119 protein-coding genes (2 of these 119 cut by a window edge) are annotated in these 110,255 nt (G+C 64.4%); 66 read left to right on the plus strand and 53 right to left on the minus strand.

What is annotated here, in order from left to right; genetic code table 11:
- Positions 1-168 carry the final stretch of a ThuA domain-containing protein gene (locus FJ973_RS14070; protein WP_140499244.1) on the plus strand. 480 nt of this gene lie to the left of the window's left edge, so 168 of the gene's 648 nt are visible here — the last part of the coding sequence; its start codon lies off the left edge, out of view; it ends in the stop codon at positions 166-168.
- Positions 169-191: 23 nt separating this feature from the next.
- Here the strand turns inward: FJ973_RS14070 and FJ973_RS14075 are convergent, their stop codons facing one another.
- Together FJ973_RS14075 and FJ973_RS14080 are read right to left on the minus strand one after the other, a co-directional pair.
- The gene (locus tag FJ973_RS14075; RefSeq protein ID WP_140499242.1) at positions 192-611 is read right to left on the minus strand and encodes a VOC family protein; all 420 of its coding nucleotides are present in this window, start codon (positions 609-611) and stop codon (positions 192-194) included.
- A 67-nt stretch (positions 612-678) separates the two neighbouring features.
- Entirely contained in the window at positions 679-2,706 is a 2,028-nt protein-coding gene (locus FJ973_RS14080) for an amidase (RefSeq protein ID WP_140556286.1), read from the minus strand.
- Positions 2,707-3,080: 374 nt separating this feature from the next.
- On the opposite strand from FJ973_RS14080, the gene FJ973_RS14085 reads away from it, so the two are divergent.
- Positions 3,081-3,281 (plus strand): hypothetical protein, encoded by a 201-nt coding sequence (locus FJ973_RS14085; RefSeq protein ID WP_140556292.1) that lies wholly within the window; start codon positions 3,081-3,083, stop codon positions 3,279-3,281.
- 65 nt (positions 3,282-3,346) lie between these two features.
- Here the strand turns inward: FJ973_RS14085 and FJ973_RS14090 are convergent, their stop codons facing one another.
- Positions 3,347-4,495, minus strand: coding sequence for an amidohydrolase (locus FJ973_RS14090; protein ID WP_140556294.1), 1,149 nt, complete (start codon positions 4,493-4,495; stop codon positions 3,347-3,349).
- 98 nt (positions 4,496-4,593) lie between these two features.
- The gene (locus FJ973_RS14095; protein WP_140499234.1) at positions 4,594-5,037 is read right to left on the minus strand and encodes an SRPBCC family protein; all 444 of its coding nucleotides are present in this window, start codon (positions 5,035-5,037) and stop codon (positions 4,594-4,596) included.
- A gap of 248 nt (positions 5,038-5,285) precedes the next feature.
- On the opposite strand from FJ973_RS14095, the gene FJ973_RS14100 reads away from it, so the two are divergent.
- The 4 genes from FJ973_RS14100 to FJ973_RS14115 are packed head-to-tail and all read left to right on the plus strand — an operon-like array spanning position 5,286 to position 9,134.
- Positions 5,286-6,146, plus strand: coding sequence for a xanthine dehydrogenase family protein subunit M (locus tag FJ973_RS14100; RefSeq protein ID WP_140556295.1), 861 nt, complete (start codon positions 5,286-5,288; stop codon positions 6,144-6,146).
- Positions 6,146-6,622, plus strand: coding sequence for a (2Fe-2S)-binding protein (locus FJ973_RS14105; protein WP_140556297.1), 477 nt, complete (start codon positions 6,146-6,148; stop codon positions 6,620-6,622). Before FJ973_RS14100 ends, FJ973_RS14105 begins: the two co-directional genes overlap by 1 nt.
- A gap of 2 nt (positions 6,623-6,624) precedes the next feature.
- A complete protein-coding gene (locus FJ973_RS14110; protein WP_140556298.1) occupies positions 6,625-8,889 on the plus strand; it encodes a xanthine dehydrogenase family protein molybdopterin-binding subunit in 2,265 nt (754 codons plus the stop codon).
- Positions 8,889-9,134, plus strand: a complete 246-nt coding sequence (locus FJ973_RS14115) for a MoaD/ThiS family protein (protein WP_140556300.1) — start codon at positions 8,889-8,891, stop codon at positions 9,132-9,134. Before FJ973_RS14110 ends, FJ973_RS14115 begins: the two co-directional genes overlap by 1 nt.
- 354 nt (positions 9,135-9,488) lie before the next feature.
- Here FJ973_RS14115 and FJ973_RS14120 read toward each other — a convergent pair whose 3' ends face one another.
- The 5 genes from FJ973_RS14120 to FJ973_RS14140 are packed head-to-tail and all read right to left on the minus strand — an operon-like array spanning position 9,489 to position 13,496.
- Positions 9,489-10,118 carry a hypothetical protein gene (locus FJ973_RS14120; RefSeq protein ID WP_140556302.1) on the minus strand — a complete coding sequence of 210 codons (630 nt, stop codon included), beginning with the start codon at positions 10,116-10,118 and terminating at the stop codon, positions 9,489-9,491.
- A 45-nt stretch (positions 10,119-10,163) separates the two neighbouring features.
- Positions 10,164-10,454, minus strand: a complete 291-nt coding sequence (locus FJ973_RS14125; RefSeq protein ID WP_140556304.1) for a DCL family protein — start codon at positions 10,452-10,454, stop codon at positions 10,164-10,166.
- 9 nt (positions 10,455-10,463) lie between these two features.
- Positions 10,464-12,410, minus strand: a complete 1,947-nt coding sequence (locus FJ973_RS14130; protein WP_140556306.1) for an ATP-binding protein — start codon at positions 12,408-12,410, stop codon at positions 10,464-10,466.
- Positions 12,397-12,918: an ABC-three component system middle component 5 gene (locus FJ973_RS14135; protein WP_140556307.1), complete on the minus strand. Its 522-nt coding sequence runs from the start codon at positions 12,916-12,918 to the stop codon at positions 12,397-12,399. The genes FJ973_RS14130 and FJ973_RS14135 overlap by 14 nt, the downstream gene beginning before the upstream one ends.
- Positions 12,915-13,496, minus strand: a complete 582-nt coding sequence (locus tag FJ973_RS14140) for an ABC-three component system protein (RefSeq protein ID WP_140556309.1) — start codon at positions 13,494-13,496, stop codon at positions 12,915-12,917. Before FJ973_RS14140 ends, FJ973_RS14135 begins: the two co-directional genes overlap by 4 nt.
- A 23-nt stretch (positions 13,497-13,519) precedes the next feature.
- On the opposite strand from FJ973_RS14140, the gene FJ973_RS30905 reads away from it, so the two are divergent.
- The 3 genes from FJ973_RS30905 (at position 13,520) to FJ973_RS30910 (ending at position 15,265) form a co-directional block, all read left to right on the plus strand.
- Positions 13,520-13,804, plus strand: coding sequence for a hypothetical protein (locus FJ973_RS30905; RefSeq protein ID WP_181170905.1), 285 nt, complete (start codon positions 13,520-13,522; stop codon positions 13,802-13,804).
- A gap of 282 nt (positions 13,805-14,086) precedes the next feature.
- Positions 14,087-14,920, plus strand: a complete 834-nt coding sequence (locus tag FJ973_RS14145) for a methyltransferase domain-containing protein (protein ID WP_246675880.1) — start codon at positions 14,087-14,089, stop codon at positions 14,918-14,920.
- Between the two features lie 201 nt (positions 14,921-15,121).
- Entirely contained in the window at positions 15,122-15,265 is a 144-nt protein-coding gene (locus tag FJ973_RS30910) for a hypothetical protein (protein WP_181170906.1), read from the plus strand.
- Positions 15,266-15,274: 9 nt separating this feature from the next.
- On the opposite strand, the gene FJ973_RS14150 is transcribed toward FJ973_RS30910, so the two are convergent.
- The 3 genes from FJ973_RS14150 to FJ973_RS14160 form a co-directional block, all read right to left on the minus strand.
- Entirely contained in the window at positions 15,275-17,482 is a 2,208-nt protein-coding gene (locus FJ973_RS14150; RefSeq protein ID WP_246675881.1) for a cation:proton antiporter, read from the minus strand.
- Positions 17,483-17,957: 475 nt separating this feature from the next.
- Positions 17,958-19,226: a DUF763 domain-containing protein gene (locus FJ973_RS14155; RefSeq protein WP_140556312.1), complete on the minus strand. Its 1,269-nt coding sequence runs from the start codon at positions 19,224-19,226 to the stop codon at positions 17,958-17,960.
- A gap of 162 nt (positions 19,227-19,388) precedes the next feature.
- Entirely contained in the window at positions 19,389-20,081 is a 693-nt protein-coding gene (locus tag FJ973_RS14160) for a DUF2270 domain-containing protein (RefSeq protein ID WP_140556314.1), read from the minus strand.
- Between the two features lie 212 nt (positions 20,082-20,293).
- Between FJ973_RS14160 and FJ973_RS14165 the strand changes: the two genes are divergently transcribed.
- From FJ973_RS14165 to FJ973_RS14195, 7 genes are all read left to right on the plus strand, one after another.
- Positions 20,294-21,013 (plus strand): gamma-glutamylcyclotransferase, encoded by a 720-nt coding sequence (locus FJ973_RS14165; RefSeq protein WP_140556315.1) that lies wholly within the window; start codon positions 20,294-20,296, stop codon positions 21,011-21,013.
- 130 nt (positions 21,014-21,143) lie between these two features.
- On the plus strand, positions 21,144-21,467 hold the full coding sequence (locus FJ973_RS14170; protein WP_140556317.1) for a metalloregulator ArsR/SmtB family transcription factor: 324 nt from the start codon (positions 21,144-21,146) through the stop codon (positions 21,465-21,467).
- Complete coding sequence (locus FJ973_RS14175; protein ID WP_140556318.1) at positions 21,464-21,895, plus strand: SRPBCC domain-containing protein; 432 nt, start codon at positions 21,464-21,466, stop codon at positions 21,893-21,895. The genes FJ973_RS14170 and FJ973_RS14175 overlap by 4 nt, the downstream gene beginning before the upstream one ends.
- Positions 21,896-21,968: 73 nt before the next feature.
- A complete protein-coding gene (locus FJ973_RS14180; RefSeq protein WP_140516267.1) occupies positions 21,969-22,361 on the plus strand; it encodes a VOC family protein in 393 nt (130 codons plus the stop codon).
- Between the two features lie 34 nt (positions 22,362-22,395).
- Complete coding sequence (locus FJ973_RS14185) at positions 22,396-22,620, plus strand: hypothetical protein (RefSeq protein WP_140499210.1); 225 nt, start codon at positions 22,396-22,398, stop codon at positions 22,618-22,620.
- Positions 22,621-22,693: 73 nt separating this feature from the next.
- A complete protein-coding gene (locus tag FJ973_RS14190; protein WP_140556320.1) occupies positions 22,694-23,086 on the plus strand; it encodes a DUF1801 domain-containing protein in 393 nt (130 codons plus the stop codon).
- Positions 23,087-23,183: 97 nt separating this feature from the next.
- The gene (locus FJ973_RS14195) at positions 23,184-23,582 is read left to right on the plus strand and encodes a DUF1801 domain-containing protein (protein ID WP_140516262.1); all 399 of its coding nucleotides are present in this window, start codon (positions 23,184-23,186) and stop codon (positions 23,580-23,582) included.
- A gap of 73 nt (positions 23,583-23,655) precedes the next feature.
- Here FJ973_RS14195 and FJ973_RS14200 read toward each other — a convergent pair whose 3' ends face one another.
- The 5 genes from FJ973_RS14200 to FJ973_RS14220 form a co-directional block, all read right to left on the minus strand.
- Complete coding sequence (locus tag FJ973_RS14200) at positions 23,656-25,638, minus strand: glycoside hydrolase family 127 protein (RefSeq protein WP_140516260.1); 1,983 nt, start codon at positions 25,636-25,638, stop codon at positions 23,656-23,658.
- A gap of 21 nt (positions 25,639-25,659) precedes the next feature.
- Complete coding sequence (locus tag FJ973_RS14205) at positions 25,660-26,517, minus strand: carbohydrate ABC transporter permease (protein ID WP_140556322.1); 858 nt, start codon at positions 26,515-26,517, stop codon at positions 25,660-25,662.
- Positions 26,517-27,443 carry a sugar ABC transporter permease gene (locus tag FJ973_RS14210; RefSeq protein WP_140556323.1) on the minus strand — a complete coding sequence of 309 codons (927 nt, stop codon included), beginning with the start codon at positions 27,441-27,443 and terminating at the stop codon, positions 26,517-26,519. The genes FJ973_RS14205 and FJ973_RS14210 overlap by 1 nt, the downstream gene beginning before the upstream one ends.
- Positions 27,444-27,817: 374 nt before the next feature.
- On the minus strand, positions 27,818-29,065 hold the full coding sequence (locus tag FJ973_RS14215; protein WP_140556325.1) for a sugar ABC transporter substrate-binding protein: 1,248 nt from the start codon (positions 29,063-29,065) through the stop codon (positions 27,818-27,820).
- Between the two features lie 63 nt (positions 29,066-29,128).
- A complete protein-coding gene (locus FJ973_RS14220; protein ID WP_140556327.1) occupies positions 29,129-30,178 on the minus strand; it encodes a LacI family DNA-binding transcriptional regulator in 1,050 nt (349 codons plus the stop codon).
- Positions 30,179-30,897: 719 nt separating this feature from the next.
- Here FJ973_RS14220 and FJ973_RS14225 point away from each other — a divergent pair.
- Together FJ973_RS14225 and FJ973_RS14230 are read left to right on the plus strand one after the other, a co-directional pair.
- Positions 30,898-31,104 carry a hypothetical protein gene (locus FJ973_RS14225; RefSeq protein ID WP_140499194.1) on the plus strand — a complete coding sequence of 69 codons (207 nt, stop codon included), beginning with the start codon at positions 30,898-30,900 and terminating at the stop codon, positions 31,102-31,104.
- Positions 31,105-31,109: 5 nt separating this feature from the next.
- Positions 31,110-31,301, plus strand: a complete 192-nt coding sequence (locus FJ973_RS14230) for a hypothetical protein (protein ID WP_140521391.1) — start codon at positions 31,110-31,112, stop codon at positions 31,299-31,301.
- Between the two features lie 23 nt (positions 31,302-31,324).
- Here the strand turns inward: FJ973_RS14230 and FJ973_RS14235 are convergent, their stop codons facing one another.
- Complete coding sequence (locus FJ973_RS14235) at positions 31,325-31,591, minus strand: DUF1488 domain-containing protein (protein ID WP_140499190.1); 267 nt, start codon at positions 31,589-31,591, stop codon at positions 31,325-31,327.
- Complete coding sequence (locus FJ973_RS14240; RefSeq protein WP_140499188.1) at positions 31,588-31,836, minus strand: hypothetical protein; 249 nt, start codon at positions 31,834-31,836, stop codon at positions 31,588-31,590. Before FJ973_RS14240 ends, FJ973_RS14235 begins: the two co-directional genes overlap by 4 nt.
- A gap of 245 nt (positions 31,837-32,081) precedes the next feature.
- Here FJ973_RS14240 and FJ973_RS14245 point away from each other — a divergent pair, with 245 nt between their 5' ends.
- From FJ973_RS14245 to FJ973_RS30915, 3 genes are all read left to right on the plus strand, one after another.
- Positions 32,082-32,396: a co-chaperone GroES gene (locus FJ973_RS14245; RefSeq protein WP_140516246.1), complete on the plus strand. Its 315-nt coding sequence runs from the start codon at positions 32,082-32,084 to the stop codon at positions 32,394-32,396.
- Positions 32,397-32,456: 60 nt separating this feature from the next.
- The gene (gene groL, locus FJ973_RS14250; RefSeq protein ID WP_140556328.1) at positions 32,457-34,085 is read left to right on the plus strand and encodes a chaperonin GroEL; all 1,629 of its coding nucleotides are present in this window, start codon (positions 32,457-32,459) and stop codon (positions 34,083-34,085) included.
- Positions 34,086-34,234: 149 nt separating this feature from the next.
- A complete protein-coding gene (locus tag FJ973_RS30915) occupies positions 34,235-34,393 on the plus strand; it encodes a hypothetical protein (RefSeq protein ID WP_181170907.1) in 159 nt (52 codons plus the stop codon).
- A 17-nt stretch (positions 34,394-34,410) separates the two neighbouring features.
- On the opposite strand, the gene FJ973_RS14255 is transcribed toward FJ973_RS30915, so the two are convergent.
- Entirely contained in the window at positions 34,411-34,815 is a 405-nt protein-coding gene (locus tag FJ973_RS14255) for an NUDIX domain-containing protein (protein WP_246671052.1), read from the minus strand.
- Positions 34,816-34,891: 76 nt separating this feature from the next.
- Here FJ973_RS14255 and FJ973_RS14260 point away from each other — a divergent pair, with 76 nt between their 5' ends.
- Positions 34,892-35,389 (plus strand): GAF domain-containing protein, encoded by a 498-nt coding sequence (locus tag FJ973_RS14260; RefSeq protein WP_140499180.1) that lies wholly within the window; start codon positions 34,892-34,894, stop codon positions 35,387-35,389.
- Between the two features lie 51 nt (positions 35,390-35,440).
- Here FJ973_RS14260 and FJ973_RS14265 read toward each other — a convergent pair whose 3' ends face one another.
- Complete coding sequence (locus FJ973_RS14265) at positions 35,441-36,505, minus strand: YeiH family protein (RefSeq protein ID WP_140556332.1); 1,065 nt, start codon at positions 36,503-36,505, stop codon at positions 35,441-35,443.
- A gap of 418 nt (positions 36,506-36,923) precedes the next feature.
- Between FJ973_RS14265 and FJ973_RS14270 the strand changes: the two genes are divergently transcribed.
- From FJ973_RS14270 to FJ973_RS14290, 5 genes are all read left to right on the plus strand, one after another.
- Complete coding sequence (locus tag FJ973_RS14270) at positions 36,924-37,391, plus strand: GNAT family N-acetyltransferase (RefSeq protein WP_140516238.1); 468 nt, start codon at positions 36,924-36,926, stop codon at positions 37,389-37,391.
- Positions 37,392-37,411: 20 nt separating this feature from the next.
- Positions 37,412-37,795 (plus strand): ACT domain-containing protein, encoded by a 384-nt coding sequence (locus FJ973_RS14275; protein ID WP_140516236.1) that lies wholly within the window; start codon positions 37,412-37,414, stop codon positions 37,793-37,795.
- 153 nt (positions 37,796-37,948) lie between these two features.
- Positions 37,949-39,382 (plus strand): aldehyde dehydrogenase family protein, encoded by a 1,434-nt coding sequence (locus tag FJ973_RS14280; protein ID WP_140556333.1) that lies wholly within the window; start codon positions 37,949-37,951, stop codon positions 39,380-39,382.
- Between the two features lie 297 nt (positions 39,383-39,679).
- Positions 39,680-40,090 (plus strand): MbcA/ParS/Xre antitoxin family protein, encoded by a 411-nt coding sequence (locus FJ973_RS14285; RefSeq protein WP_140499170.1) that lies wholly within the window; start codon positions 39,680-39,682, stop codon positions 40,088-40,090.
- On the plus strand, positions 40,084-40,782 hold the full coding sequence (locus FJ973_RS14290; protein ID WP_140556335.1) for an RES family NAD+ phosphorylase: 699 nt from the start codon (positions 40,084-40,086) through the stop codon (positions 40,780-40,782). The genes FJ973_RS14285 and FJ973_RS14290 overlap by 7 nt, the downstream gene beginning before the upstream one ends.
- 14 nt (positions 40,783-40,796) lie before the next feature.
- On the opposite strand, the gene FJ973_RS14295 is transcribed toward FJ973_RS14290, so the two are convergent.
- The 7 genes from FJ973_RS14295 to FJ973_RS14320 all read right to left on the minus strand — a co-directional run bounded on the left by FJ973_RS14295 (position 40,797) and on the right by FJ973_RS14320 (position 45,564).
- Positions 40,797-41,540 (minus strand): amino acid ABC transporter ATP-binding protein, encoded by a 744-nt coding sequence (locus tag FJ973_RS14295; RefSeq protein ID WP_140521398.1) that lies wholly within the window; start codon positions 41,538-41,540, stop codon positions 40,797-40,799.
- Positions 41,541-41,565: 25 nt separating this feature from the next.
- A complete protein-coding gene (locus FJ973_RS14300) occupies positions 41,566-42,240 on the minus strand; it encodes an amino acid ABC transporter permease (RefSeq protein ID WP_140499164.1) in 675 nt (224 codons plus the stop codon).
- A complete protein-coding gene (locus FJ973_RS14305) occupies positions 42,237-42,908 on the minus strand; it encodes an amino acid ABC transporter permease (protein WP_140521400.1) in 672 nt (223 codons plus the stop codon). The genes FJ973_RS14300 and FJ973_RS14305 overlap by 4 nt, the downstream gene beginning before the upstream one ends.
- A gap of 129 nt (positions 42,909-43,037) precedes the next feature.
- Entirely contained in the window at positions 43,038-43,826 is a 789-nt protein-coding gene (locus FJ973_RS14310) for an ABC transporter substrate-binding protein (protein ID WP_140556462.1), read from the minus strand.
- 110 nt (positions 43,827-43,936) lie between these two features.
- The gene (locus FJ973_RS31595) at positions 43,937-44,062 is read right to left on the minus strand and encodes a hypothetical protein (RefSeq protein WP_281407017.1); all 126 of its coding nucleotides are present in this window, start codon (positions 44,060-44,062) and stop codon (positions 43,937-43,939) included.
- Positions 44,059-44,565, minus strand: a complete 507-nt coding sequence (locus FJ973_RS14315) for an Lrp/AsnC family transcriptional regulator (RefSeq protein WP_140499160.1) — start codon at positions 44,563-44,565, stop codon at positions 44,059-44,061. Before FJ973_RS14315 ends, FJ973_RS31595 begins: the two co-directional genes overlap by 4 nt.
- 126 nt (positions 44,566-44,691) lie before the next feature.
- On the minus strand, positions 44,692-45,564 hold the full coding sequence (locus FJ973_RS14320; RefSeq protein WP_140521401.1) for a LysR substrate-binding domain-containing protein: 873 nt from the start codon (positions 45,562-45,564) through the stop codon (positions 44,692-44,694).
- A gap of 171 nt (positions 45,565-45,735) precedes the next feature.
- Here FJ973_RS14320 and FJ973_RS14325 point away from each other — a divergent pair, with 171 nt between their 5' ends.
- Both FJ973_RS14325 and FJ973_RS14330 read left to right on the plus strand, forming a co-directional pair.
- Positions 45,736-45,948, plus strand: coding sequence for a hypothetical protein (locus FJ973_RS14325; RefSeq protein ID WP_140556337.1), 213 nt, complete (start codon positions 45,736-45,738; stop codon positions 45,946-45,948).
- 21 nt (positions 45,949-45,969) lie between these two features.
- On the plus strand, positions 45,970-46,719 hold the full coding sequence (locus tag FJ973_RS14330) for a sulfite exporter TauE/SafE family protein (protein ID WP_140556339.1): 750 nt from the start codon (positions 45,970-45,972) through the stop codon (positions 46,717-46,719).
- 36 nt (positions 46,720-46,755) lie between these two features.
- On the opposite strand, the gene FJ973_RS14335 is transcribed toward FJ973_RS14330, so the two are convergent.
- On the minus strand, positions 46,756-47,205 hold the full coding sequence (locus tag FJ973_RS14335) for a universal stress protein (RefSeq protein WP_140556341.1): 450 nt from the start codon (positions 47,203-47,205) through the stop codon (positions 46,756-46,758).
- Positions 47,206-47,412: 207 nt separating this feature from the next.
- On the opposite strand from FJ973_RS14335, the gene FJ973_RS14340 reads away from it, so the two are divergent.
- Complete coding sequence (locus FJ973_RS14340) at positions 47,413-47,994, plus strand: histidine phosphatase family protein (RefSeq protein WP_140516219.1); 582 nt, start codon at positions 47,413-47,415, stop codon at positions 47,992-47,994.
- Positions 47,995-48,000: 6 nt separating this feature from the next.
- On the opposite strand, the gene FJ973_RS14345 is transcribed toward FJ973_RS14340, so the two are convergent.
- The 3 genes from FJ973_RS14345 to FJ973_RS14355 all read right to left on the minus strand — a co-directional run bounded on the left by FJ973_RS14345 (position 48,001) and on the right by FJ973_RS14355 (position 50,287).
- A complete protein-coding gene (locus tag FJ973_RS14345) occupies positions 48,001-48,402 on the minus strand; it encodes a VOC family protein (RefSeq protein ID WP_140516217.1) in 402 nt (133 codons plus the stop codon).
- 143 nt (positions 48,403-48,545) lie between these two features.
- On the minus strand, positions 48,546-49,277 hold the full coding sequence (locus FJ973_RS14350; RefSeq protein ID WP_140556343.1) for a pseudouridine synthase: 732 nt from the start codon (positions 49,275-49,277) through the stop codon (positions 48,546-48,548).
- 125 nt (positions 49,278-49,402) lie between these two features.
- Positions 49,403-50,287, minus strand: coding sequence for an aldo/keto reductase family oxidoreductase (locus FJ973_RS14355; RefSeq protein WP_140516213.1), 885 nt, complete (start codon positions 50,285-50,287; stop codon positions 49,403-49,405).
- A gap of 95 nt (positions 50,288-50,382) precedes the next feature.
- On the opposite strand from FJ973_RS14355, the gene FJ973_RS14360 reads away from it, so the two are divergent.
- Entirely contained in the window at positions 50,383-51,282 is a 900-nt protein-coding gene (locus FJ973_RS14360) for a LysR family transcriptional regulator (RefSeq protein ID WP_140516211.1), read from the plus strand.
- A gap of 84 nt (positions 51,283-51,366) precedes the next feature.
- Here the strand turns inward: FJ973_RS14360 and FJ973_RS14365 are convergent, their stop codons facing one another.
- Positions 51,367-52,212 carry a helix-turn-helix transcriptional regulator gene (locus tag FJ973_RS14365; protein ID WP_181170908.1) on the minus strand — a complete coding sequence of 282 codons (846 nt, stop codon included), beginning with the start codon at positions 52,210-52,212 and terminating at the stop codon, positions 51,367-51,369.
- A gap of 90 nt (positions 52,213-52,302) precedes the next feature.
- On the opposite strand from FJ973_RS14365, the gene FJ973_RS14370 reads away from it, so the two are divergent.
- Positions 52,303-53,193, plus strand: coding sequence for an SDR family oxidoreductase (locus tag FJ973_RS14370; RefSeq protein ID WP_140556347.1), 891 nt, complete (start codon positions 52,303-52,305; stop codon positions 53,191-53,193).
- An 18-nt stretch (positions 53,194-53,211) separates the two neighbouring features.
- Here the strand turns inward: FJ973_RS14370 and FJ973_RS14375 are convergent, their stop codons facing one another.
- On the minus strand, positions 53,212-53,904 hold the full coding sequence (locus tag FJ973_RS14375; protein WP_140521411.1) for a RibD family protein: 693 nt from the start codon (positions 53,902-53,904) through the stop codon (positions 53,212-53,214).
- A gap of 318 nt (positions 53,905-54,222) precedes the next feature.
- Between FJ973_RS14375 and FJ973_RS14380 the strand changes: the two genes are divergently transcribed.
- From FJ973_RS14380 to FJ973_RS14405, 5 genes are all read left to right on the plus strand, one after another.
- A complete protein-coding gene (locus FJ973_RS14380) occupies positions 54,223-55,170 on the plus strand; it encodes a substrate-binding domain-containing protein (RefSeq protein ID WP_140499137.1) in 948 nt (315 codons plus the stop codon).
- Positions 55,171-55,403: 233 nt separating this feature from the next.
- Positions 55,404-56,969, plus strand: coding sequence for a sugar ABC transporter ATP-binding protein (locus FJ973_RS14390; RefSeq protein WP_140556349.1), 1,566 nt, complete (start codon positions 55,404-55,406; stop codon positions 56,967-56,969).
- Positions 56,966-57,982: an ABC transporter permease gene (locus FJ973_RS14395; RefSeq protein ID WP_140556350.1), complete on the plus strand. Its 1,017-nt coding sequence runs from the start codon at positions 56,966-56,968 to the stop codon at positions 57,980-57,982. The genes FJ973_RS14390 and FJ973_RS14395 overlap by 4 nt, the downstream gene beginning before the upstream one ends.
- Before the next feature lie 132 nt (positions 57,983-58,114).
- On the plus strand, positions 58,115-59,398 hold the full coding sequence (locus tag FJ973_RS14400) for a hypothetical protein (RefSeq protein WP_140556352.1): 1,284 nt from the start codon (positions 58,115-58,117) through the stop codon (positions 59,396-59,398).
- A gap of 127 nt (positions 59,399-59,525) precedes the next feature.
- Positions 59,526-60,641, plus strand: a complete 1,116-nt coding sequence (locus tag FJ973_RS14405; RefSeq protein ID WP_140556354.1) for an ionic transporter — start codon at positions 59,526-59,528, stop codon at positions 60,639-60,641.
- A 22-nt stretch (positions 60,642-60,663) separates the two neighbouring features.
- Here the strand turns inward: FJ973_RS14405 and FJ973_RS14410 are convergent, their stop codons facing one another.
- The 4 genes from FJ973_RS14410 to FJ973_RS14425 form a co-directional block, all read right to left on the minus strand.
- Complete coding sequence (locus tag FJ973_RS14410) at positions 60,664-61,239, minus strand: hypothetical protein (RefSeq protein WP_140516193.1); 576 nt, start codon at positions 61,237-61,239, stop codon at positions 60,664-60,666.
- Complete coding sequence (locus tag FJ973_RS14415; RefSeq protein WP_140556356.1) at positions 61,236-61,856, minus strand: hypothetical protein; 621 nt, start codon at positions 61,854-61,856, stop codon at positions 61,236-61,238. Before FJ973_RS14415 ends, FJ973_RS14410 begins: the two co-directional genes overlap by 4 nt.
- Complete coding sequence (locus FJ973_RS14420; RefSeq protein ID WP_224519033.1) at positions 61,853-62,413, minus strand: hypothetical protein; 561 nt, start codon at positions 62,411-62,413, stop codon at positions 61,853-61,855. The genes FJ973_RS14415 and FJ973_RS14420 overlap by 4 nt, the downstream gene beginning before the upstream one ends.
- A 188-nt stretch (positions 62,414-62,601) precedes the next feature.
- Positions 62,602-62,970, minus strand: coding sequence for a hypothetical protein (locus FJ973_RS14425; protein WP_140516189.1), 369 nt, complete (start codon positions 62,968-62,970; stop codon positions 62,602-62,604).
- 173 nt (positions 62,971-63,143) lie between these two features.
- Between FJ973_RS14425 and FJ973_RS14430 the strand changes: the two genes are divergently transcribed.
- Positions 63,144-63,446, plus strand: a complete 303-nt coding sequence (locus tag FJ973_RS14430; protein ID WP_140556357.1) for a hypothetical protein — start codon at positions 63,144-63,146, stop codon at positions 63,444-63,446.
- Between the two features lie 63 nt (positions 63,447-63,509).
- Here FJ973_RS14430 and FJ973_RS14435 read toward each other — a convergent pair whose 3' ends face one another.
- The gene (locus FJ973_RS14435; RefSeq protein WP_140556464.1) at positions 63,510-64,214 is read right to left on the minus strand and encodes a helix-turn-helix transcriptional regulator; all 705 of its coding nucleotides are present in this window, start codon (positions 64,212-64,214) and stop codon (positions 63,510-63,512) included.
- A 299-nt stretch (positions 64,215-64,513) separates the two neighbouring features.
- On the opposite strand from FJ973_RS14435, the gene FJ973_RS31400 reads away from it, so the two are divergent.
- Both FJ973_RS31400 and FJ973_RS14445 read left to right on the plus strand, forming a co-directional pair.
- Positions 64,514-64,660 carry a hypothetical protein gene (locus tag FJ973_RS31400; RefSeq protein WP_224618688.1) on the plus strand — a complete coding sequence of 49 codons (147 nt, stop codon included), beginning with the start codon at positions 64,514-64,516 and terminating at the stop codon, positions 64,658-64,660.
- 128 nt (positions 64,661-64,788) lie between these two features.
- Positions 64,789-65,373 (plus strand): GcrA cell cycle regulator, encoded by a 585-nt coding sequence (locus FJ973_RS14445; RefSeq protein ID WP_140556359.1) that lies wholly within the window; start codon positions 64,789-64,791, stop codon positions 65,371-65,373.
- 240 nt (positions 65,374-65,613) lie between these two features.
- Here the strand turns inward: FJ973_RS14445 and FJ973_RS14450 are convergent, their stop codons facing one another.
- Complete coding sequence (locus tag FJ973_RS14450; RefSeq protein WP_181165274.1) at positions 65,614-65,916, minus strand: DUF982 domain-containing protein; 303 nt, start codon at positions 65,914-65,916, stop codon at positions 65,614-65,616.
- A gap of 98 nt (positions 65,917-66,014) precedes the next feature.
- The gene (locus tag FJ973_RS14455; RefSeq protein WP_140499114.1) at positions 66,015-66,296 is read right to left on the minus strand and encodes a DUF982 domain-containing protein; all 282 of its coding nucleotides are present in this window, start codon (positions 66,294-66,296) and stop codon (positions 66,015-66,017) included.
- 134 nt (positions 66,297-66,430) lie between these two features.
- Here FJ973_RS14455 and FJ973_RS14460 point away from each other — a divergent pair, with 134 nt between their 5' ends.
- A complete protein-coding gene (locus FJ973_RS14460; RefSeq protein WP_140556361.1) occupies positions 66,431-67,027 on the plus strand; it encodes a DUF6456 domain-containing protein in 597 nt (198 codons plus the stop codon).
- A gap of 104 nt (positions 67,028-67,131) precedes the next feature.
- On the opposite strand, the gene FJ973_RS14465 is transcribed toward FJ973_RS14460, so the two are convergent.
- Entirely contained in the window at positions 67,132-67,437 is a 306-nt protein-coding gene (locus FJ973_RS14465) for a hypothetical protein (RefSeq protein WP_140499110.1), read from the minus strand.
- 149 nt (positions 67,438-67,586) lie between these two features.
- On the minus strand, positions 67,587-69,548 hold the full coding sequence (locus FJ973_RS14470) for an acyltransferase family protein (RefSeq protein ID WP_140556362.1): 1,962 nt from the start codon (positions 69,546-69,548) through the stop codon (positions 67,587-67,589).
- Between the two features lie 260 nt (positions 69,549-69,808).
- Between FJ973_RS14470 and FJ973_RS14475 the strand changes: the two genes are divergently transcribed.
- The 6 genes from FJ973_RS14475 to ugpC all read left to right on the plus strand — a co-directional run bounded on the left by FJ973_RS14475 (position 69,809) and on the right by ugpC (position 75,695).
- Positions 69,809-70,693: a dihydrodipicolinate synthase family protein gene (locus FJ973_RS14475; protein WP_140556364.1), complete on the plus strand. Its 885-nt coding sequence runs from the start codon at positions 69,809-69,811 to the stop codon at positions 70,691-70,693.
- Between the two features lie 19 nt (positions 70,694-70,712).
- A complete protein-coding gene (locus tag FJ973_RS14480; protein WP_140499104.1) occupies positions 70,713-71,372 on the plus strand; it encodes a GntR family transcriptional regulator in 660 nt (219 codons plus the stop codon).
- Positions 71,373-71,435: 63 nt separating this feature from the next.
- Complete coding sequence (locus tag FJ973_RS14485) at positions 71,436-72,773, plus strand: sugar ABC transporter substrate-binding protein (protein WP_140521425.1); 1,338 nt, start codon at positions 71,436-71,438, stop codon at positions 72,771-72,773.
- Between the two features lie 95 nt (positions 72,774-72,868).
- Positions 72,869-73,774, plus strand: coding sequence for a sugar ABC transporter permease (locus FJ973_RS14490; RefSeq protein WP_140521586.1), 906 nt, complete (start codon positions 72,869-72,871; stop codon positions 73,772-73,774).
- Complete coding sequence (locus FJ973_RS14495; protein ID WP_140521426.1) at positions 73,775-74,596, plus strand: carbohydrate ABC transporter permease; 822 nt, start codon at positions 73,775-73,777, stop codon at positions 74,594-74,596.
- A gap of 34 nt (positions 74,597-74,630) precedes the next feature.
- Positions 74,631-75,695, plus strand: a complete 1,065-nt coding sequence (ugpC, locus tag FJ973_RS14500) for a sn-glycerol-3-phosphate ABC transporter ATP-binding protein UgpC (protein ID WP_140499099.1) — start codon at positions 74,631-74,633, stop codon at positions 75,693-75,695.
- A gap of 65 nt (positions 75,696-75,760) precedes the next feature.
- Here ugpC and FJ973_RS14505 read toward each other — a convergent pair whose 3' ends face one another.
- Positions 75,761-76,105, minus strand: a complete 345-nt coding sequence (locus FJ973_RS14505; RefSeq protein WP_246675882.1) for a hypothetical protein — start codon at positions 76,103-76,105, stop codon at positions 75,761-75,763.
- A 180-nt stretch (positions 76,106-76,285) separates the two neighbouring features.
- The gene (locus FJ973_RS14510) at positions 76,286-76,855 is read right to left on the minus strand and encodes a TetR/AcrR family transcriptional regulator (protein WP_140499095.1); all 570 of its coding nucleotides are present in this window, start codon (positions 76,853-76,855) and stop codon (positions 76,286-76,288) included.
- A gap of 104 nt (positions 76,856-76,959) precedes the next feature.
- Between FJ973_RS14510 and FJ973_RS14515 the strand changes: the two genes are divergently transcribed.
- Positions 76,960-77,775 carry an oxidoreductase gene (locus tag FJ973_RS14515; RefSeq protein ID WP_140499093.1) on the plus strand — a complete coding sequence of 272 codons (816 nt, stop codon included), beginning with the start codon at positions 76,960-76,962 and terminating at the stop codon, positions 77,773-77,775.
- A gap of 96 nt (positions 77,776-77,871) precedes the next feature.
- Entirely contained in the window at positions 77,872-78,873 is a 1,002-nt protein-coding gene (locus FJ973_RS14520) for an NADP-dependent oxidoreductase (protein ID WP_140499092.1), read from the plus strand.
- Positions 78,874-78,930: 57 nt separating this feature from the next.
- Here FJ973_RS14520 and FJ973_RS14525 read toward each other — a convergent pair whose 3' ends face one another.
- The 3 genes from FJ973_RS14525 to FJ973_RS14535 all read right to left on the minus strand — a co-directional run bounded on the left by FJ973_RS14525 (position 78,931) and on the right by FJ973_RS14535 (position 82,677).
- Positions 78,931-79,587 (minus strand): GntR family transcriptional regulator, encoded by a 657-nt coding sequence (locus tag FJ973_RS14525; protein WP_140499090.1) that lies wholly within the window; start codon positions 79,585-79,587, stop codon positions 78,931-78,933.
- A 232-nt stretch (positions 79,588-79,819) separates the two neighbouring features.
- Complete coding sequence (locus FJ973_RS14530; protein WP_140499087.1) at positions 79,820-80,851, minus strand: hydroxyacid dehydrogenase; 1,032 nt, start codon at positions 80,849-80,851, stop codon at positions 79,820-79,822.
- Positions 80,852-81,171: 320 nt separating this feature from the next.
- Positions 81,172-82,677 (minus strand): formyl transferase, encoded by a 1,506-nt coding sequence (locus FJ973_RS14535; protein WP_140556366.1) that lies wholly within the window; start codon positions 82,675-82,677, stop codon positions 81,172-81,174.
- 264 nt (positions 82,678-82,941) lie between these two features.
- Here FJ973_RS14535 and FJ973_RS14540 point away from each other — a divergent pair, with 264 nt between their 5' ends.
- Positions 82,942-85,074, plus strand: coding sequence for an exopolysaccharide transport family protein (locus tag FJ973_RS14540; protein WP_140556367.1), 2,133 nt, complete (start codon positions 82,942-82,944; stop codon positions 85,072-85,074).
- Between the two features lies 1 nt (position 85,075).
- Positions 85,076-86,446 (plus strand): VpsF family polysaccharide biosynthesis protein, encoded by a 1,371-nt coding sequence (locus tag FJ973_RS14545; protein WP_210240109.1) that lies wholly within the window; start codon positions 85,076-85,078, stop codon positions 86,444-86,446.
- 111 nt (positions 86,447-86,557) lie between these two features.
- Here the strand turns inward: FJ973_RS14545 and FJ973_RS14550 are convergent, their stop codons facing one another.
- Positions 86,558-87,448, minus strand: a complete 891-nt coding sequence (locus FJ973_RS14550; protein ID WP_140521434.1) for a LysR family transcriptional regulator — start codon at positions 87,446-87,448, stop codon at positions 86,558-86,560.
- 103 nt (positions 87,449-87,551) lie between these two features.
- Between FJ973_RS14550 and FJ973_RS14555 the strand changes: the two genes are divergently transcribed.
- Positions 87,552-88,421 (plus strand): NmrA/HSCARG family protein, encoded by an 870-nt coding sequence (locus FJ973_RS14555; RefSeq protein ID WP_140556369.1) that lies wholly within the window; start codon positions 87,552-87,554, stop codon positions 88,419-88,421.
- Between the two features lie 33 nt (positions 88,422-88,454).
- Here FJ973_RS14555 and FJ973_RS14560 read toward each other — a convergent pair whose 3' ends face one another.
- Both FJ973_RS14560 and FJ973_RS14565 read right to left on the minus strand, forming a co-directional pair.
- Entirely contained in the window at positions 88,455-89,714 is a 1,260-nt protein-coding gene (locus FJ973_RS14560; RefSeq protein ID WP_140556371.1) for a cellulase family glycosylhydrolase, read from the minus strand.
- Positions 89,711-90,871, minus strand: a complete 1,161-nt coding sequence (locus tag FJ973_RS14565; protein WP_140556373.1) for a DUF1972 domain-containing protein — start codon at positions 90,869-90,871, stop codon at positions 89,711-89,713. Before FJ973_RS14565 ends, FJ973_RS14560 begins: the two co-directional genes overlap by 4 nt.
- Positions 90,872-91,165: 294 nt before the next feature.
- Here FJ973_RS14565 and FJ973_RS14570 point away from each other — a divergent pair, with 294 nt between their 5' ends.
- The 4 genes from FJ973_RS14570 (at position 91,166) to FJ973_RS14585 (ending at position 96,166) form a co-directional block, all read left to right on the plus strand.
- Entirely contained in the window at positions 91,166-92,335 is a 1,170-nt protein-coding gene (locus tag FJ973_RS14570; protein WP_140556375.1) for a glycosyltransferase, read from the plus strand.
- The gene (locus FJ973_RS14575; protein ID WP_181170909.1) at positions 92,332-93,633 is read left to right on the plus strand and encodes a hypothetical protein; all 1,302 of its coding nucleotides are present in this window, start codon (positions 92,332-92,334) and stop codon (positions 93,631-93,633) included. The genes FJ973_RS14570 and FJ973_RS14575 overlap by 4 nt, the downstream gene beginning before the upstream one ends.
- Before the next feature lie 480 nt (positions 93,634-94,113).
- On the plus strand, positions 94,114-95,325 hold the full coding sequence (locus tag FJ973_RS14580; RefSeq protein ID WP_140556377.1) for a GNAT family N-acetyltransferase: 1,212 nt from the start codon (positions 94,114-94,116) through the stop codon (positions 95,323-95,325).
- Positions 95,326-95,347: 22 nt separating this feature from the next.
- On the plus strand, positions 95,348-96,166 hold the full coding sequence (locus FJ973_RS14585) for a class I SAM-dependent methyltransferase (RefSeq protein ID WP_140556378.1): 819 nt from the start codon (positions 95,348-95,350) through the stop codon (positions 96,164-96,166).
- Positions 96,167-96,178: 12 nt separating this feature from the next.
- Here the strand turns inward: FJ973_RS14585 and FJ973_RS14590 are convergent, their stop codons facing one another.
- Both FJ973_RS14590 and FJ973_RS14595 read right to left on the minus strand, forming a co-directional pair.
- A complete protein-coding gene (locus FJ973_RS14590; RefSeq protein ID WP_140556380.1) occupies positions 96,179-97,366 on the minus strand; it encodes an ATP-grasp domain-containing protein in 1,188 nt (395 codons plus the stop codon).
- A gap of 107 nt (positions 97,367-97,473) precedes the next feature.
- Complete coding sequence (locus FJ973_RS14595; protein ID WP_140556382.1) at positions 97,474-98,739, minus strand: NAD(P)/FAD-dependent oxidoreductase; 1,266 nt, start codon at positions 98,737-98,739, stop codon at positions 97,474-97,476.
- Positions 98,740-99,080: 341 nt separating this feature from the next.
- Here FJ973_RS14595 and FJ973_RS14600 point away from each other — a divergent pair, with 341 nt between their 5' ends.
- From FJ973_RS14600 to FJ973_RS14645, 10 genes are all read left to right on the plus strand, one after another.
- On the plus strand, positions 99,081-99,305 hold the full coding sequence (locus FJ973_RS14600; RefSeq protein WP_140499061.1) for a hypothetical protein: 225 nt from the start codon (positions 99,081-99,083) through the stop codon (positions 99,303-99,305).
- A 120-nt stretch (positions 99,306-99,425) separates the two neighbouring features.
- Positions 99,426-101,912 carry a DNA ligase D gene (gene ligD, locus FJ973_RS14605; RefSeq protein WP_140556384.1) on the plus strand — a complete coding sequence of 829 codons (2,487 nt, stop codon included), beginning with the start codon at positions 99,426-99,428 and terminating at the stop codon, positions 101,910-101,912.
- 222 nt (positions 101,913-102,134) lie between these two features.
- The gene (locus FJ973_RS14610) at positions 102,135-103,040 is read left to right on the plus strand and encodes a Ku protein (protein WP_140556386.1); all 906 of its coding nucleotides are present in this window, start codon (positions 102,135-102,137) and stop codon (positions 103,038-103,040) included.
- Entirely contained in the window at positions 103,037-104,158 is a 1,122-nt protein-coding gene (locus FJ973_RS14615) for a tetratricopeptide repeat protein (protein ID WP_140556388.1), read from the plus strand. Before FJ973_RS14610 ends, FJ973_RS14615 begins: the two co-directional genes overlap by 4 nt.
- A 221-nt stretch (positions 104,159-104,379) precedes the next feature.
- On the plus strand, positions 104,380-105,024 hold the full coding sequence (locus FJ973_RS14620) for an alpha/beta family hydrolase (protein ID WP_140556390.1): 645 nt from the start codon (positions 104,380-104,382) through the stop codon (positions 105,022-105,024).
- Between the two features lie 7 nt (positions 105,025-105,031).
- Positions 105,032-105,802, plus strand: a complete 771-nt coding sequence (locus FJ973_RS14625; protein ID WP_140516135.1) for an exodeoxyribonuclease III — start codon at positions 105,032-105,034, stop codon at positions 105,800-105,802.
- Positions 105,803-106,045: 243 nt separating this feature from the next.
- On the plus strand, positions 106,046-107,467 hold the full coding sequence (locus FJ973_RS14630; RefSeq protein WP_140556391.1) for a hypothetical protein: 1,422 nt from the start codon (positions 106,046-106,048) through the stop codon (positions 107,465-107,467).
- Positions 107,464-108,285 (plus strand): hypothetical protein, encoded by an 822-nt coding sequence (locus tag FJ973_RS14635; RefSeq protein ID WP_140499048.1) that lies wholly within the window; start codon positions 107,464-107,466, stop codon positions 108,283-108,285. The genes FJ973_RS14630 and FJ973_RS14635 overlap by 4 nt, the downstream gene beginning before the upstream one ends.
- On the plus strand, positions 108,282-109,313 hold the full coding sequence (locus FJ973_RS14640; protein ID WP_140499046.1) for a hypothetical protein: 1,032 nt from the start codon (positions 108,282-108,284) through the stop codon (positions 109,311-109,313). The genes FJ973_RS14635 and FJ973_RS14640 overlap by 4 nt, the downstream gene beginning before the upstream one ends.
- Positions 109,314-109,346: 33 nt before the next feature.
- On the plus strand, positions 109,347-110,255 hold the 5' portion of the coding sequence (locus tag FJ973_RS14645) for an OmpA family protein (protein WP_140556393.1). Its footprint extends 54 nt past the window's final position; the window shows 909 of its 963 coding nt (coding positions 1-909); it begins with the start codon at positions 109,347-109,349; its stop codon lies off the right edge, out of view.

Below are 110,255 nucleotides of genomic sequence, written 5' to 3' on the forward strand. Positions count from 1 at the left end.
GAGCATTTCCCGGGCATCGGCGGCGTCGACATGCCGGTTGTCTGGAAGCGAAGATATGGCGCAGGCAAGGTCTTCTACAGTTCGCTCGGACACACGGCGGATGAGTTCGCGATGCCGGAAATGGCTGTCATCGTCGAGCGTGGTTTGCTCTGGGCCGCGCGGGGGTAGCTGCCCACTGAAACCGCGACAGCCTACCAATCGGCGACGCGATCGCCGCCTGTGAATTGCGCGCTCTTGCCGGTGTATTCGAACAGTTCGATCTTCACGCCGTCGGGGTCGCGCAGCCAAGCCTGATAGGTGTCGTCGCAGGCGAGTTTTTTCGCGGTGACCTCCACGCCCCTGGACGCGATATGCGTGATCGCGGCGTCGATATCCTCCACCTCCAGGCAGAAATGGTTGATCTGGTTCGTCTCGCTGAACCGCGCACCCTCTTTGTGAAAAACCTCGATATGGCTGCGGCCGCCGCAATTAAGGTAGAAACCGAAAATCTTTCCGTCGCGCAGGAAATTGAACTGGATATCAATGCCCAGGACATCCTCGTAGAAGCGCCGTGTCTCGTCCAGATCATTGGCGAAGATGCAGACATGGGCGAGTTGTTTGACCTTGATCATGGCTGGCTCCTCATAATTTCGCAGGTTCACATAGCCCGGCGCGAAATTGGCCCGCGTGGGCTCATCGTCATTCAATCCCGCCGGTGACCACATAGGCGCCCGCGCTGCGTCCATCCCGCAGCCGCATCACCGCCGTGACGATCGAGCCGTAGGGGCCGCGCCAGACGCTGTGGATCCGTTGATGCTCCGCGGCCGGGACAAACGCCCGGCCGGTCAAACGCGCGCCGGCTCGCCGCATCGCTACGGCCTCTCCGTTGACATGCACCTTGATGCAAGCGTGCTCCGTCTCGGTTGCGTCGACGGGGAGGTCGAGCGTGATGACGATCTCGTCCTGATCGCCGCTGTCGCGCGTCTCGGCCGCAAGCTTGATTGCGAGCGCGGGCGCCTCGCCATTGCCGGCTTGAGTGGGCCGGCGCGAAAACACGTCATCGGCCAGTTCGGGCGTGCGCGGCGGGCGTGTGCGGCGCCGCGTGGAGCGCTCGTAATCGCCGGCTATGCGCAACAGCCTTTCATCGTCATAGGCCTTGCCGGCGAAGGTCAGGCCGACCGGCATGCCGATGTCGGCCATGGTGCCCATCGGCACGGTAACGGTCGGGATGCCGAAATGCCGCCACACCAGATTGCCGTTGGCGACCCAGGTGCCGTTGCGCCAGGCAAGCGCCGCGGAGGCCTCAGTGATGTCGGCATCGGCGGGCCCGACATCGGCGACGGCAGGCAGCACGACGGCATCAAGCCTGTTCGCGTCCAGCCAGTCCTCGAAATCGAGCCGCCGCGTCGCTTCCAGCCCTTTCAGCCCGTCCTCCATCGTCGGAATGGCCCGGAACGGCGTGACGCCTGATTTCGCGCGCTCGACATACTGTGCCAAGTCGAAACCGCCTTCATAACGGTCGGGCAGCGTGCCCGGTGGCTGCGGAAAGATTTTCGGGCCGTCGACCGAAACGAGATCGGGAATGTTCAGATCATCGTTCGCGCGCAAAAAATCATCCCAGGCTGAGATGCAGAGGTCCCAGATCTCGCGATCGGCGAAGTCCGGCGGCACCAGAGCGCGGTCGACCATGGCGCGCGCGCCGGGGCGATCGCGCTCGTAGTTGGAGACGACAGGAAAATCGACCTCCATCACCTCGGCTCCAAGCCGTGTCAGGTCCGCCGCCGCTTGCTCCCAGAGATCAAGCACGGAGGCGCGGGTTTCGATCGGCCGGTCGGCGCCGCTGTCGCGGCCGATATACATTCTGGGTACGCCAAGCCGCATGCCTTTCAGCGACCCCGCTAGCGCCAGATCGGTATAGCGCGGCGGTCGGATTTCGGAACTCTTCGGCAGCGCGATCCAGGGCTGCGCGCGCCAGAAATCGCCCCGCGTCTCGGGATCGTCGGCGACGATCACATCCAGCAATTCGAGCATGTCGGGCACGCTGCGCGTGTGCGGCACGACGACATCCATGGTCGGCACCAGGGGCCAGTTGCCGCGCACCGAAATGACACCGCGCGACGGCGTGTAGGCGACCAGCGCGTTGTTGGTGGCCGGCGCGCGGCCGGACGACCAGGTTTCCTCGCCAAGCCCGAAGGCGCAGAAGCTCGCCGCCGTCGCGGTGCCAGAGCCGTTCGAGGAGCCGGACGCGAAGGCGGCGGTCAGGTAATCGGCATTGTAAGGGCTTTCGGCGCGGCCATAGACGCCGCGCTGCATGCCGCCATTGGCCATGGGCGGCATGTTGGTGAGGCCGATCAGCACCGCGCCGCCGGCACGCAGCCGGGCGACGGTGAAGGCGTCCTCGTTGGCGATAAGATGCTCGAAGGCCGGAGAGCCGGCGGCAACAGTCAAGCCAGACACCTTGTAGCTGTCCTTGGCGGTGTAGGGAATGCCGTCGAGCGGGCCGAGCGTCTTGTCCTGACTGCGGCGCCGGTCCGAAGCCGCGGCTTCCTCGAACATATCAGGATTGAGAACCGGCACCGCATTGAGGCTGATGCCGTGCCGGTCGAAATGCGCGATGCGCCTGAGATAAGCACCGACAAGTTCGACGCTGGTGACAAGGCCCTCCTCAAGCGCGCTCCGCAACTGTTCGATCGTCGCTTCGACGATGTGAAAGCTGGCATCGGTCATCTTCTAGCCCTGGCGGTCGTTTCCAGGCATGGATGAGCGAGGCCGCCGGCTTCGGCAAGGGCCAATCGCGATTGACGGTGGTCCTGGCGCGGGTCAGGCGCGGTGCCGCGGTTGCATATCCTGGTTGGCAAAAAGCGGCTGACCGATGCAACCTCTAATAGAGACGGCGCGTCAGGTGCCTTCTGGAGCGGCGAGGTCCGGATCCGGCAACGAGGAGTTGCGCCTCTGGTGTAGTCCGTGGGCAACTATTCGCCAAATAGTAAATATCAGTCCCTCAAAACGACTTGCAAGCGTAAGCTGAACCTCGCAGAAGTTGCGGCGGAAGCATGCATTGAAGAAAACTCATGCCGCCACCCCAGCATGAAAGGGGGATCATGCCTGACCAGAATGCCCTAATCCGCGCTGCTATTGGGCGGCTGCTCTCCGAAAAAACCGGGGTTGCCGCCCTTTCAATGAAGGAAAGCATTGACGAATTGCTGGAGCGAACCGGCGAGACGGTGACCGAGGACCGCCTGCAGGACCTGCTGCTCGATATGGCCGAGGTCCGTGGAATGACGGTTGTTCTCGACGTTTAGCGAGCCATGCCACCACAGCCCGGGCGTGGCGTGCCGGCTCGCCCCGATCGGCCATCCGGCCTGCCTCAGCCCAGCAAATTGCGCGCCGTGCGCATGAAGATCTTCGACCCGATCGGGATCAAATCGTCGGGGAAATCATAGTCGGGATTGTGCAGGGCAGGGTGGCGCTCACCGGCGCCGAGGAAGAACATGGCCGACGTCGCGCTGTGGCCGAACAGGCCGAAATCCTCCGAGGCGCGCATCGGCAGGGCTTCTTGCGTGTGCGCGACGCCCTCTTCGTCGAGGGCGCGTTGCAGATGCTCCACCGCGTCCGGCGCGTTGACGCTGGCGACGAAGATCTCGTGGTAGTCCCAGCTTGCGGACAGGCGATGCTGGCCCGCGATCTTCGTGACCAGCGCTTCCGCGGCGGCGCACAGATCCGCCATGCGCTCGTCGCGCCTGGTGCGCAGCGTCGCCCAGACCTCGGCATGGGCGGGCGCGATGCCGAACACGGCCTCGCCCATCTCGGCGTGGGTGACGGTGACCATGCCGAAATCGTCGTCGGCGAAAGTTCCGCGCCCGAGCGCGGGCAGGGCAGGCATCAACGCGCTGATCGCCGGCATCGGCGAAATTCCGGTCTCGGGCATGGAGGAATGCGCGGTCTTGCCCTCCAGCACGATGCGCATGCCGCGCGAGGCACAGTTGACCACGCCGGGCTTGAGCCGCACCTCGCCGAACGGCACGCCGGGCAGATTGTGCAGCGAAAAGGCGAAATCGGGCGCGATCTCGCCGAAACGGGGGTCGGCGACGACCCCGGCGGCCCCATTGCCGGTTTCTTCCGCCGGCTGGAACATCAGCACGATGCGACCGCTGGCGGGCCGCTCGCGCCCGAGCTGGCGTCCGAGCGCCGCCAGGATCGCGGTGTGTCCGTCATGGCCGCACATATGCGACTTGCCTGGCACGCGCGAGGCATGCGGCACGCCGGACAGTTCTTCGATCGGCAGCGCGTCGAGTTCCGAACGAAACAGGACGGTTGGTCCGTTTTTGCCGCTGTCGTAGACGGCCGCGACACCATGCCCGCCCAATCCGGTCAGCACCTTGTCGGGATTGGTATCGGCGAGGAAGTCGACGACGGCTTTTGCCGTCTTTTCCTCCTCGTTCGAGATTTCCGGCTGCTGGTGCAACTTGCGCCGCCATTCGCTCAGCTCGACGATGTCCCGGTTGGTGAGAGTCATGATTTTGGCCTCCGCTGTATCGCTCACGACGCGCCCGATCGACCGGGCGCGTCGGAAGGATAGCTAGCGGCAAATGGCTGAAACCGCCACCGTCTGGCCTATTGATTTATCTCGGGCTCGACGAGCTTTGCCAGGTTCCGCAGCGACTCCTGCCAGCCGAGATAGCAGGCCTCGACCGGGATGACGTCGGGAATGCCGGCCTGGGTGATGTCGATCTCGGTGCCGACAGATACTTTTTTCAGGGTTACGGTCACCTGGATCTCGCCCGGCAGATTGGGATCGTCGAACCTGTCGGTGTAGCGCAGGCGCTCACCGGGAACGAGTTCGAGATACTCGCCGCCGAAGGCATGGCTGTCGCCGGTGGTGAAGTTGCGGAACGACATCTTGAACGTGCCGCCCACCTTGCCCTCGAAGTGATGAACCGTGCAGGTGAAGCCGTTCGGCGGCAGCCACTTCGCCAGCGCGTCGGCCTCGACGAAGGCGCGATAGACTTTTTCCGGGCTGGTGGTGAGAACACGGTGCAAACGTACGGTGCCGGGCATATCATATCCTTTCATAATGCCTGTTCGATGCCCCAAGGACGAGCGGGGCCCGGCCAGTCCGACACCGGCTCCTGGAATTTTTTCAGAGCCTCGGCCGCGGCCTGCGCGACTGGCTTACGCCAGTTCAGCCTGGGTTGGGACTCGATTTTGCGGCGGCTGGCCCAATCGTCGAAAATGACGAACCGGATAGCCATTATGAGGAGACTGTTTATAACGGTCGCTGAGATCGCTGTGACCAAGGGGAGACGATGCGCTACATACGTCCACTTTCAATCGAAGATGCCGTTGGCCACTTGGCCGGATCAGCCGGAACGGCGGCCATTCTCGCCGGAGGCAGCGACCTGCTGGTGAGGATGAAGGGCGGCTTCATCGAACCCGAACTGATCGTCGACATCAAGGCGATCGCGGCCTTGAGCGAAATCAGGGAAACGGCCGACGGCTTCAGCATCGGTGCGGCGGTGCCCTGCGCGGTGCTGGGAGAGAACGCGGCCCTGAAGAAGGCCTGGCCCGGCGTCGTCGAGGCGGCCAAGCTGATCGGCTCGAAGCAGGTGCAGGGACGCTGCACCATCGTTGGCAATCTGTGCAACGCCTCGCCGGCGGCCGACAGCGTGCCGGCGCTGGTGGCGGCCGGCGCCAGGGCGGTGATCGTCGGGCCCGCGGGCCGGCGCACCATTGCGGTGGAGGCGGTGCCGACCGGACCGGGCAAGACGTCGCTCGCCAAGGGTGAGATCATCGAGGCGATCCTGCTCGACAGCCAAGCGGAGCGCTCGGGCGACGCGTATCTCAGGTTCATTCCCCGCACCGAGATGGATATCGCGGTGGTCAGCGCCGGCGTGAACCTGACGCTCGACGAGCAAGGTGTCGTCAAGGCGGCCCGCGTGGCGCTGGGCGCCGCCGCGCCCACGGTGCTTCTGGTGCAGGAGGCCGCCGAGGCCCTCATCGGCAGGACGCTGGACGAAGCCGCGCTCGAGCGGCTCGCCAAGGTCTGCTCCGGGGCCTGCCGGCCCATCGACGACAAGCGGGGCACGATCGAGTTCAGACGGAAAGTCGCGGGCGTGCTGGCCAGGCGGGCCGCCACGTCAGCCTACAAGCGTGCAGGAGGCAAGTGATGGCCGGTGTAGCAGTTTCAACCACGATCAACGGCGACAGCGTCGAGTATCTCTGCCAGCCCGACGAGACACTGCTCGACGTGCTGCGCGACCGGCTCGGGCTGACCGGCGCCAAGGAAGGCTGCGGCACCGGCGACTGCGGCGCCTGCAGCATCATCCTCGACGACCGGCTGGTGTGCTCGTGCCTGGTGCTGGGCGCGGAGGCGCAAGGGCGCCGCGTGGAGACCGTCGAGGGCATGGCGCATGGCGACCAGTTGCATCCGCTGCAGCAGAAGTTCCTGGAGCACGCCGCGCTGCAATGCGGCGTTTGCACGCCGGGCTTCCTGATCGCGGCGAAGGACCTTTTGGCCAAGAATCCCGACCCGACCGAGGAGGAGATCCGCTTCGGGCTGGCCGGGAATCTGTGCCGCTGCACCGGCTATGACAAGATCGTGCGCGCCGTCCAGGACGCGGCAAGCGTGATGAAGGGAGCCTGACGATGAATTTCGATCCGCGTTTTTCCAATCGCAATTTCGCTTCGGTCGGCACGCGTCCCATCCGTCCCGACGGCGTCGACAAGGTGACCGGCCGCGCCCGCTACGGCGCCGACTTCAACATGGCCGGCCAGCTGGTCGGGCGCGTGCTGCGCAGCCCGCACGCGCACGCCAAAATCAGGAAGATCGACACTTCGAAGGCGGAAAAGCTCGCCGGCGTGAAGGCGGTGATCACCGCCGCCGACCTGCCCGACCTCACCGACGGCGATGCCGCCATGTACGACATCCTCGACAATTGCATGGCGCGCACCAAGGCGCTCTATGACGGCCATGCGGTGGCCGCTGTCGCCGCGATCGACGCCCGCACCGCCAGGCAGGCGTTGAAGCTGATCGAGGTCGACTACGAGGTGCTGCCGCATGTCACCGATGTCGACGAGGCGATGCAGCACCACGCCCCGCTGATCAACGAGACCGTTTTCACCGAGGGGCTGGAGGAAAAGCCGGTCAAGCCCTCCAACGTCACCAAGCGCAGCCAGTTCGGCCATGGCGACGTCCACCAGGGTTTTGGGCAGGCCGACTTCATCGTCGAGCGCTCCTTCAAGACCGAGCAGACGCACCAGGGCTATATCGAGCCGCATGCCTGCGTGGCCAATGTCAGCTCAGACGGCACGGCGGACCTCTGGGTCTGCACTCAAGGGCATTTCGTCTACCGCCAGCATTGCGCGCAACTGCTGGGCATGGAAGCCTCGAAGCTGCGCGTCACCTCCTCGGAGATCGGCGGCGGCTTCGGCGGCAAGACCCATGTATGGGCCGAGCCGGTGGCGCTCGCTCTGTCGCGCAAGGCCGGCCGCCCGGTGAAGCTGGTGATGACCCGCGACGAGGTGTTCCGCGCCTCGGGTCCGACCAGCGCCACCTCCATCGACGTCAAGATCGGCGCCCGCAAGGACGGCACCATCACCGCCGCCGAGGCGACGCTGCGTTACACCTGCGGCCCCTATGCCGGCACCTGGGCCGAGATCGGCGCCATGACGGCGTTTGCCTGCTACAGGCTGGAGAACGTCAAGACCGTCGGCTTCGAAGTGCTGGTCAACCGGCCGAAGACCGCGGCCTACCGCGCGCCGTCGGCGCCGATGGCGGCCTTCGCGGTGGAAAGCGCCGTCGACGAGCTCGCCAAGGAGATCGGCATGGACCCGGTCGACTTCCGCATCAGGAACGCGGCGCAGGAAGGCACGCGATCGTCCTACGGCCCGGTCTATGGCCCCATCGGCATCGGCCCGACGCTGGAGGCGGTGAAGAACCATGCCCACATGAAGGCGCCGCTTGGTAAGAACCAGGGCAGGGGCATGGCCTGCGGCTTCTGGTTCAATTTCGGCGGCCAGACCTGTACCGACCTCAACATCGGCATGGACGGCTCGGTCTCGCTTGCCGTCGGCACGGTGGATGTCGGCGGTTCCCGCGCGTCGCTATCGCTGGTGGCGGCGGAGGAGCTCGGCATCGATTATTCGCAGGTCAAGGCCGTCGTCGCCGACACGTCCAGCCTCGGCTACAACGACATGACCGACGGCAGCCGCGGCACCTTCTCCTCCTCCATGGCGACCATCTCGGCCGCCCGCAACGCCATCAAGGTGCTGCGCGAGCGCGCCGCGCAGATGTGGGACATTTCCGTCGACGACGTGGTCTGGGAGCAGGGCCATGCGGTGGCCAAGGGCGAGAAGCACGGCAATCTCGGCAAACTGTCGCTGAAGGAGATCGCGGCGCAATCCGGCAAGACCGGCGGGCCGATCGCCGGCCATAGCGAGCTCGTCGCCGACGGCGCCGGCGTCTCCTTCGCCACCCATATATGCGACATCGAGGTCGACCCCGACACCGGCTCGACCAGGGTGATCCGCTATACGGTGGTGCAGGATGCCGGCAAGGCGGTGCACCCGACCTATGTCGAGGGCCAGTACCAGGGCGGTGCCGCGCAAGGCATCGGCTGGGCGCTCAACGAGGAGTATATTTACGGCAAGGACGGGCGGCTGCAGAACGCCGGCTTCCTCGACTACCGCATCCCGGTCTGCTCCGACCTGCCGATGATCGACACGCAGATCCTGGAAATCCCCAACCCCAACCACCCCTATGGCGTGCGCGGCGTCGGCGAAACCTCGATCGTACCGCCGCTGGCAGCAATCGCCAACGCCGTGTCGAACGCGGCCGGCGTGCGCATGACCCACATCCCGATGTCGCCTCCGCGCATCCTGGCGGCGATCGAGGCGGAACGGGAAGGCTGATGGTCCAAGTGACGCTCTGGGGGGCGCTTGCCGCGACCGCCGGAGGCCAGAGCAAGGTCGAGGTCGAGGCCAAGGACATAAGGGAACTGTTCAGGAAACTGGCTGAACAGTATCCCGGCCTGGAGCCGTTGATCGACCGGGGGATCGCGGTGGCGATCGACGGGGTGATTTACCGGGATACGTGGGGGAAGAAGCTGCCGCAGGGGGCGGAGATTTTTTTGTTGCCGAGGTTGGCTGGGGGGTGAGGGGGAGGCGCCTCGCCGCGATCTCTTAGCATCGAGGGTGAAGACGTCTTTGATAGGGGCCGAGAGGGGACGGTCAGGTCTTGGCGGCGGTCACGCAGATAGCTGCCGCTTGGCAGCCGACCTTACATTTGTCGTTCGGCGCCCTGTGTCTCTGCCGAGAACATTCCATTTGTTCAGCGACAAACAATCGTCCCAGGACGAGCGGAAACAGATATATGGCATTAACGCCTGCCGATTGGGTTACTCGGCGGCGCCTCGCGCACCCAGTCATCCGCGTCGACAAATCCGATTCTACTAAGATTAGTCGAGCGTTTCGGGCGATAGAACTCGATGAACAGCAACGCAGGACGCCATCTAAGCAGCTAGATCATTGAACTTTTGGAGAAACGCCTCTTGAAGAGCCACGTCTTTTGTAAGCTCCAGGCCATAGTCGTCGATGTAGCTCTCGATAAGAGACTGAAAGCCATCGCGATAGACGACCTTCTTTTGGCAATCGACCGGGACCGGCCCGTTGACCCAGATAATCCAGCCATCTTTTGTTCTGGCTTCGTGTAGAAGGGCGCAACGCACATTGCTGTAATAGTCGCCGGCATCAGCCTCTGAAAAGAGTTTGTCGAACGGCGCTGTTTGGAAAAGGAACCTGACGAAGAGGTCGCGGCTACCGCTGTACTCATAGGGTGGTTGCGGATTCCTGTGCCGATAATTTTTGCCTGCGCGCGTGGCAGCGAGGAATTCAATCAGCGCACATTGGATCGAGGCTATAGTGAAGCCTTCACCTTCCCACGCGCCTTTTTCGCGTATCATACCGATTGGCTTCAGATATCGGCTGCGCAGTCTGGCCAGAAGGAAACTGTCAAATGCTTCCGCCCAAAGCTGCGCGTTGCCCCCAGGAACAAGCTGCCTCGCAAAATTTATCCAATCTTTGTTGGTCTTGCCCGGTGCGATAAGTTCCGGTCTGGGGCTGAAAGGTGAGATCTGACTCAATTCAAATCTCCCATTGCGAGCAAAGAATGAAAGTCAGCGCGCATCCTAAACGCAGATCTTGTATGAGAAACGCTCTTCCGTTTCGTCGGTCCGCAATATCCAAAAACATTGGGTGCCGTAGTCGGCCGATCGCACCTCGAAGCCGCGGACACCTGCTCCGATTTTCGTGCGCGCCTCCGGGTGACGCTTCAAAGCTTCAGCAAGGAACGCCGCGTCGGTTGCGCTGACAGAAGACCCTGGACGATAGCGATTGAGCATCGCTTTCATATAGTCCAAGGCGTCGCGCTTCTTCTCGAATTTTTCCCCTGCGATTTCGATTGGTTGCGCTTTCGCCATGAGAACCTCCTACGCTTGCTCGGTGCTATCGACCTTGCGTGGAAGAAAGCCAAGCGTGCCTTGTTGGCGGGTCGAATGTCTACCGACGAACAGCTCCGGCCTGATTCCGGGCCATGGCATTGCGGTTGCAAGGATGACTTGGTGCTCGACTTGGGCTCGGTCAGAAATCTCGATAACCTGCTTCTGGAAGTTGTGGCTTCTCGCTTGCTCGATACCCTTATCCTCGGTGATATCGATCATCAAGAAGCGGGGATGGCGGAACTTCCGATCCTGTAAAGCCGCCTCGAGAAAGCCGACCAGAAAGGCGGCTTTCAAAACGACACGCGAGCTGGCCGAGAAATATGTGTGTTCATCGACTGTGATGGTGTTCTTGGCGAAAGAAAATTGAACGTGCTCCGGGTTCTCAAATGAATCCTGGCGCTTCAAATCGCCGCGCAAAATTTCGATGATGTTCTTTTCGATACTCGCCTTGGCCGTCCGCAAGCGATCGGTTTGGCTCAACTGAAGACCGCTTATGCGGATTCCCAGTGATTGAATATCCTGATCCAACTGAGCTTTCTTGGCAGCTAAGTCGCCGATCTTATTAGCCAGCTTCACCTGTCCTTCAATGTCTTCGATCGATTTATCGATGTAGCCGAGGCGGCGCTGAAGATCGCGAATTTCCTCGCGAGCTTTCGACGTTGGAACCGAGCTGAGATCGGCGAGCTCTTTGGCTTTCATCCGCCATGTTCCCTGTAGGGCGCTCAGTTGGGCTTGGAAAGCTTTTAGCCGGTCAGCTCTGATCTCCTGCAACCGCTCGGACTGTCTGACCTGTATCGAAAGCTCATTGATGATTCCGACGATCCGCTCTCTCGCGCGTTCGGTGTCGAGCGGCGTCTTGCAAAGATGGCAAGCCGAGACCGTGTGTTCGTGATCGACGACTTCGGCGTAGCACGCCGGACAAATCCCAAACCGGGCCGTGCCTACGACCTCCGTAGCCAAGTCGGCATCGCGCAATGCTTCAAGTCTGGAATTTAGGGTCCTTATGAAGGCAGCCGAGTCCGAAAGCTCAAATTCTAGGGAATCCACTTCAGCTTGATTTTGCCGAATATCCAACTGAAGCTTTTGGACCTGTTTGTAGAGCTCTTTCTGAGCCTGCATCGTGATTTTTTCGGATGACTGGCTGGAGTAGAAGGCTTCTTCAGCGACCAAGAGCCGAGTGGAGAGGGATTCTCGCTCATCGACCAGCGTCTTTCGGCGCTGCTCGATCCAATCGAGCGTCATGCTTTCATCGCCGCCACCAATGACGCGGAATATGCTTTTGAGCTCGGCGGATGCCTCTGTGAATTCGCGCTCCTTCGTGCGTTTCAGTTGCTGTAGCTCATAGATTTCCGTGTCGAACGCGCCGCACAGCAGGTTGCCAACAGCTTCGCGAAGGTTTTCCGGATCGTAGCCTTCAAATCTAAAAAGGCTCTCGGTCGGTGATAGCTGATCAGCGTATAGAAGTCGGAGAATCTGATGGATCGTAATGCTGGACGTGCCTTCAACTGCCACGTCGGGCATGTCGAGGAGCCGGAAGATCGCCTGGGAGAAGCTCTCTTGGCTTTTGGAGCGAGCGTACGGGTATCGCTTCCAAGCCTCAATCGGCGCTGAAACGGATTGCTCGTAGCGGCCTCCGAATATTTCCATGGCAGATTGAGATGAGACATCAATCTGCCGACGAAGCACCGCAGGATTGCCATTGAATTCTGCCTCCAGCCATACGTGCTCGCACAAAAGCGCATGCTCGCTCCAGGCCGAGCGGTCGAGGTCGCCGCCAAGCCCAAAAAACAGGAAGTTCATGATAGTCGATTTGCCCGAGGAGTTATCGCCTCGGATAACGTTGACGCCGCAATGGAAAGCTTCATCGTAAAGAACCGCAGTTCCGCGCTTTACGACGAGACGCTTGATGATGAGGCAGGGATCATACCGAATCATATCGGTATTCCAAAAGCCCGGTCCGATCTTTCAGGCCGTCACGCCCCCCGAGAGGATAGCGCGCTCTGATCTGACACAGGATGTCGATGATATCCGTCATCTGAGCGTTCACCGCCGAGCAGCGCTCGGCAACAGCCGGCGGCAGCATCTCAGGCGTGAACTGTACTTCATTGTTATCCCATGCCTCGGGCGCGAGGTGGCCGCTATGCGCAAGGCTCGCGGCTGCCGCCCTTTGGAAGGGCTCCATTCTCGCAAAGATGGTGCTGTCCTCCGGCATCGCGCCGTAGGGCGCGCGATCTTCGTATGACTTGCTGACTTTTCTCCAACCTGTATCGCTTGCAAAGAGCTTCATCGCCTGAAGCCGAAAAGGGAAGAGAAGGTAGAAGTCGAGAATGCGCAAAGTGTCGAACGGCAGCCTGGCGCCGATGTCGCAAGCGAGATGAAGTCTCAGAAACCTGAAGACCGCGTGATATGGATCGAACGCTTCGTTGTAGGTGAGCTGGGTCATGCCGCGACCGCGCTCTCATGCCACTTGATGAAGCATTGCTCCGCCAGCCAATAAATCATGCCCTGAACAATATTATGATTCACGGACATAAGATCGCCACCACATTCTTCCACAATAGGATTCACAATGCGGTCCATCACGAGCGCGTTTATTTCCTCAGGAGTCTTAGTCTGTATCTGACCATATATGACGTGCGTGAATTCGTTTTCAGCCCTAGCAAGTATATGAACGAAAATCTGCTGTGCTGATGAGTAGAGAGACCATCGCTCGAGAAGCTTCGCGAACATCTCTTTTTTCTCGATCGCCTCGTCGTAGTAGCCGAGACGGCCGCTCGCTTTGAGTTTGGCTTCCAGGCCGTCGATTCCATCGGTGGTGCGGCGCGTGTGATATCGCGCGAGTTCATCCATCGTGGATTGGGTCTGTTCGCTGCAGTCGTACTGCTCCTTCAGCTTGAGAAGCAGCTTTTCAACCAGACCCTTTTTGGGTTCCTGGTTGTAGTAGTCGCGACCAGCGATGTTGCCGCCTGCTTTAGCGCCTTGTTGGTTGGCAATCGTGCCGTCTTGTGTCGCGATTTCCATGGGTGATTTCGTACCGTGGGCTAGTGCTTGTCGCGACCCACGATGTCTCCACCCGCACGCGCGCCCGATTGATCGGTTGCGGTGCCGTGTCGATCTGCGCGGACATTCTTCGTGAAGTGGAACGTGAGCAGAGAGCCACCTATCGCGCCAGCAACCAAACCGCTAAGAAAATTCCAAAGATCGAAGACCATGTGATTCCCCCAACATTTGTTTACGATAGGTTTGCCTGCCTTTTGTTCTGTGAGCAACAGTTTATGGTTATGCACAAGCTTGCGGCTGGCATGCCAAAGCGGCAGACGGCGCGTTGATTTGCATGCCGCTTTGGTGAGCGTTGCATTACAGTCGGCGGATTTCGATCATGCGATGGCTCCGTCAATCGATGTTCCGCATTGCTTCCCAAAGCCCCCAAACAATGTCTGCTTTCGGCAACGTACGAAATCAGCTAACGACCAGAACGAGGCGCATCCTGTCCATCCAGCCTTCAACTGACGAGGCAATGACCGGCGCTGGTTCCACCCAAATTCGCAGCCATTGCGTGCCGCCGCTCGGTGCGCTTCTATCCGTACCGCGCCCATCGGGGGGGAAATCATTTGTCTGCCAGGAACCAAACGTCCACCGGTCACGAGGCGAGCGAGGCCGGTTGGCTCGACCTTCATTTCGAATCGTCGCGCCCCGAATATGAGGCGGCCTTGCTCGATGCCGGCATCCGCCCGGGCTGGCGCGTGCTCGATGCCGGTTGCGGCAGCGGCGGCTTCCTGCCGCTCATCGCGAGCGCCGTCGGCCCCTCCGGCTTCATCGCCGCGCTCGACCTCGCGCCCGAAAACATCGCCCGGGTCGAGGCGCTCGCGGGCACGCTGTCCGAGCCGCCGGAAATGGCCACGCATGTCGGCAGCATCCTGTCGCTGCCCTTCGCCGACGCATCGTTCGATTGCGTCTGGTCCGGCAATGTCATGCAGTATCTGACGCCGGCCGAGTTCGAGCTTGCCGTCGGCGAGGCCAGGCGCGTGCTGAAGCCGGGCGGCATCTTGGCGGTCAAGGATTTCGATTCGACCATCTTGCAGATCCTGCCCATGGACCGGGCGCTGCTGGCGCGCTTCATGGCAGCCAGGCTCCAGGGATTTCGCGAGCGGGGCGTGCTCGGCACCGATTGCGGTTCGACCCTTCCGGCGCGCCTGCGCCAGGCTGGCCTGGAGGTCGTCAGCCGCAAGGGCTGGCTGGTCGAGCGCTGGGCGCCCGCGCCTCGCTTCACGCGCGACTATGTTGCCGACCTGCTGGCCTATTTTGCAAGCGTCGCGCCGAGCTATGCCCTGCCTGATGCCGACCAGGCCTACTGGCAGGACCTGAAGCAGCGGCCGGATCGCCTGCTCGACGATCCGGATTTCTGCTACCGCGAGTTCTTCGTCATGGCGGTTTGCCGGACATAGCGCTCCGCCGCGACGGCCGAAGCCGCGGCGCTGCGCGAGGCCCCAGGCAAACCCGGTTCCGAGATCGAGGCTGAGCCAAGCCGCATTCGCCAGCTCTCCACTCAAATGGCCGGCTTTCGAGCGAATTTCTTCGCGAACCGTTAATTCGGCCGTGCTGTTAATAAGCATCTGCTAATGAACTGGTTCGCGCGGGGGTACGCAATGACCAAGAATCTCGGCAATGCACGCTATGTGCCGCCAAAGGAGCCGCAAGGCTCGGCCCTCGGCAAGGTCGCGCCGGCCTTGTTTCCGCTGGCCGTGGTGGCGCTGGGCTATGTGATCGGCAGGCAGTTCTTCGGCCTATAGGCTCGGCCATCAGGCACCGGTTTCGGCCGCGGCTTCGGGCCTTGCTTCGGCGCGGATGCGGTCGCTTGCCACGAGCACGACCGGGCAGGGGACGGCGGCCAGCACCGCCATGGCGGTGTCGCCGAAGAACAGTTCCTCGCCCGGCCGCTGCGTGACGCCCATCACCACCATCGCCGCCCCCTTGGCCACTTCCCTGGCGATCGCCTTGTCGGGGGTGGCGCGGGCGCGGATGGCGGTATCGACGGCAACGCCGTAGCGGTCGGCGAGATCGACGACGTCCTTGAGCACCGCCTCCTCGCGGCGGTGCGAAACGGTGCCTTGCCGGGCGCCTTTGCGCGCCTGCGAGACATAGAGCACCTTGACCCGCGCCCGGTGCGGCCTTGCCAGCGCCAGGGCGAAATCGGCGGCGCGGCGCGACACTTCCGTGCCGTTGACGGGCACCAGGATGGTGGTGCCCGCGCGCAGCACCGGCATCTTGCCCCCGGCGCCGGCACCGTTCAGCACCAGGCAGAGCGGACCGTCGAAGCCGCTGGTCATGTCGTTGAGCGCCTCGGTGAACGATCCCTTCTCGGTCAGCATGGCCTCGAGCCCGACCAGCAGCAGGCCATAGCCCTTGCGCGCCTCCTCGGCGATCGTCCGTGCGGTCGCTTCGCGTTCGCTGCGGGCGGTGAGATGCACCTTCTCGACCGGCGTGTCCTCGGCCTTGCTGACCGCTTTGGCGCTTCTGGCGGCGCCCTTCTTGACCTCCTTCAAGGCACGCTCCGGGCCCTTGTCGCGGGCCGGGCCGGCAAGCCTGCCGTCCTTGAGGTGGAGAAGCGTGGTCGGCATGCCGCTGCCGCCGCCGACCAGGCCCGCGAGATAGGCGGTGAACTTGCCGACCGGGCTGTCGTCGACCAGCAGCAGCAGCCGTTCCAGCTTGGAGACGAAGCCGCGCTCGTCGAGCAGCTCGCGGTCGACGCGCTGCTTCTCGGCGTCTTCGACGGGCAGCCGGCCGAGCGCCCAGCGCAGCATGGGCGGCATGGCGAGCGTGGTGATGACAGCCATGGTGACGATCATGGTGAACAGATTGTGGGACAGGATGTTCATCGACAGGCCGATCGAGGCGACGATGACCTCGGTCGAGCCGCGCGCGTTCATGGCGCTGCCGACGGCGGTCGCCTCCTTCAGCGTCATGCCGGCGAAGCGGCCGCCGATGAAGGCGCCGCCGAACTTGCCGATGCTGGCGATGAGCACCAGCGCCAGCGTCAGCAGCGCCAGCGTCGGGTCGGCGAGCACGGTGAGGTCGGCCGAAAGCCCGGCCATGCCGAAGAAGATCGGCATGAAGAGCGCCGTGATGACGCCGCGCAGCTGGCTCTCGATGTGGCTGGACAGGATCGGGGACTCGCCGACCAATATGCCGGCGACGAAGGCGCCGAGCACGGTGTGGACGCCGATCAGATTGGTGATCAGCGCCATCACGCCCATGATGATCAGGATGACCGATATGACGGCGTATTCGCTGCGGAAGGAGTCGTTGCTCCAGCGGATCAGCGTGAACACCAGCCGGCGGCCGATGGTGAAGGAGAACACCATGAACAGCGCCACTTCGGCCACGGTCACCACCAGCGGCACGATTTGAAGGCTGCCGTTGGTGGCGATGCCGAAGGTGACGGCGATGATCAGCCAGCCGATCGTGTCCTCGATGATGGCCGAGGAGATGATGACCTGGCCGAGATTGCGGCGCATGAAGTTCATCTCGCGCACCACCATGGCGACGATCTTGACCGAGGAGATCGACAGGGCCGTGCCAAGGAAAAGCCCGGCGACGACGCGCTCGCTGGGGTCGGGCAGCAGCGTGCCGGGCAGGAACTGCGCCAGCGCGAAACCGCAGGCAAAGGGCACGACGACGCCGGTGACCGAGATCGAAAAACACGCCGCGCCCACCCGGCGCACCAGGCGCAGGTCCGTCTCCATGCCGGTGAGCAGCAGAAGCAGCAGGACGCCGAGCTGCGAGACCGCCTCGATCATGCTCTTCTGCGCGGGGTCGCTCGAGAAGATCAGCTGCTGCGCGCCGGGCCAGAGCCAGCCGAACAGCGAAGGCCCCAGCAGGATGCCGCCGATCAGCTGGCCCATGATCGCCGGCTGGCCGTAGCGCTGGAAGATTTCGCCGAGGCCACGACCGACCAGAAGCAGAAGCATGATCTCGGCGACGAAAACGCCCTCCGCCGAGCCGCCCATGCCCGCTGCGTGGCTGCTTGCCTGGGCGGCCCAGGCCGGGCCTGCTAAGGCAAGGACGGCGGAAGGGATGAGAATGGCAGGAAGAAATCTCGTTTGCGGCCAGTGCCTAATCATCCAACCCCTCAACGCGGATCAAGTCCGCTGCGCATAAACGTGCAATGCCGCGCAAGGTTGCGGCAGGTCGGGCCAATCTGTTCCGGCCGATCTGTTGGGGTAAGTGCCGACATAGGAGACAGCGCTCTTCTCCCCGTCGCTATACGGGGAGGAGGTGCCGGCAGACGGATGAGGGCAGCGCCGACATGGGAGAAATACAGGATCCAGATGCTATTTGCCGAAAGCTTGGCGCCGCCCCTCATTGTCCTGCCGGACATTTCTCCCCGTATAGTGGCGGGGAGAAAGGCCCATACCGGCTGGACGCCGCCCGCGGATTGCTTCGCCAATTGTCGGCGTAGCGGCCGCGATCGGCGATCTAGCCCTACTTCTTGGCGCCCTCCGGCAAAGCATCCTCAGGCAGCGGCTCCGGGCCGAAGACGCTGCGGCCGCCGAGCAGATGCGACTGGTCGAACTCGCCGGCGACGATCTCCTTCAGGCTCGGGCCGGTGACGTAGCGCTCCAGTCGCCGCGCCTGGCCGTCGAGCCGCTGCAAGGCGGCAAGCTCCTCCTCGCGGCCGAGCTTGGCCTTGGCGACCGCCGACTTCATGACGGCGATGGTTTCGTCATAGACCTTCAGCGGCACCGGAAAGGGATGCCGGTCCTTGCCGCCATGCGCCAGCGAGAAGCGCGCCGGGTCGGAAAAGCGGCAGGGCGCGCCATGCACCACCTCCGCCACCATCGCCAGCGCCCGCACCGTGCGGGCGCCGACGCCCGGCACCAGCAGCAATTCGGGAAAGTCCGTCGGACCGCTCTCGATGGCGGCCGAGATGTTGCCGTGGAGCCGGCGCATGACGATGTCGCTTTCGCGCACGTCATGGTGCGCCGGCATGACCAGATTGGGCAGCATTGGTTGTGCACTGTCGCGCTTTGCTTCAGTCGCCGCAGGCTCGATGGCGGCGAATTCGTGCACGATCCGGTCGGGACCGAGCTGGCGCAGAAGATCGAGCTGGCCGCTGCGCGAGGCCTCGGCGCGATGGTCGGTGAGGTTGACGATCTCGCCCTGCCGCTCGCCCTCGATGGCCGCGTGCGGCTGGTCGACGAAACTCTTCAACCCTTCCGACAACCAGTGGTAACGGCGCGCCTGCCTTCTGTCGCCGTTCATGCCTTGCTGGACGACCACCCAGCGGCTGTCGTCGGTGACGATGAAGCCGTGCAGATAGAGGTCGAAACCGTCCTGCACGGCGGCGCTGTCGACCTTGGCGACCAGGCGGCTGGCCGTGGCAAGGGCCGCGCCGTCGAAGCCCACGCGTTCGCCGATCATCTCCAGCTCATGCGGCGTCTTGCGCGAATGAGCGCCGCGTCCGCCGCAGACATGGATGCCGAGCTCGCCCGACAGCGGCGTCAGCCCGCGCTTCAGCGCGCCGATGACGCTGGTGGTGATTCCGGACGAATGCCAGTCCATGCCCATCACCGCACCGAAGGACTGGAACCAGAAGGGATGCGCCAGCCGGCGCAGCAGCTCGTCGCGGCCATAATGGTGGACGATCGCCTGGCACAGCACCGCGCCGAGCCGCGTCATGCGGTCGCCCAGCCATTTCGGGACCCGTCCGCCATGCAGCGGCAGGTCGGCGCTGCCGCTTCGCTGCGTCACTTGTTTCGATGCTCCGTGGCCGGCCGCCCGAGGACCGGATCTGTCCCTCTAGATGGCATCCATGCGGCTATTTTCCAAGCCGGCACGCAGGCGCTCATTCGCGGTTTGATTCAGGATGGCGCCTCACCCGGTTGTTCGCAAAGCGTTTTTGTCCATCGCGGACTAGACATGCACGTCTCCGAAGGAGAGTTCGCCGTTGTCGTCGGGCGTCAGTGAGGCGACGGCCAGCAGGCCGGCAAAGAGGATGGCGACCAGCGTGACGATGACCAGGCCGGGCACGGGACCCAGGGCGGCGGCGCTGACGGCCTCGCGCAATGTGCCGACGAAACCCACCGGCGCGGCCCGATCGAGCAGGCTCGGCGTCGATAGTTTGAGGATCCAGGCGAGCAGCAGGATCAGCATCATATGGATGTAGTTGCGGCGCAAACGGCGCGCCAGCGCCACCCGCTGCGAGACCAGAAATTTCGGCGTGCGCAGGCTTTCGCCGACGATCAGCAGCCAGTCCGAGGCGAAGTCCGGCTGCGGCGAGAATATCTGCGCGAAATAGTGGCGCTCGAACTGGCGCACGCGGGCGCGGTAGACGTCAAAGAAGCGGTAACGCCGTGCCTCGATCCACAGCAACAGCAGCACCAGCAGCATGGCGAACAGCAGCACGCCGTGATGGGCACTGGCCGTCGACAGCGACACCGACAGCATCGCGGCCACGACGGTGATCGCCCAATTGCTGGTCCTGTCGATACGGTCGCGCCATCCCGCCATGCGGGCAATCTCGGCGCGATGGAAATGCGACATCACGGTGACCATTTCGCCAGGCGTAAGTGTCCTGCCGACGGGCGTTGCCGGCGCATCGTTCATAGTTCCCTCCCAACCCTATGGAACGCCTCGAACGCGATCTCGTTCCGCCGACGGCGGCTCGCGCCAACCCAGGCGGACTTTCGGCCAATTCTATCGCGACGGTGGTGCGCCGAGGCTTTTCAAACGCTTGGGCAGGTCCGCTCAGCTTCTGAGTCCGGGTCCGAGTGGCTCTGGCTCTTGAGAATCCCTTTGCCTTGGGCAACATGACGAACATGAACAAGCCGATTTCCACCGCATCGCCGCGCAAGGCGGCGATGGCGCTGACGGAGGCGCTGGTCGCCCGCACCTTGCGCGCGGTCGAGGATGCCGGGCCGACGCCGGGCATGGTCTACATGACCGACGCCGACTATGCGCGTTTCAGCGACGAAATCCTGGCCGATGCGCCGGCCGGGCCGCTGAAACTGTTCGCCTATGGCTCGCTGCTGTGGAAGCCGGCGGGCGAGGTGAGGGGCGGCGAGCGCGCGGTGGCGACCGGCTGGCACCGCTCTTTCTGCTTCACCGTGCAGCGGTTTCGCGGCACGATCGAGCAGCCCGGCCTGATGATGGCGCTCGACCGTGGTGGCCAATGCCAGGGCATGGTGTTCGAGATCGCGGAGCCGGTTGCCGACAATCTCGAGGCGCTGCTGCGCCGCGAGATGACCATCCTGCCCGCCGTCAACGTGCCGCGCTGGCTGCGGGTCAGGACCGAGGGCGGCATGTGCCGCGCGCTCGGCTTCGTCGTCGATCCCGCCAATGCGCGCTATGTCGGCAGGCTGGACAAACGGGCGATCGCGGCGACGCTGGCCCGGGCCGCCGGCCATTGGGGCTCGGGCGCGCAATATCTGTTCGAGACCATCCGCCACCTCGACGCCTGCGGCATTCGCGATCGCAACCTTTGGCAGTTGCAGGCGCTGGTGGCCGAGGAGATCAACCGCGTCCACGCCACGGTTTAGCGATCGGCGTTCCCAGCGCAGCGCGACCCGAAAGTTTCCGGACGCTTTCCCGCCCCTCCAAATCTTCCGCTTGACGAATACATATCCCGACAGTTATACGTTAATCAATAGCCAACGGGTTATCGATTAAATGCCGAATGCTCATGATGCGCTCTTCAGGACGCTCGCCGACCCGACGCGGCGCGCCATCTTCGAACGGCTGTGCCGCCAGGGAGAGCAGACGGTGGGAGCGCTGACGATCCAGTCGGGGGTCTCGCAGCCGGCCGTGTCGAAGCATCTGGGCGTGCTGAAGCAGGCCGGGCTGGTGCGCGACCGCCATGAAGGCCGCCAGACGCATTACAGCGCGCAACTCGGCGCACTGGCGCCGCTGATGGACTGGACGCGTGAGATGGCCGGGTTCTGGGAAAGCCGGTTCGACGATCTCGAGGATCTGCTCAAAAGGATGGACCAGTGAACGACAGTGTCGCCGAGACCCGCACTGTCGTCGTCGAGCGGCAGATTTCGCATCCGCCGGAAAAACTCTGGCGCGCACTGACGCAACCGCATCTGATTGAGGAGTGGCTGATGAAGAACGATTTAAATCCGGTCGTGGGCCATCGCTTCAACCTCAGCACCGCCTGGGGCGGCGTGCTGGATTGCGAGGTGCTTGCCGTCGAGCCGCACAAGACGCTGTCCTACACCTGGAACCTCGCACACCAAGACCCGGCCTTCGATCTCAGGAGCGTGGTGACCTTCACGCTCACCCCGACGCCCGCCGGGACCCATCTGCGCATGGAGCAGTCCGGTTTCCGGCCCGAGCAGAGGCGGGCCTACGGCGGCGCCAAGATGGGATGGCCGAAATTCCTGGAGAAGCTGGAAGAGCTCCTGGCACGGACGGACTGAAATCCGCCAGCCGGGGTTCATGGCAAGCCTGTTCGAAGGCGGCCGCCGCAACAAAACCTATGGAGGACATGCGATGAAGATCAAATTGACCCGCGTCTATGTGGACGACCAGGAGAAGGCACTTGCCTTCTACACCGACGTGCTGGGCTTCACCAAGAAGGCCGATTTCAGCAACGGTCCGTTTCGCTGGCTGACAGTGGCCTCGCCGGACGAGCCTGAGGGAACCGAGCTGCAGCTTGCGCTGAACGACAACCCGGCGGCCAAGGCCTACCAGCAGGCCTTGTTCAAACAGGGCCAGCCGGCGCTGATGCTCTTCACCGACGACATCAAGGCCGATCACGAGCGCATCAAGGCGCGGGGCGCGGCCTTCGCCATGGCGCCGACCGAAGTGACCGGCTCGACCATAGCGCAGCTCAACGATAGCTGCGGTAACCTCATCCAGATCACGCAGCTGGCGCGCTGGTAAGCGGCGTTTCGTTCATTTTTCAAGAGGAGATAGCATGGATTGGAACAAATGGGTCCGGCAAACGCATCGCTGGCTATCGATCATCTTCACGGGGACCGTCCTCGCCAACTTCGTCGCCATGGGCTTGGGGCAGCCGCCTGCCTGGGTGGTATATTCGCCGCTGCTGCCGCTTTTCCTGCTGCTGTTCAGCGGCCTCTACATGTTCGTGCTGCCATACGCCGCCAAGCGGCTTAACGGGCGGCAGCGCGCGAGCCAGTAAGGACGGGATGGATGGCGAAGAGGCAGGGGCAATCAGCTAAAGGCGCCGCCAGGCAGCAACCGCCGGTCCGGTCCTGCTTTCTGGCGGCAACCCGCAGATCGCCAAGGGCGAAGGCAACGCCCCCGTGCAGGCCTATATCGCAGCCATGCCGGACTGGAAGAGCGAGGTCGGCGGCCGCCTCGACGCGCTCATCGAGCGTGCCGTGCCTGATGTGCGCAAGGCCGTCAAATGGAACTCGCCCTTCTATGGCGTGGAAGGCGAGGGCTGGTTCCTCAGCTTTCATTGCTTCACGAAATACATAAAGGTAGCCTTCTTCCGCGGCATGTCGCTGGACCCTGTGCCGCCTGGCCAGTCCAAAAGCAAGGACACGCGTTACCTTGACATTCATGAGGACGACCAGTTCGACGAGGCCCAGTTCACCGAGTGGGTGAAACAGGCGAGCCGATTGCCCGGCGAACGAATGTGAGATTTGTACGCCGGGCCCGGATTTGCCGCCCGCGACAGAGCGCCTATGATCGGGCGGACGGGGCGGTGACCGCCCTCAAGCCTGAAGGAGAACGGACATGACGAAGAGCGGGTCGCCAGAAGGCAGGTCTCCTTCGCAGCTCATAGACGGCAGGATCGAGGAACTCGGCGACTGGCGGGGCGAGATGCTGAGCCGGCTGCGCGGCCTGATCCGGCAGGCCGACCCCGAGATCGTGGAGGAGTGGAAATGGCGCGGGGTCCCGGTGTGGGAGCATGCCGGAATGATCTGCACCGGCGAGACCTACAAGAACGTCGTCAAGCTGACCTTCGCCAAGGGTGCGGCGCTGCCCGATCCGTCGCGCCTGTTCAACTCCAGCCTGGAAGGAAACACCAGGCGCGCCATCGATTTCCAAGAGGGCGAGGAGGTCGACGAGGAAGCGTTCAAGGCGCTTATCCACGCCGCCGCCGCTCTGAACAAGTCAAAGGCCCGGCGATAGGCTCCGTGTGACTGGCACCGAAGACGCGGCGGGCAGAACGAAACCTGTCGCGCTCCTTCGCGCCCTTCTGGCCTCATCCGTCCCTCAGCCACACCAGCATCTCGCCGGGCTCGCGGTTGTCCCAGGCGAAATAGGGGATGGCGGTCAGCCGCGTCTGTCTGGCAGCGGGCGGGTCGGTGCGGTAAAGCCCGTTTTGCCAGCCCTCATCGGTGTCGGCCAGCGCTGTGGTCGAAAGCGCCACCACGCCGCCCAGCAGGTCCGGCTCGTCATGCGCCTCGATGCTTGCGGTGCGCGGCAATGCGATGCGGTGCAGGCTGCCGTCATTGTCGGTCGCCTCGACGCAGTAGATCAGCGGGCCGCGCGACAGCGCGACGCGGCCGGCGTCCTGGCGCACCTGCGGGTTGGCGTAGAGCCGTTCGATCGGCATTTCGAGATCGAGGCGGACGCTATCGCCCTTCTTCCATGTGCGCCGGATCGCCGCGTAGCCATCGCTGGTGACGTCCTCGAGCTTCACCGTCTCGCCATTGACCTTGAGCGCCGCGCCGGCGCTCCATGCCGGCACGCGCAGATGCAGGGTGAACGCGACCGGCGCCTGCGGCTCGATGGTGATGGCGACCGCGCCGTCCCAGGGGTAGCGGCTCGCCTGCGTCAGTGCCACCGGCACGCCCGCTATGTCGAAACGAGCGGTGGAATCGCCATAGAGATGGACGGCAAGCGCGTCGTCCGCCAGGCTGTAGAAATAGCTGCCGATGGAGGCCACCATGCGCCCGATATTGGGCGGGCAGCACGGGCAGCGGTGCCATTTCCATCTGTTGTGCCGGCCCCGGCTTTCCAGCGGGTTTTCGTAGAAGAACAGCGAGCCGTCGAGCGACAGGCCCGAGATCGAGCCGTTGTAGAGCGCCCGCTCCATGATATCGGCGTAGCGGGCGTTCGGCCCCATGCCGAGCATGCGGCTGGCCCAGAACACCAGGCCGACGGCGGCACAGGTCTCGGCGTAGGCGCTCTCATTGGGCAGGTCGAAATCGCTGGTAAAGCCCTCATTGTGCGCCGACGGCCCGAGCCCGCCGGTGATGTAGAGGTTCTTGCTGGTGAGATCGTCCCACAGCCGGTCGAGCGCCACCCGCAAGCTGTCGTCGCCATATTCGGTGGCGATGTCGGCCATGCCGGAATAGAGATACATCGCCCTGACCGCATGACCGACGACCTTGTCCTGCTCGCGCACCGGAATGTGCGACTGGCTGTATTCATAGGTCTTGAAATGATAGGCCTTGGGATCGGTGCCGCGGGCGCGCGCCTCCTCGTCGAAATAATGCGGTTGCTGGCCGCGCTGGTCGATGAAGTATTTCGCCAGCTCCATGTATCTGTTCTCGCCAGTCACCCGCGCGAGCTTCACTAGCGCCAGCTCGATCTCCTCATGGCCGCAATAGCCTTTCTTCTTGCCCGGCTCGGGCCCGAGCACCGAGGCGATATGGTCGGCATAGCGGCACATGACGTCGAGCAGCTTGCGCTTGCCGGTCGCCTGGTAATAGGCGACGGCGCCCTCGATCAGGTGGCCGGCGCAATAGAGCTCGTGGCAATCGCGCAGATTGGTCCAGCGCAGGCCGGGCTGGATGCGCTGGTACCAGCTCGAGAGATAGCCGTCCGGCTGCTGCAGCTTTTCGTAGAGGTCGATGACGGCGTCGATCTTCTTCTCCAGCTCCGGGTTCTTGGCGCGGTAGAGCGAATAGGCCGCCGTCTCGATCGTCTTGCCCCAGTCGGAGTCCCAGAACATCTGCGTCGTCACCGTCGAGCCGGTGAAGCCGGGGGAGGCCGCCTCGTCGGGCGAAGGGGAATGGAACGGGATGACGACGCCGGGCGAGGGCCGGTCCGGATCGATCTGCTCCAGCATGCCCGCCTCGACGCAGCGGTCGTAGAGGATATCGGCGGTGCGCGCGGCGACGGCGTCGGCACGGTCGCCCCAGAAGCCGTGCACGTCGACCTGGGGCACCGGTAGCGGCCGGAAGGCGAGTTTGGGCCTGGAGGCGCTGGCAGGCCTGGCGGAAGACGATGCGGTCATGAACTTACTCCATTCGATCGATCACTTGACGGCCCCGGCCATCAGGCCGCGGATGTAGAAGCGCTGCAAAGCCAGGAACAGGATCAGGCACGGCACCATCATCACGGTGACGCCCGCCTGCACCGCGCCCCAGTCGATGGCGCCGAAGCGGCCGGACTGGAGTGCGGTCATCATCACCGGCAGCGTGAACTTGGACTGGTCGGTCATCAGCACCAAAGCGGCGAGGAACTCGTTCCAGGCGCCGAGAAAGGCGAACAGCGCGATGGTGACGACGCCCGGCCAGACCAGCGGCAGCATCACCTTCAACAGCATGGTGGGGTTTCCGGCGCCGTCCATGCGCGCGGCCTCCTCGATCTCGCGCGGCACCGCGTCGAAGGCGTTGCGCATCATGAAGATCGAGAACGGCAATTGCAGCGTCACATAGACGCCGACCAGCCCGGTCAGCGTGTTGTGCAGGCCAAGCTTGGTGAGCACCAGGAAGATCGGCGTCAGGATCGACTGGAATGGAATCATGATCGTCGACAGGATGAGGACGAAGAACAGGTCCTTGAGAGGAAATCGGAAGCGCGAGAAACCGTAGCCGGCGAGCACGGAGACAACGACGGAGACCAGCACCGTCATGACAGAGACGTAGATGCTGTTCTGCGCCGAGACCCAGAGCCCGTCGCCGAACGTGTTGAGCGTGGCGTAGTTCTCCAGCGAGAAGCCTGTCGTCGGCCAGGGCGGCAGCGGCGGCTGGCGCGCCTCCTGCGCCGGCTTGAAGGCCGACAGCGCGGCCCACACGATCGGCGCCACGAACAGCACCGAGGCGACGATGCCGGTGGAGTGCCTGACGACGCTGGCGGCGAGCTTGCCTTGAGCGGACATTGCCTGCGCCATCAGTCGAGGCCCTCGGGATTCCTCAGCAGCCAGAGCTGCACGAGGCTGAGCGCCACCAGGATCACCAGCAGCACCATGGAGAGCGCCGCGCCATAGCCGAGCTTGAACGACACGAAGGACTGGTTGAAAATCCAGTACACCGCCGTCAGCGTCTGGTTGCGCGGGCCGCCGCGCAGGATGATGTAGAACTGGTCGAAGGCGAGGACCGAGCCGGCCACCGACAGGATCAGGGCCAGCGCCAGGGTGCGGCGCATCAGCGGCAAGGTAATGGCCCGGAATCTTGCGAACGGGCCGGCGCCGTCGATGACGGCCGCTTCCTGCAAATCCTGCGGGATCGATTGCAGGCCGGTCATCAGGATGATCATGGTGAAGCCGGCGACCTTCCACACCACCATCGCGATGATCGACCAGAAGGCCGGCTGGAAGGTGGCCAGAAGATTGAATTTCCTGTCGATCAGGCCGAGGTTGTAGGCGGCCGGGCTGAACAGGCCGGAATCGACGTTGAGCAGCCATGACCAGAGCAGGCTCGCCGAGGCGAAACCGACCACCGCCGGCATGAAGAAGGCGGTGCGGTAGAGATTGGTCAGCGGGCGCGGCCGTTCGATGAAGATGGCCAGCGGAAAGGCGACGGCGAAGATCGCGATGGTGACGATCACCGTGTAATAGCCGGTGAATTTCAGCGCATTCCAGAACCTGGTGTCGCGCAGGATCGCGACGTAATTGTCGAGGCCGATGAAGGAGTGCCCGCCCATCAGGGGCCAGTTGTGCAGCGACATCCACGCCGTCATGCCGAGCGGGATGACGAAGAACACCATGACCAGCGCCACGGCCGGCGCGACGTAGATGAGACCGATCCATTGCCGGCGACCGGCACCGACGAGTTTTCGGGGGCGGGGCGGGGCGGTGGTTGCTGTGATGGTGGTCATGGCTGGCCCGCTTTTCCTTCTCCCCTTGTGGGGTGAGCGGCCGGTTCGCCGGAGGCGAATTCATCGTGCCAGTGGCACGATGAAAGGCCGGCGAACACCGGGACGCTGCGAAGCAGCGGGGACCCGGCAGAGTGGATCGGCCACCACCCGGCCCTTCGCAGGCTCAGGGCGTTCGAAGCTCGAAAAGCCAAGCAGTTGGCTTTTCTTCCGCTGCGCGGACCGCTTCTCACCCCACAAGGGGAGAAGGGGAGGCGAAGTGCGCTAGGTCCCAAGCTGTCGATGCTAGTGAGTCTTCTCAACGCGATAGCCCTGTATCTGAACCAAACAGTATCCGGCCACCCGCTCAGGGAGACAGGCGGGCGGCCGGCAGGCGCCTATTTCTGCGGCGCCTGGTCTATGATCGACTGCATGGTCTCCTGCGCATTGGCGATGGCGCCGTCGACGTCGTCGCCGAAGAACACCTCGTTGACCATCTGCGTCCACGGGCCGTTGGCGGAGTTGATCAGGTCGTTGAACACCACCGAATAGGGCGTCTTGCCCTTGGCCATGGCCTCGGCTGCGACCTGGTAGCGCGGGTCGAGGTCCTTCAGCGCGTCCTTGGCGATGTCGCCGCGCACCGGCAGGCTGCCATATTTGGCCAGGATCGTCTGGCCTTCCAGCGAATAGGCGAAGTCGAGGAACTCCTTCACCACATCGATCTTCTTGGTGCCCTTGGTGACGACGAAATTATCGCCGCCGGCAAAGGACGACCAGCCGCCATCCTTGCCCGGCAGGAAGGTGATGCCGTAGTCGATATCGGGATACTGGGTGTTGAGCGCGCCGATAGCGAAGGCACCCGACGGCGAGATGCCGATGTTGCCGCCGGCGAAGGCGGCGAAGAAATTGGCGCCGGTGTCGGTCTGGGCGCCTTCCGGCACCAGGCCCTTCTTGACCATCGAACGATAGAGATCGATGGCGCCGCGCAGCTGCGGGCTGTCCAGCGTCGCCTTGGAGCCGTCCTGCGAGAGGATGTCGCCGCCCGAGGCCCAGACCAGCGGCGTGAAGGTGAAGATGTTGCAGCCGCCGCAATTGCCGGAGAAGTAGAAGCCCTTGATGTTGCCGCCGAGCGCGTTGACTTTTTCGGCGTCGGCTTCGATCTCGGCCCAATTGGCCGGGCCCTTTTCGGGGTCGAGGCCGGCCTGCTTGAACAGCTTCTTGTTCCAGATCAGCACCGAGGCGTCGGCGGAGAAGGGCAGGCCGTAGATGCGGTCCTTGTACGTGCCGGTCTTCACATGAGCCGGCGACAGGCTGGCGAAATAGGGGAGCGACTTGGCCCAGTCGGTGATGTCCTCCAACTGACCGGCGGCAGCAAAGGAGGGCGTGTAGATCAGGTCGAGCGACAGCGCGTCGGGCGCCGTGCCGCCGGCGGCGGCAGCACCGTATTTCGGAATGATCTCGGCGTTGGGGATGATGTCGAGCTTGATCTGGTTGGTGTGGCCCTTGTTGTAGGCATCGACGATGCGCGGCATGAAGTTCGAGCCGTCGGCGCGCACCCAGATGTTGGCGGTCTCGGCGGCGGCAAATTGCAGCCCGCCGCCGAGTACGGCGGCCGTCAAGGCCAGCTTGGCAATCAAAGTCCTCATGTTCTCCTCCTCCACGTTTTGGCCGCGATGCGCGGCTTGCCGCCGATTGCGGCGTTTGGTTCTTCAGCCGTCCGGCAGGCGGCCGCAGGACTGACGCACCACCAGCCGGCACGGCAGTTTCCGGATGCCTGGCGCGGCGGGCTTGCCGCCGACCAGGGAAAGCAAGGTCAGCCCCGCTTCGCGGCCGAGCGCAGCCAGGTTCATGTCGACCGAGGTCAGCGGCGGGCGCGTCGCTTCGGCCACGATCTCCCAATTGTCGAAACCGATGACGCCGACATCGCCGGGCACGTCGAGACCGCGTTCGCGCAAGGCATCGATGACGCCGCGCGCGATCTGGTCGTTGCCGCAGAAGACGGCGTCCGGTCTTTCGCTTGCGTCGTCGGCCGCGCCGTCGAACAGCCTCGCCACGGCTTCGTGTCCCCAGGCCTCCGACCACGAGCCGAGCAGCGGCTCGGTGACCGACAGGCCGTTCTCGGTCAGAACATCGCGATAGGCCTGCGCCCTGGCGTGCACCACGGCAAAGCTCGCCGGTCCCGAGACATGGGCGATGCGCCTGCGGCCGAGCCGACAGAAATGCTCCACTGCCAGCCGCGCGCCGCCAGCGTCGTCGGAGACGAAGGCGACGGCGTCGGGATCGGGCTGGGTGAAGGCATAGATCACCGGAATGCGCAGATTGGACAGGTCGACCGGCAGATGACGGTCGATGCGCTTGCCGGTGGCGATGATGCCGTCGACGCGCTTGTCGAGCATGGCCTCGACATGGAGCTGGCCGAGACGCGGATCCTCCTCGACATTGCACAGGAACACCGAGACGCCGGCGTCGACCAGCGCGTCGGAAATGCCCGACATCAGCGGCAGCGAGAAGCGGCCATAGGTATCGTTGGTGAGCAGGCCGACGGTGAAGGAGCGTCGCCGCAGCAGGCTCTGCGCCAGGCTGTTGGGCCGAAAGCCGAGGCGCTGCGCGGTCTCGCGAATGCGCTCGCGGGTCTCGGCGGTCATGCGGCCCTGATCGTTGAGCGCCTTCGAGGCGGTGGCGACGCTGACGCCAGCCTCGGCCGCCACGTCACGCAAGGTGACGGGCTTGGGAAAGGCTGGCTGATCGTCCAATGCCATTGCGGCGAAAATCCCGATTGGGAAAAGGTTTTCTCTTACAGGCCGGAATGAGACCCGGCCAATGGCCGAGCCCGCTTGGAAACGTTTGGAAAAACCTTTTCTCAAACCCAAACTAAGCCAGATCCAGAGGCTGTTCAAGAGGAAAAGTGGCTGGTCCTCCGTGGTGCGAAGCGGCCGCCGGAGGGCGGGCTCACGGGCTCGGCGAGTTCATATCAGGCGCCTAATCGGCAGTCGTCAGTGCTGCCATGGCGCGAGCCAACCAAAGCGGCAATCGGCGACATGTCTACAAACGACTCTTCGGTCTTAACGCTTGCGCAAATATTATCGGTTAGTTCGCTAGTCATGGCCTCGTGGCGGAGCGGCTACGCTGGAGACGGCAAATCTCTGAAGCCTCGGTTCGATCCCGAGGCGAGGCCTCCAAAAATCATATGACGTAGAGCCTGCGTCGGATCATCAAGGGCGATGGGTCTTGCCAGCTTGCATTTGCGGCCTGGGCCGGACAGGTCCTCGTCTTCGTCGTGACGCTGACGCGCCGGCAAGAAGACTGCTACCCAGCCGCCTTGCGCGCTTTCAGCATCTGACGATCGGGGTCACGTGGCATGCGGCCGGCGTTAAAGCAGCCTATTTGCATTTGGCATGCAGGGCACTCGCCAAAAGAGTGCTATGGAAGGGCGAGAGCTTGCCCGCTCCGACTTTCCCCGACATTCGAGGCCATTTTCGTGCGTGAACCGTCGCTGTTGCCCGTCTTTGGAAAACTTGGCGCCAAGGGACCCCGTGTCGTCGCGGTGGAACCGGTCCCGTCGGCAGGTATCGCCCCACGGCTGCGGGAGGCCCTGGCCGCCCATGGCGGCATGGTGCTGAAGCTGTCGGTCGTCGCCTGGACGATATCGGTCCTGGGCATGGTCTTCTTCATGTTGCAGGGCTGAGGCAAATGGCCAACCGCTACGCACTGCGCATGGACTTGCCCCAAAGCTGGGCCATCATCGACGTCTTCACCGGCCAGCCCGTCGTCGTCAGGCAAAGGGCGATGGTCGGCATGAGCCCGCGCGACGCCAACGCCATGGTCGATCAGATGAATGTCCGGGACGTCAAGCGCCGGGAGAAGGCGGAGCGTAAATCCTGATCCAGCGCCGTTCGCCTGTCGTCTCAGCGGAAGTCGTCGGCCGTCAGCACATACATGCTCTTGCGCGTGCGGTCATAGGCCTTTGACGCTACGTCGCGGATAACACTGCTCTCGGTGTCGAAGGTGGCGAGATAGCCGGCTTCATTGGCTGCCGTCGCCGGCTGCATCCTCGTCATGGCATCGGCGGCGACCGAGAAGGAAATCTGGAACATGCCGTCATAGCCGACGAACCGGATGCGCTTGCCGGCCTCGTCGTAGCTGCGGCTGCGGTTGGGGAAGGTCAGGCTCATGATTTTGCCTCCGTCGTTTTCTTCACCGCGCGTTTCTTCTTCGGCGTCGGGTTCAGGGCCTCGGCCACGCGGTCGGCTTCTTCCTTGGCCAGCCGCAATTGCCTCAGCCTTGCCGTCTTGATCTCCCTGGCCCTCGCTTCGGACATATATTCGGCTGTTGCCTTGTTGCGCTCCGCCGTCTTCTTCTGCTTGTCGACAAAGCGCGCTTCAGCTTTTTCCATGATCGTCTGGTTGCCGTCGGCCATCGAGGAAATCTCCCTTGCGTCTGAAATCGTGAAAATGAACTTGTCCGATAAATAGGCACTCTGCCGGGAAAATTCAAATTTTTGAAATATTTGGTCGTTTTCCGACCCGATGAAACCGGGCGCCGAAATAATACTATGATTATTCAATATCCGCTCGGAATAAATTTTGGCACTCCTATCTATCGAGTGCCAAAGAGCCTATAGAAGGGGGCGGCCGCCTATGCCGGCCCCAGAAAGAAGTTCTCATGAAATTTCGGCCACTCCACGACCGCGTCGTCATCCGGCGCGCCGAAGGCGATATCAAATCCAAGGGCGGCATCATCATTCCCGACAATGCCAAGGAAAAGCCGCAGGAAGGCGAAGTGATCGCGGTTGGTCCCGGCGCCCGCGACGAAAACGGCGCACTTGTTCCGCTCGACGTCAAGGCCGGCGACTTGATCCTGTTCGGCAAATGGTCGGGCACGGAGGTCAAGATCGACGGCGAGGATCTTCTGATCATGAAGGAAGCCGACATCATGGGCGTTATCGAAAAGAGCGTCGAAGCCAAGAAGGCCGCCTGACTGAAGCGCCGCGCCTCTGCGCGGTGACGGCTCCACTCCAAATGCGAACTGGATAAAATCATGTCTGCCAAGGAAATCAAATTCTCCACCGATGCGCGCGACCGTATGCTGCGCGGCGTCGAGATCCTCACCAATGCGGTCAAGGTCACGCTCGGCCCCAAGGGCCGCAACGTCATCATCGACAAGGCCTATGGGGCGCCGCGCATCACCAAGGACGGCGTCACCGTCGCCAAGGAAATCGAGCTTGCCGACAAGTTCGAGAACATGGGCGCGCAGATGGTGCGCGAAGTGGCCTCGAAGACCAACGACCTCGCCGGCGACGGCACCACCACTGCCACGGTGCTGGCCGCCTCGATCCTGCGCGAAGGCGCCAAGCTGGTTGCCGCCGGCATGAACCCGATGGACCTCAAGCGCGGCATCGACCAGGCCGTCGCGGCCGTCGTCGTGGAAATCAAGGCGAAGGCCAAGAAGGTCAAATCGTCGGCCGAGATCGCGCAGGTCGGCACAATCGCCGCCAATGGCGATGCCAGCGTCGGCGAGATGATCGCCAAGGCGATGGACAAGGTCGGAAATGACGGCGTCATCACCGTCGAGGAAGCCAAGACCGCGAACACCGAACTCGACGTCGTCGAAGGCATGCAGTTCGACCGCGGCTATCTCTCGCCCTATTTCGTCACCAATGCCGACAAGATGCGCGCGGAGCTGGAAGAGCCCTATATTCTCATCCACGAGAAGAAGCTCGGCAATCTGCAGGCAATGCTGCCGATCCTCGAAGCGGTGGTGCAGAGCGGCAGGCCGCTGCTGATCATCTCCGAGGACGTCGAAGGCGAGGCTCTGGCGACGCTGGTCGTCAACAAGCTGCGCGGCGGCCTCAAGGTCGCGGCCGTCAAGGCGCCGGGCTTCGGCGACCGCCGCAAGGCGATGCTGGAAGACATCGCGGTGCTCACATCCGGCCAGATGATCTCCGAGGATCTCGGCATCAAGCTGGAGAACGTCACCATCGAGATGCTCGGCCGCGCCAAGCGCGTGCTGATCGAAAAGGACACCACCACGATCATCGACGGCGCCGGCACCAAGGCGACCATTCAGGCGCGTGTCGCCCAGATCAAGGGCCAGATCGAGGAAACCACCTCCGACTATGACAAGGAGAAGCTGCAGGAGCGGCTGGCCAAGCTCTCCGGCGGGGTGGCCGTCATCCGCGTCGGCGGCGCCACAGAGTCGGAAGTCAAGGAAAAGAAGGACCGCATCGACGACGCGCTGAACGCCACGCGCGCGGCGGTCGAGGAAGGCATCGTGCCAGGCGGCGGCGTGGCTCTGCTGCGTGCCAGGACGGCGCTTGCCGGCCTGGGCGGCGCCAACGCCGATGTCACCGCCGGCATCTCGATCGTGCTCAGGGCACTCGAAGCGCCGCTCCGCCAGATCGCCGAGAATTCGGGCGTTGAAGGCTCTGTTGTCGTCGGCAAGCTCTCCGACAGCAAGGACCACAACCAGGGTTTCGATGCCCAGAACGAGGCGTATGTCGACATGATCAAGGCGGGCATCGTCGATCCGGCGAAAGTGGTGCGCACCGCGTTGCAAGATGCCGGCTCGATCGCCGCGCTTTTGATCACCGCCGAAGCGATGATCTCGGACATTCCGGCCAAGGATGCCGCGCCTGCGGGCAGCGGTGGCGGCATGGGCGGCTACTAGGATTCGGCCGGCTCGCGAAGATGGTTTCATAAAAGCCGTCTTTCAGGCCTGATCCGTATCTCGCCAAACCGGTCTTTGCCGCAGGCGAGACGACTATCGCCGGGGGATTCTCCCCCGGCGCGCAGGCCTCTGGCCCAGGAGATCGATCCATGATCGTGTTCGTGCAGAAGCCACAGACGGTCGTCACGACCGAAACGACAGAGGAAAGCCGCTTCGACCGCATCCGCAGGATTGCCGCCGACAAGCACAAGAAATCCGAGCCCGATCCGGCAATGCCACAAAAGGGCGACCCCAAGCGTCCGATGTAATAGCGGCGCCGCCGCCGCTACATTCCGCTCAACCTCAGCACCACATCGCGCGTCAGCGGCGCAAGTTCGACGGAACTGGTCGAGCCGGGCTCCAGCCAGATGATCTCCTCGATCTCGGGGGCGGCTATCGGCTGGCTGTCGATGGAGAGCCCGAACAATTCCGCCTCGACCGTGCTGTCCGGCTCGTTGGCCGAGAACAGGCCGAGCCGGGAGGTGGTGGCGAGGTCGACCGCCAATCCGAGTTCCTCGCGCAATTCACGCACCAGAGCATCGAGCGGGGACTCGCGCGGCTCGATCTTGCCGCCGGGCTGCATGAAGGCGCTGGTGCCGCGCTTGCGCACCAGAAGCAGCCGGCCCGACGCATCCGCGATGAAGCCGGCGGCGACCCTGATCTTGCGGCTTTCGTGGCGGGTAGGATTCACGGTAGACTGTTCCGGTGGTCGTTTGGTGCAGAGCCTGCGGAAAACGGAACCGCGATTCTCAGTTCGGAGACAAGCCATGTTCGCAGCCAAGGCCATCGACACTTCGGACAAGGCCGCGTTCTACCGCGATCTTGCCGCGCAACTGAAGGCGCTGCTCGAGGGCGAGGGCGACTCGATTGCCAATGCCGCCAACACCGCGGCGCTGATCTTCCAGATGGTGCCCGATCTCAACTGGGCGGGCTTCTATTTCCTGGCCTCGGACGAGGAATTGGTGCTGGGTCCGTTCCAGGGCAAGCCGGCCTGCGTGCGCATTGCCGTAGGCAAGGGCGTATGCGGCACGGCGGTCGAACTCGGCACCTCGATGCTTATCAAGGACGTGCACGATTTCCCCGGCCACATCGCCTGCGACGCCGATTCGCGTTCGGAACTGGTCGTGCTTCTCGAAGACGATGAAGGCGTCTTCGGCGTGCTCGATCTCGACAGCCCGCTGCCCGGCCGCTTCGACAAGGCGGACCAGGCCGGCATCGAAACGCTGGCCGCGATCTATGTCGCGGCCAGTTCGTTCGAGGATTAGGCGCTTTCCTGCCGGACAGAAGGGGGCGCCGTAGAGCGCTACCTTTGGGGCCTAGGCCAACTTCACCAGCATCAGGCTGAAGCCGCCGATGAACAGGAAGGCCGAGAAGGCGAGCGCCAGCGGGCGCAGGCCGCGCGAGCGCAGCTGCGAGATATCGGCCTGCAGGCCCATGGCGGCCAGCCCCATGGTCAGCATGATGGTGGTGGCGAGCGCCATCGCCGATTTCACGTCGGCGGGTATCGCGACAAGGCTGTTCAGAGCCACGACGGCGACGAAGGCGGCGACGAACCATGGCATGGGCGGGCGCGCCGCCTGCTGGTCGCTGCTGCTCTTGCGGCGCGCCATCAGGCCCAGCGCGATGACCATCGGCGCCAGCATGGCGACGCGGGTGAGCTTGGCGACGGTGGCGATCTCGCCCGACTGGGTGCCGTTCTGGAAGCCGGCGCCGATGACCTGCGCCACCTCATGGATCGAGGCGCCCGCCCACAGGCCGAAAGCATGCTGGTCGAGGCCGAGCAGCGGCGCCAGCAGCGGGAAGCCGAGCATGGCGACGGTGCCGAACAAGGTGATCGAGGCGACGGCGTAGGTGACGTCCTCGTCGCGCGCGTCGGTGACGATGTTGGTGGCCACGATTGCCGAGGCACCGCAGATCGAGGTGCCGGCGGCGATCAGCTGCGCCAGTTTCGCGTCGACGCCGATCAGCCGGCCGAGCGTGATGGTGAAGACGAAGGTGGCGCCAAGGGTGGCTGCCACGATGCCGACACCGCCGGCGCCGATCGACACCACCTGGCCGAGCGTCAGCTGGAAACCGAGCAGCACTATGGCGAAGCGCAGCAGCCGGCGCTGCGAAAACGCGATGCCGGCCTTGGCGTGCCCCGGCGTGCCGAGCACGTTGGAGTAGATCATGCCGGCGACGACGGCTATTATCATCGGGCTGAACAGGGCAAAGCCGGAGACGTTGCGGGCCGAGAAGGCCACCGCAGTGATCATCGCGACCAATATCATACCGGGCACGGGTCCGGCCTTGGTCGAGTCGAGCGCCTTGCGGCGCTGCGCGGGTTCGGCGGAAATCAGGCTTTTTGGAATATCGTTCGCAATGTGGGATAAGGAAGACAACGTCATGCTCCAGGCGACTTCGCCCGGGGAATGCCATTCCCCGACTAATCTTTCCAATGAATTATTTTCGTTAGAATGATCGATTTTCCAGGACGGTTTTCCGGCTTACGTGACCAAAATGCGGTCGTCGGCCAAGGGCCGATACGGCATGCCTCTAATCAGGGTTGGTGAGGCAGCGCGGTAAAGAGGCTGGGGCACCGCCAGAAGGTGGCTTGGCGTCGGCTTGACGGGCCACTCATGCTGCGCCAGCTTGGCGCCATGTTCGTTCTTCCCCGCGCCAATGTCATGCGACGCCGAACCTGTACACTGCGAGGCGGCATGATTGCGCGACGACGAGGAGTGGCCCGTTAATTCCGGTTCGTTCTTCCCAGCCCCGCCCGCGCAACCGTCGGCGGGCTGTTCATGTCTGGAGCCCTCGATGAGCATCAATCCTTCCATCCAGTTCCGGCAGGCCGGGCCGGCGGACGCCGCAGCCATCCGGGACATCGTGCGCTTGGCCTATGCCAAATGGGTGCCGCTGATCGGCCGCGAACCGCTGCCCATGCGCGCCGACTACGACATAGCGGTTGCAGAGCATGAGTTCGACCTTGCGACCGAGCAGGGCGAAATCGTCGGCGCGATCGAAACCATGCCAGCCGACGATCATGTCTGGATCGAGAATGTCTGCGTGGCACCGCATGCGCAGGGAAGGGGGATCGGCCGGCTGTTGCTGGAGCGGGCTGAACGCAAGGCGGCCGAAGCGGGCCGCAACGAACTTCGCCTGCTGACCAATGGCGCCTTCGCGGCCAATGTGTCGCTTTACAAGAGGCACGGCTATAGGATCGACCGGGAGGAGCCGTTCATGAACGGTACGACTGTCTATATGAGCAAGAGGCTCGCTGGATAGACCGCAATCGGAGTTCGACAATGGCTGCCAAAATCAGGCTGAAGCAACTGCCCGGGCTGTACGCGATTTCGCGGCTCGAGCCTGGAGCGAGCGTTCCCGGTTGGGCGGACGGGCCAGGCTTCGTCAGCATCACCAGAACCGAGGATGAACTTTCGATCGTCTGTCTGCAGGATCGCGTTCCAGATGGCGTCAAGCGGGATGACGAGTGGGTCGCCTTCAAGCTCCAAGGACCTTTCGCCTTCGACGAAACCGGCATCGTGTTGTCGGTCATCAGGCCACTGTCGGAAAACGAGCTGGGCATTTTCGTGGTGTCGACTTTCGACGGCGATCACCTGCTGGTGAAAGCCGCCGATCGGGTCGCGGCGACACGGCTTCTGGGCGAAGCCGGGCATACTCTGCTTTAACTCGTTCTATTCCAGCTATCGCCCGCCCGGCTGGTTCAACCGCTCGCGGCTCGCTCACCAGTTCGGGGTTGCGTTTGACACCGCCATTCGCGCATCGTTATTTCTAACCAGATATCACGCCGGACGGCTGTGCGGCGCCCCTCAGGAGAAATCATGTCACACAATCTGCAGTTCTACATCGATGGCGCGTGGGTCGATCCTGTCGTGCCCAACACGATCGATGTCATCGATCCGTCGAACGAAGATAGCTTCGCGCAGATTTCGCTTGGTTCCAAGGCCGACGTCGACAAGGCGGTGGTCGCCGCGAAGCGGGCCTTCGGCACATTCGGCTTCACCTCGGTCGAGGAACGGCTCGACATCCTCAACCGCGTCATCGAGGTCTACAAGAAGCGCAGCCAGGACCTTGCGCTCGCCGTGTCACGCGAGATGGGCGCGCCGCGCCGGATGGCGCTCGACAGCCAGGTCGGCATCGGGCTCGCGCATCTGGCCAAGATGGCGGAAGTGCTGAAGAGCTTCCAGTTCCGGCAGGTCAAGGGCTCCTCGCTGATCGTCAAGGAGCCGATCGGCGTCGTCGGCCTGATCACGCCATGGAACTGGCCGCTGAACCAGATCACCTGCAAGGTGGGTCCGGCGCTTGCCGCCGGTTGCACCATGGTGCTGAAGCCATCCGAGATCGCGCCGCTCGACGCCATCATCTTCGCCGAGATCTTCAACGAGGCCGGCGTGCCGAAGGGCGTGTTCAACCTCGTCAATGGCGACGGCCCCGGCGTCGGCCAGGCGCTGTCCAGCCATCCCGATATCGACATGATGTCGTTCACCGGCTCCACCCGGGCCGGCATATTGGTGGCCAAGGCCGCCGCCGACACCGTCAAGCGCGTGCACCAGGAACTTGGCGGCAAGTCGGCCAACATCCTGTTCCCGGATGTCGACCTCGCCACCGCCGTGACCAAGGGCGTCGCCGGCTGCTTCAGCAACAGCGGCCAGTCCTGCAACGCGCCAACCCGTATGTTCGTGCCACGCGACCGTCATGACGAGGCGGCTTCCTACGCCAAGGCGGCGGCGGAAAAGTTCGTGGTCGGTCCGGCCGACGCTCCCGGCACCAAGCTCGGCCCTGTCGTCAGCCAGGCCCAGTTCGACAAGATCCAGGACATGATCCAGAGCGGCATAGACGAGGGCGCCACGCTGGTCGCGGGCGGCCCCGGCCGTTCGGCCGAACTCAACCGTGGCTACTATGTCAGGCCGACCGTGTTCGCCGATGTCACCCACGACATGCGCATCGCGCGCGAGGAGATTTTCGGGCCGGTGCTGGCCATCATGCCCTACGACACGGTCGAGCAGGCGGTCGAGCAGGCCAACGACACCGTCTACGGCCTTGCCTCCTATATCCAGGCCAAGGATATCCAGAAGGCGCGCGACGTCGCGGCGCGCATGCGCTCCGGCAACGTCTACATCAACTATCCCCAATGGGACGCCGGCCTGCCCTTCGGCGGCTACAAGCAATCCGGCAACGGCCGCGAATACGCCGAATACGGGCTGGAGGATTTTCTGGAGATCAAGGGTATCGCGGGGTATGAGGCGGCGGAGTAGGCGGACAAGAGCCGCCCTCACAGAACGTGGGTTCCTCGGCCCCGCAAAGCGGGGGAGAGGTGGCGGCGAAGCGGTCGGAGAGGGGGCTGCGGCGCTGGAAGGTTTTCACGGCATATCCACGCCGCGCCATTCCCCCGCTCCGTCTCGGCTTCGCCGAGCCACCTCTCCCCCACCTTTGTGGGGGCGAGGAACCCTGGTCTGTTATGCCGCGCCACCTTTTTAGGTGGCCGCTCTGGTCCTGTTTCCTTGCCAATTGGCAAATACATGCTATATGTCTGCCAATAGCGGGAGCAGAAAATGCAGCTTCAGTCCATCGTCACCACGCCGGCCGCGGTCGGCAGCGCCATCTCGGATGAAGAGGCGGGCGCCCTGGCGCGCACCACGGTCAACCTGTTCAAGGCGTGGGGCCTCACCGACCTCGAGGCCTGCATCCTGCTCGGCGGCATGTCGGCGCGGACCTGGGCGCGCTGGAAGGAAGGCGGCATCGGTCGGATCGACCGCGATCTGCGCACCCGCATGGCGCATCTGATGGGCATCCATAAGGGCTTGCGCTATCTCTTCACCGAGCCGGCGCGCGGCTATGCCTGGATCCGAAAACCCAACGCCACGTTCGGCGGCCAGTCGGCGCTCGACCTGATGCTGCGCGGCGAAATCTCCGACCTTGCCGCGATGCGCGAATGGCTCGACGCGGAGCGTGGTGCATGGTGAGTGGGCTCGCGGTCCGGCGCCGCGTCCACTGGCCCCAGACCTTCCGCATCATCCGCTCCATCCATCCGCCGATCGACCTCTTCGAGGACATTGCCGACCCACGCGATTGGGAAGCGCTGGCCGCCGTCGAGGAGAAGACCAATCCGCGCATCCGGCTGGAACTCGGCGACCTCGGCAAGGTTCCTGCCGAAAGGCGGGTGTCCGGACCCGGCGCAAGTTTCGTGATGGCGCCCTTCGTGCATTGCTCGACCTTGCGGCCCGGGCGGTTTTCCGATGGCAGCTACGGCATCTACTATGCCGGCGACAGCGAGGAGGTGGCGCTGGCCGAAACCATCCACCACCACCAGAATTTTATGCGCGCCACCAAGGAGGAGCCGGGCTGGACCGCGGATTTCCGCGTGCTGATCGGCAGCGTCGATCGCGACCTCGATGACGTCAACGCGGTGCCCGGCGCGCTCGACCCGGACGACTACACCGCCTCGCAGGCCGAAGGCCGCGCCTTGCGTGCGGCCGGCAGCGACGGGCTGGTGTGGAACAGCGTGCGCATGCCAAGCGGGCAGTGCATCGGCATCTTCTGGCCGGATGCAATGACTGTTCCCGTCCAGGGGAGGCACTACAGCTACCACTGGGACGGCCGCCACGTGGATTTCGTGCGCCAGCACGATACGGGCAAGGTGCTGGCGGTCACTTGAGGCGGCGGCGCCGGTCAGTGCCGCAGGATCTTGCTCAGGAAGGCGCGGCTGCGATCGGTCCTGGGGTGCGAGAAGAACTCGTCGGGCGTGCCGCTTTCGACGATGGCGCCGGCATCCATGAACACCACGCGCTGGGCGACCTTGCGGGCAAAGCCCATCTCATGCGTCACCACCATCATGGTCATGCCTTCCTCGGCAACCGCGACCATGACGTCGAGCACTTCCGAAATCATCTCGGGGTCGAGCGCGGAGGTCGGCTCGTCGAACAGCATGATCTTGGGGCGCATGCCGAGGCAGCGGGCGATCGCCACACGCTGTTGCTGGCCGCCTGAAAGCTGCGCAGGATAGGCGTTGACCTTGTCGGCAAGCCCGACCTTGGCCAGCAGTTCGCGGCCGGCCTGCTCGGCTTCGGCGCGCGGGATCTTGCGGACATGGATCGGCGCCAGCGTGACGTTTTCGAGCGCGGTCTTGTGCGGGTAGAGGTTGAAGGACTGGAAGACGAAGCCGATCTCGGTGCGCAGCTTCGTCATGTTGGTGGCGGGGTGGCCGAGCCGCTGGCCGTCGACGACAAGGTCGCCGTCCTTGATCGTCTCCAGCCCGTTGATGCAGCGGATAAGCGTGCTCTTGCCCGACCCGCTCGGGCCGCAGACGACGACCACTTCGCGCGGCTCGACGCTGAGCGTGATGTCCCTCAGCACGTTGAGCGTGCCGAACCATTTGTTGACGCCGCGAAAATCGATCATGCCCGTTTTGGTCATGTGGTCGGAACCTTTGGGTTCGATGTCATATCTGCACCTCGCCATGGGCGGCACCCATGCGCCGTTCGAGCCGGCGGGCGAGCATGATCAGCGGATAGCAGACGATGAAATAGCCGACGCCGACGAGGAAGAACACCAGCAGGCCGTTCGGCACGCGCTGCACCACCAGCCAGCCGACGCGGGTGAGGTCGGTCAGGCCGATCGCCGACACGACCGAAGAATCTTTGATCAGCAGCACATATTGCCCGACCAGCGGCGGCAGCACGATGCGCATCGCCTGCGGTAGCACCACCTGGCGCATGCGCTGCCAGCGCGACAGGCCGGACGCCAGTGCCGCCTCGACCTGGCCCGTCGGAACCGAACGGATGCCGGCGGCGACGATCTCGCAGATGAAGCAGGCGGCGAGGTTGGTCAGCGCGATGATGCCGGCGGTGAAGGCGTCGAGCTCGATGCCCAGCTCCGGCAAGATGAAGAAGATCAGGAATATCTGCACCAGGAACGGGGTGCCCCGGATGAGGTCTACCCAGGCACCGATCACGCCGGCGATCAACCGGTTGCCGCCGGTCCGCAAGATGCCCAGGCCGAAGCCGAGCAGGGTGCCCAGCACCAGGCTGATCAGCGACAGCACCACGGTCATGCCGAGGCCGCGCAGCGCCAGCGGATAGCTGCCCGCAAGGCTTTGCAACTGTTGCCAGATCATATGCGCGCTCCCGCCGAGCCGAGCCAGCGGCCGGAGAGAACCGCCAGCCCTTTGAGGCCGTAATAGAGCAGGAGGTAGAAGGCGGCGATGGTGAGAAATCCTTCCGCCGGCATGAAACGGTCGGAGGCGAGCAACTGGCCGGCGCGCGTCAGCTCGGCAACCGAGATCAGCGACAGGAGCGCCGAATCCTTGACCAGCACGATCGCTTGTCCCAGCAGCGGCGGGATCGTCACCTTGAACGCCTGCGGCAAGACCACCAGGCGCATGCGCTGGACATAGGTCATGCCCGAAGCAACACTGGCCTCAACCTGGCCGCGCGGGATCGACAGGATGCCGGCGCGAATGATTTCAGCGACATAGGCGCCGCTGTTCAGTGACAACGCGAGGATGCCGACGACGAGTTCGGGCAGCACGAACCCGAGGCGCGGCAGGCCGAAATAGAGAAAATAGAGCTGCGCCAGCAAGGGCGTGGCGCGTACGGCGTCGATATAGGCCTTGGCCGGCACCCGAAACAGCCAGCCGCGCTGCAGGTTCATCGCGCACAGCAGGATGCCGACTGCGAGCGCGCCGAAAAAGGACAGCGCCGACAGCCACACGGTCGTGACCAGGCCCTGCCCGAACAGGGGCAGGTATTCGACGATGGTGCGGAAGCTGAAATTCTCGAGCATGGGCGTGAATGGTGGGTAGGGAATAGTGAGTAGTGAGCAGTGAGCAGTGAGCAGTGAGGCGGATCCGGAATTCCCTATTCACTACTCACTAATTCGCTATTCACTAATCCCTAATTCCCTAATCCCTAATCAGTGATCTTTCTTCCAGTCTTCCGAATTGACCCAGTAGTCGAGGTTCTTCTGCAGACGGCCGTCGATGGTGACCTGGTTGAGGAACAGGTTCATCCAGATCAGGAGATCCGGCTCGTCATAGCGGGTGGCGAAGGCAAGCGGCTCCTTCGAGAGGAGGTCCGGCATGATTGTGAAGGTGCCGGCCGGATAGGCCGTCGACTGGCCCTTGACCGCCGAGACATCGTTGACGCCGCAATCGGCCTGGCCGTTGTTGACGGCGTCGAGCAGCAGCGGACCGCCGCCCTTGTAGCTCTTGATGTCGGCATCGGGGAAGGCGGCCTTGGCTTCCTTCTCGCCGGTGGCGCCGAGCAGCACGGCGATCTTGGTGCCCTTGGCCTTGCAGTCCTCGGTGGTCTTGAACTTGCCGTCGGCCTTGGTGAAGACGGTGCTGCCCGTATACATGTAAGGCGTGGTGAAGGCGACCTTCATGCCGCGTGCCAGCGTCGGCGTCATGTCTGCGACCAGAAGGTCGGCCTTGCCCGAAAGCAGCGCCGGGATCAGGCCGTCCCAGTCGAAGTCGAGGAAGGTGATCTTGACGCCCATTTCCTTGGCCATCAGTTCGGCCAGTTCCACCGAGCTGCCGGTGCGTTCGCCATTGGCGCCGACCAGCGAGAAGGGCGGTCCCTGCGTCTGCACGGCGACACGCAGTTCGCCGCGCTTGGTGATGTCGTCGAGCGCTCCGGCGCTGGCGGCGGCGGTGAGGCCGGCCAGTGCGAGGCCGGCGATGAAAAGCTTGGCAATGTTCATTGGTTTCATTGGGTATTCCTCCTTTTGTCGTCTTGTTGTCTACCCTACAGGGTGCTTTTTGAGCGGCGGCGCCGTTGCCGGCGGCGGCCACCGTTCGAAAATCCGTCTCCTTAGTGCAGGGCCGCCGTTTCGGCGACCGCGATGCCGCGGCTGGCCAACGCGTCGAAGATAGGCGCGTCCGGCACATGCAGCAGCGGGTTGAGCAGGCCGAGGCCCCCGAGAACCGCTATCCTCATGCCGGCTCCTTGCGAATGCTGTCGTCCGACCAGCAGCCTTCCGGCAGGCTGACCCATTTGTTGCAGGACGCCATGACGACGAAGGTCTCGCTGCGCACGACCTCGCCCGGCTCGCCGGCGCCCGGGATCAACTCGCTGGTGACGCGGTAGAGATCGGCGACGTCGCCGGCCACCGTCACGTCGACGATGATGTCGAAGCGCCCGGTGACGACCGAGGCCGAGTTGACGAAGGGCAGTTCGGAAATGCGCTGCGCCAGCTCGCGGGCGCGGCCGCGCCCTTGCGCGTTGATGCCGACGATGGCCGAGATCAGTTCGGGCCGCTCCGTCAGGTTCAAGAGCCCCACGATCTTGAGCAGGTTGCGGTCGAGCAGGTTGCGCAGCCGCGTGCGCACCGTCGGCACCGAGATCGCCAGAATCTCGGCGAGGCGGTTGATGCCCGGCTGTGCGTCCTGCGACAGCTGTTTGACCAGCCGCCGATCGGTCAGATCGAGATGTTCCCGCAAGTCCCCCGTCTTTCATAAAACGAAAAAAGCTAGGCGATTTTTTTGCCTATGTGCAAACAAGCTATTTCATGGACTCCTTAAAGGCAAGGCATGATTCCACGCGAATTCAGCATGTGGGCGGCGGCTTCACACCAGTGCGGCGACCAGCAGCTTGGCCTGCGGCGTCAACGTGTCGAAGCGGCGGGCGCAGAGATTGAGCTGGCGGGTTCCCCAGTCGTCCGTCAGCCGCAGGCTACGCAGGCTGGGCGCCGAGCGGCGCACGATGCTTTCCGGCACGATGGCGACGCCCGCGCCCTGGGCCACCAGCCTGCAGACATTGTCGAGGCCGGGCACGCGGATGCGAAAATGCAGATGACCGCCAAGGCGCGCGGCCTGGCGGGAGATGTGCTCCTGCAAGGGATGGCCGGCGCTCAGGCCGACAAAGGTTTCACCGAGAATGTCGGCGAGGCCGGTCGCGCGGCCTTCGAGGCCGGGGCGGTTGCGCGCGGCGATCACCACCAGCCGGTCAACGAAGAACGGTTTCTGCTCGAGATGGGAAAGGCCGGCCCAGGTCGCGGCAATGCCAAGATCGGCGGCGCCGCTCGCCACCGCCTCGGCGATCTCGTGGCTGGGGCGCTCATCGAGGTCTATGTCGATGCCGGGATGCGCGACCAGAAAGGCCGGCAGCCTGTCGCGCAGAAGTTCGCTGGTGGCGGCCGTGTTGGCGAGCAGGCGGACCCGCGCGCGCAGGCCCGTGGCATAGGCGCCGAGCTCGCCGGCCATCGCCTCGATCTGGTTCTGCACCGCGCGCGCGTGGTGCAGCAGTGCCTGGCCGGCGGCGGTCGGCACCACGCCGCGCCGGCGGCGCTCCAGAAGCGGCGCGCCGAGCCTGTCCTCCATGCCCTTGATGCGGGCGCTGGCCGAGGCCAGCGCGAGGCCCGCGAGCTCGGCGCCATGGGTGATGCTGCCGCGCTCGGCGACCAGCAGGAACAGCCGGAGATCGACGAGGTCGAAGCGCATCTTTTTCCTCCCGCAAGACAGCCCGGGCGATGGCCGCTATCACGCGATCGATGGCGCAGCGGGCCGACCGGCTTGCGGCGCCAGCCTTCGCCTCAGCCGAAGGCTGGCGCCGCGATTTCCACATTGTGGGTGACGGCGAATTTCGTCAAACAGTTTCGGTGGAGGTCCAGGATGAGAAAACCAGCATCGAACCGGCAAGGGCTCGGCATCGCTGAAAGCGCGGCGATGCTGCTGGCGGTTGCCGTCGCCCTTCTGGCCGTGGCGCGCTCGGATTCCGGCATGCCAGGATGCGCCATGACATCTGCCCCTGTCAGCAGCGCCGCCGCCGGACCGGCGGGGCCGGCAGCGGGGATCGACGCTGCCGACATGCTGCTCCATGATTGAGCCGCTGCCGGACACGCCATCATGCTGAGCGCCGCCGCCGTCGCCTGGATCTGCGCCGTCTTCCTTGCCGCCGGCTTCGTCAAGGGCGTGGTCGGGATGGGCCTGCCGACGGTGGCGATGGGCCTGCTGGCGGTGACCATGGCGCCGGCCGAGGCGGCCACGCTTCTGCTGATCCCGTCGCTGGCTACCAACCTGTGGCAATTATTCACCGGTCCTTCGTTCGGCGGGCTCGTCAGGCGGCTATGGACGATGATGGCCGGCGTGGTGATCGGCACCGTTGCCGGCGCCGGCCTGCTCACCGGCGCGCATACGGCGGCCGCGTCCGGCGCGCTCGGCGTGGCACTGATGCTCTATGCCGTTCTCGGCCTCGCCAAGGCCGGCTTCTCAACGCCGCCACGCCACGAGGCCTTGCTATCGCCGCTGGTCGGGGTGGCGACCGGCCTGGTCACCGGCGCCACCGGCGTCTTCGTCATTCCGGCGGTGCCCTACCTGCAATCACTGCGGCTGGGCAGGGAAGAGCTGATCCAGGCGCTCGGCCTGTCCTTCACCGTGTCGACGGCGGCGCTGGCCATCGGGCTGTTCAGGGCCGGCGCCCTGGCCTCGCCGACGGCCGGGCTGGCGGGTTCGGTCGCGGTGCTGGCGCCTGCGCTCGCCGGCATGGCTGTCGGCCAGGCGCTGCGCCGGCGCATGAGCGTCGAGACTTTTCGCAAAGTGTTCTTCGCCGGGCTCTTGGCGCTGGGATTTTATCTGGTGGCCGAGGCGGCGTTCTGAGTGCCGCTTGCAGAGCGCCGACTGGCCGGACCCGGCCTACCGCACCACCAGGACCGGGATTTCGCTGTAGGATACGACTTCCGCCGTCTGGCTTCCCAGAAGCAGCCTGCCCAATCCGCGGCGGCCGTGCGAGGCCATGACAATCAGGTCGCAGCGTTCGGTCTGCGACAGTTCCAGGATCGCCTCGGCGGGCCTTCTGTCCTCGATGTGCACGACCTTGGCCGACACGCCCAGCCCCTCGGCGGAAGCCTTGCATTTGTCGAGCACCTCCTTGCCGTATTTGCGGGCTTCTTCCTGATAGGCGGCCAGCCCATCGCCCGCGGCGTAGCCCGCCATGGCGCCGCCCCAGGCGAAGATCGGGAATTGTTCCGAGACGGTGACGAAGGTCACGGTGGCGCCGAGGCCCTTTGCCAGCCCGAGGCCGTGGGCAACGCCCTTATCGGCCAGTTCCGACCCGTCGGTGGCGATGAGCAGATGTTTGTACATGATGATCGTGACCTATCGTGCCTGATGAACCTATGGACCACACATAGTCATGCCCGGCGCCCAGTCATTGTGCCAATGCGGCGGGGATCAGGGCCAGGGAATGTGGTGGGCATTGCATGGACCGCACCCAAACGGGCGTTCCACCCCGGACTGGATTCCCCTTCGCCGCATCGTCCTCTAAGGTGCGGCAACTTCGAAAGGCCCGTCATGAGCAGTGCGTTTCCTCAAATCCATCTGGTCCGACATGGCGAGACGGCGTGGAGCCTGTCGGGCCAGCACACCGGCCGCACCGACATGCCGCTGACGGCAGCCGGCGAGGCGGCCGCGCGGGGTGTGGCGGATCGGCTGAAAGGCCTGCCGTTTTCGGCCGTGTGGTCGAGCCCCTCGCAACGCGCCTACAACACCAGCGTGCTTGCCGGCTTCGGGGCGCAAAGCGTCAAGATGGACGACCTGCAGGAATGGGACTACGGCGCCTATGAGGGGCGTACCACCAGGGAAATCCTGGCCGAACGGCCGGGCTGGAACGTCTTTCGCGATGGCTGCCCGCAAGGCGAAACGGCGGCCGATGTGGGCGCCCGCGCCGACAGGATCATCGATCGCCTGCGCGAGGCCAACGCCGACACGCTGATCTTTTCCAGCGCGCACTTCCTGCGCGTGCTCACCGCCCGCTGGCTCGACTTGCCGCCGCAGGACGGCGCGCTGTTCGTGCTCGACACGGCCAGCATCAGCGTGCTCGGCTACGAGCATGACCTCGGCGAGCCGGTGGTGCGCAAGTGGAACGGGAAGTAGGGCGGCCTAGCTGTCGAACTTCCGGATCGCCTCGGCGGTTACCGGCGTGAAGAAATTCACCAGATTGCAGTCGGGGTCGCGGAACAGCAGCGAGCGGTTGCCCCAGGGCATGGTGGTAGGCTCCTGGACAATTGCGCCCTTGATTGTTTCCGCCAACTTGGCAAATTCGGCATCGACGTCGCCGACTCGGAATTCGATGATGGCCGTGCGGTTGTCGGCTGGGCGGGCGATGTCGCTGCCGAACAGCATCAGGGTGCGCGTGCTGCCGATCGCCAGCGTGCAGGCCGGCGTCGCCAGTTCGGCGAAATCCTCCGTGTACATCGTCACCGGCATGCCGGTGATCTCGCCATAGAAGCGCACGAGGCGCTGGACATCGGACGTGATGATGCGGACAGAGACGAAATTCATCGCATTGGCTCCCTGATCGTCGAAGCCGCGGCTGGGCTCCCGGCCTTCTATATGCCGGGGCTCCTGACAGCTTTCCGTCAGGAGACGGAAGTGCCGGCGCGATTTTCAGATATGTCGAACGACAGTGCCAACCCTGCGCCTATTCACCCCGCCAGCAGCGCCAATTCATCGGGCGTCAAATGCCTCGCAGTACCCTTGGCGAGATCGCCGAGCGGCAAGCGGCCAATGGCCACGCGGATCAGGCGCTTGACCTCGATGCCGTGGGCGGCGAGCAGGCGCCGGATGTGGCGATTACGGCCCTCGTCGAGCACGATCTCCAGCCAGGCGGTGCGGCCGCCGCTGCGCAGCAGCTCGATCGAGTTGGCGCTCAAGATCTCGCCGTCGATACGCGCGCCGGCGCGCAACGCTTCCAGCACCGCCGCGTCGGGCACCGTGGCGATCTGAACATGATAGGTCTTGGGCAGGTGCGAGGCCGGGTCCATCAGCCGGTTGGCGAAGCGCGTGTCGTTGGTCATCAGCAGCAGGCCTTCGCTCGCCTTGTCCAGCCGGCCGACCGGCGAGACGAAAGGCAGGTCAAGCCCTTCAAGACAGGCATAGACGGTGTCGCGCTCGAGCGGGTCGTCGCGGGTCGTGACCAGCCCGCGCGGCTTGTTAAGCATGAGATAGACCTTGCGCTCAGCAACGATTTTTTCGCCGTCGACGGCGATGCGGTCGCGATTCATATCGACGCGCAGGGAAGCATCGCGCGCGACCTTGCCACCGACGCGCACGCGGCCCTCGGCGATCAGCCGCTCGGCCTGGGTGCGCGAGCACAGGCCGAGCTTCGACAGCGCGCGGTTGAGGCTGACGCCGGGTCGTGGTGGTCGTGGAGCCATGCTGCTTCGGATCGATCCGTTGTACCGGACCAGATGCCATGGCCGGCGACGGCTGCGCAAGCCGCCGCCGAGGTCGGGATCTTGCCGGACAGCGGTGCCGCCCGGCAAGCGCTAGTCGCGCCGGCTTAGGCTGCTTGCTCGGTCTCGTCCGCGATCCCGTTCAGCACGGAAAGCGCGTCGGCTGGCAGCTCCAGCTCCGCCGCCGCCATGTTTTGCCTGAGATGCGCAATGGACGAGGTGCCGGGGATGAGCAGGATGTTGGGCGCGCGACGCAGGAGCCAAGCGAGCGCCACCTGCATGGGCGTGGCGCCGAGTTTTTGCGCGACATCGGCCAGCGTGCTGGATTGCAGCGGCGTGAAGCCGCCGAGCGGGAAGAACGGCACATAGGCGATGCCGGCCGCGGCAAGCTCGTCGATCAGTGCGTCATCCTCGCGATGCGCGATGTTGTACTGGTTCTGCACGCAAACGATGTCGACGATGCCGCGCCCCTGCGCGATCTGGGTTGATGTGACATTGCTCAAGCCGATATGGCGCACCAGACCCTGACGCTGCAGTTCGGCGAGCGTATTCAGTTGGGGTTCGAGCGAGCCTTCGGCCGGGCCGTGTATGCCGTGCATGGAGCGCAGGTTGACGACCTCCATCGTGTCCAGTCCCAGATTGCGGAGATTGTCGTGCACGGCCTGCGTCAGTTCCTGCGGCGACATTGCGGGGATCCACGATGCATCGGCGCCGCGCCGGGCACTGACCTTGGTGACAATGGTGAGATTGGCGGGATAGGGGTGCAGCGCCTCGCGGATGATCAGGTTGGTGACGTGCGGACCGTAGAAATCGCTGGTGTCGATATGGTCGATACCGCTCGCCACCGCCTCGCGCAGCACGGCGAGTGCACCGTCATGGTCTTTCGGCGGGCCGAACACGCCGGGTCCGGCCAATTGCATGGCGCCGTAGCCCATGCGCTTCACGATGCGGTCGCCAAGCTTGAATGTTCCGGCCTTGCTGATGTCAGTCATGGTCTCAATCTCCTGTGGATCGGCCCAGATATAGACAATGCCCGCTTGCGCGATAATACGGCGCAATCGGCACAGGCTGTGCGGAAAGGCGAACAATGGCGGATCTGGGCGACCTCCAGGCATTCATGGCGGTGGCGCGCGCCGGCGGCTTTCGCGAGGCGGCCAGGGTCAGCGGCGTCAGCGCCTCCAGCCTCAGCGAAACGGTGCGGCGGCTGGAGGCGGGGCTCGGCGTGCGGCTCCTCAACCGCACCACGCGCAGCGTCGCACCGACCGAGGCCGGCGCACGCCTGCTGGAGCGGCTGGGCCCCGCGCTCGGCGAGGTCGAGGCAGCACTCGATGTCGTCAACGGCTTTCGCGGCCGCCCGGCCGGCACGCTGCGGCTCAACGTGCCTGTCGTGGCGGCGAAACTGGTTCTGCCGCGCCTTCTGCCGCCCTTCCTTGCCGCCTATCCCGACATAAGACTGGAGGTGACCGCCGAGGACAGTTTCGTCGACATACTGGCGAGCGGCTGCGATGCCGGCATTCGCTATGACGAGCGGCTGGAGCAGGACATGATCGCCGTACCGATCGGCCCGCGCCGGCAGCGCTTCGCCACCGCTGCCGCAACGGTCTATCTCGACCGGCGTGGCCGGCCCGACCATCCGCGCGACCTCCTCGATCACGCATGCCTGCGCGGCCGCTTCGCCAGCGGCCTGACGCCGCCCTGGGAGTTCGAGCGCGACGGCGAGATAGTGAGCGTCGAGCCGACCGGGCCGCTGCTGGTCAGCACCGGCACCGCTATGGCGCTTGCGCTCGATGTGGCGGTCGCCGGCGGCGGCATCGTCTCGCTGTTCGAGGACTGGCTGCGCCCCTATTTCGACGATGGCCGGCTCGAACCGGTACTGGAGCCCTGGTGGCAGGAGTTTTCCGGCCCGTTCCTCTATTACCCGGGCCGCCGGCTCATCCCGGCGCCGCTGCGGGCATTCATCGACTTTGTCGGCGGGATGCGGTGGTAAGGCGCCCCGATGACGGTTTCATGGGACGCATGGCAGGACGCAACCCGCTGCGCATTTCTGGAATGTTCCAGGAACGAGCGGGGATCATCGCGGCGGGTCCAATGACACCTTGGCGCGCTTCGCCAGCTCGCGAATCCGCTCCGCGACCGCGCTGTCGACCGGATTGTAGACGGTCAGGCTCAGATCCGGGCGGCCGTCGACCGCGAATCCCGAATATTCCAGCTCGATGTCGCCGAGCACCGGGTGCTTCAGTCGCTTGGTTCTGTCGCCATGGCTGAGCACGTCGTTCTCGCGCCACAGGGCGGCGAATTCGGGGCTGGCGCTGCACAGTTCGTCGACGAGTTCGCGTACCTCGGACACCGCGCCGGCACGCGCCGCGTCGGCGCGGAAGGCGCCCACCACGAAACGGGCGAGGTTTTCCCAGTCGTGCTGCTTTTCGCGGATGGCCGGGCTGCGGAACATGAAGCGCAAAATGTTGCGCTGGTCTGCGGGCAGGGCGCTGTAATCGGTCAGCACGACCTGGGCGGCGCGGTTCCAGGCAACGACATCCCAGGTAGCGGTCCTGACCAAGGCGGGGCTCGATTCAAGCGTGTCGAGGAGGCGCTGCAGCCGGGGGCTGATGCCTTCCGCGCCGATATAGCGGACCTCGGGCGGGCGTCCGAGCCCGAGCATGAAAAGGTGCTCGCGCTCGGCCTCGGTCAGCATCAGCCCCTTGGCGATGCGGTTCAGCACATCGGCCGAAGGCGCGCCGCCACGACCCTGCTCCAGCCATGTGTACCAGGTCGGGCTGATGTTGGCGCGCTGGGCCACTTCCTCCCGGCGCAGCCCCGGCGTGCGCCGGCGCCCTGAAAATCCGAACGAGGCCGGATCGAGCCGGGTGCGCCGGTCTCTCAGAAACGCCGCGAGCGAACCGGCGGAATTGGTGGGCATCCTGTTAGCCATTATACCACGATAAGATCACTACTTTAATGGAATAATAGACCGGCGATACTGCGCAGGCAATCGTGCAGGAGAATTCGCATGCGTATCTTTTTGACCGGCGCGACCGGTTTCATCGGCTCGGCGCTCGTTGCCGAGCTCATCAAGGCGGGCCATCAGGTGGTCGGCGTCACCCGCTCCGAAGCGGGGGCCGAAGCGCTGGCGGCGGCGGGCGCCGAAGTGCATCGGGGAACGCTCGAGGATCCCGAGGGCCTGCGCGACGGCGCGGCGAAGGCGGAAGCGGTGATCCACACGGCGTTCGACCATGATTTTTCGCGGTTTGCCGAGAATTGCGAGAAGGATAGCCGGGTCATCGCGGCACTTGGCCAGGCATTGGCCGGATCCGACCGGCCGCTGGTGATCACCTCCGGCGTCGGCGTGGGCAGCCCCGGACATGGCGAGCTTGCCAGCGAGGACGTCTTCAACGCCAGCCATCCCAATCCGCGCATCGCCTCGGAGCTCGCCGGCAATGCCTTGCTGGAAGCCGGCGTCAACGTCTCGGTGGTGCGGCTGCCGCAGGTTCACAACCCGGTCAGGCAAGGGCTCATCACGCCGCTCATCGAAATCGTGCGCCAGAAAGGCGTTTCGGCCTATGTCGGCGAGGGCCGCAACCGCTATGCGGCGGGCCATCTCCTGGACGCGGCGCGCCTCTACCGGCTGGCGGTGGAAAAGCGGCAGCCCGGCGCGCGCTATAACGCGGTCGGCGAAGAAGGCGTCGAAGTGCGCGCGATCGCCGAGGTGATCGGGCGGGGCCTCAACGTGCCGGTCGTTTCGATCGCGCCGGAACAGGCGGCGGAGCATTTCGGCTGGATGGCGATGTTCGCCCCGATGGATCTGCCGGCCTCCAGCGCGCTGACCCAGGCGCGGCTCGGCTGGCAACCGACCGGCCCGACGCTGATCGCCGATCTCGAGGCCATGCGGTACGACGCTTGACGCGCCGATAAAGCGTCGTCAGCCGACGGCGTAGCGCAAATGGACGAGCCCGTGGGCAAGGGCTTCGCAGCTTTTGAGCGACAGTTGCATCTTGCCCGCGAGGCCGGTCTCGCCGAATTCGACGAAACCCTGGTTCGCCGCCCGCCCGTCAAGGGCGGGAGCCACGAGAAGGCTGAGCTCATCGACAAGGCCGGCCGCGAAGAAGGAACCGTTGATGCCGGCGCCGCCCTCGAGCAGCAGCCGGCGAATGGTGAATTCGCGGTTGAGAACTTCGAGCATCCGGCCGAGATCCATGTCGGCCGTCTCCGCCACGATATAGGACACGCCGTCGGCAGCGAGCTCGGCCAGGTGGCTGTCGGCGACATCGTGCCCAAGCAGCACCACGACATGGTCGCCGCCAATGTCGGGTTTGGAAAAGTGGAGCTTGCCCGATGGATCGAGCGCCACCGCGTAGCTTCCCGTACCGGTTTGCGCGACATGATAGGGTCGGTCGACCTTGCCCGCATCGGCCGGCGGGTGCGCGCCGGCCTTGCTCATCTCGGCCATGGTGACGCGGCCGACGATCCAGCCGTCGCCCGCAAAATCATTATGGATATACTCGTAGAGGCTCGACCATTCGGCCCGGGTTCCGTCCGGGCTGGCCGTGTAGCGGCTCGGGTGGAGACTGCCGTCCAGCGACGCGATCATATGGCAGATGATGTGCGGTTTCATGCGGGTGTCTCCAGGGAATGGGCTCAGGCGCGGTTCAAACTAGGGCCAGCGCCGGAGAATGGAAGCTGGGCACCCGGCTCATCCAAATTCCGACCATTGCCGACTGGGCCTGTTATATCGATGTTGCACAAATGGTTGAGCCTGGGCTAGCATCCGTTTGCTGGTGCCGACGGGAGGCAGTTTTTGCAACGGCGATCAGCTGGAGCGGCATGCGTTAGCAAACGCAAGGAGGATGCTCCAACACTTTGAACCGACGCATGATCCTTCCTGAAACCGTCCCGGTTTCCGGGGCCGTGCGTTCTTGTGGAGGAGGATCCCATGAACAGACGTGAATTCCTGATGACGTCCGTGGCCGCGGGCGCGATGGTGCTTGCCGCGCCCTCGGTATTTGCGCAGGACAAGCTCACCATTCTCGGCTCGGTGCCCAGTCTCGGCTTTCCGTTCTTCGTGCACATGCTGAACGAGATCAAGGCGGAAGCCGCCACGCAAGGCGTCAACCTGACCGAGAGCGATGGCCAGAACTCGGCCACCAAGCAGACCGCCGACATCGAGGCGGCCCTGGTGCAGAAGGTCAACGCCATCGTGATCTCGCCGCTCGACGTCAACGCGCTGGCGCCGGCCATCGAGGAAGCGGTCAAGGCCGGCGTTCCCGTGGTGACGATCGACCGCCGCGTCGACGGCGTCGAGGGCATCCTCGCCCATGTCGGCGCCGACAACGTCAAGGGCGGCGAGGCGGAAGCGCAGGCCGTGGTGGCGGCGTTCCCCAACGGCGCGAAACTGTTCCACCTCCAGGGCCAACCCGGCGCCGGGCCGGCGATCGACCGCAACAAGGGCGTGCACAATGTGCTCGATCCCTTGAAGGACAAGTACCAGATCGTCTTCGAGCAGACCGCCAATTTCGCCCGCGCCGAGGCGCTGTCGGTGACGGAAGCCGGCCTTGCCGCCAACGGCAAGCCGGACGCGATCGTCTGTGCCAATGACGACATGGCGCTGGGCGCGCTCGAAGCCTGCGCGGCGCGCAACTTCACCGACGTCAAGATCTACGGCTTCGATGCGCTGCCGGAAGCGCTGGTCGCGGTCCGCGACGGCAAGCTCGCCGGCACGGTCGAACAGTTCCCCGGCCAGCAGTCGCGCACCGCCGTGCAGATCGCCGTCGCCTACGCCAGGGACAAGACGGAGCCGAAGGAGAAGCTGGTGCTATTGACGCCGATCGTCATCGGCAAGGACAATCTCGACAAGGCCGAGAGGTTGAACGAGACGAAGTGAGCTCGCATGGAGAGGTCGGCGGGGCAGCACCCCCTCTGGCCTGCCGGCCATCTCCCCCGCAAGGGGGGAGATCGGCAGTGTCGATGTCCGCATTCTCATTGCGGCGTTGAAAATTGGCGAATGCGGAACAGACAGCCAATCTCCCCCCTTGCGGGGGAGATGTCCGGCAGGACAGAGGGGGGTGTTCACGCGCCGACGGGTCCGGAAACTGCATCGAGGGAAGCACCCATTCCATGGCTGAAGCCGCACCCGTCCTGCTCGCCGTCGAGGGCGTCACCAAGCGTTTCGCCGGCGTCACCGCGCTGAACGATGTCTCGCTCGACGTCAGGCCCGGTGAAATCCTCGGCCTGCTCGGCGAAAACGGCGCCGGCAAATCGACGCTGCTGAAAATCCTGTCGGGCGTCATGCCGCCTTCCAGCGGCCATATCATTTTCGACGGCGCCGACTACCGGCCGTCGAGCCCGCAGGATGCCAAGCGGCTAGGTATCGTCACCATCTACCAGGAGCTCAGCCTGATCCCGACGCTGACGGTGGCGGAGAACATCTTCATCGGCCGCGCCCCGACCGGTCCGCTCGGCCTCGTCTCCTGGCGCAAGATGGAGCAGGACTCCCGCACCATCATCGCCCGCGTCGGCCTCACGATCGATCCGATGACGCCGGTCTCGGCGCTTTCGGTGGCCGAGCAGCAGCTCGTCGAGATTGCACGGGCGCTGTCGCTGAAGAGCCGGCTGATCATCATGGACGAGCCGACATCAGCGCTGACCGAGACAGAGGTGCAGCGGCTGCTGTCGATCATGGACAGGCTGCGCAAGGACCATGTCGCCATCATGTTCGTCACCCATCGGCTGGAGGAGGCCGCCGCCATCTGCGACCGCATGACGGTGCTCCGGGACGGCAGGTTGGCCGGCAATCTCGACCGCGAAGGCGGGCCGATCCGATTGCCGCGCATCATCGATAAAATGGTCGGCCGCGCGGCGTCCGAGCTCTATGCGCGGCCGGCGCAGCGCACGGTGGCCGGCGACGTCGTGCTGTCGGTGCGCGGGTTGCGCACGGTGCGCGATCCCGAAGCGCCGCACGCCATCGTGCTCGACGGCGTCGATATCGACCTCAAGGCCGGCGAGATCCTGGGTGTCGCCGGCCTCGTCGGCTCGGGTCGCACGGAGCTGGCGCGCGCCATCTTCGGCGCCGACCGGATCGCGGGCGGCACGATCACGCTCAACGGCAGGCCCATCGCGCCGGCCTCGCCGGCGGATGCCATAGCGCTCGGCATCGGCCTGGTGCCTGAGGATCGCAAGCATCAGGCGATCTTCGCCGCGCTCGGCATCCTGCCGAATTTCTCCGTCGCCTCGCTCGGGCGGTTCAGCAATGGCTTCGGCTTCATGGCCGAGCGGCGCGAGCGCGATGCGCTGGCGGGGTTCCGGAAAATGCTATCGATCCGCATGGCGTCGGCCGAGCAGGCGATCGAGGGCCTGTCGGGCGGCAACCAGCAGAAGGTGATCCTGGCACGCTGGCTGGCGCGCGACCCCAAGGTGCTGATCGTCGACGAGCCGACGCGCGGCGTCGATGTCGGCGCCAAGGCCGAGGTGCACCAGATCCTGGTGCAATTGGCAGCGCGCGGCATAGCGGTGATGATGATTTCGTCCGAGCTGCCCGAAGTGCTGGCTGTGTCCGACCGGATCGTGACCATGCGCAAGGGACGCATCACCGGGCAGATGCCGGGCATCGAGGCAAGCGAGGAAAAACTGATGGAACTGATGGCGCTCGACCAGCCGGGAGCGGTTGAGGAGGAGGCACGATGAGCGTGGCCGAGGAGCAGAGCCGGCGTGGCGGCATCAGCATTGCGCGGCTCTTGATGAATTTCGGGCCGCTGCTGTTCCTGGCGGCGCTGGTGGTCGTCTTCACCGTGCTGAAGCCGAGCTTCATCGATCCGATCAATCTGTTCAACATCACCCGCCAGATATCGATCACCGGGCTGATCGCGCTCGGCATGACCTTCGTCATCCTCACCGCCGGCATCGATCTTTCGGTCGGCTCGCTGCTCGCCTTCTGCGGCATGGTGGCGGCCGTGGTCGCCAAGGGCGGCACCGCCAACACACTGTCGCTGTCGACGTCGGGAACGCAGGGCTATGGCTGGTTCGCGGCGCTGCTCGCTGCCGTGGTGGTGGGGGCGGCGGCCGGCGGTGTTCAGGGCTTTGCCATCACCAGGCTGAAAGTGCCGCCCTTCGTCGTCACGCTTGGCGGGCTCACCGTGTTTCGCGGCCTGACGCTGACCATCTCCAATGGCGGCCCGATCTCGGGCTTCGACGCTTCTATGCGCTGGTTCGGCACCGGGCTGATCGGCCCCGTGCCGGTGCCGGCGATCATCTTCGCGGCGGCCGCCATCCTGTGCCACATCGTGCTGCGCTACACGCGCTATGGACGCGCCGTCTACGCCGTCGGCGGCAATGCCGAGGCCGCACGGCTGTCGGGCTTGCGCGTCGACCGCATCCTGGTCTCGGTCTATGTCATCGTCGGCTTCTTCGCCGGGCTCGCCGCCTTCGTGCTGTCGGCCAGGCTGAATTCGTCCGAAGCGGTGGCCGGCATCGGCTACGAGCTGACGGTCATTTCGGCCGTCGTCATCGGCGGTACCTCGCTGTTCGGCGGCATCGGCTCGGTGGGCGGCACCGTGGTGGGCGCCGCCCTGATCGGCGTGCTACAGAACGGGCTCCAGTTCAACAACGTCTCGTCCTACACGCAAAGCATCGTCATCGGCCTAATCCTGATCCTGGCGGTGGCGTTCGATCGCTGGCTGAAGTCGCGGGTGAGGCGCTAATTCTTTCTCCCTTGTCGTCGGAGAAGGGGAAATCGCCGCTCTGCCATAGGCAGGAGAGCTCGCTACCTTTCTTGCAAAACAACCCCCCTTTGCTAGAAGGATTTCGGGCGGGTGGCATTCTGAGAGAACCTCATGTTTGCCGATATCATCAGACCGATCAGCTTGAGTTTTTCGCTGCTGCGGCGGTTCTGGCCGCAGCTCGTCGTGCTGGTGCTGGCCGGTGTTCTGGCCGGCGATCTCTTGCTGCAACTGGCGGCCAAGGTGGCGCTCGCAAATCATTTCGCCGGGCTCGCCATGCTGACGCTGGTGGCACTGGCGCAACTGGTGGTGACGGTGGCGATGTTCCATGTGCTGCGTCCCGGCTTGCCCCATGTGCTGGCCGCGCAGCGTGGCGCGGAAAAGGCCACGGTCGCCGAGGGGCAGGGAACCGCGGACCGGCGCGGTTCGCGGCTGGTGCGCATGATCACCATCGCGCTGTTACCCTTCTTCGCCTACTACGCGGCCTGGGGGTTCCTCGGCGACATCGTGCGGCAATATTCGCGCGAAACGCTCGACCAGGCCGGCTTCGGCCAGAGCGCCAATGTTCTGGACGTGCTGGATTCGCGCTGGCTGCTGGTCTCGGTGGCGGTGTCCTGGCTGGTGCGCCGGCTGGCCAAGTTCATGCAGGCGAAAACGGGCGCCGCCTCGTTCTGGCAGATCGTGGTGGTGATCTGCGAGACCAACTGGATCTTCGTCGGCCTCTACGTCATCAGCCGCTGGAAGGACAGCGCGCTGCAATGGCTGATGAGCCGCAATTTCTGGTCGGTTCTGCAGGCGTCGGCCGACGGGCTGGCGAGCCCGGTGCCGACGGCGACGGCCGCGCCGATGGTGCCGGTCGAGATCACCTCGATCGCGCCCTCGACGATCGCCGTCAACCTGTTCTTCTACATGCTCTTGCCGCTGATCTGGCTGGTGATGGCGGCGCTGATCTATGGCTATGATGTGCGCGACGACACGGCACTGATGCGCGTGCACGGCCGGCTGGAACGCGTCGGCAAGCGCTATGCCGGCCTGCCGAAATTCCTGCGCGATTTCGTCGAGCATTTCGTCGCCGGCTACCGCTCGCGCTATCTGCCGATCGCCAATGGCGTGCGGCTGACGGTGAGTTCCAGCCTCGTATTGCTGTGTACGCTGATCGTCGGCTATCGCCTGCTCGACTGGGGCGCGGCCTGGCTGTGGCTCGGCGCGACGCGGCTGATCGGCCCGCACGAGCTCGACGTCTGGCAGATCCTGTCGCATGGCGTGACGCTGTTGTTCGGCAGCCCGTTCCAGGATTCCTCCACCGGCATCCTGGTCGAGCCGCTGCGCATCTGCTTCCTCGCCGCGGTGCTGGAGACGGCGTTCTCGCTTTCGAAGGGGGGCGGTCGTTCCCGGTAGCGACGGGAACGACCGTAGCGCATCCTTGCCGCGCCTTGCCATGTACGTGCGATGGGGCGAAAGTGCGATCTTTCCTGGTCTCGTAAACAGACCGCCTGTTTGCACTCGCAAGATCGAAGAGAATGGCATGACTTACTTCTTCCGCCGTCGAAGTGAGGCAATGACCTTCGGCCTGCCTGTGGTCTGCTGCGCGCTGGCGTTGATATTGCAATCGAACATAGAGCCGATCGAAGATCGGACGGCGATTGTGGTGATCGTTGCCGGCATATCGATCGTTCTTACCTTGGCAACCGTCTTTGCCGTGTTGCGACATGCGGAGGCGATAGCCCGACGTGTCGGACAGCCGTACGGCACCCTAGTTCTTACCTTGGCTGTAACGACCATCGAAGTGTCGATTATCGTTTCGATGATGCGGCATGGCGCCAACAATCCGACCTTGGCGCGAGAGTCCGTGTTCTCCACGGTCATGATCGTTTGCACCGGCATCGTGGGGCTGTGCCTGACACTTGGCGGGTGGCGGCACCGCCACCAGGACATCCGAAGGCAAGGCACAAGTTCCTTTCTTTCGGTGCTGACCGCGATCACGGTGCTGACGATGGTGCTGCCGAATTATACGCTTGCCACCAGCCCCGGGACATTTTCTCCCACGCAACTGGCCTTCGTCGCGCTGCTGTCGCTCTTGCTCTACGGCAGTTTCGTTTTCGCCCAGAGCTACAGCCAGAAAGAGGACTTCCTGGAGGTGCAGGTGCGTGAAAGCGCTCCGGAAAGCCATTCTCCGCAGGTCCACGGCGTGCCAACGCATTTCGTCTTCCTGCTTCTGGGACTGGTCGGGATCGTCCTGCTGACGGAACGGGTCGCGGCTGGCGTTGAAGATGGCCTTACCTACCTGCAGATCCCGCAATCGGATGCGATCGTCGGCGCGATGATTGCGTTTGTCGTGCTGCTCCCCGAGGCGATCTCCGCCATCAAGGCATCGTGGGGGAATGAGCTCCAGCGCGCATTGAACGTCGCTTTGGGCTCGGCGTGCGCGACCATCGGACTGACGATCCCGGCAGTGGCGGCGGCCAGCCTCATCACCGGAAAGTCGCTCAACCTCGGTCTCGGTCCGAGCGACGTGATTTTGCTGGTTCTGGCCCTTGCGGTGAGTGTCGTAAGTTTCAGTACGGGACGCACGACGGTTCTCACCGGACTTGCTCACCTCGTCGTCTTTGTTGCCTACGTCCTGTTGATCGCCGTGCCGTGACTCCGGACTGCCGGCGCTGTCGCTACTTCGGCGGCCGTTGAAACCGCAGGTACCACGGCCGCCCGCTTCCCAGCCCAATGGCGGGACGGATGGTCTTGATGGCATCCTCCGGCACGATGAAGGTGTCGCCGATGGTGATGACGTCGCCTGTCTTGGCGCCGGAGAAGATCGCCGAGGTGCAGTTCATCACGCCGTCCGGCAGTCTGACGCCCGAAATCATGTCGGGGAGCCAGCGGCGGCCGGCGGCATCGGTCAGCATCAGCCTGCAGCCCAGCCATTGCTTCTGCAGGTCGGGATCGCCGACGGTGACGGAGAAGGTGGCGATGACGGCGAAGGCCTGATCGGGCAAGCGGCCGGCCTTGCCGCCGCGCAGATCCGCCAGCTTCCAGTCGCTGCCGCCGAAGTGCGCGGACTGGCCAAACTCGACATCCCTGGCGATGAGGTCTTCGCCGCCCAGCCATTCGCGCAAGCTGTCATGGCTGGTTTCTGCCAGCGCCAGCGGCAGCAGGATGACAAGCGCCGCCAGGCTGCGCCTGCGCCATTTTTTCTCGACCTGCCGCTCGGCGGCCGGCCCCATGTCGGTCGCGACGGCGCTCATGGCTTGCCCTGCGGTGTCTGGCCCGGAGAAGTCTGGCCCGGTGGTGCATCCAGATCGTATTGCGGCAGGATGCCGGCCGGTTGTCCATCGGCGCCGGCAGACAACCCGTCGAAGCTGATGCGGGCCTGCGCGTCGAGCGCGCCGAATTGGCGTTCCGAGACCAGCAGCCTGGCGCCGCCGATCTGGTCGGGCGGTACTTCGAAGACGAACAGGCCGCGTTTTTGCAAGCCGGGATCGACGCCGTGCGGCGGCATGTCCTGGCGATAGCCCAGCCGCTCCGTCTGGCGGTAGCGCAGACCGGTCGGACCTTGCCAGGTGCCGTCCGCGACCGTGATGGAGGCGTCGGTCGCGGTGAGGCTGGTCGTCACCACCGCCCACACGCCGCTCGTCGTCAAAAGCTTTTGCTGCCCGAACTGGTTGGTCTTCAGCGCGCGGGCAAAGACAACCTCGTCAAGCCGCACGTCGAAGCTGCGTGCCCGCACCGTGTCGTGCATGGCGCCGTCGACCGGGATGGGCGCGGTGAGGTCGGCATAATGCGGCTTGGAAAGCTGCATACCGTAGCTCAGCGCCACGGTGGCGGCGAGAATCGCGAGATTGCCGAGGACCCGCATCTTCATGAGCCGGCTCCCGGCGTGTCCGTTGCCGGCATATCGGCGAGCGGCAAGGTCACGGTGCCGAGACGGTAGGGATTGTACCAGCCGGGCGTGCCGTAGAGATTGTCGCGCGGCTTGAAGATCTCCGCGGTGACGCCGAAGGCGAGCGTCGGCGGCACGGCGGCGTCGCCGGCCAGCGGCCAGACATAGGCCAGGCGCTCGGTCATGCCGGGGTGCAGTTCCGGCGCCAGGGTCGAATCGCGTATCAGGGCGATCATCGGCATCGAGTCCGGCAGGGTGATCCCCTCCGGCTTGAAGACAGCGAAGTAGGCCTTGTTGGATTCGGCCGTGCGGTTGGTCATGTCGGCCTCCAGCACCAGTGCCTTCTGGCCCGGTTTCAGCGGCACGCCATGAATGTCGGCATGGCTGACGTAGGCACGCACCGGTTTGATGCGCCAGCGGCCGGCATCGATGGCGGCATCGGACGGCAGTTGCGGCGGAGGGTGAGCGGGCAGGGCGCCAAAGGCGCCCATGAGGCCGGCCGCCAACAGCGCGGCGATGGTTCCCGCGCCTGCCGTCATCCAGGCCTGGACTCTTGAACGGGCAGTCTTGAACATTCCCTGATATGCACGTCGAACGATCAGCCACCCGCAGGCAATCTAGGAAGAAAACGCGCGGATGGGAACCCGCAAATGGCGGCATTGCCCAGCTCTTCTCGTGGCTGCGTCTCTCTCGTGGCGCGTGGTCGCCGACGGCTTAGCGAGCCCGCCTATGCCGCCTGCAAGGCCCAAATGCGGTGGCCGTAGCGGCGGAAGAAGCGCGCCAGCAGGCGTTGTTGCCTCGCCCTGGCGAGGTCCGCCAGGCGCCGTTCCTGGCGCCAGCGCGGCATGTTGCGCCAGAAGGAGATGAAGCGGGCGGCGTCCTCGATGGCTTCTTGTGCCGATAGCGCCGGGCCGATCGCCGCCAGGAAAAGCGCTTCCGATTGTTTCAGCGCGTCGACGACCACCTTGCGCCTGAAATGGCCGAGGCGCGCCTGGCGGATGCCGTGTTCGCGGATTCTCGCGAAGGCCTCGATGAGAGCGTGACTGTCGCCGCCATAGCCGCAGGCATGAGCGAAATCGGCGGCAAGGGCGTCCATCGTCTCTCCCGGGGTGCTGCACGCGCGCCGACTCGGCTTTGCAAGCCATATAGAAGCATAACTCAAAAATTGGCGAAAGAGAAACTTTTGCGGAGCCCTGAAAGATGCGACTCGACTCTCGTTTCAAAACACAGGAATATGCGAACAAACAAGGAACAAAAAGGCGAGCCGCGATGGCATTGACGGGCAAGGGATCAGTGATTGCGGATGTCGTTTCGATATCGGTCGAATGCGCCGATTGCGGCCGCAACAGGTGGTGGAAGCCCGATCAGCTGCGGCGCTTCGGCGTGACTGGCAATACGCCGCTGGCAGCGCTTTCGGGCCGGCTGGTCTGCTCGGCCTGCCGCGCCGACGGGCTGCCGGGCACGGCGATCCAGATCCGGGCGGCGTTTATCAACGAGCGCCAGCGCGTGCGCAGCGAGGCGCTGATGCTGAGCGAGCGCGAGATGCCGCTGGAGGGATCGGGGCGGGCGTGAGGGTGGCATCGACGCTGGGTTTTGCCTGCTCTCCTTGTGGGAGGAAGAATTGCCCCGTCGCCCTCAATAGCCCAGCAATTCCTTCAACGGAATGACCCGCCAGACCTGCTTGATGGCGTAGCGGTTGAAGGTCAACGTCTTCGGCGGATTGTACTGTTCGACCACCAGTTTGGCGGCGGTGCGCTTGACCAATTTCTTGATGAAGGCCTTGCCGTTGCGTTCGTTCTCTTCCGGGAAGGTTTCGATCACCACGTGATCGCCCGGGACGGCATCGCGGCCGCCGCAATAGATCAGGTCTCCGGGCTCGTAACGGGGTACCATGGAATCCGAGAGCACATGCAGCGCGAACACCTTGGCCAGGTTGCGGATGCCGGGTGGGCGCTGGACGTAGCCGGCGGGCTCGCCGTTGAAGGTGAAATCGCCGTCGTCGCCGCCAACGGCGGCGCCCAGCACCTGGATGTCCATCGGCCCGGCGGGGGGCGGCCCGGCGTCGGTGACGATCTCGGCGTCGTTGACCGGTCCGGCATCGTCGAGGAAAACCACCTCGCCCTTGCCGAGCGCGACCGGGTCGACACGCAGAAAGGCGGCAGTCTTCAGGAGGTTTTCCGTCTTGGGCAGGTTGCGACCGGTTTCCCAATTGCCGACGGCGGCGACGTCGGTGTCGTTGTGCTCGGCGATGTGGCGCATGACCAGGCCGCGCTGCTTGCGCGCCTGGCGGATTGCCGCCCCGACCTTGATCGACAGTTGCGTTTTCACCATGGCGCCCATGTGACCAACAAGCGCTGCTTTCGTCCATGAAAGAATAGCTTGCATAAGTTTTTGAGTTATGCTTATATCCGTTCATGCAAAAGCTCAACCCCTTCCGAGTCGAAAGCGCCCTCAGGCCAGCTTCACGCGAGCCGGCCAGCGCTCATTCCCTTTCGCCCCGGCTGTCCTCCTCCCCGGCCAGGGCGAAGCGTGAGGCTGATTGCCCCGATGCATCAGCCGCACGTCCGGTCCGCCCGTCACCGGCGGCCGGAACGGCCGGAGCCGCCGCTCCCCGCGGCTCCGGCCCCCAATTCAGCGCGGTGCGGATCCGCTCCCTGATCCGCACCGAGGACGGCACCGTGATCCTGCTCGACAGGCTGACGGGCAGGGCGGTTTTCGCACCCGACCGGGTGACGGCAGAGGCGCGGCTGGCGCGCCTCGCCGCGCTGGGCGGCCGGCCGGGCTGAGGCCGCCAATCCAACGGCCGACAGGCCGGATCCAACCCAACAATGCCCACCGCCTGCGGCGGGCCGACACCGATACTCGCCGGCGGCGTCGCGCGCTGCCGCGGCCGCGCAATGGACGGAGACCAGATATGGCACTTTACGGCGACAAGGAATTGCAGGCGATCGCCGGCTGGCTGACGGACGGACTTTCCGCCTCGCGCATCGCGGCTCGGTTCAGCGCGTCGCGAGGCAGCCCGGTGTCGCGCGACGCCATCATCGGCATCGTTCACCGTAACGCCATGCTGAGTTCGATCGGTTTTGCCAACAGCAAGTGCATCGCGGCAGCCGAGAGGGCGAATGACAAGGCCGCCGACCGCGCCGCCAAGGCCGGACGCAAGCGCGTGCCGAAGGATGAAGGTGCGGAACGCCTCGCAGCACGCGAGGCCGGCGTGCTGATGGCGGACGGGCAAGCCTACCGCCTGGAGGTGCCGGTGCCGCAGCGAAGCCCGATCGGCCGCCAGCCGCATGGCGTGGCAATGCGCTTCGTGGACTGCCTGTTCGGCCGCTGCCGCGCTCCGCTCGACCTGGCGCTGGAGCAAAATCCGGAAAACGACGCGCCCGGCGGCCGGCCGGGCGTCCACATGCTGTGCTGCGGTATGCGCACACGGGCGATGAAAAGCTACTGCACCTATCACCAGGCGCGCTTCCACCGGCGTGTCTGCGAGGCGGGGTGAGCTTCTTTCCCCCGTTCTCGGGAGACGATGCCGGCAGGAGGCAACGCCGGTCAGGATTGGGAACACAAGCATGAATTCGGGAGATTGGGTCAGATGCAAGGTATCGAAGCGGTGGCACCGCCCCTCATTGCCCTGCCGGGCATTTCTCCCCGTAAAACGGGGAGAAAGAGACTAGCTGGAACGCTGGCTTTTCTTCTGCAATGGTGGCGATCTGGCGGGAACGGCGGCCACGCAACGCCTTTATTTTGGCAGATCGTGGCCCTGCTTTGGCATTCGCACGCTCATTGCATCAGGCATCGCTGGCCGGCCGTCGTCGCCGGCCAATATACGGGTAACCCGGGCGAAGCCGGTGAACGCTTTCATCGCGTCGGCGTGCGAAATCTGCGCCGCGATGGCTGCGCTGCACGCGTTGAGCGCACTGCGGTAGACGTGACCACGCCGTTCAATCGGCCAGCGCTGCAGGAAGTCGGCTGCCTCAGCGACGCCGTCGATCACCTCGACATGCCCGTCCAGGCATACTTTGAGCGGAGATCCTGTTTTCATGGTGCCCACGGCGGTTACCTTGGCGTTGCGCGCGGCTCGGAAGCCAGCCCCTATCAACGTGCAAGGCGGCGGCGCGGTTGCATCACGTTTCAGCCACCTCACGGGCCCGCGGCGGCGTCGAGCCACTCATGGGCGCGGCTACGCGGCTTCGCCACCAGCAGCCCCTGCTGTCCGGCCGCCTTGGTGAAAGCCTCGAAGGCGACCCGCTGGCGGCAGCTGCCGTCGATGGCGAGCCTGACCAGCCTTGCCGCATCCAGATAGGCGGTGGCCGTCTTGTCAGGCCATTGCCGGCGAAGCGCGGTCGCCGCCTGGGCGATGGAGCCCACCAGCATGGTCTTGTTGTCGCAGAAGCGCAAGGTCACCGGCATGAAAGCGGTCATGGGCATACCTCCTGTTGGTTTGGTGCGGCACAACGCCCAGCCTCGCCGCTGGTTCCGGCGCACGCAGCCAATTTCGCCAGGGATTGCTGCCCCGCCAGCCAGCACCTCAATCCACTCCCCACAAGGACGCAGCCATGAGCAAGAAAGCCGCCAGATCAGCCAAACCGCAGACGCCGAAGCTGCCGAAGGGCGAGGCCGAGCAGGTGCGCATCCGCCGCGAGGTCGGCCATGATTTCGCGTTGCGGGACGATGAGTTCGGCCGCAAGCGGCTCGCAACCGGCACGTCGGAGGCGCGGCGCGTCTATGAGGTGTCCAATGACCGCCATACCTCCACCGGTGGTATCGTGCGGGTGCGCAGCATCGATCCGCTGCTGGGCATCACCTCGCTGTCGCGCCAGCAGCGCGAAGCCGGTCTGCGCTACCGCGAGGATTTCCGCGCCAGCCAGCAGGCTGATATCAAGCCGATGCGCTGGAGCGAACGCGTCGACGGCGACAGGACAAGCGGCGGCATCACCGACAGCGTGCTCAATGCCGGACGGTCGCACGCCGCAGCGACCCGCGCGCTCGGCCATTGGGAAGTGGTCGACGTGGTGCGGAAGATCGTGTGCCTGGAGCAGTCGGTCAGAGGCGTGGCGGGAGAGATGAGCGAGGGCAGGGACGTGGCGGCAAAGCTGTTGAGAATCGGGCTCGATCTGCTGGCGATGCACTACGGGATGATGATGCGAAAATAGTAGCCGGATGACAGGCGCAGCGCGCACGGCAGTGGCGCCATTCCTGGGCATGGGCTGGGCACGACAATCCGGCCGGCGCGATGCCGGCCGGATTGGTTGTCAGGTCAACGCCTGCAGACGCGGACTCTCTCGATGACCCGATGGTGATGACGCCAGTGTTTGATCACCTCGGTGTGGCAGCGACGATGACCGTAATAACGCGGACGGTAGCTCTCGTCATACATGCTGTAGCGGCGATAGTAGCCGTCATCGTCGGAATAATCGCGATAGTGGTGACGATATCTGGGAACATAATAATCGTCGTCATAGCCGTTGCCGATGCCAAGCGTGATGCTGGCGGCATTTGCCGGGGCGATCACGGCCACCGCCGAAGCGACGGCAATCACGGATGCGAGCAAGAGTTTCTTCATGGCAACCTCCTCTTTAAGGCTCATCTAATAAACGCTGCCCTCGCGGCCCTGTTCCCATAAAGCCGGTAAACCAATGTTTCGTGCCCGCGCGCGCTGTGAGGGGGCGGCGCCTTGGCAGCGCGCCTTTGAAGAAGGGACGTTAACCCCTTCTAAAACAGCGCCTTCTCCAGCGGCTTCTCCAGCGTCTCGGCGAAAGCGGTCGCCAGATGGTGGCGGTCGCGGAAGGCGATCTTGCCGCCGATGAAGACATGGCAGGTGGTCTGGTTGCAGAACTGGTCGGTCATATCGACATAGCGGGCGTTCGGAATGCTGCGCACGACGTCGCGCTCCACCGCGGCCATGGCGTCGTTGGCGGCATAGGCGCGCGTCTGATCACAGAGCGAGGGCGTGTCGCCGCGCCACAGCGCACGCGCCACGCAGGTGTCGACCTGCTCGTCGTTGAAGGGCACGTCGCGAATGAAGGCGACTTTCAGCCCGGCCTTGCTGAACGTCTCCAGTGTTGAACGCAGGCCAGTCTTCCACTCCGCGTCCTGACTGTCGGGCTCATCCTTGCCGGCGGCCATCTTGCGCGAACTGGTCAGGGCTATTTCCGAGATCACCACCAGGGCCGGCCTCAGCGCCAGGATCTCCTTGATCGACTGCTCGCGCCACTGGTCGCATTCGGCGTAGTCGCGCTTCAGCTTGCTCGACCATGTCGACAGCCGGGACGCCCGGCACGAGGATTTGAGCCAGGTAACCACCCGGTAATCGCGCTTTTCGGCCGCCTCGATCAGCGGCGTCGACCAGTGGTCGGCATGTGAATCGCCAAACAAGGCGATCGTGCCTTTCGCATCCTTGGCGCCAAACACGCAGGGCTTCGGGGTGATGGTCTCGTAGTCGAGCACGCAGCCGCCCCTGGCGCGCGCGGTGGATGGACGCGCCGCACTTTGGGCGATGACGCGCTGCTCCGGATCGAGTTCGTGAACGGCAAACTTGGCATTGGCGTAGGCCGCGACCACGCCGGCGCCGGTCAGCAGCGCCGCGGGCACGAGCGCGCGGGCGGCGCTTGCCATCAGCCAGCCGTTGCGGCGCACGGGGTTTTCGATGACGTGATAGGTGAAGATGGAGAGCATCAGCGTCAGTGCCAGGCAGGCAAACCTGTCCAGCCCGGAAAGCTCCGCGGTGACCATTCCCGCATAGACGATGACCGGCCAGTGCCAGAGATAGAGCGAATAGGAGAGCCTGCCGATCCATTGCATGGGCTGCAGCGACAGGACAGCCGTGGGGCCGGCGGCCAGCTTGCCACCCGTTTGGCGCTCGCCTGCCCCGCCGACCAGCAGCAGCACCGTGCCGACGACCGGCAGCAGCGCCAGCAGGCCGGGGAAGGGCAGCGCCTCGTCCAGCAGCAGATAGGCGGGCACGATCAGCGCCAGGCCGAGCCAGCCTTGCGCGGCGCGCAGCCGCGGGTGGTGCTGGAGGAAATTTGCCGGCACCGTCGTGGCAAGCCCGCCGGCGGCGAACTCCCAGGCCCTCAGCGGCGAGAAATAGAAAGCCCAGGGCGGCGAAACGCTGGTCAGCCAGGCGCAGGCCACGAACGACACCAGGCCGGTGACGCCGATGACCACGATCGCCGCGCGCCGTCCCGGCCGCAGCCATGCGGCGAGAACAAGCAGCGCCGGCCATGCGAGGTAGAACTGCTCCTCCACCGACAGCGACCAGAAATGGATGAAGGGGTTGTTGGCGGCATCGGAGGCGAAATAGTCGAACGACCAGCGGATCAGCCACAGATTGATCATATAGGCCGAGGCAAACATCGCGCCCTTCGAATAGAGCGCCTGTTCCTCCGGCGACAGGATGAAGGCGCCGGCGAGTAGCGTGGCGAGGATGACGAACAGCGAGGCCGGCAGCAACCGCCGGGCGCGGCGGGCATAGAAGCGCCACAGGTTCAGCCGGCCGCTCTCGCCGATCTCCTGCAAAAGGTGTCTTGTGATGAGATAGCCGGAGATGACGAAGAAGATGTCGACCCCGGCAAAGCCGCCGGGCAGGGCTGTGAGGCCGAAATGATAGGCGACGACACCTGCTACCGCCAGTGCGCGCATTCCCTCGATATCGGGTCGGAACGATGCTGCCACGACAAATCCTTCGTGCAAGCCCAACCCGCGGCCATTGTCGGCCGGGGTGGATCGTATCGCAATGCAACAAATCTTTCGCAACGCAACATGGCAGGAAAAAGGAAAAACGGCACAAACGGCCTGACGGCGAGGCGGGCATGGATAGCGCCTGCACCGGAAGCATCACAACTTCTGTTTCCGTAAATGGCATCCGCCCTATTTACGACTAACATGTTAGCGTGATAGCACTACCTGCGAACTGCTCTTTTGGAGGCTCGCTGGTGACATCGCGTTTTGGTCTTTCGGTTGCTCTGGCCACGCCTTTCGATGCGTCGGGGCAAATCCTCATTCCACCCATGGTGGCGTGGGCCCGAAGCTGCCTGGCGCAGGGCTGCACCAGTGTGACGCTTTTCGGCACCACCGGGGAGGGCGCTTCGGTCGGCACCGGGGAGCGGCGGGCCGTCACCGAGGCGATGCTGGCGGCCGGCATCGCGCCGCATCAGCTTGTCGCAGGCGTGCTGGTCGATGCGGCCGAGGATGCAGCCGAGCAGGCTCGCCATGCCTTGCAGCGCGGCGCCCGCAACATCCTCCTTGCCCCTCCCAGCTATTTCAAGAATATCGGCGACGATGGCCTTTTCGGCTGGTTTTCCGCTGTCTTTGCCGCTCTCGGTCCGCTGGCCCGCGGCGTGCTGCTCTACAACATCCCCTCGGTCACCACGGTGCAGCTTTCGCTGGGGCTGATCGGCCGGCTGCGCCAGGCGTTTCCGGACGTGGTCGCCGGCGTCAAGGATTCCGGCGGCGACTGGGCCTATAGCGAGGCGCTGCTCGGCGCCCATGGCGATCTGGTGATCCTGATCGGCGACGAGCGGCATCTGGCGCGGGCGGTCAGGATCGGTGGCCAGGGCGCGATTTCGGGCATGGCCAATTTCGCCGCTGGCGAGGTCCTCGCCATGGCCGAGAAAGGGCACGACGACGTGCGCGTCGAGCGTTTCGTGCTCGAGTTGCTCAAGCACCCGGTCCTTCCGGCGGTCAAGGTGATGGTGGCGCGCAAGACCGGCGACGAGCGCTGGCTGGCGGTGCGGCCGCCGCTCGAGCCGATCGCGGCGCCGGAGCGCCAGCAGCTTGGCGCTGCCTACGACACTCTTTTCGCGGCCGCGGCGGCCTGACGGGGAAGGAAGCACTGAAATGGCCAATGGCGGCGACCAGACAAATCTGCGGGAGCAGGCCTATGCCAGCTTCACGCGGCATTTGCTGGCCCGCGACCTCAAGCCGGGCCAGTTCGTGTCGCAGCGCGAACTCGTCGCGTTCACCGGCCTGCCGCTCGGCGCCATCCGCGAGATCGTGCCGCGCCTGGAAGCCGAGGGGTTGTTGACGACGATCCCGCAGCGCGGCATGCAGATTGCGCATATCGACATCAGCCTGATCCGCGAGGCCTTCCAGTTCCGCCTGTTCATGGAGCGCGAGGCGGTGGCGCTGTTCACCGTCAGCGCCTCCGACGACGAACTCGCGCGCTTGCGCCGCGAGCATGAGGACATGCTGGCGCAGGCGCTGGCGCAGACCCCGACGCCGGAGATGGAGGCCAGGGCTCAGACCATCGACTGGGCCATGCACGATACTTTCATCGATGCGCTCGGCAACGAGATCATTGCCAAGGCCTATCTGGTCAATTCGGTGAAGATCCGCCTGATCCACCAGGAACGGTTCCGCATCGACGGGCGCGTGGTGCCGGTGATGCGCGAGCATCTGAGCGTGATCGAAGCCCTCGAAAGCCGCAATCCACAAAAGGCGGTCGAGGCGATCAGCCAGCATATCGACAATGCGCGCCGGCTGGCGCTCCATATCTGAGGAAGCAGGCCGCGCCGTGCCTGTCGCGGCGCAATCGACAATGACAGCAACCGGGAGGAAGAAATGCCGTCCAATCCATTCAACCCAACCAGAAGGCAGCTCCTTGCGGGCGCCGCCATGCTCGCCGGCGCCGGCTTTGCCGGTATCCGCCCGAGCCTTGCCGCCGGCGTCGAGTGGAAGCGCTTCGCGGGCACGACGCTCGATGTCAATCTGGTGAAAAGCCCGCGCAGCGACACGCTGATCAAATATCTCGCCGAGTTCGAGGATCTGACGGGCATCAAGGTCAATGCCGAGGCGACGCCCGAGCAGCAGCAGCGCCAGAAGACGGTGATCGAGCTCAGCTCCGGCAAACCCAGCTTCGACGTCGTGCATCTGAGCTACCATGTGCAGAAGCGGCAGTTCGAGAAGGGCGGCTGGCTGGCCGACATATCGGGCTACCTTGCCGACCCGACGCTGACCGATCCGAGCCTGGTCGAAAAGGACTTTGCCGATGCCGGCATGCTGTTCGCCAAGGACGGCCAGGGCGTGCTGCGCTCGCTGCCGTTCTCGGTCGACTACTGGATAATCTACTGGAACAAGGAGCTGTTCGAGGCCAAGGGCCTCAAATACCCCGAAACCTTCGATCAGCTCGTTTCAGCCGCGGAGGCTCTGACCGACCCGTCGACCAACACCTACGGTTTCGTCGCGCGCGGCCTCAAGAACGCCAACACGCCGGTCTGGACCTCGCTGATGCTCGGCTACGACATGACGCCGCTCGACGACAAGGGCAAGCTGCGCACCACCGCGCCCGAGGCGGTGGAGGCGGCCGCCCTCTACCAGCGGCTGATGACCAAATCCGCGCCGCCCGGCGTCACCGGATTCAACTGGGCCGAAGCGCAATCCGCCTTCCTGCAAGGCAAGATCGGCATGTGGTTCGACGGCGTCGGGTTCGCGCCGCCGATGGAAAATCCGGAGAAGTCGAGGGTGGTCGGCAAGGTCGGCTACGGCGTCATGCCCAAGGGCCCCAAGGCGCATGCCTCGGGTACGTTCGGCGACGGGCTCGGCGTGACAACGGCCAGCGAGAAGAAGGAAGCCGCCTATCTCTTTTGCCAATGGGCGGTGTCGGCCGGCATGGGCGCGCGGCTGCTGCAGGCAGGTGCCGGCGTGCCGTTCCGCAAATCGGTGCTGGAAGACCCCAAGGTGCGCGAAGGCGTGACCATGCCGGCGAGTTGGCTCGATGCCGTGGTCGGCTCCGGCAATGTCAGCCGGCTGGCGCTGCCGGTCATCATCCCGGTCACCGAATTCCGCGACATCTATGGCGTGGCGCTCAGCAACCTGCTCGCCGGGGCCGACCCGGCGGAGGAACTGAAGAAGGCGACGGAACAGTTCCAGCCGGTCCTCGACAGGAGCGAGCAAGGCTGATGTCCGCAACTGCCCCAGAGCGCGCCGAGGCGACGACGAGTCGCGCCGGGGCGACGACGGATCGCGCCGGGGCGACGACGGATCGTACCGGGGTGATGAAACAGGCAAGCGAAGGGGGCCGGCCCGTCAAGCTGGCTCCCAGCTACTGGCCCTTCGTCGTCCCCGCGCTGGTCGTCGTCGGCGCCGTCATCGTCTTTCCCTGGGCCTTCACGCTGTGGATGAGCGTCAACCGCTGGACGCTTGGCCAGTCGCGAAGCTTCGCGGGGATGGAGAACTATCTGCGACTGGTCGGCGATGGGCGGTTCTGGGAATCGCTCGCGCACACTTTGTCCTACACTTTCCTCTCGGTGGCCGCGCCGATGCTGCTCGGCACGGTCGCGGCGCTGATCTTCGATGCCCGGTTCCCGCTGCGCGGCGTGCTGCGCGGCATTTTCGTGATGCCGATGATGGCCACGCCCGTCGCCGTGGCGCTGGTCTGGACGATGATGTTCCATCCGCAACTCGGCGTGCTCAACTACCTTCTGTCGCTGGTCGGCATTCCGGCGCAGGAATGGATATTCAATGCCAGGACGGTCATCCCCTCGCTGGTTGCGGTCGAGACCTGGCAGTGGACGCCGCTGGTGATGCTGATCGTGCTGGGCGGGCTGGCCTCGGTGCCGCGCGAACCCTTCGAGAGCGCCGAGATCGACGGCGCCAATGCCTGGCAGCAGTTCCGTTACCTGACCTTGCCGATGATCGCGCCGTTCCTGATGATCGCGGTGATCATCCGCACGATCGACGCACTGAAGAGCTTCGACATCATCTATGCGATGACGCAGGGTGGGCCGGGCACGGCCTCCGAGACCATCAACATCTATCTCTACAACATCGCCTTCTCTTATTACGACGTCGGCTACGGCTCGGCCATGGCGGTGGTGTTCTTCGTTCTTATCGTAGCGCTGTCCTTCGTCCTGCTGATGCTGCGCCAGCGCAGCCGCTGGACCGACGCGGAGGGCAAATAGATGCGTTCGCGACTGCTCAACCGGATCGGCCTGTTCTTCGCCGCCCTGGTCTTCGTCTCGCCGGCGATCCTGTTCTTCCTCTGGATGCTCTCGCTGTCCCTGAAATTCGAGATCGACAACGGCGCCTCGCCGCCGGTCTTCATCCCCGAGCACGTGGCCTGGTCGAACTATGCCAAGGTGTTCGAGGAGAACAATTTCCTGCTCTACTTCTGGAACTCGGTGCTGGTGACCGGCACGGCGACGCTCTTGGCGCTGCTGATCGGCGTGCCTGCCGGCTACGGCATAGCGCGGCTCAAGGCCGAACGGTCGGCGGTCGTCATCATGATCGCGCGCATGACGCCGGGGCTGTCCTATCTCATCCCGCTGTTCCTGCTGTTCCAGTGGGCGGGCATATTGGGCACGCTGTGGCCGCAGATCATCATCCATCTCGTGGTCACGGTGCCGATCGTGGTCTGGGTGATGATCGGCTATTTCGAAACCACGCCGATGGAGCTGGAGGAGGCCGCCAGCATGGACGGCGCCTCCTCATGGCAGGTGTTCCGGCTGGTCGCGTTGCCCATCGCCAGGCCAGGCATCGTGGTGGCCTTCATCCTGTCCATCATCTTCTCCTGGAACAATTTCGTCTTTGGCGTGGTGCTGGCCAGCCGCGAGACGCGGACCTTGCCGGTCGCGGTCTACAACATGCTCTCCTACGAGCAGGTGAGCTGGGGGCCGCTGGCCGCCGCCGCACTGGTGGTGACGCTGCCGGTGCTGGTGCTGACCATGTTCGCGCAAAGGCAGATCGTCGCCGGGCTGACCGCCGGCGCGGTCAAGGGCGGCTGAAGCCGACGACACTCTTTCCAGGTGAGGACATGAAATGGCGGCGGTGACCATCAACAATGTGCAGAAGGCATTCGGAGCGACCAGGATCATTCACGACGTCAGCGTCGACATCGCCGATGGCGAGTTCGTGATCCTGGTCGGACCTTCGGGCTGCGGAAAGTCGACGCTGCTGCGCATGATCGCGGGGCTGGAGACGATCTCGGCCGGCAGGATCGCCATCGGCGAGCGGGTCGTCAACGATCTCAGGGCGCGAGACCGCAACATCGCCATGGTGTTCCAGAACTACGCGCTCTACCCGCATATGACGGTGGCCGACAATATGGGTTTCGCGCTCAAGATCAAGAAAGCCGATCCGGCCGATACCGCCGGCCGCGTCAACAGGGCGGCGAGTATCCTCGGCCTGGAAAAGCTGCTCGACCGCTTCCCGCGCCAGCTTTCGGGCGGCCAGCGCCAGCGTGTCGCCATGGGGCGCGCCATCGTGCGCGACCCGCAAGTCTTCCTGTTCGACGAACCGCTCTCCAACCTGGACGCCAAGCTGCGCGTGCAGATGCGAGGCGAGATCAAGGCGCTGCACCAGCGGCTGGGCACCACCACCATCTATGTCACGCATGACCAGATCGAGGCCATGACCATGGCCGACAAGATCGTGGTGCTGCATGACGGCCTGGTCGAGCAGGTCGGCGCGCCGCTCGACCTCTACGACCAGCCGGCCAATCTCTTCGTCGCCGGCTTCATCGGTTCGCCCGCCATGAATTTCATTCGCGGCCGCATCGAGGAAGGCGTCTTCCGCAGCGCAGGCGGGCTGACCTTGCCGCTGCCGGCGCCGCTTCATCCGGCACAGGTCCCGGGCGGAGAGCTGGTCTACGGCATCCGCCCCGAACACATCCGCGCCAGCAGCCAAGGCATACCTGGCAGCGTCACGCTGCTGGAAGCCACCGGCTCGGAGATCTTCGCCAAGGTCGACTGCGGCGGCGAGGAGATAGACTGCCTTTTCCGCGAGCGGCTGGCGCTCAAGCAGGGCCAGCCGGTGCGCATCGAGGTCGACCGCGCCTGCGCGCATCTGTTCGACGCCGAAACCGGCCGGCGCGTCGGCGCATGACAACAGCCCCGCGGGACGGGGCTGTCTTCAGGGTGCGGGCTACAAAAGCCTGCTTCTAGGCCGGTCTATTTGCTGCCGCCATTCGCCTTGACGCTGCTGCAGAATTCTGGATGGCTGTTGGCGGCGTTGGCGTCCTTGGCCTCGTCGTCGCAGGCCGTCATCATCATCTTCTGGTCTTCCGGAGTGAGCGCTTTCCACGCCTTCGTGAACTCGTCGCTGCTGCGCATCTTCTTCATGCTGGAGTCGGTGTAGAAGGGCTGCATCTTGGCCGGGTCGTCGAGTGCCGACGTGCCCTTGTCGCGGCGGCGAGGGCCGAGCCCGCGAGCATCGAAAGCGTCATCGCGCCGACGCAGATCATCTTGATGTTCATGATAGGATCCTTCCCTGTTGCTCTTCGACCGTCGAAGCAACGATCTTCAAAGAAACGGAAGGTTTGGAGGAAAGTTCCGGTTCGCCATGCCAGCTGAGGCCCGGTCTGAACAAATATATTGTTCAACGGCGGCGAAACTTTCCGCTTTTTTCTTCGTTTGGCTGCATCGTTAGATTTGCAGCGGGGGCACATCGCACGGGATAGCGCCTTCCTCTTCACCCTAGCGCGGCTGGACCAGAGTCCGCGCCGCCTCCGCTCCCGCCGTCAGCATGCGATCGGACAATTCAGTTCCCTCCACCGCGCGGGACAGTTGAAGGGCGCCGATGAGCGCCGCGAAAACGCCCAATGCAACGCCCTCCGGATCAGGGATTCCAGGCGGCAACTGCGCCGATAGCTGGCGCACCAGAGTCATTAATCGTTCGGTGTAGAGCGCGCGGGTCTCGGATGGCTGACGCGCGATTTCGGGCAACAGCGCCGCCGAAGCACAGCCGGTCTCCGGATGATCCCGGTGCTCGGGCGACAGATACATCCCGAGGGCCAACTCCAGCCCTCCCGAGGCCAACGCCCCCTGCAATTGCTGCGACTGAGCCTCCAGTGCCGCGACCATGCTCTCGCGGACGAGTTCGGCCTTGGATTGAAAGTGTGGATAGAAGGCGCCGTTCGTCATGCCGGCGTCGCTCATGATGCTTGCCAGCCCGGACGCGGCGATGCCGTCACTGCGAAACCGTTCGGCGGCGACCTCCATGATCCGGCTGCGTGATGCGTCCTTCCGGCCTTTTTCGTAGCGCATGGCGCTCCTTCCGCTTCCCTATTGCATTACACCCGTAATGTGATATTACGATCATAATTCAATCATCGCCGAGAGGCAAGACCTCTCGAGTTCGGAGTCACCAGATGAACCGGAATTCAGGAAAGACGGCGATCGTGACCGGCGCCTCCTCCGGCATCGGCCGCGCCAGCGCGGAGGCTTTGGCGCGGGCGGGTTTCACCGTCTTCGGCACCAGCCGCAAAATATCAGGCCAGGGCTCGGACGGGATATCGATGCTGGTTTGTGACGTGACCGATGACGCGTCGGTCGCAGCTCTGGTTTCAGATGTCCTCGCCAGGACCGGCCGGATAGACCTTCTGGTCAACAATGCCGGCGTCGGGCTGCTGGGAGGCGCGGAGGAATCCTCGGTTTCCCAGTCCAAGGCCCTGTTCGATGTCAATCTGTTCGGCGTCATGCGGATGATCAACGCGGTGCTGCCGTCGATGCGGCGGCGCGGCGGGGGGCGCATCGTCAATATCGGCTCGATCCTGGGATTGGTCCCCGCGCCGTACTCGGCCCACTATTCCGCCGTCAAGCACGCGCTCGAAGGCTATTCGGAATCGCTCGACCACGAGGTTCGCGCTTTCAACATCCGGGTTTCGGTCATCGAACCTGCCTTCGTGCGCACCGTGTTCGACCAGAACGGGCTCGAGCCCGATTCCGTCATGAAGGAATACGATCAGGCCCGCGCCGGTATCGACGCATTGCTTCGCGACGTGATGCCGAAAGCAGACCCTCCGGAAGCGGTGGCGAATGTGGTACTCAGGGCCGCCACCGAGAAGCGTCAGCGCCGACGCTACACCGCCGGCAAGACAGCCCGCCTGGTCAGCACGCTGCGGCGGTTCGCGCCCGCCGCGACGTTCGACAAGACCTTGCGCAAGCAGTTCCGCCTGCCTGCCTGAACGGAACGTGCCAAGTCGGTGCCCGCACAAGCAGTTTCGCTGCGCCGAAAGCCCAGCCTGTCCGATATCGGGATTCATTTCAAGAAAGCGAATGTGATGAAAGCCTTTGTCGTCGACAGATATCAGAAGAAGGGCGCCCTGCGGCTTGCAGAGATGCCTGAGCCGGAACCGCGCGACAACGATGTCCTGATCGAGGTCCACGCCGCTGGCGTAAACCTTCTCGATTCCAAACTCCGGGACGGGGAGTTCAAACTCATATTGCCTTACCGCCCGCCATTCATCCTTGGCCATGACGTGGCTGGCATCGTCATTCGCGTCGGGTCGAAAGTACGCAAATTCAAGACCGGCGACGAAGTCTATGCGCGGGCGCGCGACGGACGGATCGGGACATTCGCCGAATTCATCGCCGTCGAAGAAGCCGACGTGGCCTTGAAGCCCGACAGTCTCAGCATGGAGGAGGCGGCCTCCATTCCGCTGGTCGGCCTGACCGCTTGGCAGGTGCTCGTCGACAGGGCAGGGCTGAAGAAAGGGCAGAAGGTGTTCATCCAGGCCGGCTCCGGCGGTGTGGGGACATTCGCCATCCAACTGGCAAAACATCTCGGCGCCACGGTTGCGACGACGGCCAGCGCCGCGAGCGCCGATCTGGTGAGACGTCTCGGAGCCGATGTCGTCATCGACTACAAGAAGGAGGACTTCGAGAAGGTCCTGCATGGCTACGACGTCGTCCTGAACAGCCAGGACCCCAAGACGCTCGAGAAATCCCTGCATGTGCTGAAGCCGGGCGGAAAGCTCATCTCCATCTCCGGTCCACCGGATCCCGAATTTGCCAGGGACAAAGGCCTCAACATTGTCCTGAAACTGGTCCTGCGCCTGCTGAGCCGCGGCATACGCCGCAAGGCCAGACGCGCCGGGGTCGGATATTCGTTCCTGTTCATGTGGGCGCAGGGCGATCAACTGAGCAGGATCACGTCGCTCATCCAATCCGGCGTCATACGCCCTGTCATGGATCAGGTATTCCCATTCGAAAAGACCAACGAGGCGCTGGCCTATGTCGAGACGGGGCGCGCCAAGGGCAAGGTGGTCGTGAAGGTGAGATAGAAGGCGCCGGCGCCGCTCGGCCTGTTGTCAGTCTTGCGCCTTTTAGCCAGGGCGGTCTCAGCCGCTCTCGATCTCCTGGAGATAGAACGCCTTGCTGGGCTGCAAATGGTCGACGCAGAGCTGCGCCAGCACCCAATTGTCCCGGCGCTTCAGCGCCTCGATCATCATCGCGTGGTGCTGGCGCGAGATGTCGAGCTTTTCCCTGTCGGCCAGCGAGTTAGCCCGCACCGGCAGGCTGAGGCGCATGTAATGCTCGATCGAGGCCACCAGATAGGCATTGCCGCAGGCCGAGAACATGGTGAGATGGAAACGATCATTGGCCTCGTGGATGCCGCGCAGGTAGCCGCTCTCGACATGGTCGTTATAGATGCGGAGGATCTGCGTCAGCTCTTCGATCAGCGCATCGCTCGCCGGCAGGCGGATCATCAGCGCCGCCTGGCGCTGCAGCATCTCGCGCACCTCGTAGATCTGCCGTACCTCGTCGGGCGACAGCCGCCGCACCATGGCGCCCTTGTTGCGCTCGCGCGTGACGACGCCTAGCCTTTCGAGCTGATAGAGCGCCTGTCGAATGGTATGGCGCGACACCGGGAAGCGGGCGAGCAGCACGTCCTCGACTAGGCGCGCGCCGGGCGCCAGCCTGCCGAAGATGATGTCTTCCTCCAGCGCGTGGACGATATCGGCTTCCTTGCCGCCATAATCGATCGTGTTGAGCATCGCGCTCCGTCGCGTTTTCGACAGCCTCATGGCGAGGGCCGCTCTTGCCGCCTTGCCATGGCGAAAAAAGAGAACCGGACCGCTTGGCCGGCCGGACCGATTGGCCTTGAGCCCGCCAGCTGCGCCATTACCGCCGACGGTCCCTGCCGCTTGCCGAGCCCCCAGATGGGCCGGGCGAGGGTCGTCGCTGGCCATGCTTTTGTCAAGCGACGCGAGGGACGTCGCCGCCCTGTCAGTTCCTGTCCACCGGCTTTGAGCGCATGCGCGAGACCGTTTCGCGCTCGGCGCGCTTGGAGCGCAGCGGCGGCAGGCCGCGGTCGATCAGGTCCATGTCCTCCAGCACCATGTCGCCCATGCGCTTGAAGGCGATGTCGAGCGCCCCGGCGCGGTGGGCCGAGCGCAGGAAGCCGGGCAAGGCGCGCACCGGGTGGTCCCGCGCCAGCGGCTCCTCGGGGAAGACGTCGCTGGCGGCGAGGATGTGGCCGCCCTTCACCGCCGCCATCAAAGCGGGGAAGTCGACCACGCCGGCGCGGCTGAGCAGGATGAAGGCCGCGCCTTTGCGCATCCTGGCGAAGGCGTCGGCGCCGAGGAAGCCCTGGTTCTCGCTGGTCACCGAGGCGACGACGAAGACGAAGTCGCTGGCGGACAGCACCTCGTCCATCGCGGCCGGCTCGACGCCATTGTCGATTAGGATCGACGGCGGCAGCCAGGGATCGAAGACTTTTGTCCTGGTGCGGAAACCCGACAGCAGCCGGTTCAGCGCGCGGCCGAGATCGCCGAAGCCGATGATGCCGACATCGGCGCCTGACAACAGCCGCGCCGTCCGGTTGCCGTCGCCGCCCCACAATTCCTCGCCCTTGCGGAAGGCAAGGTCGGCATCGACGATGCCGCGGGCGAGGTTGAGCGCCATGGCAAGGCCGAGCTCGGCCACCGGCTCGGCGAAGACCAGGCCCGTTGTGACGACATGGATGCCGCGCGCGAACAGCGTTTCATAGGGCATGTTGTCGATGAGGTTGCTCTCGACATTGAAGACGCAGCGCAGCGCCTTCATCTTCTCCAGCGTCTCGGCCGCGATCGGCGGCTGGCCGACGATGTAGCGGGCCTCGGCTAGCACATCGGCCGGCAGTTTCGCCACGCCGTCCGGCGTCGTCTCGACGATGCGATATTTCGCCTTGAAGCGCGCCAGCTGCGGCGGCGTGAAGATGAGGTCGAGCGTGCGCGGTTCGGGCGCGCTGATGACCAGCGGCAGGGCGCTGTCGGACATGGCGAATTCCTCCCGGCGCGATCGTTTTGGCGCACTTCTGGATCCAATCTATCCCGGATTAAACGACTTACAACATGCATACGGAGGAGGAAAATTTCGCGACAAGAAAGGCGGGATTGCGGCTGGGGCGAGGGGCCGTTCTTGCACAAGGGCCCAAAAAAGGGAAAGGGAATGCGCTTCTGGCGCCGCAACCAACCACCGCTCCATACGTTGATCCATGCCGGACCGATTCCGGCTTACTCCAGAGCCTCACCCCGCCGGCCATGACTGGCGGGGGCTTTTTGCCAGAGGGCCGTATCGACCTTATGCGCAGGCCGTCGTCAGCGCCCGCCGCTCGTTTGCTTCCAGCGCGGCGCGATCGCGGAACCGTCGATGAATTCAAGGCCGCCCGCCTCGTTGAGCGTGTGCAGCTTGCGCCCGCTCCATAACGCGCCAGGCGTCAAGATGGTCTCGACAACCTGGCTCATGCCGTCCAAATCGAGGTGAACAATGCGTGCGATGCCGAGCGCCGCGCCATAGCTCCTGCGGCAGTCCTGCACGGGGCGCAGCAATTGGCCCTCCCGTTCTACCATGCGGCCCGCCGGTCGCGCCGAGGCGATGTCGATCAGGACGGGGTTTTTGGGGTGCGGCGTCCACGGTCCGCGAAAGTCCGGCGCCGACCACAGATGCAGCGCGTCGGAAAAGGCGCCGCCGCCGTCCCTGACGGTGGCGAACAGCCACCATCGTCCGCCATGCTCGACCAGGGTGGCGTCGCTGGCGACGATGTCTGACAGCAGCGTCGCTTCCTTGACCCAGCCGCCAGGGAAGGCGGTGGCGCGGTAGAGGTCGACCGTGCGGTTGGCGCAGCTCTCCGGCACCATCCAGACTTCGCCGTCGCGCTCGAAGACGAACGGATAGGACAGGTGATAGGGCAGGTCGAGCACCGGTTCCGGGCGGCCGATCGGCCCCGACGGGCCGAACGGCACGGCGGAGATGATGGCCCGGCCCAAACGGTGGATATAGTCCTCGACGAACAGGGTCACCTTGCCCTGATACAGGATCGGGAATGGGTCGGCGTAGAAGCGGCTGCCGTCGTCGGGAAGCACCTGCCAGCCCGTTGCCGGATGCGCCCGCAGGTCGAGCAGGTCCTGCCCCTGCGTTTGCCGCCAGCCGACCTTCCAGTGCGGGGCGTTGTAGCAGAGATGGTAGATCTTCTGGACGACGCGCCTCGCCAGCGCCTTGCCGGCCCTGACGCCAAGCTTGGCGGAGGACGGCAGGGCGGGCGCGGCATTGCCGTGCGCCGGCTCCGGCAGGACGGAGAGGGCGTGCCGCGCGGCGCCGGTCATCGCCGCCAGGATCAGGCTCGCGGTGCGCGCCAGCATATCCTGGAACGAGGCAAGCGCGATGCCGCCATATTCGGTGCCCAAGCGGCCTTCGGCGAGGTACGCACCGTTTTCCTCTATACGGGCGATCGGCGTTCGCCCATCGAGGATCAGCGCCAGCAGGGCTGCTTCGCCCGCCGCGCCGTCATAGGTCACGCGCCAGACGCGCGTTTCTTCGCGCTGCACGTCGCCGCAGAGGTCGATCACCAGATCGGGCGCTGCCGGCGGCCGCGCTTGATAGGGCGCCAGCGCCGAAAGCGGCAGGCGTTTCGCCAGCCCGTTCGCGGACAGGCCATGGATGGCCGTTTCCAGCTGAAACAGCGCCGCGGCGCTGGGTGGTATGCCGCCCTCGGCCGGCCTGAGATCGACAGAGACCTCGACATGCGCCAGCGCCGCCAGGCGCTCCAGCAGCGTCAGGTGAAAGGCACGCGGGCATTCGCTGTCCAGGCGCAGGCTCACCTGCATGTCGCATCCTCATCGTTGTGATGTTCGGTATTGGGCCGGTGTTTGGACGCGGGAAACGGCCGGACGGATGAAGTGTTGCCCCATTCCATGTCATTCCCCGTTGCCCGCGCCGTATCAACACCCGCGCCTCTTCTAGGCAAACCCCGTGCCAAAATTCACAAGAGCTCTCAATATAATTAACAGTGTTTTAACAGTTGGAAGCATAGCTAAGACAAAGCCGCAATTTGATCTTTGCAGGCGCATGGAGTGTTGTCGGAGCGACCCTTGCAATCATCCCTGCTCTCGTTGCCGCAACAATACGCTCCGGAGGCGATGCAATACGCGCCCGAAGCGGTGCCGTTGGCGCCATCCTACCCGGCCTCGACCGTCGAGCTGGGCGACGTGAAGCGCATATTGATGCGCCGCCGTTCCCTCATCTTTGCCATCACCGCGCTGCTGACCCTCGGCGCCCTGCTCTATGGGCTTTTGACGCCGGCGCTCTACAGCTCGGCGGCGGAAATCATCATCGATCCGCAAGACCTGCAGGTGGTCAGCAACGACGTCAATCCGAGCCAGGTGCCGCCCGACGGCGGCATAACCCGTGTGGAAAGCCAGGTCAGCGTCGTCCAGTCGACGGGGGTGCTGCTCAGGGCCATCAAGGCGACCAACCTGACCGAGGATCCTGAATTCAACGGGCAGGGCATGCTGGGACGCTTACTCGGCGGATTGCTGGGTTCGGGGTCGGGCGAAGCCGACAAGACTGCCAAGACGCTCGATGCGTTGCGCGCACGCCTGGCGGTGCGGCGAGCGGACAAAGTGCTGGTCATCGAGGTGATCATCACCACCAAGAACGCCGAGAAGTCGGCGATGCTGGCCAATGCGATCGCGCAGGCCTATCTGGCGGATCAGGCGAGCTCACGCGCGCGGATGGCCAAGGACGCTTCGGACGCCATCGCCGCGCGACTGGATGAGCAGCGCAAGCGCGTCCAGCAGGCCGAGAATGCCGTCGAGGCCTACAGGTCCGCCAACAACATGGTGATGGCGGCAGGCAATCTGGTCAGCGACCAGGAACTGACCGAGCTGAATACGCAGCTTTCGGCAGCGCAAAGCCGCACCGCGGCGCTGAAGGCGCAGGTCGACCAGTTGCGCAGGTCGGGCGGGGCGCCGGACGCGACCTCGGAAGCGATGCGCTCCTCGGTGATTTCGAGCCTCAGGGCGCAGGAGGCGACGCTTGTCGACAAGGTATCGCAGTTCGGCACGGAACTTGGGCCACGCCATCCCTCGATGATCGCGGCGCAGCAGCAACTGCGCGATACGCGTGCACTGATCGGGCGAGAGCTCGGCCGCATCGGGGCGGCTGCCGAGACCGACTACGAGCGGGCGCTGGCCAACCAGCAGGCGCTGGAGGCCAAGGTCGCCGGCATGAAGACCAAGTCGCTCGATACGGACCAGGCTTCGGTCAAGCTGCGGGAGTTGCAGCGCGATCTCGAGGCCGTTCGCTCCGTCTACGCCAACTATCTGCAGCGGGTGCAGGAGACGCGCGAGCAGATCAACGTCGACAGCACCAATGCGCGGATCATCTCCAGCGCCATGCCGGCCCTGAAGAAGAGCTGGCCGCCGCTGTCGCTGCTTGTCCTGGGCGCGCTCTTCTGCGGCCTGGGGCTCGGCACCGGCCTGGCGCTGATCGCGGAATATTCCTCGCCCACGGTGCTTTCCAGCGCGCAGATGCAATCGGCCATCGACGCGCCGGTGCTTGGCGTGGTGCCGGCAAAATCGGGCAACACCCGTCGCTGGTGGCCTTTCGGCGGCACGGCCGCCGCGGCGAGCCAGAAGACGGACGCGGTTGTGGGGCTGGCGCTGAGGCGCATGTTCTCGTCGGGCCGGCGCCCGCCGGACTGGCCGCTGGTGCCGTCCATACTGGTGACGTCGCCGCCCGAGGACGCCACGCATCGCGGCAGGGTGGCGCGCTTGCTGGCCAATGCCGCGGCCGCCCGGGGCGGCCGTATCCTGTTCATCGATACCAATGCCGGCGGCGGCCAGAAAGATCAGCAGCCGGGCGTACTCGACGTGCTGCGCGGCGAATACGGCATCGAGGCGTTGAGCCAGTATACGCCCGGCAGCAATGTCGCGCTTTTGGGCAGGGGCCGGTCAAAGGCCGTCTTCCAGGAAGCGCAGGGCGTCTATTTTGCCCAGCAGATGTTGGCCCAGGCGGGCCGCAACTTCGAACTCGTCGTCATCGATGGCGGCGCGCTGGCCGACAACCTCAATGCCTCGCCGCTGGTAGCGATGGCCGACGAAATCCTGCTCGTCGCCACGCTGAACTCGACGCCGATGCGCGATGTCGCGGCGGCCTCGCAGGCCATTTCCGTCATGGGGCGGTTGCCGACCGGCGCCTTGCTGGTCGACGAGGCGGCCTGACATGGCCGCCGTCCGGCCCGCCAGCCCGGCAGCCGGCTGGGCCGCGCCGGGTCAAGCCGCCGCCGCATCCCGCACCGGCAATTCCATCGACTGGGTGACCCGCTTCGGCCTGGTCGTCACGGTGGCGGTGCTGTTCGCCGTTTCCGGCGGCATGCTATGGCTGGTGGGCTACAATTACGACGGCCTGCTCGGCAGTCCGGCCACCAAGATCCATCCGTCGACCTATCTCCTGGTGCTGGTGTTTGCCTGGCGTTCATGCACGTTCGGCAATCCGGTCGGCTATATGGCTGCCGTTGCCGACCGGCGGCCGGCCAGCGCGCTGATGGCGGTCATCTCGGTCGTGCTCCTGGTGGTGGTCGTCGTCAGGCATCGCCCGGGCATGGCGGGCATGGTCGATACGTTCGTGACGGCGGCGCTGCTGGTGCTGATGCTGGCCGAGGACGACGACCGGACCTTCGCGCGGCTGCAGACGGTCGTTCACGCGGTGATGTCGGCGAATGCGGTGCTGGCGCTGTTCGAGTTCGCGACCAAGACGCTGGTGTTTCCCTACCGGCTCGACGGCGAGGTGTTCACGGACCTGCGCTCGACCGCGCTTCAGGGCCATCCGCTGGCCAATGCCACGATCACCGCGGTCTATGTGCTGGCGCTGCTCTCCGGCTCACGGTCGCTGTCGATGCCGCTGCGGCTTTCGCTGATCGGCCTGCAAACCGCGGCGCTGGTCGCGTTCGGCGGACGTTCGGCGATGGTGATCACGCTCGCGCTCGGCGGCATCTATCTGCTTTTCAGGGGCGTGGCCTATCTGCGGCATGGACGCGTCAGCCTGCTGGGCGCGGCCCTTGCGGTCCTGCTCGCCACGCTGCTGCCGGTGGCGGTCGCCCTTCTCTTTTCCTACGGCTTCTTCGACGCGCTGCTGGAACGCTTCGTGTCCGACAGCGGCAGCGCCAATGCCCGCGTCGAAATGTTCGACCTCTTCAAGAATCTAGGGCTGGGCGACCTGATCGTGGGGCCTGATATCGATCTGATCGAAAGCATGCGCCGCATCAACGGCTTGGAACAAGGCATCGAGAACCCGATCATACGCATGGTGCTCTATCAGGGCGCCTTCTTTACCCTGCTGATGCTGTTCGGCTTCGTGCTGTTCATGCATGAGGTGGCACGCCGCTGCCATCCCGGCATCTGGCTGCCCATGCTGGGCTGGCTGATCCTGCTCAACACCTCCGAGACCCTCGCCTCCAAGACGACGCTGTTGACCAAATTCGTGGTGCTGGCGCTGGTGCTGTACCGGCCGGCGCGGGCGGTGGCGCGGCAAGAGGCGCAAGCAGTGCGCGCAATTGGAGACGACCGGCGAAGAGCGCAGCCTCTCCGCCGTTAGCGGCTGATCCCCTGTGTTTCGCAAAGACGGATCGCATGTGACATGGGGCTCAGCCATGACGCCGGGAAAGCGCTTCTTAGGACTTTCCACGCCCGAAAGCGGGCACGGTCGTCACCTGCCAATATAGGCAGCCAGTTCGTCGGGCGTCCCGTTTGGGAAGGCCTGTTTTAGAAAGTCCATGAACGCCGACACTCGCGCGCTGAGCAGCCGTCGAGAGGGGTAGAGCGTCCATAGAGCGATCTCGGGGCCGTCGATCTCCCCCCAACTTACCAGTGTGCCGTCAGCCAGGTCGTGGCTCACCAACGAAATGGGAAGACGTGCCGCACCGACGCCGGCCCGCACCGCGTCCCGGACCATGATGAGCGTCGACAAAGCGACGACCGGCTCGATCCTGATCGTTGACCGGCCGCCTTGTGTCTTCACGTGCAATGTCTGCAGATCGCCTGCCCCGCGCGCAACGCCAGGAGCGGCGAGTCCACCGGTCGGGCGAGGAAGGTCGGGGCGAGCCACCACGACCAGACGATCGCGCAGAAACGCCCGTCCGACCAGGCTTTCGTCGGGATCCGGATTGACCCGGATCACCAGGTCATAGCCTTCCTCGATCATGTCCACGGCCCGGTCCTCGGTCGTGACCTCCAGCCTCACCTCCGGATATTTGAGGGCAAACCCCGCGGCGATCCTTCCCATTGCGGTCTGAGAAAAATGCAAAGGCGCGCTGATCCGCAGCCTCCCCTTGGGTCTCTGACCGCCCGAGGCAATCGCCGAAGCGGTCTCGTCGAGTTCGGCGAGCAACGCTCCCGTCCGCTCGAAGAGCGCCCGTCCTTCTTCGGTGAGCTTGAGGTTACGCGCACCCCGTTCAAACAGGCGCAGATCAAGACTGCTTTCCAGTTCGCCAACGCGCCGGGACAGGGTTGCCTTGGGCCGGCCGGTGGCCCTTGCCGCTTTGCCGAAGCCGCCATGACGGGCAACGAGATTGAAATCGGCGAGGGCAAGGAGGTCCATGTGTGTTCCACCAGTGAGACGACGTGTCTAAAATTTCCGCCTGTTGGGCTGTTAGTGAGCCACACATATTGGAGCTGTCAAGCAATCCAACAGGAGAAATTTCATGACCATTCTCGTTACCGGCGCCACGGGCAACATTGGCCGCCAAGTCGTCGAACATCTCGTCAAGCGCGACGCAGATGTGCGTGCTCTCGTCCGCGATCCGTCGAAAGCCAACTTCCCGGCAGGCGTCTCCGTCGTGCAAGGCGACTTTCTCGATGTCGATTCGCTGCGGAAAGCCATGTCCGGAGTCTCTACTCTGTTCCTCTTGAACGCCGTGGTACCGGACGAATTCACCCAAGCTTTGGTCGCGCTCAACGTCGCCCGATCTGCCGGCATCGAGCGGATCGTCTATCTGTCGGTGGTCCACGCTGACGTCTATGTGAACGTACCCCATTTCGCGGGCAAGTTCGGCGTCGAGCGCATGATCGAGGAGATGGACTTCAAGGCTACGATCTTGCGCCCGGCCTACTTCATCCAGAACGATCTGATGATCGAAGACGTCATCACCGGCCACGGCACCTACCCAATGCCGATCGGCGCCAAGGGGCTCGCCATGATCGACGTGCGTGATATCGCCGAGATCGCCGCCCTCGAGTTGCTGCGCCGCGAACAGTCTTCCGAGCCGCTTGCGCTCGACCGAATCAACCTCGTCGGCCCGGAGACACTGACCGGGACGGATATCGCCGCAATCTGGTCAGAGGTGCTTGGCCGCCCGATCAACTACGGCGGCGACAATACCGAAGGCTTCGAGCAAAATCTCAAGCAGCTCTTGCCCGCCTGGATGGCCTACGACATGCGCCTGATGGGCGAGCGGTTCTTGACCAACGGGATGCTGCCTGAGGCCGGCGACGTCGAGCGCCTGACCGCCTTGCTCGGACGCCCACTGCGCCCATATCGCGACTTCGCCTCGGCGATCGCTGCCTCCGCTTGACGGAAGCAAGGACAAGCAACGGGGATAGGCCGTCTAGCCCGGCATCTCCAGCCCAAGCGCCTCGATCATCGCCGGGTCCAGGGCGCGCGTGGTGTCGTCCATCATGCCCATGCCGTCGAAGAGGGCCCAGAAGGCCCAGGCAAAGCCGAACGACTCTGCGCTTTGCCTGACGTCGGCGATGTAGCGGGCGCGGTCGGGATCGGGCGCGGCGACGTAGCGGGCGTCGGTGCGCAGCGCGCCGAACTCGCCCATGATGATGCGTTCGGGCGCGATGTCATGGCTATCCGCCCAATCGCGCGCCTGGCTAAGGTATTTGTCGATGAACCAGCGGCCGGGCTGGGCGTCAAAATAGACCTTCAGCACGCGCTCGGTTTCCGCGTAGGCGGCTTTCTTGTCCGCTTCGGAGGTTTCGGCGTCCTCGGCCATGCGCGCCCGCACCGAAGCCAGCGTCGCCTCGAGCGAACCGGCCGAGGCGGGCCACGGCACGTTGTTGAGCGAACGGTAGACGGGTTCGCTCATCCACGGCGCGCCCTGGTGGCTGAACAGGTAGGGCTCATAGAAGTGGAAGGTGAACAGGATCGGTTCGAAGCGCGAGAGCAGCGCCGGATCGAGCGCGGTCAGCCCGCTCACCATAGAGCCGCAGCCACCGGTCACGACCAGCGGCAGGGTAACCGACGATGCCCTGGCTTCGGTCAGGAGCGCGAACTGGACCTGCGACCAGACGTTGGACTCGCAGGATTGCTGCGGCTCGTTGACCGGCTCCAGCGCGACCTTGCCCGATGAAAACCGCGCCAGCCGGCCGGCAAGCTCGCCGATCAGCGTCCGATAGAGATCGAAGGCGGGCGCGGCAGTGCTGGAGACCATGCGGTCCGGATTCCAATAGTGGGTCGCGCTATTGGCCTGCACGTTGACGATGATGCCGAGGTCGGCGTCGAGAGCGGCGGTGACGGCCCGATCGAGCATCGCCAGCAAACGGCCGCGCGTGCCGGCATCGCCGGCCAGGAACGGGCCGGGATCGACCGGCAGGCGGATGAAATCGAGACCCGTCGCGCGCAGCCTGCGCAGATCGGCCGCCGTCGGGACCGGCCGCTGCTGGAATGGAGGCCAGTCGTAGTCGGTACGGGGTGCGGGGAATTCGCGCGTCAGCGAAAACCAGGGGAAGGCGTTGACGCCGCGCCGGAAGCGCCATTCGCCGGTGGCGGCCAGGCTGGACGACACGGGAGAAAGCGGCGCGAACAACGCCGCCGTGGACAGCGCCGCTCCGAGAACCCGCCGGCGCGACCACGTCGTCATGCGTGCGAGGGATGGTCGACCGGAACGGCCTCGCCGGCGACGACGCCGAGCAGCCGGAAGGCTTCATTCTCATAGGCCAGCAGCACGTCTTCCCAGCGGAAGGCTTCGCGGGCGCGCGCCCTGGCGGCCTCACCGCAACTCTCGACCAGGGCGTCGTCTTCGATGGCCCGATCGATCCGGCCGGCGCAAGTGCCGGTATCGGTGAAATAGAGGGCGGCGGCGCCCGCGGTCCACCTGTTGTAGGGATTGTCGTGGGCGATCACCATGTTGCCGGCCGCCAGCGCCTCGACCAATGACGGGTTGGTGCCGCCGACCGTGTGGCCATGCATATAGGCGCGCGCGTGGTACCGCAGCGCCTTCACGGTCGCCTGGTCATAGATGGCCCCGGGCAGGACCACCGAGCCGTTCGCGGCCTTGCGGATGGCGGCGTGATAGGGGATTTCATCCGAGAGCGTTCCAAGCACCACCAGCTTCATGTCGCGCTTTTTGCTGCAAAAGGCTTCGACGATCGGCAGGATGTTGTTGTCGGGCTCGATGCGCGCGATCGAGATCAGGTACTTTCCAGGTTCGAGCCCGAGCGCCCTGACCGGTGCCTCCGGCGCCGTCGTCACCGGATCGCCGCCATAGGGGATGGTGACGATCGCGCTGCGCGGCCGGCGTGTCGCCAAATGATCGGCGATGACAGGATGATCGGCGACGAGGCGATGCGAGGTCCAGGCGCCGATCCATTCGTTGAGCCAGAACCAGCTTCGCGCCGACAGGCCCCATTTGGGGCGGCGCCATTCGATGCCGTCCATGTTGGTCATGATCTTGCGCCGCATCAGCCTGAGCCAGGTCAGGAAAAGCGCGCCATTGTAACCCAGCACGAGGCACACGCCGGGCCGCCGCACGGCATCGCGCACGCATTGCCAGTCGAATTCCAGCGTCGCGCGCGGACCTTTCGAGGCGACCTGGATGTGGATGAGTTCGATGCCGCGCCAGGTTTCGCTGCGCACCCTGTGCTCGACACGCTCGACTTCGTCCTGGCAGTAAACGCCGACCCTCCAGCCGCGTCCGGCGAGGAAAAGCGCCAGCTTCTCGGCGAAGGTTTCAAAACCGCCGTGGGCCGCGGGTATGCCGCGCGTTCCCAGGATCAGGATGGAGGGCTTTGATGTCATGGCCGACGGGACTTTCCGGAATGTTCATTGCACCAGAACCCACCCTGCGACTTCCAGCCGGGCAAGAGTGGGAGCAACTGTCGCAGAACGTCGTAAAAAATTCTTACCAAACGCCGGAGTTGTTTCATTATCGGTCAACTTTCCGGGCGTATCTGTATCGAAACGAGGCGTTGCTGGGGTTCCTCGGCCTAACCGCCTGGGAAAGCGGACCGGGCATGATTCTTGCCCCTGGACTTCGGCAGCCATCCGCCTCGCGCGATGCTGGATGGGGTATGAACCTGGCGGGATATTAAGATGCGGATTGCCTGCGTTCATCAGGGCTACGAACTCTATGGCTCCGACCGAAGCTTCGCGGAAAGCGTCGCAGCCCTGCGCGCCGCGTTTCCGTCCGCCGACATCGAAGTCGTGCTGCCGCGCAGCGGGCCGATCGTGCAGATCCTCGAACCGCATGCCAGCCGGATCGTCTTCGAGCCGCTCTGGGTGTTGCGGCGCCAAGCCATCCTGCGCCTCGCGACCGTCGAGATGGCGCGCCTGCCGCTGGCCCTATGGCGGGCATGGCGACGTCTGAGGCAATGCGATCTGGTCTATGTCAACACCTCGATCGTGGCCGACTATGCGCTGGCCGCCCGCCTGCTGCCTCACAAGGCTGTCCTGCATATCCACGAGATCCCCGAAGGTTTCATGCGCACGATCCTGGTCGCCTTGATGCGCTGGAGCCACGCCGACCTGATCTTCAATTCACGCGCCACGCGCGCCGCTTTCGGCATTGCCGGACGTTCACGCACGCATGTGGTCTATAATGGCGTTGCCGGCCCGCCCGCGGTCGAGCCGATGCACTATGACGGCAGCCGGCCGTTGCGGGTGCTGCTGCTCGGCCGCATCAACAGGATCAAGGGCCAGGAAGTGCTGCTCGAGGCGGTCGCCTCGATGCCGCCGGAATTGCGCTCGCGCATCGAAGTGCGGCTGGTGGGCGGCGCTTTCGAAAGCACCGAGCGCGAACTGGCCTTGGCCGAGCTGGTGAACACCATGGGATTGGCCGATCGCGTCAGCGTGCTGCCGTTCATACCGGACCCCTCGCAACACTACCGCTGGGCCGACATCGTCACCGTTCCGTCGCGGCGCCCGGAATCGCTGGGCCGCGTCGCCATCGAGGCGATGGCCTATGGTCGGCCGCCACTGGTATCGGCGATCGGCGGGCTGGTCGAGGTGGTCAGCGACGGGGAGACCGGCTGGCATGTTCCGCCGAACAACGCCGCCGCCCTTGCCGCGAAATTGCAGGCGATCATCCTGCGGCCCGAGGCCTGGCGCGGTTTTATTGCCGCCGGCCGCGCGCGCTACGAGACAGTCTTCAGCGAACCGGTCGCAGCGGCCGCGATCGCGGCGATCGCCGCCGACAAGCTGAAAGTGACGATGGCGAGGCCGGGCAGGCCGGCAACCGCCCGCCAGGCGGAGACCCGGCCGTGAAATTCCCGGTCCATCTGCTGCGACGCCTCGTGCTGATGGTCGGCGGCGAGGCGATGCAGAGCGGCTTTCACTTTGCCCTCAACATCGCGCTGCTGCACATGCTGTCGGCGCAAGGTTACGGTCTCTTCGCCATCGGCATGGTGATGGGCGGCGTCGGCCTGTCGTACATCCGATCGCTCACCGCCGTCCCCGCCTCGATATGGATGGGCAAGAGCACCAACAGCGCCGGCGTCGATGCCCATGACGTGGCCTTCGGAACAGCGGCGCTTGTGGTGTCGCTGCTGATGGCGGGCAGCACGGCGATCCTGATGCATCTCCTGGGCGATCCGAGCGGCATCGCCGCCGGCTGCTTCGTCGGCGCATGGTCGCTGCGCAGCCACATGCGCACGGCACTGTTCGCTCGGCGCCAGCAGGTGATCGTCTCCATCAGCGACGCCGCTTTCACGATTACCGGCATCATCCTGACCGGACTGACCATGTGGTTGGCGAAGGACGCGCTGCAAACCGTGTTTTATGTGCTTGCGGCCGCAAATCTGCTCGGCATCGTCGTCCTGGTTCGGCTGGCGCGCCGCACACCTCGCATCAGCTTCCGCATGCCGACGCGCCGCCGCTATACAAGGCTCTGGCCGCAGCTGCGCTGGTCGGCGTTCAGCGCGACCACCACGAACATCCAGGGTCAATGCCTGGCCCTGCTGGTCGCGGGCATTGCCGGACCCGCCGCTTACGCGCCGCTGGCGGCGGTCCTCGTGCTGTTTGCCCCACTGCGCATCATCAGCCTTGCTCTCTTCAACATGACGCAGCCGGAGCTGGCGAAGCTGATGCGCAATAACGAAACAAGCCGTGTCTGGGCGCAAGCGAAGATCTGGTCGCTGGTCATGGGGATCGGTGGCCTCGTCTATGGATGTGCCATCCTATTCGTCCTGCCGATGATAAAATCCCAGGCCCTCCAGGATGCCTCGGTCGGATTCATCGGACTTTTCGTGATCGCGAATTTCATCCCGGTCATGCTTTATGTCATGCCTCGCATCATCCTTGAGATCCTCGGCGACTTCCGGACCGTCGCGTTCATCACGACCGGTGGCGCAATAATCGGGCTGACGCTGATCGCAATCCTGCTGGCAATCGCGCCTCCGCCGTGGTCGCTGTTGGGTTCCGCGGTCTCCGAAATCTTCGTCCTTGCGGCGTCATGGTATTTCGCGCGTCACCGCATATGGAACATCGAGCACCCGGACCAGCAGCGCGACAGCTGGTTGGGCGGGTGGCGGCGGTCGGTCCCGTTCGCCCCGGTAAAACGGTAGCAGAGACCGGTGGCAGGCGAGGCAGTGAGGGTGTAACGGACGCACGCGGCGGGAAGGCCCCGTTTGTCGTCGGCGTGGTCTCACGAATGGCCCCGACGTGGCACGACCGATCGGTGCAATTTCTAAGTGTCCATCAACGCACCGTTCATGCTTTGATGCTAGCGATCGACCTGAGCGCAAGTGCCCAACGTCTCACCGGGCCTCATGGCAGGTCGACGAGCTGGGCACGCGGGCAAAGGTTCGACTAGTTCGGCCATCGGCCGGTAGGCGAAAGCAACGAACATAATGGCGCCAAAGGTCTGGTCCTGACCGAACTTTGCCGTGGTTTACGATGCGGGGGTATCGCAAGCGCTGCCATTGGTCCGCAACCATGGCTTTCGTGCGCTCCAACGCACGGCTGCCCGGGGCGGTCCTGAGTTGGCGGGGTTTACACTGCTTGCGTGGACGATGTTTATGGCCGGCCGGGAGGACAGGAGAAGCATGTGGCAAGCCACGGGAACGGCTCCCAAGACGGATCTATCCGATGGGTTATTGTCCCCGACTGCCGCCAGCGCCGGTACAGCCGCGCGCTTCAAAGCCCGGCTGCACACCAGCCTCGACACTGTAAAGCCGCTCTGGCTGCGATTTCAGGCCGATGGCGTGTGCACCGCGCATCAGCATTATGCGTGGGTCGAGGGGATCGCCAAACGGCTGATGCCCAAAGGCGCGGAACTGCTTGTCGTCGAGGTCAACGACGCCGCCACGGGCGCGCCGGTCATGCTTTTGCCGCTGATGCGGCGCCGGGCGCTGGGCCACTCCGTGATCGAATGGTTGAGCTGCGGCGTCTGCGATTATTCGGCACCGCTGCTGGCGGATGACAGGGCATGGACCAGGCAAGGCGCCGACGCCGCATGGGCGGCAGTCCGCGCCGTGCTGCCACCGGCGGATCGCATCCATATCTTGGGAATCCCGCAACAGATCCAACGAGTCGCCAATCCTTTGGCGCTGCTTTCGGCGGCGCACGATTCCCTCCAGATCACCTCCGGCCTTGTCCTGCACGGCGAACCGGAAACGCTTATCAAGCGGATCTGCAGGCCCTCCTTCGCCAAGAGCTTTCACAAGCATTGCCGCCGCCTCGAAAAGCTCGGCGGCCTGAGCCTGGTCGAGGCCGACACGCCGGCGCTGACGGAAACGCTCTTTGACACGCTCCTTGAACTGCGACTGAAGCGGTTTCGCGAGCTCGGCCGTTTCGACCTCTTGACGCAGGAACCCGTCGTCGACTTCTACCGAGTTGCCGCGCTGCATGGCCTTTCCGACGGCTCGGTGCGCATCTTCGGATTGCGCGGAGGGGAAGCCTGGCTCGCCGTCATCTATGTACTGGTCAGGAAAGGCACGCTCCATACCCTGTTGCTCGGGATCGACCAGAATGCCGTTGCCCCGCCGGGACTGACTACATTTGGCAAGCTGATGATGTGGGGGCGCGGGCAAGGGTTCGACTATTTCGACCTTTCGGTTGGCAGCCAGGGCTATAAGGAGCATATCGGCGCCACCAGTTCGGTCCTGGCCGAACTGTGCCAGTCGATGACGCTGCGGGGATGGGGCGCCACCGCCTATATTTCGCTGCGCTGCCGGATCGAGCTTTTCATTCGCTCCAAACCGCGGCTGCTCAAGGCCGGCCAAGGCCTGGTGCGCGGCCTGCGCCGCTTGCGCTGACAGGCAACCGAGCCGATCCGCAATGAACCGTGAAACGCACAGCATCAATTTGCAGGACCGCTCGAGGGGACGCATCGCAAGGGCGCTGCGGTTCGTCCGGCAGCGAGGAATTCTCGAACCGTTCCTGCTCGTGCGGCGGCATGGCCTTGGTGACAGCGGCCGCTTCGTCGCACGCAACATCCGCCATCTCGTTGCCGACCGGCTGGCGCGCCGGTGGGATCGCGACAATGGCGTCGATACGGCGGGTTCGATCCGGCTCGACGCGCTCGATGTCGTCGGACCGCACCGGGACCAGGGCAATGAATGCGTCTGCACGTCGCCTAGATCCTTCGCCTTCATCATGGACAGGCTGACGGACGATCTCGCAGACTACACCTTCATCGATATCGGTTCGGGCAAGTCGCGCACGCTCCTGTTGGCGTCGCACTACCCGTTCGCCGCGATTGTCGGTGTGGAGTTCGCGCGGGAGCTCGTCGCAATCGCCCGGCGCAACATCGAGCGATACAAGAGCCCGGCCCAGAAATGCCGCCAGATTGCGGTCATCGAAGCGGATGCCGCGACGTATGAGTTCCCGCCGACGCCGCTGCTGGTCTATTTCTACAATCCCTTTTCCAGGGACGTGTTCGAAATCGTGCTGGGCAATCTCATGTCGTCGCTGGAACGGCACCCGCGGCCCTGCCTCGTCGTTTACGGCAGTTCGAGCCACAGGGCCATCGAATGGGCGAAGCCCGCCATCCACGATGCTGGGTCTTTCCAGCAACGCGTGACGCCGCCCATGCCGCGTTTCCTCGACGCGGTGCGGACCATCGATTACGCGATCTTCGACTACCGGCCGTCATAAAGAGCGATTTTGTCAGCGCCGGCGGCCGGCCGGGTTCAGCAGCCGTCTCGTCAGCACCCGCCATGCCGTCAGCGGCAGTTCGATCAGCCCCGGCAGCAGATCATTTGAGGCGAACGCCGCCCAGGATCGAACCGTCGCGAACGAGTTGAGATAGGCCGCGATGCCGAGGCTGCCGCGCCACATCAGCGTCACGGATGAAACAACGTCGCGGGCCAGATACATCCATGCCGTTCCCGGGCGAGCGGTAGCGGCTGCGGTGGCCCGGCCGTTCACTGTTTCCCACAGCATCGCGCCCAGGTCGACGCCGGCGGGCGCGCAAAGTCCGAACCAGGACCAGGGGCGCGGATTGACGTCGAGAAGCTTGAGCGTGCCGTCGCGACAATCGTGCTTGAATTCGACCTCGACCAGGCCGCTATGGCCGATCGACGACAGCAATGTGCGCGCGGCAGCGACGGCGCGGGGCTCGTCGACGATCTCGACGAAGGTGCTGGTATAGCCGAAGTCGACCGGATACTGCCGCGAGCGGCGCGCGGTGAACTCCGCGATCGGCTTGCCCTCGTTCCAGAGCGCGGCGTAAGAGAATTGGCTTTCTCCCCCGCCCGGCACGCGCTCCTGCACGACGACGTTTTGGCCGCCGACCTGTTCGGCCGCGTCGCGATAGGCGGCAAGAAACGAGGTCCTGTCGTCGGCCTGGACGACCTTGGCCCTGGCGATGCGGGTGTTGCCGCCGCCCATGTGAGGCTTGAGAACGACCGGAAAAACCATGTCCAGGGATGAGGCCTGCGCCATGGATGCGATATCATAGGTCCTTGGAATGGACAGCCGCAACTCGGTTGCCCGCCTGTAGAGGAACGGCTTGTCGCAGACCCACTGCAACGCATCCCAGGAAGGCAGCAAGATCTTATAGATCGCCGACAGGGCGGCGAGGTTTTCCGAGACCAGGCGAACCTCTGGATCGGCGGCCGGGATCATGAGGCATCCCTCCAGCCGGTGTTTACGCGCCGCTTCCAGCAGAAACGGCAGCGCCCGCTCATCGTTTGGGCCGGGCCAGCGGATGGTGGCTCCGACAAATCGCGACCAGCCCGGCAGCGGCGAATCATTGGTGATGTAGGTGAGGGGCACTTTTTGCGCGCCGAGGCTGCGCGCCAGGGCAAGCGTGCCGTGCGCGCCCCCAAGAAACACTGCGCCTGACGTCGCCAAGCCTACATCCTCACATGCTGTCCGGCACGGCCGGTTGCCCAGCTCTTCCGCTTTGACAGGCGAGAGCCCCGCCTGATCGCGCTGATACATGGCGGGGCCGGCGACGCTCAACGCGGCTTCGGGCCGGCGGGAACCGAGGCTTCGCCCAGTCTCATGGTGGAGCGCCGTGCGTTCTGCCCCTTGCTTCTGGCAGTGCGTATGAAACGGGTGACGGCCTGCGCCGCATACGGGGTGGCGGCGGTGAAACGCATCAACGGGCCAAAACTCGCGACCGCGCTGGCGCCGACAAAATGCAGGCCGGGAATGTTCGATTCCAGTCCCGTGGAAAGGACAGGCGATCCGTCACGGCAGGCTATCGCATCGAGGAAATCGGGGGCGAAGAGCCCGAGCTTGCCGATGTCTATGCGATAGCCGGTCGCGAGAAGGACGTGATCGTAAGCGGTCGAGCCGTTCTCGAACCGCAAGTCTAGTCCGGAGTTGCTGGCGGAGGCGCCGACGATCACGCGGCCGGCCTTGACCTTGATGCCGCCGAAGTCCGGCAGCAGCCAGCCCGACGCGCCGGCCCTGAGGCCACGCGCATTGACCCAGCGTCGCGCCGCCGCCGGCAAACCATGCACGAGACCCGGCGCCTCGATCAGCCAGGACAACGGGAAGGGGCCGACGCGCGAGGGCGACGCCAGGAGTTCCTCGGCGGCGCCTAGCACATTGCGGCCCCGGCTGCTGGACGGCGCGCCCAGCCAATGAATGTCGCCTCGGCAGACGAGTTCGACGTCGGCTCCCGCCTTTCTCAGCAGGACGGCGGATTCGCAGGCGCTTTGTCCGCGCCCGACGACGGCGACATGCTTGCCGGCAAAGGCTTCGAATCCGGTGTGCGCGCTGGTATGGCTGACCAATTCGGAGGGCAGGCCGGTGAAGGCGGCGGGCACCAGTTCCTGGTTCTTCAGGCCCATGGCGACGACGACGCGGCCGGCGCGAACCGCATCGCCATCGGCAAGGATCAGCCGGAATCCCGCATTGGTCCGTTCGACAAGGCTCACCATGCGCGTGTCGAGATCCGGAATCGCCTGAGCCTGAACCCACATTCCATAGTCGACGAAATCTTGCCGCAGCAATGGCTCGCGCAATTCGACGCGCTGGCCGCTGGCGTAGGAATCGAGGGACAGCGAGCCGTTCGGGTTGCCGATAAAGGTTGCGCGCCAGGGCGAGCGAAGCCGCATGCCCCGAGGCATGTTCTCGCGCCAAAAGCCCATCGGGCTGCCAAAGGCAAGCACGTCTACATCAGCTGCCCTGAGCGCCGTGGCGACGCCAAGTCCGAAAGGTCCGGCGCCGACAACAGCCACTTCACAGTCATTGCTTCGCACGGAAGCGGTCATGAACCTTGTTCTCCTGGATGGCCGCGCCATCCCCGCGCCGCTCTGACGCATTGGCGCCGCGGCCGGAGCCCGCCTATTCCTAGGCGCGCCGAGGTTAACAATGCGGAAAGCAGAAGCGCCGAGCCGCCTCGGCGCATATGCCAAACAAGATGTCATACTGTTCCAGCCCACAGGTTCGCGGACATAATCGAGCCGATGCCGTCGGCTATGCTTGCGTCTTGCAGGGAAGCCGCCGCGGCGAGGAAATTGACACCCGCGCCGCTCTCCGCCATCCTTGGGGCCAGTCGCCGGACCGCGAAGAGCGGTCGAGTTCCGTGTCAGGGCGACCGAGGGCGAAGCGCATGTCCAGTGCCGTGAACAGCCAGAACTCCAAGCGTGCCGCGGTGCGCAAGGCGCTCGACCGCCACAAGGTCTACATCACCGCGCAGAGTTTTTCAGGCGGCACCTATAGGGCGCGCGTGCTGGTCGATGGCGAGGCCTACTGGGTCGACGAATTCCGCTTGAGCCAGCTGCGGCAGGGCCTGTCGCCCGCTGAGCTCGAACTGACGCCGGCGGCCGACGATTGAGCGTGGTGACTGGTTGGCAGCGACGTTTCGGCTAGTCACCCTGATACATGCCGCATCGGACCGTTCGAGCAGGCATGGCGCTCTGTTGTTGCAATTGGCTGGCTTGCGACGGTCGATGCCATGACGACGCCCTCCAAGCTCAAACCTTACCGCGCCAAGCGCGAATTCTCGAAGACGCCGGAACCGGCGGGTGGGTTGATCGCCGAGGAGGGCAACCGCTTCGTCGTCCACAAGCACCATGCCACGGCGGATCACTACGACCTGCGCCTTGAGGTCGGCGGCGTGCTGAAGAGCTGGGCGGTGCCGCGCGGACCTTCGCTCAATCCGGCCGACAAAAGGCTGGCGGTCGAGACCGAGGACCATCCGCTCGAATATATCGACTTCGAGGGCGTCATTCCCGAAGGCGAGTATGGCGGCGGGCCGATGATCGTCTGGGACACGGGCAGCTGGGCGCCGATGGAGGATGTCGAGAAGAGCTTGCGCACCGGCGCCTTCAAGTTCCGGCTGGCCGGGAAAAAGCTCAATGGCGGCTGGATGTTGACCAGGCTGAAGCCGAAGCCCGGCGAAGAGGAGGGCAAGAAGAATTGGCTTCTGTTCAAGGAGCGCGATCTCGCTTCCAATCCCACGCTCGACATCCTCGAAGAGCGGCCGGAGAGCGTGAAATCCGGCCGCCGTATCGAGGAGCTGGTGGCGCCGCCGCCGGCCAAGGCTGCGCCAAGGCCCGGCACGCTGAAGCCCGGCGCCTTGCCCGGCGCGGTCAAGGCCTCTCCCGCCGCCCGCATAGAGCCGCAGCTGGCGACACAGGTGCCGAAACCGCCGGGCGGTGACGATCCTTGCGACCGCACCGGCGAGTCCTGGCTGCATGAGATCAAGTTCGACGGCTACCGCACCATGGCGCATCTGACAGGTGGCGAGGTCAGGCTGATCACCCGCGGCGGCATCGACTGGACCAAGCGTTATGGCGATCTGCCGCATGCCTTCGCCAAGCTGCCGTGCCGGGAGGCCATCATCGACGGCGAGATCGTCGTGCTCGACGGCAAGGGCATTTCCCGCTTCGCGCTTCTGCAGGACGCGCTGGCGGAGGGCGCCGGCAGCAAGCTGCATTTCTACGCCTTCGATCTCCTGCATCTCGACGGCTGGGATTTGCGCAAGGCGCCGCTGGAAAGGCGCAAGGCGCTGCTGGCCGAACTGCTCGCCGGCCTGCGCGCCAACTCCGCGATCCAGTACAGCGATCACGTGGGCGGCGACGGGCAGGGGCTTTACGACCAGGCCTCGGAGCTTGGCCTGGAAGGCGTCGTCTCCAAGCGCGCAACCGCGGCCTACCAGAGCGGCCGCACGAAGAGCTGGACCAAGACCAAGGCGCTGCAAACCGGCGATTTCGTCATCGCCGGCTACACGGTTTCGGATGCAGCCGAGGGGCTGGCGGCGCTTGGCCTTGCCGAATTCGAGGACGGCGAGCTTCACTATCGCGGCAAGGTCGGCACCGGCTTCGACGCCGAGACCGCGGCCGATCTTCTGGCCCGGCTGGAGCCGCTCACATCAGGCGCCATGGCGCCCGAAGGCGCGCCGCGCGAAATCATGCGCGAGATGCATTGGGTGAAGCCGCTGTTTTCAGCCCATATCCATTACGCCAACCGCACGGCGGACAATGCTCTGCGCCATGCGGTGTTTCGCGGCCTCAGGGATGTCGGCCTGTCGACGCCGGTTTCGGCCAAGCGCAAGCGGCTGATCGCGGAGGCTGACCTCGCCACGATCTGGGTAACCAACCCGACCAGGCGCCTGTTCGGCAAGACCGGGCCCACCAAGCTCGACATCGCCGTCTACTACGCGCTGGTCGGGGATTTCATGCTGCCGCATATTCTAGGGCGTCCAGTGTCGCTGGTGCGCTGCCCGACCGGCCTGCCGAAGGACTGCTTCTTCCAGCGCCATGCCTTCACCGGCATGCCGCCTTCGGTTGCCACCTTCGAGGCGACCAATTCCGAGGGTGAGACCAAATCCTACCTCTCGGTCGAGGGCGCGAAGGGCTATCTGGCGCTGGCGCAGTTCGGCGTGGTCGAGTTCCACACCTGGGGTACGCATCGCACCAGCCTCGACAGGCCCGACCAGATTGTCTTCGATCTCGATCCGGGCGAAGGGATCTCCTGGCGCGAAGTGGTGGAGGCCGCCGTGCACATCAAGGGCGAACTGGAGGAGCTGGGGCTGGTGCCCTTCGCCAAAACCTCGGGCGGCAAGGGCATCCATATCACCGTGCCAGTGACGGCCAGGCAAAACTGGAAGACGCTGCACCAGGCGACCAGCGCTATTTCCGCGCATCTGGCGGCAAGCGCGCCGGACACCTTCACCACCACAATGGGCAAGGACAACCGCAAGAAGCGCATCTTCATCGACTATCACCGCAACGCGCGCGGCCACACCTCCGCCGCACCCTATTCGCTGCGCGCCCGCACCAACCTGCCGGCCTCGACACCGGTGAGCTGGGCGGATCTGGAGACGATCGACGCGCCGCAGGACCTGAACTATGCGTCGCTGCCGGGACTCTTGGAAACGTCGGGCGATCCGTGGGCTGAGATCGACGAGTTTGCTCGGGATTTGCCTACGTTCAAATAGATTGGTTTCCTCCCCGCTTCGCGAGGGCGAAGAAACCCAAGTCCATCGACGCTTTTGACAATTTGAATTATTCTCTACTCGCGGCCCTTCCGGCGTCCTAAAACATTTCGTCAGGATTTGCCGGTAAGGTGCGGGGTCGGTGTAGGATTTACGCAGCCTTGTTCGTCCTTCGGACGAAAGCGCTGCGAAAAGTTTCAGTGCATGGCCGCGTAGGAGTTCATCATGGCGCCCAGGGCAAGTTGGAAAGGTTACCTCAAGCTCAGTCTGGTGAGCTGTCCGGTGCGGCTATACCCCGCCACCAGCGCCAGCGAGCGCATCTCGTTCAACCAGTTGCACAAGAAGACCCACAACCGCATCAACATGAAGCCGGTCGATCCGGAACTCGGACTGGTCGAGCGTTCGGACCTGGTCAAGGGCTACGAGTACGAGGACAAGCAGTACATCATCATCGACGATAGCGACCTCGACGCGGTGCGCATCGAATCCAACCACACGATGAACATCGAGGCCTTCGTCGACGAGGACGAGGTCGACGTCATCTACCAGGACGCGCCCTATTACATGGCGCCGGACGGCGCGATGGCGGAGGAGACTTTCGCCGTGCTGCGCGAAGCGATGCGCAAATCCGGCAAGCTGGCGATCGCCCGGCTGGTCCTGTCCAGCCGCGAGCGCGTGGTGACGATCGGCGCGCGCGAAAACGGCATGTTCGTGTGTACGTTGAGGAACCCGAACGAAGTGCGCGGCACGGCTGAATATTTCGGCAACATCCCTGCGGGCAACCCGGATCCTGAAATGCTGCAACTGGCCGAAGCGCTGATCAAGCAGAAGGAAACCACCTTCGATCCGAAGAACTACGAGGATCGCTATGAGATCGCGCTGATGGCGATGATCCGCGAGAAGCTGAAGGGCCACAAGCCCATCATCGCGGCGGCACCCGAGCGCGGCAACGTCATCAATTTGATGGATGCGCTGAAGGCGAGCCTGTCGCAGTCGAAGCCGCCGGCCAAGTCGAAGAGCAAGGCCGACGAGACGCCCGCCAAGCCCGCCAAAAAGACGGCTGTGGGCGGCGCTGCTGAAAATCCGCTGAAAGCCAACCTGCTGAAGGCGGTCGGCAAGAGCAAGAAGTGACGGCACCAGCCGGCGCGATATTCGGCACGATCGGCGCGCTGGCGGCGTTTCCGCTCAGGCTGGCGGCGCGCGAGGTCGCGCGCCAGCATGGCGAACTCAGGCGCGGTGTCATCCGGCGCACCACGCATGTCGTGTTCGGTCGCGGTCTGCTGGTCAAGGCCGGGCTGGTCAAAGCCGGGCTCACGAAGACCGGCGATGTCGAGGTCGAACGCCGCGTCGCCGCCGAGCGCGGCGCCGGGCGCACATTGCTCAGCGAGAACGGTTTTCTGCGCCTGCTCGGACTGATGAAGGCGCCTGAGGCCTCCTCGCTGTCGCGGCAATCGCTGATCGATCAGTCGCAGCTATCCGGCGCCGACCTCGATCTCTTGTCGCTGTTCGATGCCTTCGAACATGACTCGGAACCCTATTCCTTCCGCGACCTGATCCTGGCGCGCAAATATGCCGGGCTGGTCGCCGGTGGCGCGACATGGGGCGCGATCGCGCGCTCGGTGCATCGTTCCGGCCCGGTGGCTTCGCTCACCGCCAAGTCGCTCGCGGTCGGCTCGGCATCCGGGCGGCCCGATGCGATCTATCTGGATGGCGGCGAGAGCGAGCTCGACGGGCAATTGCTGTTCGATCTCGGCGCCTCCGACGACGATCCGCTGGAAGAGCTGTTCGCCGAGGCCGAAGCGGCGGAGGAGGGCGGCGACCATGATGGTGCCGCCGCGCTCTACCAGCGCTGCCTTGCCATCGATCCAGGCGACGCGATCGCCGCCTTCAACCGCGCCAACTGCCTGCGCGCCGGCGGCCACCCGGCGGAAGCGGCCCATGACTATGCGCGCGCGATCAAGCTCGATCCGGCTTTCGTCGAGGCCTGGTTCAATCTCGCCGGGCTGATGAGCGAGGAGGGCAAGACGGCGTCGGCGCGAAGGCACTTGTGGAAGGCGATCGCGCTCGACGGCAATTACGCCGATCCGGTTTTCAATCTCGCCCGGCTCGAATTCGACGCCGGCAATTTGCTGGAAGCGCGGCGGCTGTGGGCGCGGTATCTGGAGCTCGACGCGGAGTCGGAGTGGGCTGGAGTTGCGGCCAAGGGCGTGCAGTTCGTGGACATGCAGCTGGCGCGGACGGCGGGCTAAGGCTCTTTTCCTTCTCCCCTGTGGGAGAAGGTGGATCGGTGCGCAGCGCCGAGACGGTTGAGGGGTGCGTCACGGAATGAGGCGTTTGCGTTCCCTGGAACACCCGTCATCCGACCGAGCTTCGCGAGACCACCCCCGGGGCGAGCCAACGGTCTCGCCGCCCTTCGGGTCCCACAAGGGGAGAAGGGGTCACCAACGCCGAGCCACGGGAGCCCTATTCCATGACCACCTTCCTCTTCGACGGCGACGACACAGCTCCCGTCACCATCCTGCTCGCGCATGGCGCCGGCGCGTCGATGGATTCTCCTTCGATGACCGCCACCGCCAAGGCGGTGGCGGCAGTAGGCTTTCAGGTCGCGCGGTTCGAGTTCCACTATATGGCGTCCCGCCGCTATGGCCACCGCAAGCCGCCGCCGCGCGCCGAGGCAGTGAACCCGGAATACATCAAGGCGATCGCCGACCTCAGGGCGAGGGGCGTGACCGGGACGTTGATCATCGGCGGCAAATCGATGGGCGGTCGCGTCGCCTCGATGGTGGCGGACGAGATGTTTGCCAGGGGCGAAATCTCGGGCCTGCTTTGCCTCGGCTATCCCTTCCACCCGCCCGGCAAGCCAGAGCAGTTGCGGACCAAGCATCTGGCCGGGTTGACGATACCGACGCTGATCTTCCAGGGCACGCGCGACGAGTTCGGCACGCCCGACGAGGTGGCCGGCTATGGGCTCTCCGACAGCATCGAGATCGTATGGTTGGAGGATGGCGACCACGATCTGAAGCCGCGCAAGAGCATCTCGGGGTTTTCGACCGCCGATCATCTGAAGACGCTGGCCGAAACGGTGAAGGCTTGGACGGGCAAGCTCGTCTCTTGACCCGCCGATGAAAATCGCCTCCTTCAACATCAATAACGTCAACAGCCGACTGAAGAATCTGCTGACCTGGCTGGCGGCGGCAAGACCCGATGTCGTCTGCCTGCAGGAGTTGAAGGCGCGCGATATGCAGTTTCCGCGCACTGCCTTGGCCGATGCCGGCTACGGCGCGGTGTGGAAGGGGGAGCCGACCTGGAACGGCGTCGCCATACTGGCGCGGGGCGCCGAGCCGGTGCTGACGCGCGATGTGCTGCCCGGCGACGATGCCGACAGGCAGAGCCGCTACATCGAGGCGGCGGTGAACGGAATCGTCATCGGCTGCCTGTACGCGCCGAACGGCAATCCGCGACCGGGACCGAAATTCCAGTACAAGCTCGCCTGGCATGACAGGTTCGCCGCGCATGCGGCACAACTGCTCGACACCGGTCTGCCGGTGGTGCTGGCGGGCGACTACAACATCGTGCCCGAGCCGCGCGATATCTATGCCACGCGCTCCTACGACGATAACGCGCTGGTACAGCCGGAAAGCCGGGCAGCCTTTGCGGCGCTCATCGAGCAAGGCTGGACGGACGCACTGCGCAAAGTGTACCCCAAAGAGACGCTCTACACCTTCTGGGATTACCGGCGGAACCGCTGGCCGCGCGATGCGGGCTTGCGGCTCGACCATATCCTCCTGTCGAAGAAGCTCGCCCGCAAGCTCAAGGCTGCCGGCATCGACCGCGACGTGCGCGGTGAGGACGGCGCCAGCGACCACGCGCCGGTGTGGGTGGAGTTGCGGTGAGGGGCGGCGTTTGGCGAAGCAGAATGCCCGCTCTCTTTTTCTCCGCCCTTCGGCGACAGCGACCATACAGTATACGGCGCAGCGTAAAATACGGCTCCCTAGCAGTAGACAGTCATTCTGATGGAATTGCCGTGCTTTTGCGTCCGCAAAAGCTCCACTTTCGATTGGGCGAAACTCGTTGAAGAATCCGGAGCTTACCGCTAGCCTCGATCCGGGTGGTCGGAAGAGTGTACGTGGGGTGGAATGTTCGGGTCACTGGAAAAGCTCAAGCAACGGCTGTTGCGGCCGCCGCATGCCTATAGGCCGACGACAGAGTCATTCCCCGACATCGACGTCCAGCGCATTGCAACGGATATGCGGCTTGCGGAGAAAGGCGAGAAGCGGGGCAGGGAGAATCTGCCTCAAAGCGATGACCTACCTTACGATGCCGTTGAAAACGATATCGTCGAATTGGTCGGAGCCGCCCAGAAACAATCCCACGATCATCTGGAGAACCAACTTGCGGGGTTCAGGCAGCGTCTCATCGACCTCGACTTTGAATCGCGCTTTGCCAATATAAAAGCGGCATCCACGGCTGGTCTCTCCGACTTGAAAGCCGAATTGCAGATGGGAATCGATGATCTGCATGGGCTGCGTCGCGATCTGAAGGAGGCAGAGTCCTGGCATCGTGATTTCAAGGATCAGAACGGGCTTCGCCGGCCCTGCAAGAAGACCACCGCCATCGGTACGACGTTGAAATGGCTCTTTGTGGTGGCGCTGGTGATGGCAGAGCTCGTCATCAATGGCGAACTGCTTGCAAAGCGAAACGAGCTCGGGCTGGTCGGCGGCATCGTCGAGGCGCTGATCTTCGCGATTCTCAATGTCGGCGTCGCGCTGATGTTCGCCCTCTATGGCGTGCGCGAGATCGCGCATCGCTCGATTTTCCGTAAGTTTGTCGGCATTCTCGCCATCGCGGCCTATATCGGCGCAGCGATTGCCATCAATCTTGGTCTGGCGCATTACCGCGAGGTTGCCGGAACGATCGCGACCAATGGCGACGAGGTGATGCGACGCTTGCTAAGCGCGCCATTCGCGCTGAACGAATTTCGCTCCTGGATACTCTTCTTCCTCGGTGTGATGTTTTCACTCTTTGCCCTGATCGATGGGCTCAGCATGCGTGACACTTATCCAGGCTACGCCACGGTTGATCACCGGCTTGACGAGGCGCGGGCAAATTATCGAAACAAGCGGCAAGGCCTGATCGGCGAGCTTTCCGATGTTCGCAGTGGTTATGAGGACGAACTCGCCGATGCGCGCGCCGACCTCAGCAAGCAGCGGACAGAACACGATGCGATCGTGGCCCATCGCTCTCGGTTGGTTGGGCTGTTCGACGCCCACCAAGCTCAGCTTGAACGTGCGGCAAACAGCCTGTTCCGAATCTACAGGGACGCCAATATCGCTGTACGCACGACACCCGCGCCGGAGCGCTTTTCGCGGCCATACCAACTCGGCCGCATCGGCGTCCAGTATTTCCGCGACGGGGAATGGAACAGCGACGAATTGCAAGCTTCCATCAAGGATGCGCAAGGCGACCTCGACAAGATGCTGGTCGCCCTGGGTGAACAGTTCGAGGCTGCGTTGAAGCAGTATCGCGAACTGGATGTGCTGGTGCCTGAAGCCCAATGAGCGGTCGACGGTCCCGGCGCTCGCCTTCCAACCTTGTCAACTGGGGCTGGATTATTCTATTCGCGCTCGGCCTCATTGCCGCCGCGATAGGCTTTACCTACGTCTATGTCTCGGCGCGCTCGCAACTCGTCGAACTTGACGATCGGCTTTGCCCGGTCGTCGGAGCTGCGTCGCAAACCATCATCCTGATCGATACCACGGATGCAATCGCTGACGTCACCAAACTGAACATCCAGACCCTGCTGCGCGATACCGCCTCCGGCATCCAGCGCGGTGGCTTGCTCGAGATCAGGGCCCTTACATCAGCGGTACCCTATACGAAAGAACTCTTCTCGCTGTGCAACCCCGGCAATGGCGGCGACCTCAGTGCTTTCACCGGCAATGCGGCGCTGGCGCGAGAGCGTTGGCAAGCGGGATTCGGCCAGCCGCTGCTGGTTGCGCTTGAAAAAGCGGTCGAGGCAAACAAGGCCGACAGCTCGCCGATCATGGCCGGCATTCAGTCGATAGCCGTCAGCCATCTGGTCGCCCAGAAAACGCGTGCGGTCCCCTCGCGGCTGATTGTCGTTTCGGACATGTTCGAGAATACCGAATTCTTCTCTCACTACCGCGGCGCCACAGATTTCGATGCCTTCAAAAAGTCGCCCGCGGCAAACCGCTTCGCTACGGATCTCGCCGGCAGCGATGTGTCGATCTGGCTCATACGCCGGGCGAAGTCGCCCGTCGACAGCGTCGCGTTGATGGCATTCTGGCAGCAGTGGATTGATTACAATCACGGCGTTTTCAGCTCTGCCAAGTCGTTGCAAGGAGTTGAAGGGTGAGGCGGCCGCGCGTGGCCAGCCGGCAGTTGGACGCTGCGGCGCCACTGGTCTTTATCGTCTTTACCGGCCTGGGCGCCGCCTACATCGTCGTGGCCAAATCACTTTCCGTGTCGGCATTCGTCGTTACCTTCGTGCCGATCGCGCTGATGATGGGCTACGCGGCGATGATCATGATCGCGCGCGGGCTCCGGCTGCGCGACGACCAAACCGGAGACAACTTCTACTATATGGGCTTCATCTTCACGCTCACCAGCCTCGCCGTTTCGCTTTACCAATATGGAGGCGGTGGCGCGGTCGACGAGATCGTGCGCAATTTCGGCATCGCGGTTGCCTCCACCATCGCCGGCATTGCATTTCGCATCGTCTTCAATCAGCTCCGGCGCGACCCTATGGAAGTGGAACGCGTGTCACGTCTCGAGCTCGCAGAAGCGTCCCGCAAGGTGCGCCGGGAACTCGATGGCATCCTGAGCGAGATGAACCATTTCCAACGCTCCAACCAGCAGATGCTGCAAGAGGGCTATCACGAGATACGAACGCAAGTGGAAACCTCGGCGAAATCCCTGGTCCAGTCTCTGGACCTGCTCGCCAAGGAAGCTTCCGAGCACATCAGGGCATCCTCGCTGGCGATGCAGAGCGGAATAGACACCAAGGAGCTGCGGGGCGGCATCGACCAGACAGCCAAGGCAGTTCACGATATCAACGCCATCCTGACCAGCGCCAGCACGCAGATTGCGACCGCGACACAGATGATGGCCGACAAGCTCGCTGGCATGTCGACACCCGACAAGGTCATCGAGGTTCGGCTGGAGCCGGTCGTGGCCGGTTTGCAGCGGGCGATCGAAACCGCCATGAGCGATTTCTCTTCCCGTCTTGGCGATGTGGCGGAGCTTCGGCGCGGGCTGGAACAGTCCACGGCGGAAGCGCTTCGGGCCAGCGATGTGCTCGACAAACTTGCGGCGACATTTGAGGGTTATGATCGAGCGCCGACGCGGCAGGGTCTATTCAGACGGCTCTGGCGTGGCGGCTAAAGCGCATTGCATGGTCAGTGTGGGACGATGTCGATGAAGATGCCTTCCTCGCTTATCGCCGAAGGGGAACGCGGCCATCGCCGAGGCGTGGTGCTTGGGCTCACAATGGCCGAGCTTCTCCTCCTTCTGCTTTTCTGCCTCCTTCTGGTCTCGGCCAGCATCGCACAGCGAAAAGATGAGAGGATCGCCGAGCTGCAGGCCTCCGCGAACCTGGACATCACGGTGGGCCAGCTTGCCGACATGCGTGCCGAACTGGCGCGCCTGCAGGCGCTGTTTCCAAAAGCGGCGCTTCCTTTGCCGCCAGCCAACTGGACCGAGCTCGTTGCGGCCAAAGCGGTGATCGACGGGCTTACGGAAAAGGGCATCGATGCCGCGCCGACGTCAGACCCGACGCTGCGGAAATTGCTGCTCGAAATCAGCGAAGCCAAGGCCGCCGACCCCCGTCTGCTGGACCGACTTGAAAAGATGCTCTCGGCCTCCAACGACAGGAGCGCGGACGCTGAATCGTCGATGCAGTGGCCGCCGATGATAACGTTGAGCGACGACGGCTATACATTTGAACGTGGCAGCGCTGCTCTCACCGACGCGTTCCGGGCTCGTTTGCAGACCAAGGTCACGGACGACGTTCTGTCTTTGCTGACACGCTACAAAGTCGATGTCGTCGAGATCGTCGGTCACACGGATGAGCAGAAAATCAATCCGGCCAAGCCGTCCAACCTCGATGCGGTTGCGATCTCGGCGATGAACGGAGCCAGCGCTATCAGCGATTTGACCCCGGCCGACAATGCGGGGCTGGGGCTCTCGCGCGCTATCGCGGTAGCGAACGCGCTGATCCAGACGGGACGGCTGGGCAGTGTGAAGATCATTCCGTTGTCAGCGGCACAGCTCGTAATGCCGGGAGACATTATCGCCGACGGCAGCCACGTTGGCGATGTTCGGGAA

The sequence above is a fragment of the Mesorhizobium sp. B2-1-3 genome, from assembly GCF_006442495.1.
GTDB lineage: Bacteria > Pseudomonadota > Alphaproteobacteria > Rhizobiales > Rhizobiaceae > Mesorhizobium.

Coding starts and splice junctions, on each gene's coding strand:
- FJ973_RS14450 (WP_181165274.1), bottom strand. CDS start 65,916: ATGAAAACAGGATCTCCGCTCAAAGTATGCCTGGACGGGCATGTCGAG.
- FJ973_RS14550 (WP_140521434.1), bottom strand. CDS start 87,448: ATGGACCTCCTTGCCCTCGCCGATTTCAATCTCGTTGCCCGTCATGGC.
- FJ973_RS14585 (WP_140556378.1), top strand. CDS start 95,348: ATGAACCGTGAAACGCACAGCATCAATTTGCAGGACCGCTCGAGGGGA.
- FJ973_RS14150 (WP_246675881.1), bottom strand. CDS start 17,482: ATGGGCGGCTCGGCGGAGGGCGTTTTCGTCGCCGAGATCATGCTTCTG.
- FJ973_RS14560 (WP_140556371.1), bottom strand. CDS start 89,714: ATGACGACGTGGTCGCGCCGGCGGGTTCTCGGAGCGGCGCTGTCCACG.
- FJ973_RS14565 (WP_140556373.1), bottom strand. CDS start 90,871: ATGACATCAAAGCCCTCCATCCTGATCCTGGGAACGCGCGGCATACCC.
- FJ973_RS14180 (WP_140516267.1), top strand. CDS start 21,969: ATGAAGATCAAATTGACCCGCGTCTATGTGGACGACCAGGAGAAGGCA.
- FJ973_RS14510 (WP_140499095.1), bottom strand. CDS start 76,855: ATGCGCTACGAAAAAGGCCGGAAGGACGCATCACGCAGCCGGATCATG.
- FJ973_RS31595 (WP_281407017.1), bottom strand. CDS start 44,062: ATGAGGATAGCGGTTCTCGGGGGCCTCGGCCTGCTCAACCCGCTGCTG.
- FJ973_RS14495 (WP_140521426.1), top strand. CDS start 73,775: ATGCGTTCGCGACTGCTCAACCGGATCGGCCTGTTCTTCGCCGCCCTG.
- FJ973_RS14365 (WP_181170908.1), bottom strand. CDS start 52,212: ATGCCCACCAATTCCGCCGGTTCGCTCGCGGCGTTTCTGAGAGACCGG.
- FJ973_RS14185 (WP_140499210.1), top strand. CDS start 22,396: ATGGATTGGAACAAATGGGTCCGGCAAACGCATCGCTGGCTATCGATC.
- FJ973_RS14535 (WP_140556366.1), bottom strand. CDS start 82,677: ATGCAGGTGAGCCTGCGCCTGGACAGCGAATGCCCGCGTGCCTTTCAC.
- FJ973_RS14630 (WP_140556391.1), top strand. CDS start 106,046: ATGTTCGGGTCACTGGAAAAGCTCAAGCAACGGCTGTTGCGGCCGCCG.
- FJ973_RS14380 (WP_140499137.1), top strand. CDS start 54,223: ATGAACAGACGTGAATTCCTGATGACGTCCGTGGCCGCGGGCGCGATG.
- FJ973_RS14345 (WP_140516217.1), bottom strand. CDS start 48,402: ATGAATTTCGTCTCTGTCCGCATCATCACGTCCGATGTCCAGCGCCTC.
- FJ973_RS14460 (WP_140556361.1), top strand. CDS start 66,431: ATGAGCAAGAAAGCCGCCAGATCAGCCAAACCGCAGACGCCGAAGCTG.
- FJ973_RS14100 (WP_140556295.1), top strand. CDS start 5,286: ATGCGCTACATACGTCCACTTTCAATCGAAGATGCCGTTGGCCACTTG.
- ugpC (WP_140499099.1), top strand. CDS start 74,631: ATGGCGGCGGTGACCATCAACAATGTGCAGAAGGCATTCGGAGCGACC.
- FJ973_RS14545 (WP_210240109.1), top strand. CDS start 85,076: ATGGCCGCCGTCCGGCCCGCCAGCCCGGCAGCCGGCTGGGCCGCGCCG.
- FJ973_RS14115 (WP_140556300.1), top strand. CDS start 8,889: ATGGTCCAAGTGACGCTCTGGGGGGCGCTTGCCGCGACCGCCGGAGGC.
- FJ973_RS14085 (WP_140556292.1), top strand. CDS start 3,081: ATGCCTGACCAGAATGCCCTAATCCGCGCTGCTATTGGGCGGCTGCTC.
- FJ973_RS14210 (WP_140556323.1), bottom strand. CDS start 27,443: ATGACCACCATCACAGCAACCACCGCCCCGCCCCGCCCCCGAAAACTC.
- FJ973_RS14320 (WP_140521401.1), bottom strand. CDS start 45,564: ATGCGCTTCGACCTCGTCGATCTCCGGCTGTTCCTGCTGGTCGCCGAG.
- FJ973_RS14355 (WP_140516213.1), bottom strand. CDS start 50,287: ATGACTGACATCAGCAAGGCCGGAACATTCAAGCTTGGCGACCGCATC.
- FJ973_RS14110 (WP_140556298.1), top strand. CDS start 6,625: ATGAATTTCGATCCGCGTTTTTCCAATCGCAATTTCGCTTCGGTCGGC.
- FJ973_RS14205 (WP_140556322.1), bottom strand. CDS start 26,517: ATGGCGCAGGCAATGTCCGCTCAAGGCAAGCTCGCCGCCAGCGTCGTC.
- FJ973_RS14435 (WP_140556464.1), bottom strand. CDS start 64,214: ATGGGCGCCATGGTGAAAACGCAACTGTCGATCAAGGTCGGGGCGGCA.
- FJ973_RS14490 (WP_140521586.1), top strand. CDS start 72,869: ATGAAACAGGCAAGCGAAGGGGGCCGGCCCGTCAAGCTGGCTCCCAGC.
- FJ973_RS14420 (WP_224519033.1), bottom strand. CDS start 62,413: ATGACGGCAGGCGCGGGAACCATCGCCGCGCTGTTGGCGGCCGGCCTC.
- FJ973_RS14515 (WP_140499093.1), top strand. CDS start 76,960: ATGAACCGGAATTCAGGAAAGACGGCGATCGTGACCGGCGCCTCCTCC.
- FJ973_RS14105 (WP_140556297.1), top strand. CDS start 6,146: ATGGCCGGTGTAGCAGTTTCAACCACGATCAACGGCGACAGCGTCGAG.
- FJ973_RS14425 (WP_140516189.1), bottom strand. CDS start 62,970: ATGGACGCCCTTGCCGCCGATTTCGCTCATGCCTGCGGCTATGGCGGC.
- FJ973_RS14075 (WP_140499242.1), bottom strand. CDS start 611: ATGATCAAGGTCAAACAACTCGCCCATGTCTGCATCTTCGCCAATGAT.
- FJ973_RS14555 (WP_140556369.1), top strand. CDS start 87,552: ATGACCATTCTCGTTACCGGCGCCACGGGCAACATTGGCCGCCAAGTC.
- FJ973_RS14430 (WP_140556357.1), top strand. CDS start 63,144: ATGGCATTGACGGGCAAGGGATCAGTGATTGCGGATGTCGTTTCGATA.
- FJ973_RS14200 (WP_140516260.1), bottom strand. CDS start 25,638: ATGACCGCATCGTCTTCCGCCAGGCCTGCCAGCGCCTCCAGGCCCAAA.
- FJ973_RS14390 (WP_140556349.1), top strand. CDS start 55,404: ATGGCTGAAGCCGCACCCGTCCTGCTCGCCGTCGAGGGCGTCACCAAG.
- FJ973_RS14095 (WP_140499234.1), bottom strand. CDS start 5,037: ATGCCCGGCACCGTACGTTTGCACCGTGTTCTCACCACCAGCCCGGAA.
- FJ973_RS14295 (WP_140521398.1), bottom strand. CDS start 41,540: ATGACCAAAACGGGCATGATCGATTTTCGCGGCGTCAACAAATGGTTC.
- FJ973_RS14375 (WP_140521411.1), bottom strand. CDS start 53,904: ATGAAACCGCACATCATCTGCCATATGATCGCGTCGCTGGACGGCAGT.
- FJ973_RS14620 (WP_140556390.1), top strand. CDS start 104,380: ATGACCACCTTCCTCTTCGACGGCGACGACACAGCTCCCGTCACCATC.
- FJ973_RS14170 (WP_140556317.1), top strand. CDS start 21,144: ATGCCGAATGCTCATGATGCGCTCTTCAGGACGCTCGCCGACCCGACG.
- FJ973_RS14080 (WP_140556286.1), bottom strand. CDS start 2,706: ATGACCGATGCCAGCTTTCACATCGTCGAAGCGACGATCGAACAGTTG.
- FJ973_RS14235 (WP_140499190.1), bottom strand. CDS start 31,591: ATGAGCCTGACCTTCCCCAACCGCAGCCGCAGCTACGACGAGGCCGGC.
- FJ973_RS14595 (WP_140556382.1), bottom strand. CDS start 98,739: ATGACCGCTTCCGTGCGAAGCAATGACTGTGAAGTGGCTGTTGTCGGC.
- FJ973_RS14335 (WP_140556341.1), bottom strand. CDS start 47,205: ATGTACAAACATCTGCTCATCGCCACCGACGGGTCGGAACTGGCCGAT.
- FJ973_RS14220 (WP_140556327.1), bottom strand. CDS start 30,178: ATGGCATTGGACGATCAGCCAGCCTTTCCCAAGCCCGTCACCTTGCGT.
- FJ973_RS14455 (WP_140499114.1), bottom strand. CDS start 66,296: ATGACCGCTTTCATGCCGGTGACCTTGCGCTTCTGCGACAACAAGACC.
- FJ973_RS14230 (WP_140521391.1), top strand. CDS start 31,110: ATGGCCAACCGCTACGCACTGCGCATGGACTTGCCCCAAAGCTGGGCC.
- FJ973_RS14125 (WP_140556304.1), bottom strand. CDS start 10,454: ATGGCGAAAGCGCAACCAATCGAAATCGCAGGGGAAAAATTCGAGAAG.
- FJ973_RS14465 (WP_140499110.1), bottom strand. CDS start 67,437: ATGAAGAAACTCTTGCTCGCATCCGTGATTGCCGTCGCTTCGGCGGTG.
- FJ973_RS14340 (WP_140516219.1), top strand. CDS start 47,413: ATGAGCAGTGCGTTTCCTCAAATCCATCTGGTCCGACATGGCGAGACG.
- FJ973_RS14135 (WP_140556307.1), bottom strand. CDS start 12,918: ATGACCCAGCTCACCTACAACGAAGCGTTCGATCCATATCACGCGGTC.
- FJ973_RS14240 (WP_140499188.1), bottom strand. CDS start 31,836: ATGGCCGACGGCAACCAGACGATCATGGAAAAAGCTGAAGCGCGCTTT.
- FJ973_RS30915 (WP_181170907.1), top strand. CDS start 34,235: ATGATCGTGTTCGTGCAGAAGCCACAGACGGTCGTCACGACCGAAACG.
- FJ973_RS14525 (WP_140499090.1), bottom strand. CDS start 79,587: ATGCTCAACACGATCGATTATGGCGGCAAGGAAGCCGATATCGTCCAC.
- FJ973_RS14140 (WP_140556309.1), bottom strand. CDS start 13,496: ATGGAAATCGCGACACAAGACGGCACGATTGCCAACCAACAAGGCGCT.
- FJ973_RS14610 (WP_140556386.1), top strand. CDS start 102,135: ATGGCGCCCAGGGCAAGTTGGAAAGGTTACCTCAAGCTCAGTCTGGTG.
- FJ973_RS14350 (WP_140556343.1), bottom strand. CDS start 49,277: ATGGCTCCACGACCACCACGACCCGGCGTCAGCCTCAACCGCGCGCTG.
- FJ973_RS14445 (WP_140556359.1), top strand. CDS start 64,789: ATGGCACTTTACGGCGACAAGGAATTGCAGGCGATCGCCGGCTGGCTG.
- FJ973_RS14090 (WP_140556294.1), bottom strand. CDS start 4,495: ATGACTCTCACCAACCGGGACATCGTCGAGCTGAGCGAATGGCGGCGC.
- FJ973_RS14215 (WP_140556325.1), bottom strand. CDS start 29,065: ATGAGGACTTTGATTGCCAAGCTGGCCTTGACGGCCGCCGTACTCGGC.
- FJ973_RS14395 (WP_140556350.1), top strand. CDS start 56,966: ATGAGCGTGGCCGAGGAGCAGAGCCGGCGTGGCGGCATCAGCATTGCG.
- FJ973_RS14290 (WP_140556335.1), top strand. CDS start 40,084: ATGGTGAGTGGGCTCGCGGTCCGGCGCCGCGTCCACTGGCCCCAGACC.
- FJ973_RS14130 (WP_140556306.1), bottom strand. CDS start 12,410: ATGATTCGGTATGATCCCTGCCTCATCATCAAGCGTCTCGTCGTAAAG.
- FJ973_RS14530 (WP_140499087.1), bottom strand. CDS start 80,851: ATGTCCGACAGCGCCCTGCCGCTGGTCATCAGCGCGCCCGAACCGCGC.
- FJ973_RS14570 (WP_140556375.1), top strand. CDS start 91,166: ATGCGGATTGCCTGCGTTCATCAGGGCTACGAACTCTATGGCTCCGAC.
- FJ973_RS14285 (WP_140499170.1), top strand. CDS start 39,680: ATGCAGCTTCAGTCCATCGTCACCACGCCGGCCGCGGTCGGCAGCGCC.
- FJ973_RS14300 (WP_140499164.1), bottom strand. CDS start 42,240: ATGATCTGGCAACAGTTGCAAAGCCTTGCGGGCAGCTATCCGCTGGCG.
- FJ973_RS14310 (WP_140556462.1), bottom strand. CDS start 43,826: ATGAACATTGCCAAGCTTTTCATCGCCGGCCTCGCACTGGCCGGCCTC.
- FJ973_RS14325 (WP_140556337.1), top strand. CDS start 45,736: ATGAGAAAACCAGCATCGAACCGGCAAGGGCTCGGCATCGCTGAAAGC.
- FJ973_RS14370 (WP_140556347.1), top strand. CDS start 52,303: ATGCGTATCTTTTTGACCGGCGCGACCGGTTTCATCGGCTCGGCGCTC.
- FJ973_RS14400 (WP_140556352.1), top strand. CDS start 58,115: ATGTTTGCCGATATCATCAGACCGATCAGCTTGAGTTTTTCGCTGCTG.
- FJ973_RS30910 (WP_181170906.1), top strand. CDS start 15,122: ATGACCAAGAATCTCGGCAATGCACGCTATGTGCCGCCAAAGGAGCCG.
- FJ973_RS14270 (WP_140516238.1), top strand. CDS start 36,924: ATGAGCATCAATCCTTCCATCCAGTTCCGGCAGGCCGGGCCGGCGGAC.
- FJ973_RS14635 (WP_140499048.1), top strand. CDS start 107,464: ATGAGCGGTCGACGGTCCCGGCGCTCGCCTTCCAACCTTGTCAACTGG.
- FJ973_RS14520 (WP_140499092.1), top strand. CDS start 77,872: ATGAAAGCCTTTGTCGTCGACAGATATCAGAAGAAGGGCGCCCTGCGG.
- FJ973_RS14405 (WP_140556354.1), top strand. CDS start 59,526: ATGACTTACTTCTTCCGCCGTCGAAGTGAGGCAATGACCTTCGGCCTG.
- FJ973_RS14280 (WP_140556333.1), top strand. CDS start 37,949: ATGTCACACAATCTGCAGTTCTACATCGATGGCGCGTGGGTCGATCCT.
- FJ973_RS14160 (WP_140556314.1), bottom strand. CDS start 20,081: ATGAACGATGCGCCGGCAACGCCCGTCGGCAGGACACTTACGCCTGGC.
- FJ973_RS14600 (WP_140499061.1), top strand. CDS start 99,081: ATGTCCAGTGCCGTGAACAGCCAGAACTCCAAGCGTGCCGCGGTGCGC.
- FJ973_RS14410 (WP_140516193.1), bottom strand. CDS start 61,239: ATGAGCGCCGTCGCGACCGACATGGGGCCGGCCGCCGAGCGGCAGGTC.
- FJ973_RS14275 (WP_140516236.1), top strand. CDS start 37,412: ATGGCTGCCAAAATCAGGCTGAAGCAACTGCCCGGGCTGTACGCGATT.
- FJ973_RS14165 (WP_140556315.1), top strand. CDS start 20,294: ATGAACAAGCCGATTTCCACCGCATCGCCGCGCAAGGCGGCGATGGCG.
- FJ973_RS14580 (WP_140556377.1), top strand. CDS start 94,114: ATGTGGCAAGCCACGGGAACGGCTCCCAAGACGGATCTATCCGATGGG.
- FJ973_RS14625 (WP_140516135.1), top strand. CDS start 105,032: ATGAAAATCGCCTCCTTCAACATCAATAACGTCAACAGCCGACTGAAG.
- FJ973_RS14480 (WP_140499104.1), top strand. CDS start 70,713: ATGGCCAATGGCGGCGACCAGACAAATCTGCGGGAGCAGGCCTATGCC.
- FJ973_RS14330 (WP_140556339.1), top strand. CDS start 45,970: ATGCTGAGCGCCGCCGCCGTCGCCTGGATCTGCGCCGTCTTCCTTGCC.
- FJ973_RS14260 (WP_140499180.1), top strand. CDS start 34,892: ATGTTCGCAGCCAAGGCCATCGACACTTCGGACAAGGCCGCGTTCTAC.
- FJ973_RS14305 (WP_140521400.1), bottom strand. CDS start 42,908: ATGCTCGAGAATTTCAGCTTCCGCACCATCGTCGAATACCTGCCCCTG.
- FJ973_RS14415 (WP_140556356.1), bottom strand. CDS start 61,856: ATGAAGATGCGGGTCCTCGGCAATCTCGCGATTCTCGCCGCCACCGTG.
- groL (WP_140556328.1), top strand. CDS start 32,457: ATGTCTGCCAAGGAAATCAAATTCTCCACCGATGCGCGCGACCGTATG.
- FJ973_RS14360 (WP_140516211.1), top strand. CDS start 50,383: ATGGCGGATCTGGGCGACCTCCAGGCATTCATGGCGGTGGCGCGCGCC.
- FJ973_RS14485 (WP_140521425.1), top strand. CDS start 71,436: ATGCCGTCCAATCCATTCAACCCAACCAGAAGGCAGCTCCTTGCGGGC.
- FJ973_RS14195 (WP_140516262.1), top strand. CDS start 23,184: ATGACGAAGAGCGGGTCGCCAGAAGGCAGGTCTCCTTCGCAGCTCATA.
- ligD (WP_140556384.1), top strand. CDS start 99,426: ATGACGACGCCCTCCAAGCTCAAACCTTACCGCGCCAAGCGCGAATTC.
- FJ973_RS14245 (WP_140516246.1), top strand. CDS start 32,082: ATGAAATTTCGGCCACTCCACGACCGCGTCGTCATCCGGCGCGCCGAA.